Origin of the sequence: Mycolicibacterium sp. ND9-15 (assembly GCF_035918395.1) — a bacterium.
GTDB lineage: Bacteria > Actinomycetota > Actinomycetes > Mycobacteriales > Mycobacteriaceae > Mycobacterium.
In genome coordinates this window covers 1,630,781-1,744,585 of sequence record NZ_CP142362.1, presented here as the reverse complement: position 1 = coordinate 1,744,585, position 113,805 = coordinate 1,630,781, and the positions used below count along the sequence as shown (strand labels likewise).

107 protein-coding genes, 2 tRNA genes and 3 pseudogenes (2 of these 112 only partly in view) are annotated in these 113,805 nt (G+C 67.2%); 59 read left to right on the top strand and 53 right to left on the bottom strand.

Annotation, left to right across the window (positions count from 1 at the left end):
- A protein-coding gene (locus QGN32_RS08555) for a DUF4267 domain-containing protein (protein ID WP_326548146.1) crosses the window boundary here: on the top strand, window positions 1-264 show its 3' portion. The gene continues 117 nt to the left of window position 1, outside the view; 264 of the gene's 381 nt are visible here — the last part of the coding sequence; its start codon lies beyond the left edge, outside the window; the stop codon is at window positions 262-264.
- A gap of 36 nt (window positions 265-300) precedes the next feature.
- On the opposite strand, the gene QGN32_RS08550 is transcribed toward QGN32_RS08555, so the two are convergent.
- The 7 genes from QGN32_RS08550 to QGN32_RS08520 form a co-directional block, all read right to left on the bottom strand.
- Entirely contained in the window at window positions 301-672 is a 372-nt protein-coding gene (locus QGN32_RS08550) for a VOC family protein (RefSeq protein WP_326548145.1), read from the bottom strand.
- Between the two features lie 22 nt (window positions 673-694).
- On the bottom strand, window positions 695-2,236 hold the full coding sequence (locus QGN32_RS08545; protein WP_326548144.1) for a long-chain-fatty-acid--CoA ligase: 1,542 nt from the start codon (window positions 2,234-2,236) through the stop codon (window positions 695-697).
- A gap of 1 nt (window position 2,237) precedes the next feature.
- Complete coding sequence (locus tag QGN32_RS08540; RefSeq protein WP_326548143.1) at window positions 2,238-3,122, bottom strand: SDR family oxidoreductase; 885 nt, start codon at window positions 3,120-3,122, stop codon at window positions 2,238-2,240.
- A 72-nt stretch (window positions 3,123-3,194) separates the two neighbouring features.
- Window positions 3,195-4,106 carry a 1,4-dihydroxy-2-naphthoyl-CoA synthase gene (locus QGN32_RS08535; RefSeq protein ID WP_326548142.1) on the bottom strand — a complete coding sequence of 304 codons (912 nt, stop codon included), beginning with the start codon at window positions 4,104-4,106 and terminating at the stop codon, window positions 3,195-3,197.
- Window positions 4,103-4,504 (bottom strand): nitroreductase/quinone reductase family protein, encoded by a 402-nt coding sequence (locus QGN32_RS08530; protein ID WP_326548994.1) that lies wholly within the window; start codon window positions 4,502-4,504, stop codon window positions 4,103-4,105. Before QGN32_RS08530 ends, QGN32_RS08535 begins: the two co-directional genes overlap by 4 nt.
- 58 nt (window positions 4,505-4,562) lie before the next feature.
- A complete protein-coding gene (locus QGN32_RS08525; protein ID WP_326548141.1) occupies window positions 4,563-5,009 on the bottom strand; it encodes a nitroreductase family deazaflavin-dependent oxidoreductase in 447 nt (148 codons plus the stop codon).
- A 5-nt stretch (window positions 5,010-5,014) separates the two neighbouring features.
- Window positions 5,015-5,701, bottom strand: coding sequence for an HAD family hydrolase (locus QGN32_RS08520; protein WP_326548140.1), 687 nt, complete (start codon window positions 5,699-5,701; stop codon window positions 5,015-5,017).
- Between the two features lie 186 nt (window positions 5,702-5,887).
- Between QGN32_RS08520 and QGN32_RS08515 the strand changes: the two genes are divergently transcribed.
- Window positions 5,888-6,097: a ribosome modulation factor gene (locus QGN32_RS08515; protein WP_326548139.1), complete on the top strand. Its 210-nt coding sequence runs from the start codon at window positions 5,888-5,890 to the stop codon at window positions 6,095-6,097.
- A 91-nt stretch (window positions 6,098-6,188) separates the two neighbouring features.
- Here the strand turns inward: QGN32_RS08515 and fadD8 are convergent, their stop codons facing one another.
- Window positions 6,189-7,790, bottom strand: a complete 1,602-nt coding sequence (gene fadD8, locus QGN32_RS08510) for a fatty-acid--CoA ligase FadD8 (protein ID WP_326548138.1) — start codon at window positions 7,788-7,790, stop codon at window positions 6,189-6,191.
- A 68-nt stretch (window positions 7,791-7,858) separates the two neighbouring features.
- Here fadD8 and QGN32_RS08505 point away from each other — a divergent pair, with 68 nt between their 5' ends.
- The 3 genes from QGN32_RS08505 to QGN32_RS08495 all read left to right on the top strand — a co-directional run bounded on the left by QGN32_RS08505 (window position 7,859) and on the right by QGN32_RS08495 (window position 11,433).
- The gene (locus QGN32_RS08505) at window positions 7,859-8,122 is read left to right on the top strand and encodes a DUF3253 domain-containing protein (RefSeq protein ID WP_326548137.1); all 264 of its coding nucleotides are present in this window, start codon (window positions 7,859-7,861) and stop codon (window positions 8,120-8,122) included.
- A gap of 107 nt (window positions 8,123-8,229) precedes the next feature.
- A complete protein-coding gene (locus tag QGN32_RS08500) occupies window positions 8,230-9,837 on the top strand; it encodes an amidohydrolase (protein ID WP_326548136.1) in 1,608 nt (535 codons plus the stop codon).
- Window positions 9,838-9,867: 30 nt separating this feature from the next.
- The gene (locus QGN32_RS08495) at window positions 9,868-11,433 is read left to right on the top strand and encodes a long-chain-fatty-acid--CoA ligase (RefSeq protein ID WP_326548135.1); all 1,566 of its coding nucleotides are present in this window, start codon (window positions 9,868-9,870) and stop codon (window positions 11,431-11,433) included.
- Here QGN32_RS08495 and QGN32_RS08490 read toward each other — a convergent pair.
- A complete protein-coding gene (locus QGN32_RS08490) occupies window positions 11,430-12,053 on the bottom strand; it encodes an SOUL family heme-binding protein (RefSeq protein ID WP_326548993.1) in 624 nt (207 codons plus the stop codon). The genes QGN32_RS08495 and QGN32_RS08490 overlap by 4 nt on opposite strands.
- Complete coding sequence (locus QGN32_RS08485) at window positions 12,053-12,535, bottom strand: TspO/MBR family protein (protein WP_326548134.1); 483 nt, start codon at window positions 12,533-12,535, stop codon at window positions 12,053-12,055. The genes QGN32_RS08490 and QGN32_RS08485 overlap by 1 nt, the downstream gene beginning before the upstream one ends.
- A 231-nt stretch (window positions 12,536-12,766) precedes the next feature.
- On the opposite strand from QGN32_RS08485, the gene QGN32_RS08480 reads away from it, so the two are divergent.
- The 4 genes and pseudogenes from QGN32_RS08480 (at window position 12,767) to QGN32_RS08465 (ending at window position 15,780) form a co-directional block, all read left to right on the top strand.
- Window positions 12,767-13,732 carry an o-succinylbenzoate synthase gene (locus QGN32_RS08480; protein WP_326548992.1) on the top strand — a complete coding sequence of 322 codons (966 nt, stop codon included), beginning with the start codon at window positions 12,767-12,769 and terminating at the stop codon, window positions 13,730-13,732.
- Between the two features lie 18 nt (window positions 13,733-13,750).
- Window positions 13,751-13,874 (top strand): annotated as a pseudogene (locus QGN32_RS08475) (helix-turn-helix domain-containing protein); the annotation flags it as partial.
- 205 nt (window positions 13,875-14,079) lie between these two features.
- Window positions 14,080-15,039, top strand: coding sequence for a GlxA family transcriptional regulator (locus QGN32_RS08470; RefSeq protein ID WP_326548133.1), 960 nt, complete (start codon window positions 14,080-14,082; stop codon window positions 15,037-15,039).
- Window positions 15,040-15,054: 15 nt separating this feature from the next.
- Window positions 15,055-15,780: a DJ-1/PfpI family protein gene (locus tag QGN32_RS08465; protein ID WP_326548132.1), complete on the top strand. Its 726-nt coding sequence runs from the start codon at window positions 15,055-15,057 to the stop codon at window positions 15,778-15,780.
- Window positions 15,781-15,811: 31 nt separating this feature from the next.
- Here QGN32_RS08465 and QGN32_RS08460 read toward each other — a convergent pair whose 3' ends face one another.
- Both QGN32_RS08460 and QGN32_RS08455 read right to left on the bottom strand, forming a co-directional pair.
- On the bottom strand, window positions 15,812-16,294 hold the full coding sequence (locus tag QGN32_RS08460) for a MarR family winged helix-turn-helix transcriptional regulator (RefSeq protein WP_326548131.1): 483 nt from the start codon (window positions 16,292-16,294) through the stop codon (window positions 15,812-15,814).
- A gap of 10 nt (window positions 16,295-16,304) precedes the next feature.
- Window positions 16,305-17,483 carry an FAD-binding domain gene (locus QGN32_RS08455; protein ID WP_326548130.1) on the bottom strand — a complete coding sequence of 393 codons (1,179 nt, stop codon included), beginning with the start codon at window positions 17,481-17,483 and terminating at the stop codon, window positions 16,305-16,307.
- 166 nt (window positions 17,484-17,649) lie between these two features.
- Here QGN32_RS08455 and QGN32_RS08450 point away from each other — a divergent pair, with 166 nt between their 5' ends.
- The 3 genes from QGN32_RS08450 to QGN32_RS08440 are packed head-to-tail and all read left to right on the top strand — an operon-like array spanning window position 17,650 to window position 20,623.
- A complete protein-coding gene (locus QGN32_RS08450) occupies window positions 17,650-18,432 on the top strand; it encodes an alpha/beta fold hydrolase (RefSeq protein ID WP_326548129.1) in 783 nt (260 codons plus the stop codon).
- Between the two features lie 2 nt (window positions 18,433-18,434).
- Window positions 18,435-20,084 carry a 2-succinyl-5-enolpyruvyl-6-hydroxy-3-cyclohexene-1-carboxylic-acid synthase gene (gene menD, locus QGN32_RS08445; RefSeq protein WP_326548128.1) on the top strand — a complete coding sequence of 550 codons (1,650 nt, stop codon included), beginning with the start codon at window positions 18,435-18,437 and terminating at the stop codon, window positions 20,082-20,084.
- Between the two features lie 41 nt (window positions 20,085-20,125).
- A complete protein-coding gene (locus tag QGN32_RS08440) occupies window positions 20,126-20,623 on the top strand; it encodes a DUF3592 domain-containing protein (protein WP_326548991.1) in 498 nt (165 codons plus the stop codon).
- Window positions 20,624-20,657: 34 nt separating this feature from the next.
- Here the strand turns inward: QGN32_RS08440 and QGN32_RS08435 are convergent, their stop codons facing one another.
- A complete protein-coding gene (locus tag QGN32_RS08435) occupies window positions 20,658-21,329 on the bottom strand; it encodes a DsbA family protein (protein ID WP_326548127.1) in 672 nt (223 codons plus the stop codon).
- Between the two features lie 133 nt (window positions 21,330-21,462).
- On the opposite strand from QGN32_RS08435, the gene QGN32_RS08430 reads away from it, so the two are divergent.
- The 3 genes and pseudogenes from QGN32_RS08430 (at window position 21,463) to QGN32_RS24350 (ending at window position 23,844) form a co-directional block, all read left to right on the top strand.
- Window positions 21,463-22,653: a glycosyltransferase family 4 protein gene (locus QGN32_RS08430; RefSeq protein ID WP_326548126.1), complete on the top strand. Its 1,191-nt coding sequence runs from the start codon at window positions 21,463-21,465 to the stop codon at window positions 22,651-22,653.
- Between the two features lie 86 nt (window positions 22,654-22,739).
- Window positions 22,740-23,471 carry a demethylmenaquinone methyltransferase gene (locus QGN32_RS08425; protein WP_326548125.1) on the top strand — a complete coding sequence of 244 codons (732 nt, stop codon included), beginning with the start codon at window positions 22,740-22,742 and terminating at the stop codon, window positions 23,469-23,471.
- Window positions 23,357-23,844 (top strand): annotated as a pseudogene (locus tag QGN32_RS24350) (alpha/beta hydrolase fold domain-containing protein). The gene QGN32_RS08425 and the pseudogene QGN32_RS24350 overlap by 115 nt, the downstream one beginning before the upstream one ends.
- A 337-nt stretch (window positions 23,845-24,181) precedes the next feature.
- Here the strand turns inward: QGN32_RS24350 and QGN32_RS08415 are convergent.
- Entirely contained in the window at window positions 24,182-24,622 is a 441-nt protein-coding gene (locus QGN32_RS08415; RefSeq protein ID WP_326548124.1) for a GAF domain-containing protein, read from the bottom strand.
- A gap of 20 nt (window positions 24,623-24,642) precedes the next feature.
- On the opposite strand from QGN32_RS08415, the gene QGN32_RS08410 reads away from it, so the two are divergent.
- Window positions 24,643-24,852 (top strand): hypothetical protein, encoded by a 210-nt coding sequence (locus tag QGN32_RS08410; protein ID WP_326548123.1) that lies wholly within the window; start codon window positions 24,643-24,645, stop codon window positions 24,850-24,852.
- Here QGN32_RS08410 and menJ read toward each other — a convergent pair.
- Window positions 24,845-26,065: a menaquinone reductase MenJ gene (menJ, locus tag QGN32_RS08405; RefSeq protein ID WP_326548122.1), complete on the bottom strand. Its 1,221-nt coding sequence runs from the start codon at window positions 26,063-26,065 to the stop codon at window positions 24,845-24,847. The two genes, QGN32_RS08410 and menJ, sit on opposite strands and share 8 nt — an antisense overlap.
- Before the next feature lie 21 nt (window positions 26,066-26,086).
- Between menJ and grcC1 the strand changes: the two genes are divergently transcribed.
- Together grcC1 and htpX are read left to right on the top strand one after the other, a co-directional pair.
- A complete protein-coding gene (gene grcC1 / locus QGN32_RS08400; RefSeq protein ID WP_326548121.1) occupies window positions 26,087-27,094 on the top strand; it encodes a nonaprenyl/(2E,6E)-farnesyl/geranylgeranyl diphosphat synthase in 1,008 nt (335 codons plus the stop codon).
- A 67-nt stretch (window positions 27,095-27,161) separates the two neighbouring features.
- Window positions 27,162-28,055: a zinc metalloprotease HtpX gene (gene htpX / locus QGN32_RS08395; RefSeq protein WP_326548120.1), complete on the top strand. Its 894-nt coding sequence runs from the start codon at window positions 27,162-27,164 to the stop codon at window positions 28,053-28,055.
- Window positions 28,056-28,147: 92 nt separating this feature from the next.
- Here htpX and QGN32_RS08390 read toward each other — a convergent pair whose 3' ends face one another.
- Window positions 28,148-28,654: a nitroreductase family deazaflavin-dependent oxidoreductase gene (locus QGN32_RS08390; RefSeq protein WP_326548119.1), complete on the bottom strand. Its 507-nt coding sequence runs from the start codon at window positions 28,652-28,654 to the stop codon at window positions 28,148-28,150.
- A gap of 170 nt (window positions 28,655-28,824) precedes the next feature.
- On the opposite strand from QGN32_RS08390, the gene QGN32_RS08385 reads away from it, so the two are divergent.
- Complete coding sequence (locus QGN32_RS08385; protein ID WP_326548118.1) at window positions 28,825-29,367, top strand: hypothetical protein; 543 nt, start codon at window positions 28,825-28,827, stop codon at window positions 29,365-29,367.
- A 48-nt stretch (window positions 29,368-29,415) separates the two neighbouring features.
- On the opposite strand, the gene QGN32_RS08380 is transcribed toward QGN32_RS08385, so the two are convergent.
- The 3 genes from QGN32_RS08380 to QGN32_RS08370 all read right to left on the bottom strand — a co-directional run bounded on the left by QGN32_RS08380 (window position 29,416) and on the right by QGN32_RS08370 (window position 31,929).
- Window positions 29,416-30,441: an NAD(P)H-dependent glycerol-3-phosphate dehydrogenase gene (locus QGN32_RS08380; RefSeq protein WP_326548117.1), complete on the bottom strand. Its 1,026-nt coding sequence runs from the start codon at window positions 30,439-30,441 to the stop codon at window positions 29,416-29,418.
- 53 nt (window positions 30,442-30,494) lie between these two features.
- Window positions 30,495-31,298: a lysophospholipid acyltransferase family protein gene (locus QGN32_RS08375; protein WP_326548116.1), complete on the bottom strand. Its 804-nt coding sequence runs from the start codon at window positions 31,296-31,298 to the stop codon at window positions 30,495-30,497.
- Between the two features lie 139 nt (window positions 31,299-31,437).
- The gene (locus QGN32_RS08370) at window positions 31,438-31,929 is read right to left on the bottom strand and encodes a YajQ family cyclic di-GMP-binding protein (RefSeq protein ID WP_326548115.1); all 492 of its coding nucleotides are present in this window, start codon (window positions 31,927-31,929) and stop codon (window positions 31,438-31,440) included.
- Between the two features lie 117 nt (window positions 31,930-32,046).
- Here QGN32_RS08370 and QGN32_RS08365 point away from each other — a divergent pair.
- The 5 genes from QGN32_RS08365 (at window position 32,047) to QGN32_RS08345 (ending at window position 36,279) form a co-directional block, all read left to right on the top strand.
- Window positions 32,047-32,132 (top strand) — tRNA-Tyr (locus QGN32_RS08365).
- 695 nt (window positions 32,133-32,827) lie between these two features.
- A complete protein-coding gene (locus tag QGN32_RS08360; RefSeq protein ID WP_326548114.1) occupies window positions 32,828-33,061 on the top strand; it encodes a hypothetical protein in 234 nt (77 codons plus the stop codon).
- 47 nt (window positions 33,062-33,108) lie between these two features.
- Window positions 33,109-34,218: a radical SAM protein gene (locus QGN32_RS08355; protein ID WP_326548113.1), complete on the top strand. Its 1,110-nt coding sequence runs from the start codon at window positions 33,109-33,111 to the stop codon at window positions 34,216-34,218.
- 82 nt (window positions 34,219-34,300) lie between these two features.
- Window positions 34,301-35,503: an aKG-HExxH-type peptide beta-hydroxylase gene (locus QGN32_RS08350; RefSeq protein WP_326548112.1), complete on the top strand. Its 1,203-nt coding sequence runs from the start codon at window positions 34,301-34,303 to the stop codon at window positions 35,501-35,503.
- A complete protein-coding gene (locus QGN32_RS08345; RefSeq protein ID WP_326548111.1) occupies window positions 35,500-36,279 on the top strand; it encodes a protein kinase domain-containing protein in 780 nt (259 codons plus the stop codon). Before QGN32_RS08350 ends, QGN32_RS08345 begins: the two co-directional genes overlap by 4 nt.
- A gap of 339 nt (window positions 36,280-36,618) precedes the next feature.
- On the opposite strand, the gene QGN32_RS08340 is transcribed toward QGN32_RS08345, so the two are convergent.
- The gene (locus tag QGN32_RS08340; RefSeq protein WP_326548110.1) at window positions 36,619-37,296 is read right to left on the bottom strand and encodes a TetR/AcrR family transcriptional regulator; all 678 of its coding nucleotides are present in this window, start codon (window positions 37,294-37,296) and stop codon (window positions 36,619-36,621) included.
- Between the two features lie 94 nt (window positions 37,297-37,390).
- Here QGN32_RS08340 and QGN32_RS08335 point away from each other — a divergent pair, with 94 nt between their 5' ends.
- From QGN32_RS08335 to QGN32_RS08320, 4 genes are read left to right on the top strand one after another with little or no spacing between them, the layout of a single operon-like run.
- Window positions 37,391-38,122: a carboxymuconolactone decarboxylase family protein gene (locus tag QGN32_RS08335; RefSeq protein WP_326548109.1), complete on the top strand. Its 732-nt coding sequence runs from the start codon at window positions 37,391-37,393 to the stop codon at window positions 38,120-38,122.
- A complete protein-coding gene (locus tag QGN32_RS08330) occupies window positions 38,122-38,955 on the top strand; it encodes a mycofactocin-coupled SDR family oxidoreductase (protein WP_326548108.1) in 834 nt (277 codons plus the stop codon). Before QGN32_RS08335 ends, QGN32_RS08330 begins: the two co-directional genes overlap by 1 nt.
- Before the next feature lie 7 nt (window positions 38,956-38,962).
- Window positions 38,963-39,766, top strand: a complete 804-nt coding sequence (locus QGN32_RS08325; RefSeq protein WP_326548107.1) for an SDR family oxidoreductase — start codon at window positions 38,963-38,965, stop codon at window positions 39,764-39,766.
- Between the two features lie 23 nt (window positions 39,767-39,789).
- Window positions 39,790-40,743: an NAD(P)H-dependent flavin oxidoreductase gene (locus QGN32_RS08320; protein ID WP_326548106.1), complete on the top strand. Its 954-nt coding sequence runs from the start codon at window positions 39,790-39,792 to the stop codon at window positions 40,741-40,743.
- A gap of 3 nt (window positions 40,744-40,746) precedes the next feature.
- On the opposite strand, the gene QGN32_RS08315 is transcribed toward QGN32_RS08320, so the two are convergent.
- Entirely contained in the window at window positions 40,747-41,700 is a 954-nt protein-coding gene (locus tag QGN32_RS08315; protein WP_326548105.1) for a LysR family transcriptional regulator, read from the bottom strand.
- Window positions 41,701-41,809: 109 nt separating this feature from the next.
- Between QGN32_RS08315 and QGN32_RS08310 the strand changes: the two genes are divergently transcribed.
- Genes QGN32_RS08310 through QGN32_RS08275 form a run of 8 tightly spaced genes read left to right on the top strand, consistent with a single transcriptional unit; the run spans window position 41,810 to window position 50,175 of the window.
- Window positions 41,810-42,700, top strand: coding sequence for an FAD binding domain-containing protein (locus QGN32_RS08310; RefSeq protein WP_326548104.1), 891 nt, complete (start codon window positions 41,810-41,812; stop codon window positions 42,698-42,700).
- A gap of 2 nt (window positions 42,701-42,702) precedes the next feature.
- A complete protein-coding gene (locus tag QGN32_RS08305) occupies window positions 42,703-43,278 on the top strand; it encodes a (2Fe-2S)-binding protein (protein WP_326548103.1) in 576 nt (191 codons plus the stop codon).
- The gene (locus QGN32_RS08300; RefSeq protein WP_326548102.1) at window positions 43,275-45,665 is read left to right on the top strand and encodes an aerobic carbon-monoxide dehydrogenase large subunit; all 2,391 of its coding nucleotides are present in this window, start codon (window positions 43,275-43,277) and stop codon (window positions 45,663-45,665) included. Before QGN32_RS08305 ends, QGN32_RS08300 begins: the two co-directional genes overlap by 4 nt.
- A 25-nt stretch (window positions 45,666-45,690) precedes the next feature.
- On the top strand, window positions 45,691-46,548 hold the full coding sequence (locus tag QGN32_RS08295; RefSeq protein WP_326548990.1) for an XdhC family protein: 858 nt from the start codon (window positions 45,691-45,693) through the stop codon (window positions 46,546-46,548).
- Window positions 46,549-46,551: 3 nt separating this feature from the next.
- Complete coding sequence (locus QGN32_RS08290) at window positions 46,552-47,436, top strand: AAA family ATPase (protein WP_442791798.1); 885 nt, start codon at window positions 46,552-46,554, stop codon at window positions 47,434-47,436.
- A complete protein-coding gene (locus tag QGN32_RS08285) occupies window positions 47,433-48,071 on the top strand; it encodes an SRPBCC family protein (protein ID WP_326548101.1) in 639 nt (212 codons plus the stop codon). Before QGN32_RS08290 ends, QGN32_RS08285 begins: the two co-directional genes overlap by 4 nt.
- Window positions 48,068-49,321 (top strand): vWA domain-containing protein, encoded by a 1,254-nt coding sequence (locus QGN32_RS08280; RefSeq protein ID WP_326548100.1) that lies wholly within the window; start codon window positions 48,068-48,070, stop codon window positions 49,319-49,321. Before QGN32_RS08285 ends, QGN32_RS08280 begins: the two co-directional genes overlap by 4 nt.
- Window positions 49,321-50,175 (top strand): phytanoyl-CoA dioxygenase family protein, encoded by an 855-nt coding sequence (locus QGN32_RS08275; protein WP_326548099.1) that lies wholly within the window; start codon window positions 49,321-49,323, stop codon window positions 50,173-50,175. The genes QGN32_RS08280 and QGN32_RS08275 overlap by 1 nt, the downstream gene beginning before the upstream one ends.
- Window positions 50,176-50,552: 377 nt before the next feature.
- Here the strand turns inward: QGN32_RS08275 and QGN32_RS08270 are convergent, their stop codons facing one another.
- The 5 genes from QGN32_RS08270 to QGN32_RS08250 form a co-directional block, all read right to left on the bottom strand.
- Window positions 50,553-51,671: a phospholipase effector Tle1 domain-containing protein gene (locus QGN32_RS08270; RefSeq protein WP_326548098.1), complete on the bottom strand. Its 1,119-nt coding sequence runs from the start codon at window positions 51,669-51,671 to the stop codon at window positions 50,553-50,555.
- A 5-nt stretch (window positions 51,672-51,676) separates the two neighbouring features.
- Window positions 51,677-52,972, bottom strand: a complete 1,296-nt coding sequence (locus QGN32_RS08265; protein ID WP_326548097.1) for a ComEC/Rec2 family competence protein — start codon at window positions 52,970-52,972, stop codon at window positions 51,677-51,679.
- Window positions 52,973-52,984: 12 nt separating this feature from the next.
- Complete coding sequence (locus QGN32_RS08260) at window positions 52,985-54,826, bottom strand: S8 family peptidase (RefSeq protein WP_326548096.1); 1,842 nt, start codon at window positions 54,824-54,826, stop codon at window positions 52,985-52,987.
- A 131-nt stretch (window positions 54,827-54,957) separates the two neighbouring features.
- The gene (locus tag QGN32_RS08255; protein ID WP_326548095.1) at window positions 54,958-55,440 is read right to left on the bottom strand and encodes a hypothetical protein; all 483 of its coding nucleotides are present in this window, start codon (window positions 55,438-55,440) and stop codon (window positions 54,958-54,960) included.
- 65 nt (window positions 55,441-55,505) lie between these two features.
- On the bottom strand, window positions 55,506-55,892 hold the full coding sequence (locus QGN32_RS08250) for a DUF2237 family protein (protein WP_326548094.1): 387 nt from the start codon (window positions 55,890-55,892) through the stop codon (window positions 55,506-55,508).
- Between the two features lie 87 nt (window positions 55,893-55,979).
- Here QGN32_RS08250 and QGN32_RS08245 point away from each other — a divergent pair, with 87 nt between their 5' ends.
- Window positions 55,980-57,230, top strand: coding sequence for a KasA/KasB family beta-ketoacyl-ACP synthase (locus QGN32_RS08245; protein ID WP_326548093.1), 1,251 nt, complete (start codon window positions 55,980-55,982; stop codon window positions 57,228-57,230).
- Window positions 57,231-57,244: 14 nt separating this feature from the next.
- Here the strand turns inward: QGN32_RS08245 and QGN32_RS08240 are convergent, their stop codons facing one another.
- The 3 genes from QGN32_RS08240 to QGN32_RS08230 form a co-directional block, all read right to left on the bottom strand.
- Window positions 57,245-58,117, bottom strand: a complete 873-nt coding sequence (locus tag QGN32_RS08240; RefSeq protein ID WP_326548092.1) for a cyclopropane mycolic acid synthase family methyltransferase — start codon at window positions 58,115-58,117, stop codon at window positions 57,245-57,247.
- An 89-nt stretch (window positions 58,118-58,206) separates the two neighbouring features.
- Entirely contained in the window at window positions 58,207-59,151 is a 945-nt protein-coding gene (locus QGN32_RS08235) for a cyclopropane mycolic acid synthase family methyltransferase (RefSeq protein WP_326548091.1), read from the bottom strand.
- A 125-nt stretch (window positions 59,152-59,276) separates the two neighbouring features.
- Window positions 59,277-61,652: a lysylphosphatidylglycerol synthase domain-containing protein gene (locus QGN32_RS08230; RefSeq protein ID WP_326548090.1), complete on the bottom strand. Its 2,376-nt coding sequence runs from the start codon at window positions 61,650-61,652 to the stop codon at window positions 59,277-59,279.
- 238 nt (window positions 61,653-61,890) lie between these two features.
- Between QGN32_RS08230 and QGN32_RS08225 the strand changes: the two genes are divergently transcribed.
- From QGN32_RS08225 to QGN32_RS08210, 4 genes are all read left to right on the top strand, one after another.
- Entirely contained in the window at window positions 61,891-63,315 is a 1,425-nt protein-coding gene (locus QGN32_RS08225) for a cytochrome P450 (protein ID WP_326548089.1), read from the top strand.
- An 83-nt stretch (window positions 63,316-63,398) separates the two neighbouring features.
- Window positions 63,399-65,204: a serine/threonine protein kinase StpK7 gene (gene stpK7, locus QGN32_RS08220; RefSeq protein WP_326548988.1), complete on the top strand. Its 1,806-nt coding sequence runs from the start codon at window positions 63,399-63,401 to the stop codon at window positions 65,202-65,204.
- A 140-nt stretch (window positions 65,205-65,344) separates the two neighbouring features.
- Window positions 65,345-65,485 (top strand): hypothetical protein, encoded by a 141-nt coding sequence (locus QGN32_RS08215; RefSeq protein ID WP_326548088.1) that lies wholly within the window; start codon window positions 65,345-65,347, stop codon window positions 65,483-65,485.
- Window positions 65,482-65,952, top strand: a complete 471-nt coding sequence (locus QGN32_RS08210; protein ID WP_326548087.1) for a DUF5994 family protein — start codon at window positions 65,482-65,484, stop codon at window positions 65,950-65,952. The genes QGN32_RS08215 and QGN32_RS08210 overlap by 4 nt, the downstream gene beginning before the upstream one ends.
- A gap of 3 nt (window positions 65,953-65,955) precedes the next feature.
- Here the strand turns inward: QGN32_RS08210 and selD are convergent, their stop codons facing one another.
- Window positions 65,956-66,948, bottom strand: a complete 993-nt coding sequence (selD, locus tag QGN32_RS08205) for a selenide, water dikinase SelD (protein WP_326548987.1) — start codon at window positions 66,946-66,948, stop codon at window positions 65,956-65,958.
- A gap of 51 nt (window positions 66,949-66,999) precedes the next feature.
- On the opposite strand from selD, the gene QGN32_RS08200 reads away from it, so the two are divergent.
- Window positions 67,000-67,094, top strand: a tRNA-Sec gene (locus tag QGN32_RS08200).
- A gap of 13 nt (window positions 67,095-67,107) precedes the next feature.
- On the opposite strand, the gene QGN32_RS08195 is transcribed toward QGN32_RS08200, so the two are convergent.
- Complete coding sequence (locus QGN32_RS08195) at window positions 67,108-67,629, bottom strand: DUF488 domain-containing protein (protein WP_326548986.1); 522 nt, start codon at window positions 67,627-67,629, stop codon at window positions 67,108-67,110.
- 109 nt (window positions 67,630-67,738) lie between these two features.
- Here QGN32_RS08195 and selA point away from each other — a divergent pair, with 109 nt between their 5' ends.
- Window positions 67,739-69,019 (top strand): L-seryl-tRNA(Sec) selenium transferase, encoded by a 1,281-nt coding sequence (gene selA / locus QGN32_RS08190; RefSeq protein ID WP_326548985.1) that lies wholly within the window; start codon window positions 67,739-67,741, stop codon window positions 69,017-69,019.
- A complete protein-coding gene (locus QGN32_RS08185; RefSeq protein ID WP_326548086.1) occupies window positions 69,007-70,686 on the top strand; it encodes a SelB domain-containing protein in 1,680 nt (559 codons plus the stop codon). Before selA ends, QGN32_RS08185 begins: the two co-directional genes overlap by 13 nt.
- Before the next feature lie 74 nt (window positions 70,687-70,760).
- On the opposite strand, the gene QGN32_RS08180 is transcribed toward QGN32_RS08185, so the two are convergent.
- Genes QGN32_RS08180 through QGN32_RS08170 form a run of 3 tightly spaced genes read right to left on the bottom strand, consistent with a single transcriptional unit; the run spans window position 70,761 to window position 73,608 of the window.
- Window positions 70,761-71,231: a nuclear transport factor 2 family protein gene (locus QGN32_RS08180; protein WP_326548085.1), complete on the bottom strand. Its 471-nt coding sequence runs from the start codon at window positions 71,229-71,231 to the stop codon at window positions 70,761-70,763.
- A 23-nt stretch (window positions 71,232-71,254) separates the two neighbouring features.
- Window positions 71,255-72,772 (bottom strand): glycosyltransferase family 39 protein, encoded by a 1,518-nt coding sequence (locus tag QGN32_RS08175; protein WP_326548984.1) that lies wholly within the window; start codon window positions 72,770-72,772, stop codon window positions 71,255-71,257.
- Window positions 72,766-73,608: a glycoside hydrolase family 16 protein gene (locus QGN32_RS08170; protein WP_326548983.1), complete on the bottom strand. Its 843-nt coding sequence runs from the start codon at window positions 73,606-73,608 to the stop codon at window positions 72,766-72,768. The genes QGN32_RS08175 and QGN32_RS08170 overlap by 7 nt, the downstream gene beginning before the upstream one ends.
- Window positions 73,609-73,830: 222 nt before the next feature.
- On the opposite strand from QGN32_RS08170, the gene fdh reads away from it, so the two are divergent.
- The 7 genes from fdh (at window position 73,831) to QGN32_RS08135 (ending at window position 84,041) form a co-directional block, all read left to right on the top strand.
- Complete coding sequence (fdh, locus tag QGN32_RS08165) at window positions 73,831-77,112, top strand: formate dehydrogenase (RefSeq protein ID WP_442791797.1); 3,282 nt, start codon at window positions 73,831-73,833, stop codon at window positions 77,110-77,112.
- Window positions 77,109-78,011: a 4Fe-4S dicluster domain-containing protein gene (locus QGN32_RS08160; protein ID WP_326548083.1), complete on the top strand. Its 903-nt coding sequence runs from the start codon at window positions 77,109-77,111 to the stop codon at window positions 78,009-78,011. The genes fdh and QGN32_RS08160 overlap by 4 nt, the downstream gene beginning before the upstream one ends.
- Window positions 78,011-78,967: an NrfD/PsrC family molybdoenzyme membrane anchor subunit gene (nrfD, locus tag QGN32_RS08155; protein WP_326548082.1), complete on the top strand. Its 957-nt coding sequence runs from the start codon at window positions 78,011-78,013 to the stop codon at window positions 78,965-78,967. Before QGN32_RS08160 ends, nrfD begins: the two co-directional genes overlap by 1 nt.
- 89 nt (window positions 78,968-79,056) lie before the next feature.
- The gene (locus tag QGN32_RS08150) at window positions 79,057-80,406 is read left to right on the top strand and encodes an MFS transporter (protein ID WP_326548081.1); all 1,350 of its coding nucleotides are present in this window, start codon (window positions 79,057-79,059) and stop codon (window positions 80,404-80,406) included.
- 78 nt (window positions 80,407-80,484) lie between these two features.
- On the top strand, window positions 80,485-82,377 hold the full coding sequence (locus tag QGN32_RS08145; RefSeq protein ID WP_326548080.1) for a serine/threonine-protein kinase: 1,893 nt from the start codon (window positions 80,485-80,487) through the stop codon (window positions 82,375-82,377).
- Window positions 82,378-82,462: 85 nt separating this feature from the next.
- A complete protein-coding gene (locus tag QGN32_RS08140) occupies window positions 82,463-83,086 on the top strand; it encodes a rhomboid-like protein (protein WP_326548079.1) in 624 nt (207 codons plus the stop codon).
- Between the two features lie 25 nt (window positions 83,087-83,111).
- Complete coding sequence (locus QGN32_RS08135) at window positions 83,112-84,041, top strand: NAD(P)/FAD-dependent oxidoreductase (RefSeq protein WP_326548078.1); 930 nt, start codon at window positions 83,112-83,114, stop codon at window positions 84,039-84,041.
- 75 nt (window positions 84,042-84,116) lie between these two features.
- Here QGN32_RS08135 and QGN32_RS08130 read toward each other — a convergent pair.
- The 4 genes and pseudogenes from QGN32_RS08130 to QGN32_RS08115 form a co-directional block, all read right to left on the bottom strand.
- Window positions 84,117-86,224 (bottom strand): annotated as a pseudogene (locus QGN32_RS08130) (xanthine dehydrogenase family protein molybdopterin-binding subunit).
- Entirely contained in the window at window positions 86,221-87,207 is a 987-nt protein-coding gene (locus QGN32_RS08125) for an FAD binding domain-containing protein (RefSeq protein WP_326548077.1), read from the bottom strand. Before QGN32_RS08125 ends, QGN32_RS08130 begins: the two are co-directional and overlap by 4 nt.
- The gene (locus QGN32_RS08120; protein WP_326548076.1) at window positions 87,204-87,719 is read right to left on the bottom strand and encodes a 2Fe-2S iron-sulfur cluster-binding protein; all 516 of its coding nucleotides are present in this window, start codon (window positions 87,717-87,719) and stop codon (window positions 87,204-87,206) included. The genes QGN32_RS08125 and QGN32_RS08120 overlap by 4 nt, the downstream gene beginning before the upstream one ends.
- Window positions 87,720-87,854: 135 nt before the next feature.
- A complete protein-coding gene (locus tag QGN32_RS08115; protein WP_326548075.1) occupies window positions 87,855-88,127 on the bottom strand; it encodes a hypothetical protein in 273 nt (90 codons plus the stop codon).
- Between the two features lie 129 nt (window positions 88,128-88,256).
- On the opposite strand from QGN32_RS08115, the gene QGN32_RS08110 reads away from it, so the two are divergent.
- From QGN32_RS08110 to QGN32_RS08095, 4 genes are all read left to right on the top strand, one after another.
- The gene (locus tag QGN32_RS08110; RefSeq protein WP_326548074.1) at window positions 88,257-88,805 is read left to right on the top strand and encodes a YceI family protein; all 549 of its coding nucleotides are present in this window, start codon (window positions 88,257-88,259) and stop codon (window positions 88,803-88,805) included.
- Window positions 88,806-88,946: 141 nt separating this feature from the next.
- Window positions 88,947-90,506 carry a serine/threonine-protein kinase gene (locus tag QGN32_RS08105; RefSeq protein ID WP_326548073.1) on the top strand — a complete coding sequence of 520 codons (1,560 nt, stop codon included), beginning with the start codon at window positions 88,947-88,949 and terminating at the stop codon, window positions 90,504-90,506.
- A gap of 110 nt (window positions 90,507-90,616) precedes the next feature.
- Window positions 90,617-91,078, top strand: a complete 462-nt coding sequence (locus tag QGN32_RS08100; RefSeq protein ID WP_326548072.1) for a Crp/Fnr family transcriptional regulator — start codon at window positions 90,617-90,619, stop codon at window positions 91,076-91,078.
- A 57-nt stretch (window positions 91,079-91,135) separates the two neighbouring features.
- Entirely contained in the window at window positions 91,136-92,521 is a 1,386-nt protein-coding gene (locus tag QGN32_RS08095) for a WS/DGAT/MGAT family O-acyltransferase (protein ID WP_326548071.1), read from the top strand.
- Window positions 92,522-92,524: 3 nt separating this feature from the next.
- On the opposite strand, the gene QGN32_RS08090 is transcribed toward QGN32_RS08095, so the two are convergent.
- Complete coding sequence (locus QGN32_RS08090; protein WP_326548070.1) at window positions 92,525-92,944, bottom strand: lipoprotein LpqH; 420 nt, start codon at window positions 92,942-92,944, stop codon at window positions 92,525-92,527.
- 170 nt (window positions 92,945-93,114) lie between these two features.
- Between QGN32_RS08090 and QGN32_RS08085 the strand changes: the two genes are divergently transcribed.
- Window positions 93,115-93,288 carry a CsbD family protein gene (locus QGN32_RS08085; protein ID WP_326548069.1) on the top strand — a complete coding sequence of 58 codons (174 nt, stop codon included), beginning with the start codon at window positions 93,115-93,117 and terminating at the stop codon, window positions 93,286-93,288.
- A 15-nt stretch (window positions 93,289-93,303) separates the two neighbouring features.
- On the opposite strand, the gene arr is transcribed toward QGN32_RS08085, so the two are convergent.
- From arr to QGN32_RS08025, 12 genes are all read right to left on the bottom strand, one after another.
- Window positions 93,304-93,732 carry an NAD(+)--rifampin ADP-ribosyltransferase gene (gene arr / locus QGN32_RS08080; protein ID WP_326548068.1) on the bottom strand — a complete coding sequence of 143 codons (429 nt, stop codon included), beginning with the start codon at window positions 93,730-93,732 and terminating at the stop codon, window positions 93,304-93,306.
- Window positions 93,733-93,839: 107 nt separating this feature from the next.
- A complete protein-coding gene (locus tag QGN32_RS08075) occupies window positions 93,840-94,784 on the bottom strand; it encodes an alpha/beta fold hydrolase (RefSeq protein WP_326548067.1) in 945 nt (314 codons plus the stop codon).
- A 315-nt stretch (window positions 94,785-95,099) separates the two neighbouring features.
- Window positions 95,100-95,846 (bottom strand): M15 family metallopeptidase, encoded by a 747-nt coding sequence (locus QGN32_RS08070; protein WP_326548066.1) that lies wholly within the window; start codon window positions 95,844-95,846, stop codon window positions 95,100-95,102.
- 56 nt (window positions 95,847-95,902) lie between these two features.
- Window positions 95,903-98,191, bottom strand: coding sequence for an alpha/beta hydrolase-fold protein (locus QGN32_RS08065; protein ID WP_326548065.1), 2,289 nt, complete (start codon window positions 98,189-98,191; stop codon window positions 95,903-95,905).
- Between the two features lie 71 nt (window positions 98,192-98,262).
- Complete coding sequence (locus QGN32_RS08060; protein WP_326548064.1) at window positions 98,263-99,492, bottom strand: NAD(P)/FAD-dependent oxidoreductase; 1,230 nt, start codon at window positions 99,490-99,492, stop codon at window positions 98,263-98,265.
- A gap of 6 nt (window positions 99,493-99,498) precedes the next feature.
- Window positions 99,499-99,687 (bottom strand): ferredoxin, encoded by a 189-nt coding sequence (locus tag QGN32_RS08055; RefSeq protein WP_326548063.1) that lies wholly within the window; start codon window positions 99,685-99,687, stop codon window positions 99,499-99,501.
- Entirely contained in the window at window positions 99,684-100,628 is a 945-nt protein-coding gene (locus tag QGN32_RS08050) for a metal-dependent hydrolase (RefSeq protein ID WP_326548062.1), read from the bottom strand. Before QGN32_RS08050 ends, QGN32_RS08055 begins: the two co-directional genes overlap by 4 nt.
- Window positions 100,629-100,806: 178 nt before the next feature.
- Entirely contained in the window at window positions 100,807-101,823 is a 1,017-nt protein-coding gene (locus tag QGN32_RS08045) for an NAD(P)/FAD-dependent oxidoreductase (protein WP_326548061.1), read from the bottom strand.
- Window positions 101,820-102,323, bottom strand: coding sequence for an isoprenylcysteine carboxyl methyltransferase family protein (locus tag QGN32_RS08040; RefSeq protein WP_326548060.1), 504 nt, complete (start codon window positions 102,321-102,323; stop codon window positions 101,820-101,822). Before QGN32_RS08040 ends, QGN32_RS08045 begins: the two co-directional genes overlap by 4 nt.
- A gap of 2 nt (window positions 102,324-102,325) precedes the next feature.
- Complete coding sequence (locus QGN32_RS08035) at window positions 102,326-103,387, bottom strand: type III polyketide synthase (RefSeq protein WP_326548982.1); 1,062 nt, start codon at window positions 103,385-103,387, stop codon at window positions 102,326-102,328.
- Between the two features lie 12 nt (window positions 103,388-103,399).
- Complete coding sequence (locus QGN32_RS08030) at window positions 103,400-105,667, bottom strand: MMPL family transporter (protein WP_326548981.1); 2,268 nt, start codon at window positions 105,665-105,667, stop codon at window positions 103,400-103,402.
- Between the two features lie 146 nt (window positions 105,668-105,813).
- On the bottom strand, window positions 105,814-106,323 hold the full coding sequence (locus tag QGN32_RS08025) for a peptidoglycan recognition protein family protein (RefSeq protein ID WP_326548059.1): 510 nt from the start codon (window positions 106,321-106,323) through the stop codon (window positions 105,814-105,816).
- A 676-nt stretch (window positions 106,324-106,999) separates the two neighbouring features.
- Here QGN32_RS08025 and QGN32_RS08020 point away from each other — a divergent pair.
- Window positions 107,000-108,337, top strand: a complete 1,338-nt coding sequence (locus QGN32_RS08020; protein WP_326548058.1) for an adenylate/guanylate cyclase domain-containing protein — start codon at window positions 107,000-107,002, stop codon at window positions 108,335-108,337.
- A 135-nt stretch (window positions 108,338-108,472) separates the two neighbouring features.
- Here QGN32_RS08020 and QGN32_RS08015 read toward each other — a convergent pair whose 3' ends face one another.
- On the bottom strand, window positions 108,473-109,657 hold the full coding sequence (locus QGN32_RS08015) for an alpha/beta hydrolase family protein (protein WP_326548057.1): 1,185 nt from the start codon (window positions 109,655-109,657) through the stop codon (window positions 108,473-108,475).
- 188 nt (window positions 109,658-109,845) lie between these two features.
- Here QGN32_RS08015 and QGN32_RS08010 point away from each other — a divergent pair, with 188 nt between their 5' ends.
- Window positions 109,846-110,652: a lysophospholipid acyltransferase family protein gene (locus QGN32_RS08010; protein WP_326548056.1), complete on the top strand. Its 807-nt coding sequence runs from the start codon at window positions 109,846-109,848 to the stop codon at window positions 110,650-110,652.
- Window positions 110,653-110,661: 9 nt separating this feature from the next.
- Here QGN32_RS08010 and QGN32_RS08005 read toward each other — a convergent pair whose 3' ends face one another.
- Entirely contained in the window at window positions 110,662-112,290 is a 1,629-nt protein-coding gene (locus tag QGN32_RS08005; protein ID WP_326548055.1) for a DUF7937 domain-containing protein, read from the bottom strand.
- Window positions 112,291-112,437: 147 nt separating this feature from the next.
- Between QGN32_RS08005 and QGN32_RS08000 the strand changes: the two genes are divergently transcribed.
- A protein-coding gene (locus QGN32_RS08000) for a DUF7159 family protein (RefSeq protein ID WP_326548054.1) crosses the window boundary here: on the top strand, window positions 112,438-113,805 show its 5' portion. 300 nt of this gene lie beyond the right edge of the window; only the first 1,368 of its 1,668 coding nucleotides appear in the window; the start codon lies at window positions 112,438-112,440; its stop codon lies off the right edge, out of view.

The window sequence follows — 113,805 nt, the reverse complement described above, 5'->3', positions numbered from 1 at the left end:
ATGGCGCTCGACGCGCCGTCCGACCGCGCCTATGCCAGCGTCAAGGGCGTTCGCGACATCGCATCGGGGTTGTTCGTCGTCATCCTGATGATCGCGGGCGCGACCCATCTGCTCGGCTGGACCATCATGGCCGCCACCATCGTTCCGCTCGCCGACGCGGCCATCGTGCTCCGCAACGGCGGAGCCAAGTCCATCGCGCTCGGAGTCCATGGCCTCACCGCCGTCGTCATGCTCATCACTTCCGCGCTCCTGCTCATCTCCTGACCGCACGGGCGCACGGCACAATCGCCGGTGCGGCAGTCACTGCCGGGTGTCGCGGCGCAGCGGGTGCGTGTCGGGTACCTCGACGAAGATCAACAGAACGCCGTCGGGGTCGTTGACGTGCATCTCGTGCAGTCCCCACGGCTCTTGACGGGCCTCCCGCGCGATCGGCACGCCGTGAGCCGACAATTCCTGTTCGGCGGCGTAGATGTCGCGGACCTGCAGCCACATCGTGCCGCCCGCGCGCGGTGCGCCGTGGCCGGCGAGTTCGATCAGCGACTGCCCGGCGTAGAAGACGGTGCCCGCGCCGTAGTCCCGGGCGATCGCCAACCCCAGCTCGTCGCGATAGAACCGCAGCGAACGCTGGTAGTCCACCGGCCGAATGAGCATGCGGCTGGCCAGAATCTCCATGACTCGTGTCTATCACGACGCGTCAGCCGATTCGCCGGCCGACGCCATCCCAATACGGCTCGCGCAGCGCGCGCTTGAGCACCTTGCCGCTGGGGGTGCGGGGCAGGTCTTTGACGAACGACACCGACTTGGGCAGCTTGAACCCGGCGAGCCGCCGGCGCGCATAGGCGACCAGCTCCGCCTCGCTGGGAGAGGTGCCCGCGACGGGCACGACGATCGCCTTCACCGCCTCACCCCACGTCGGGTCGGGCACACCGATCACCGCTACGTCACCGACGTCCGGGTGGGTCATCAGAACGTTCTCGACCTCGGTCGGGTACACGTTCTCCCCGCCCGAGACGATCATGTCCTTGACTCGGTCATGCAGGTACACATAGCCCTCGTCGTCGAGGTAGCCGGCGTCACCGGTCTTCAGCCAGCCATCCGGGGTGAGTGTCGCCGCCGTCGCATCCGGGTTGTTCCAGTAGCCGCGCATGTTCTGGCGCGAACGGGTCCACAGCTCGCCGACTGCGCCGGTGGGCGCGTCGCGCCCAGCGTCATCCACGATGCGCACCTCGACCCACGGAAACGCTTGGCCGCAGGACCGCAGCAGTTCGGGGTCGTGGCGGTCGAGCTGGGTGATGGAACCGGTGGTTTCGGTCTGCCCGTACACCTGCAGGAGATCGCAGTCGAACCGCTCGAGCGCCCGGACCAGAACGTCGTCGGTGATCGGGGATGCACCGTAGACGATGGCCCGCAGGCTGGCGAAGTCGGCAGTCTCGACACCGGGCATCTCCAGCAGCCGCTGAATCACCACCGGCACCAGCAGCATGTTTGTAATACCGTGCCGAGCAACGGCTTCAAGGATAGCGACGGGTTCGATGTCACGCAGCACGACGGTCCGCGCGCCCTCGCACAGCCCCACGAGCGCCCAGCCCGAGCCCGCCATGTGGAACATCGGCATCACCGCCAGGCTGACGCTGTCGGCGTCGAACCGCCACCGCTCGGCGATCCCGGTGGCCTTGCAGAAGTAGTTGTCGTTGGTCAGCATGACGCCCTTGGGCGCTCCGGTGGTGCCCGATGTGTACATCAGGAACGCCACGTCGTCGGGTTGCGTTGTGACGCAGGGATCGTCGGCTGGATGGCCGGCGATCCAATCGTCGAACGCCGGCCAGCGGGGGTGTCCGCCGATGGCGGAGACGAGCGCTGTCAGCCGGTCCTCGACTGCCTCGACGTGGCCGAAGAACTCGGCTCCGACGATGACCACCCGCGCGCCGGCGTCGTCGATGATGTGCAGCATCTCGACCGGCGCCAACCGCCAGTTGATCGGGACCACGACCGCGCCGAGTTTAGAGAGCGCACAGACGACTTCGAAGAACTCGACGCCGTTCTTTTCGATGAACGCGACCCGGTCACCGAACCCGACACCCGCGGCGCGCAACGTCTGGGCCGCCTTGCTGGACCTGGCGTCCAGTTCGGCGAACGTCACGGTGCGCTCACCGGCGACCAACGCGACCGCGTCGGGACGCTCGGCGCCGAAGATACGGGCGATGTCGGCGACCGTCGCGATGTCAGGGTGGGGCATATCAGTTATTTGGTTGTACGCGTTGGCGTTTCATCATCACATCGACGACCGCGGGGGCGAAGCTGTTGAGCACCTGTGCGGTGACGGCCATGCGTGGGGCGATCCGCACGGGCCGGACACGGGCGGCGGTGACCATCCAGTCGGCGGCCTCGTCGGCGCTCAGCCCCGGCAAGCCGTCGTAGGCGCGGGTGGGTGCGATCATCGGCGTGTGCACCAGCGGGTAGAACAACGTCGTCGAGTGCACCCCGTCGGCACTCCACTCGGTCTCGATGACACGGCTCACCGCGGTCAGCGCCGCCTTCGACGCGTTGTACACCGAGAACAACGGCGACGACTCGCTGAGCACACCCCACGTCGACACGTTGATGATGTGGCCGTCTTTTCGGTCCCGCATGCCCGGGGCCAGACCACGGATCAGCCGCAGCGGCGAGTAGTAGTTCAACGCCATCGTGCGCTCGACGTCGTGCCAGCGCTCCAGCGACTCGGCCAGCGGCCTTCGGATCGAACGGCCGGCGTTGTTGATCAGGATGTCGACGCCGCCGAGTTCCTCGATGACCCTGGCGACGAGTCCGTCGACCGCCTCGAGATCGGACAGGTCACAGGCGTGTGCCCAAGCATCGCCGCCGTCGGAGCCGATCCGGTCGACCAGGGCGTCGAGCAGTTCCCGGCGGCGCGCGGCCACCACGACGGTCGCGCCGCGGCGGGCGAGCTTCTCCGCGGCGGCCTCGCCGATGCCCGACGACGCGCCGGTCAAAAGGATGCGTTTGCCGCGCAGGTCGACGACCTCGCGGCCGGGCTGGTACTGGAGCAGTTCGGGAACGATCGGCGGGCGCATGGTGGTCAGCACCAGTTGGTCGGCCAACCGTCGCAGCGGGCTCTTGCTCACGAGCCGCGAGTCTAGTGACTTCGGCGCGCTACCGATCGCTCGGCGACTGGTAGCGCGCCGAAATCCCACCACTCAGAAGTACCGCGGGAAGCTGGACCAGTCGGGGTCGCGCTTCTGAAGGAACGCGTCGCGGCCCTCGACCGCCTCATCGGTCATGTACGCCAACCGCGTCGCCTCGCCCGCGAACAACTGCTGGCCCACCAGCCCGTCGTCGGTGAGGTTGAACGCGTACTTGAGCATCCGAATCGCTTGTGGCGACTTGCCGTTGATCTCCGCCGCCCACCCCAGCGCGACGCTCTCCAACTCGGCATGGTCGACGACCTCGTTGACCGCCCCCATCGCGTGCATCTGCTCGGCGGTGTAGGCCCTGCCGAGGAAGAAGATCTCGCGGGCGAACTTTTGACCGACCTGCTTGGCCAGATAAGCGCTGCCGTAACCGCCGTCGAAGCTGCCGACATCGGCGTCGGTCTGCTTGAACCGGCCGTGCTCGCGGCTGGCCAGCGTCAGGTCGCAGACCGCGTGCAGGCTGTGCCCGCCGCCGGCGGCCCAGCCGTTGACCAGGCAGATCACGGGCTTGGGCATGAACCGGATCAGCCGCTGCACCTCGAGGATGTGCAGCCGGCCGGCGCGCGCCGGGTCGACGGTCTCGGCGGTCTCGCCGGAGGCGTACTGGTAGCCGCTGCGGCCGCGGATGCGCTGGTCGCCGCCGGAGCAGAACGCCCACCCGCCGTCCTTGGGCGACGGGCCGTTACCGGTCAGCAGCACCACGCCGACGTCCGACGACATCCGGGCGTGGTCGAGCACGCGGTACAACTCGTCGACGGTGTGCGGACGAAACGCGTTGCGCACCTCCGGCCGGTCGAACGCGACGCGCACCGTCGGCTGCGGCGCGCCGTCGGCGACGTGGCGGTGATAGGTGATGTCGGTCAGCCCGAAGCCGTCGATGGGTTGCCAACGGGCGGGGTCAAACGGGTTGGCGCTCATAGGGTTACCTTATCGACGCGGAAAACCGGGCACCGACCCGCGAGTGCCTCGAACTCGTCGGGGTCGGGTCCGGTGACCAGTCCCGCGTTCTTGATGAAGTCGACACCGGTGGGCACCCTCGACGGGAACTCGCGCAGCAGCGGTCGCGCCTCGTCGACGGGCATCTCCACCATCCGCACGCGCTCGCTGCGACGACCGATGTGCAGCGTGGCCTCACCGGCGGCCCTGACGTTGGCCGCCCAGTCGGAGCCGGGCACCCCGCCGACCACATACCGCTGTCCGTCGACGAGCATCGGGGTGACCGGGGTGGACCGTCGCTTGCCGGTTTTTCGCCCCGGCACGGACAGCACGACGGGGCCCTTCTCGCCGAGAACGCCCAGCTTCTGCAGGCCGATCATCCCCTTGTTGACGTACTTCAACCACCACGGCAATCGAATGTCGGACACGGCGGAAACGCTACGTGATCGGCTCGATGCGGAACACCGCGAGACGTCCCGCCAGGCCTTCGAGCTCGTCGACGGTCCCGAACTTCAGCACACCGGCGCGTTTCATCACGTCAACGCCGACGGGAACCTGCACGGGAAACTCCCGCAGCACCGGCCGCGCCTCTTCCGGCGTCAACTCGACCAGGCGGACCCGCTCGGCGCGCCTACCCTGCCTCAGCGTGACCTCCTCCGCCGCGCGGACGTTGCGCACCCAGTCCGCGCCGGGATAGCCGTTGACGACGTAGCGGGCGCCGTCGATGAGCATCGGGGTCACCGGCGTCGACCGGGGCTTACCCGTTCTGCGGCCCGGCGCGGTCAACACGACGGGGGATTCGTGCCGCGAGATCGGCAACCCGAGGCGCAGGAGCATCATCACCGGCTTGTTGACGTGCTTGAGCCACCTTGGCGCCGTGCCCATACCGGCTAGACCTGTACGCCGAAATCGGACAGCGCTGTGCGCAGCCCGTCGGCGCGCTCGGTGGTCGGCAGCGGATCGACGAGGGCGAATCCGCAGCCCAGCGCGCGAGCGCCACCGTCGGCCTCGTCGCTGTCGCCGACCATGACGGCGTCGCCGGGCGCCACGCCCAGCCGGGCCAACGCGGTCTCGAAGATCGCCGCGTCCGGTTTGACGGCGCCGACCTCGAACGACAGCACGAACTCGTCGACGAACTCCGCGACGCCGATCGACTCGAAGGCGGCGCGCACGTCGAACCCGATGTTGGACACCACCGCGGTCTTGATCCCCTGCCGACTCAGGTTGCGCAACACATCGGCGGTGTCGGGGTACGGCGTCCAGTTCAGCGGGTCGATCAGCAGACCGTAGAGCGACTCGGCATGCTCGTCGGCCAGCCCGGACTCCCGCAGCACGTGCAGGTACGCCTCGCGGTGCAGGTGCGGGGCGAGATCGCGGTTCACCCAGGCGTGATACTCGTCGGGGCCCATGTCGACGTGCTGGCCGGTGGGCGCTGTCATCCGGCGCATCAACTCGGCCTGCACATGCCCGTCGACCTCGCGGTCGTCGACCTCCATGCCGTGGAACCAGCTGTCGTCCTCCTCGAGGCGGAACAGCGTGCCGGAGAAGTCGAAGAGCACTGCCTTGACCTGACTCATTGCCCCGATACTACCTGCGAGTCGAGTTTCTTTGTGGTACAGCACTTCTCATTGCTGTTTGGTTGTGGTCTTGGCGGCCGCCCCTTCGGGGCTCGGGTGCGCCGCACCCGCGTCGACGGCAAACTGCTTCTTTCTTGCGGCGTGTCGGAGCACCTGACGTCTGCTCGCGCAGGACAGTTAGTACCTATGACGCACAGGTTGGTCACGGCGTACCGCGACGGCCGCAAGGCGTTCCCGCATACCCTCGTCAACCCGTACGCGGGACTCGGGGACCGGGCAGTCGCGAGAATGTGGCGGCTGGGCTGGCAACGCGCCGCCGACGAGAACCACGGGATTCCCAGCGAACAGGAGCGGATCGCTCGGTTCGCCGCGGAAATAGACGCCCTCCTGGACTGACCTTCCCAGCGCGAGCGACCGCGTCTGCCCGCCGACACGCCGCGATCAAACGTACAAACGCGGTCGCTCGCGCACGACGGGCGGCGACGCCCTAGCCGACGGCCCGGTCCGAACCTTCCCAGAACTGCGCCCGCACCGCCTTCTTGTCCGGCTTGCCCAGCGCGGTCACCGGCACCGAGTCGACGACGATCACCTGCTTGGGCGACTGCACCGAACCCTTGCGCTCCTTGACGGCGGCCTGGATCTCGGCGGTCATGCGGGCCACCGCATCGTCGGAGCCGTCGGCGTCCGGACGCAACACGACCACCGCCGTCACCGCCTCACCCCACTTCTCGTCCGGGGTGCCGATCACGCAAACCTGCGCGACCGAAGGATGTTCTGCGACAACATCTTCCACCTCACGAGGAAAGACGTTGAAGCCGCCGGTCACGATCATGTCCTTCGTCCGGTCGACGATGAAGTAGAAGCCATCGGAGTCCTCACGGGCCAGATCGCCGGTGTGCATCCAGCCGTCGCGGAACGTTTCGGCCGTCGCCTCCGGCTTGTTCCAGTAGCCGCCTGACACCAAAGGCCCCGACACACAGATCTCGCCTACCTCGCCCTGCGGAACGGGCTGGCCGTCGTCGCCCAATAGCGCCACCCGCGCGAACACCGTGGGCCGGCCACACGAGGTCAACCGCTTCTCGTCGTGATCGTCCTTGGCCAGGTAGGTGATCACCATCGGCGCCTCGGACTGACCGTAGTACTGCGCGAAGATCGGCCCGAACCGGCTGAGAGCCTCCTTCAGCCGCACCGGGTTCATCGCCGAGGCCCCGTAGTACACCGTCTCCAACGACGACAGATCCCGCGTCCGGGAGTCCGGATGGTCCATCAGCGCGTAGATCATCGACGGCACCAGCATCGTCGCGGTGATCTTCTGCTCCTCGATCACCCGCAGCACCTCTGCCGGGTCGAACTTCGTCAAGACGAACAACTCACCGCCCTTGATGATCGTCGGCACGAAGAACGCCGCGCCGGCGTGCGACAGCGGCGTGCACATCAAGAACTTCGGATGCTGCGGCCACTCCCACTCGGCCAACTGGATTGTCGTCATCGTGGTGATCGACTGCACGGTGCCGATGACGCCCTTGGGCTTTCCGGTGGTGCCGCCGGTGTAGGCCATCCCGCCGATGTGGTCGGGCCGCAGGTCCGCGGCCACCAGCGGCTGAGGCGAGTACTTGGCGGCCTCGGCGGTCAGGTCGACCCCGACGCCCTCCAACTCCGCGGGGACCGGTCCGATCGTCAGCACCTGCTTGAGCGCGGGCACCTTCTCCAGCAGCCCGAGCGCCCGCTCGACGAACATCGGGTTCGGGTCGATGATCAGCGACGTGACCCCGGCGTCGTTCAACACGTACGCGTGGTCGTCCAGCGAACCGAGAGGGTGTAGTGCGGTGCGGCGGTAACCTTGCGTCTGCCCGGCGCCGATGATCATCAGCACCTCCGGGCGGTTCAGCGACAGCAGGCCCGTGGCGGTGCCCGAGCCTGCGCCGAGCGCTTCGAACGCCTGAATGTACTGGCTGATGCGCTCGGCGAGCTGTCCGCCGGTCAGCGTCGTGTCGCCGAGGAACAACACCGGCCTGTCCTTGTTCCGCTTGAGCGCCCCGACCGTGAGGTGCCCGGAGTGGATGGGATGGCGCAGCAGGTCATCGCTCATGGCGATAAGACTAGAACGTGTTCCAGTCCAACTGGAAAGGGTCGCCGGTTTCGGCTTGACTTGAGCGCATGACCGGCGCCGAGCTTCGGGCGACGATCCTCGCGCTGAGCACAGAGCGTGGCCCCGACAAGACGATCTGCCCGTCCGATGCCGCCCGCGCGGTCGGCGGCGACGCCTGGCGCGCGCTGATGGACGACGCCCGGGAGATCGCTCGTGACTTGGCCCGCAACGGCGACGTCGAGATCACGCAAAAGGGGCAGGTGCTCGACCCGGACGCGTCGTGGCGCGGACCCATCCGGATCCGCGCCACACGCGGCACCCGTGCGAGCTAGCCCGGTCTGCCGGCCTCGGCGCGCGCCCGGCGGCCACCTTCTCGGGAATCGACACGATCGGCGGAAGTTTCTCATCGCACTGTGCCGCCGACTGCAAGGATGTCGTGATGGCGACGGCTGACCTGGTCATTCGTGGAACCGTGCTCACTGTCGACGACCGACAGCCGACCGCCGAGGCGGTCGCGGTGGCCGACGGCCGCATCGTGGCGGTGGGCAGCCGCCGCGAAGTCGAGAGCTGGATCGGTCCGGACACCGAGACGTGGGATGTCGACGGCTGCGTGCTGCCCGGCCTCGTCGAGGCGCACGGCCACCCGCTGATGGAGGCGATCGTGCTTTCCGAGCGGATGGTCGACATCCGTCCGGTCACGCTGCCCGACGCAAGCGACGTCGTCGCCGCCATCGGTGCCGAGGTCGCCAAGCGCGGCGCCGACGGTGCCTACCTCAACGGCTGGGACCCGTTGCTGCAGAACGGGTTACCGGATCCGACACTGGAATGGCTGGACAGCCAAGCGCCGGACACTCCGCTTGTGGTCGTGCACAACTCCGGGCATAAGGCGTTCTTCAACAGCGCGGCAGCACGGCGGTTCAACCTGACCCGCGACACTCCGGACCCGAAGGGCGCGCGGTACGGACGCGACGCCGACGGCGAACTCGACGGCACCGCCGAGGAGACCGGGGCGGTGTTCAGCCTGCTGGCCGGTGTGATCAACCCCGCCGACTATCCGGCGATGCTGCACGCCGAACTTCGCCGGCTCAACATGGTCGGGTTGACGACGTGCTCGGAGATGGCGTTCGACCCGCTGTTCCGGCCGGTGGTCGAACAGTTGCGCGACGACCTGACCGTGCGGTTGCGGGCGTACGAGATCTCCAACGAGCGAATGACGACCGACATGTCGCCGGCCAACGGCGACGATCTGTTCCGCCAGATCGGCATCAAGATCTGGGTCGACGGCTCCCCGTGGATCGGCAACATCGACCTGTCGTTTCCCTACCTGGACACCGACGCCACTCGCGCCATCGGCGTCGCACCGGGATCCTGCGGTCACGCCAACTACACCCGCGAACAGCTCACCGAGATCGTGCACTCGTACTTCCCGAGCGGATGGCCCATGGCGTGCCATGTGCAGGGTGACGCGGGTGTCGACACCATCCTCGACGTCTACGAAGACGCGTTGCGGCGCTGGCCCCGCGACGACCACCGGCTACGGCTCGAGCACGTCGGCGCGATCCGCGACGAGCAGCTGCAGCGCGCGCACGACCTCGGCGTCACCTGCAGCCTGTTCGTCGACCAGATCCATTACTGGGGCGACATCCTCGTCGACGGACTTTTCGGTGCCGAGCACGGAACCCGTTGGATGCCATGCGGATCCGCGCTCGCCACCGGCATGCGGATCTCGCTGCACAACGATCCGCCGGTCACCCCGGAGGAGCCGCTGCGCAACATCGGCGTCGCAGCCACCCGCACTGCGCCGAGCGGCCGGGTGATCGGACCGGAGCAGCGCATCTCGGTCGAGCAGGCAATCCGCGCCCAGACCATCGATGCCGCTTACCAATTGTTCGCCGACGACGTGATCGGCTCCCTGGAGGTCGGCAAGTACGCCGACATGGTCGTGCTGTCGGCCGACCCGCGCAGCGTAGCCCCGGAGTGGATCGCCGACCTCGAGGTGCAGGCCACCTTCCTGGCCGGCCGGCAGGTTTACCGGAAAGACGATTGACCGCACGGCGGGCATGGCACGCTTGGCGGCATGTCTGACCTGCCTGATCCGCGTTTTCTCGACGACCGGCTCGCACACTGGGCCGAAACCAGACCCGACGCCGAAGCGATGACCTTCCTAGACCGGACCTGGACCTGGGCCGAATGGAACGACCGAGTCCGCCGGTTGGCGGGTGCGCTGCAGAAGCGCGGCATCAAGCGCGGCGACGTGGTGGCGTTCCTCGACAAGAACCACCCTGCCTGCGTCGAACTGACCCTGGCCGCCGCGTCGTTGGGCGCGGCCAACGCGATCATCAACTTCCGCCTGGCCGCCGACGAAGTCGACTACGTGATCAACGACTCGGGGGCCAAGCTGGTGATCGTCGGCACTGAGCTCGAGCCGACGATCGACAAGATCCGCCACAGGCTCGCCACCGTGGAACAGGTCATCGAGGTGACCCCGGAGGGCGGGGACGGTGACCAGTACGAGGCGCTGCTCGCCGACTCGGCACCGGTCAACCGCGGCGACGACGTACAGCCCGACGACGTCGTGATCATCATGTACTCGTCGGGGACGACGGGACGCCCGAAGGGAGTGCAGATCACCCAGGCCAACCTGATCGCACACACGATCCACGCACACAACGGGTGGGCTTTCGACGACGGCGACAAGAGCATGGTGTCGATGCCGCTGTTCCACGTCGGCGGATCGTCCTACGTGCAGTTCGGAATTCACGACGGTGTACCTTCCGTGATGACGCGCGAGGTCGACGGGGCGTCGCTGGCCGGGGCGATCCTCAAGGGCGCCAACCGGACCTTCCTGGTGCCCGCCGTGTTGGCCAAGGTGCTGGAGTCCGGCGACGACGCGATCAAGCTGTTCGGGGCGTTGAAGACGTACGTGTACGGCGCCTCACCGATGCCGCTGCCGTTGCTGAGGGCCGCGCTGAAGGCTTGGCCGAACACCGATTTCATCCAGGTGTACGGGTTGACCGAGGTGTGCGGGGTGATCAGCCAGCTGCTGCCCGACGACCACCGCACCGGGTCCGAGGAGCGGCTGGTCAGCGCCGGCCGGGTGATCCCCGGAGCGGAGGTACGGGTGGTCGACCCCGACGAAATGGCCGACGTCGAACCCGGTGAACAGGGCGAGTTGTGGTTCCGCACACCGCAACTGATGAAGGGCTACCACAACAACCCGGATGCGACCGCGGAGGCGATCACCGACGAGGGCTGGTTTCGCACCGGTGACATCGGCCGCGTCGACTCGGACGGATACATCTTCGTCGAGGACAGGCTCAAGGACATGATCATCTCCGGTGGAGAGAACATCTACTCGATCGAAGTCGAGCGGGTGGTCGCCGAGCATCCGGCGGTGGCCGACGTCGCGGTGATCGGAGTGCCCGACGAGAAGTGGGGCGAAGTGGTCAAGGCCGTTGTCTCGCTGGAGGGTTCGGCGACATCGGAAGAGATCATCACGTGGTGCCGGGAACGGCTCGCGGCCTACAAGTGCCCGAAGAGCGTCGACATCACCGACGAGTTGCCCCGCAACCCGACCGGCAAGATCCTGAAAAAGGAACTGCGTAAACCGTATTGGGAGGGCCGCGACCGCGCGACGGTCTAGAGCTCGTCAACCACTGGGACAGCGATCTCGTTGCGCCGGCGGAACGGCAGGGTCCAGGGCGGGTCGTAGAACCAGGCCTGCGGCGGACCGGTAGCTTCGATCTCGTTGACGCGCAGCATGTTCGAAAGCTCTTCCGCACGCTCGGCGACGGCGCGTGGGCTGCGGTCACCCGTGAAGCGCAGCACCGCGACCGTCTCGGCGGGCACGATTACCAGCCGCACCTTGTCGTCATTCGGGGCGGGCAGCGTCTCAAGCGTCCACTTCGACGGCATATAGAAGCGGATCGTCGACTGCTCACCGTCGCGGGCCTGGGCGACCGGCGCCGTCATCGCGATCTTCTCGCGGGAGTGCTGGCTTACCGGGGCGGTCATCGCGATCGTCTGGTCGCGGTGGTTCCCGCCGAAGATGTAACCGGCGAGTCGTCGGAACCCGATGTTGCGGGCGCGGTCCTCGTCGGCGGTCACCGTGGTCTCGGCGGCTACCCGCGGCCCGTAACGCCGTATCTCGACCCGGTCGGAGAGTTGGGTGGCCACGTAGTGCGGCTCTTCGGTGCCCACCCGGATGCCCACGATCGACAACACCGATTCCGCAACCTGGCGGGGGATTTCCATGAGGCGCATCATCGTCGGTTCAGAATCCAGATGTGCGTGGAGAGCGCGGTCGCGAACGCGCACCACAACGGATACAGCGCCAGTGGCGCCGCCTGGGCGCCACGCACCTGCACCGCCCGGCGGGTGAGGTCGGCGCTGCTGAGCGCCAGCGCCCCAGCGGCCACCGCCGAGGTGCCCAGTTTGCCTTGGTTGAAGAACAACCATGACCAACCGCCATTGAGCACCAGGTTCACCGCGAGCGCGGTGATATAGCGGCGCCGTTCCTCCGTCTGTCCCCGTCGCTCCAGCTCGTCCAACGTCGCCGACGAGGTCACCGCGATGTCGGCGTACAACAGCGGCCACACGATCGGAAACGCCTGTCGGGGCGGCTGATACGGCGGCTTGCGCAACTTCGCATACCAGAGCGACTGTGCGGGCCGGCTGGCCAGGCCGCCGGCGACGGCGGTTGCGGTCACCGCGAGGGCCGACGGCACCAGAGTCTTCAGCTGCACGATGCTCCTAACGAGGTTCTCAATGTTGCTTCCTTGCTACCGGGCGTGGCATCGACGGCGGAATGGGCTTTCGTCACTTCTGCAATTGATCAAGTAACTGAAACGTTACCCATCGTTCGAGCGGTCAAAGCTGGCTCGCCCGCTTACCGATGTGTGACGATCGACTCCTGTCCCGGGCGCGGCCGGTCGGGAATGGGCATGTCTGCACTGTTGGCGTGCCGAACCGGCAGTATGGACATCGTGCCGCAACTCGACGACATCCTGGACCGCCTTCGCGTCGTCGCGCTGCCCATGCGAGTTCGCTTCCGCGGCATCACCGTTCGTGAGGTGGCGCTAATCGACGGCCCCGCCGGGTGGGGCGAGTTCGGGGCGTTCCCCGAATACGAGCCGCCCGAGGCCGCGCACTGGTTGGCCTCGGCCCTCGAGGCGGCGTACCAACCGCCGCCCCCGGTGCATCGCGACCGCATTCCGATCAACGCGACCGTGCCTGCCGTCGACGCATCCCGGGTGCCCGAGGTGCTGGCCCGGTTCCCCGGTGCCCGCACGGCGAAGGTCAAGGTGGCCGAGCCCGGCCAGACCCTGGCCGACGACGTGGAGCGCGTGAACGCGGTTCGGGCCAGCGTACCGACGGTTCGCTTGGACGCCAACGGTGGCTGGAGCGTCGACGAAGCCGTCACCGCAGCAACAGCTTTGACGGTCGACGGACCCCTGGAGTATCTCGAACAGCCCTGCGCGACGGTGCCCGAACTGGCCGAGTTACGTCGCCGCGTCGACGTCCCCATCGCCGCTGACGAAAGCATCCGCAAGGCCGACGACCCGCTGCGCGTGGTACGCGAGAACGCCGCGGACGTCGCGGTGCTCAAGGTCGCACCGCTGGGCGGGGTGCGAGCACTGCTCGCAATCGCCGCGCAGATCGACATTCCCGTCGTGGTCTCCAGCGCGCTCGATTCCGCGGTCGGCATCGCCCGCGGACTGCTGGCCGCCGCGGCGTTACCGGACCTGCGCCACGCATGCGGCCTGGGCACCGGCGGCTTGTTCGTCGAGGACGTCGCCGAACCCGTTCGCCCCCAGGACGGATACCTGCCGGTCGGCCCCGTCGTCCCCGACCCGGCGCGCCTGGGGGCGCTGGCCGCTGCGCCGGAGCGACGCGAGTGGTGGATCGATCGCGTGCGTGCGTGCTACCCGTTGACACGTTGACACGAGCAGGAGGCCGCCATTCTCAAGGCCGCCGCCGAGGAGGTGGCGCTCGTCGGTGTGGGCCGCGCCAGCATGGACGTCATCGCACGACAGGCCGGGGTCAGCCGCAGCGCGCTCTACCGCCGATTTCCCAGCCGCGACGGCGACCTGCGGGCCGTCAGCGGGTTGCACATCCGGCTGGCGTGCTCGCCTGCGCAGGTGCGAACGCCGGCGCTCGACGTGGTGAGGACGGCGTGGTCCGCGCCTATGCGCTCAGGCACGTCGCCCCCTTGGTGTGGTAACCACGTGTCCTGATTTGTGGGGTACCTGGCGTAGACGCCACAGTTCCGGTAGCCAACACTGGATCCATGCGATCGGTGGTGATCCTCGGTTACGCGGGGGTCCAGGCCCTCGACCTGGTCGGCCCGTTCGAGGTGTTCACGGGTGCGTCGACGTATCTGCAGGGCGAAGGGCGCCAAGGGTACGAGGTCAGGGTGGCGACCCTGACCGGTGAGCCCGCCACGACCGGCACCGGTCTCGCGCTCGTCGCCCACCCGCTGCCGGACCCGCGCGAACCGCTCGACACCCTGGTCCTGCCCGGCGGCCGCGGGGTGCACGACGCCCGGGCCAACCTCGACCTGGTCAACTGGATCCAGACCGTCGCGGCGAATTCGCGGCGCATCGTCAGCGTGTGCACGGGCGCCTTCCTCGCCGCCGAGGCCGGCCTGCTCGACGGCTGTACCGCCACCACGCACTGGGCGTTCACCGACCGTCTCGCGCACGAATTCCCCTCGGTGACCGTGGATCCCGAGCCCATCTTCGTGCGCAGCAACGACCGCACTTGGACCGCCGCCGGGGTCACCGCCGGCATCGACCTCGCGCTGTCGCTCGTCGAGGACGACCACGGCACCGACGTCGCCCAGACCGTGGCCCGTTGGCTCGTGATGTACCTACGCAGGCCCGGCGGCCAGACCCAGTTCGCCGCGCCGGTGTGGATGCCGCGTGCCAAGCGGGCGCCGATTCGTGAGGTCCAGGACGCGATCGAAGCCGAACCCGGTGGCGTGCACAGTATTACCGAGCTGGCCCGGCGCGCCGCGATGAGCCCGCGTCACTTCACCCGGTTGTTCACCGAGGAAGTGGGTGAGGCGCCCGGCGCCTACGTCGAGCGGATCCGCACCGAGGCCGCCCGCCGCCAACTCGAGGAGACCGACGACACCGTCACCGTCATCGCCGCGCGCTGCGGCTTCGGCAGCGCGGAGACGTTGCGGCGCAACTTCGCTCGCCGCCTTGGCATTTCACCCGATCAGTACCGCAAGACGTTCGCCTGACAGAGGAGACCACCCATGACTCAGATCGCGATCATGGTGTACCCCGGGTACACCGCGCTCGACTTCATCGGCCCGTACGAGGTGTTGCGCAACCTGCCCGGCGCCGAAGTGCGGTTCGTCTGGCACGAACCGGGGCCGATCGAGGCGGACTCCGGCGTGCTGCTCATCGGCGCGACCCACTCGTTCGACGAGACGCCGTCGCCGGACATCGTCCTGATCCCCGGCGGGCTGTCGAGTTTCCAGCACGCCCGCGACGAAAAGGTGCTCGACTGGGTCCGCCGGGCCCACGAGACGTCGACCTGGACGACCTCGGTGTGCTCGGGTTCGGTCATCCTCGCCGCGGCGGGCGTGCTCGACGGGCGCCGAGCCACGTCGCATTGGATGGCGCTGCCGATGCTCAAGCCGTTCGGCGTCGACACCGTTTCCGATCAGCGGGTCGTGCACGAGGGCAAGATCGTCACCGCCGCGGGGGTGTCGGCGGGTATCGACCTGGGCTTGTGGCTGTACGGGCAGATCGCCGGCGACGCGAAGGCCAAGGCGGTGCAGCTGGTCATCGAATACGACCCGCAGCCCCCCTACGACTCCGGGCACCTGTCGAAGGCGTCGGCCGCCACGAAAGCGGCGGCCTCGGCGTTGCTGAGCGTGGACACGGTCAAGCACCGGCAGCTCGTCCCGACCGTGGCGCTGCTGTGGACCGCCGCGCTCCAGCGAGTCCGCAAAAAGGCGGTTTCGGTGCGCTAGCAGTCGGTGAGCGATCAGGAGCGCACCGAACTCACCCGTGGGAACCTTCGACCAGGTCCCGGTAGGCGGCGGTGAACGCCCGCGTGCCCTGTATCAACGCGGCGCGGTCCGCCTCAGTCATGCGCCGTGTCACCGCGCGAAAAGCTTTGGTACGTAAGCCGATCAACTCGTCGAGGACCGCACGGCCCGCATCGGTCAGTTCCAGCAACGTGGCCCGGCGGTTAGTGGGGGCAACGCGGCGAGTGATGTAGCCGGCCTCGGCCAGCCGATCGCTGAGCCGGCTCGCCGTGGACGGCAGCAGGCCCAGATCCTCGCCCAATTCGGTCACCAGGGACGGCCCAAGTCGATCCAACGCCTGTAGTGCGCGCAGCGGCGCGAGTCCGATCCGCTTCTCCAGTTGCTCGAGCGCGGACACGTTGAGCGCGAGCAGACCGCGCGTGGCTCGTTCGAGCTGCGACAGGAACTCATCGCTGACCACCGAATCGTTCTCCGAGGCCTCATCCATCGTCGTCATGAGTCGAGTCTCACAGCCGGTAGTCGGGTAGCTCGATGTCGTCGCGTAACGCACGCCCCAGAACCAGGTGTCCGATCGGCCGGACGTTGCACGCGCGGACCGCCAGGTTGCGCAACCAGATGCCGAGGTCGGTTCGGGTCGCGAAGAACGAGATCAGCCGCTTCGCGCCGTCCTGCTTGGCTTCGATGAAGTCACGCAGGCGGTTCTCGTACGCGGCGTAGGCGGCCTCGACGTCGTCGCCCGCCAGGGCCAGCTCACCGGCGAGTACATAGGCCTCGGCGATGGCCAACCCGGTGCCTTCGCCGGCCAACAACGAAACACACGCCGCGGCGTCGCCGACCAACGCCACGCGACCGGATGACCACTTGTCCATGCGGATCTGGCTGACCACGTCGAGATAGATGTCGTCGACGTCTTCGAGGGCGTCCAGAATCCGCTCCGATTCCCAACCGGCATCGGCGAACTCCCTGCGCAGCAAGGCCTTACAGGATGCAAGGTGGTCAGGCAGCGTTGGCGTCGGCGAGCGAAAGATGAACAGCACCATGGTCCGGTCGCCACGCAACGTGAACCTGCTGATCTGGCGCCCGGGCACATTGTGCGCCATGTACACCAGTTCGTCGCGCGGTCGGTAGCCGTCGAGCACGCACGCCGCGACCTGGCAGCCGAGATAGCGCTCGTGGTGCGGCTCAGGTCCGAAGGCCAGCGCCCGCACGTTGGAGTGCAACCCGTCCGCGCCGACCAGCATGTCGAATTCTCGTGAACCGCCGTGGTCCAGGTCGACTGTGACACTGTCGACTCCGTTGTCGATCGCGGCGATGCTGTCGGAGTAGATCGTCTCGATGTCGCCCTCGACCGTGCGGTAGATCGCGGCTGCCAGGTCCCCGCGCGGAAGGCTGACGTAGCGTCCCCCGACTGCGTGGCGGAGGGGATCTACACGAAGCCGGGCGGACGCCAGACCGGAGTTGTCGACGATGCGCAGTTCGCGCACGTCATAGCCCGCCGCGCGGATGGCTTCCTCGATGCCCATCTTCTGCGTGATGCCGTAGCCCAGGCCCCAGAAGTCGATCAGATAGCCGCCGGTACGAAAGCTGGAAGCCTTCTCGATCAAGGTGACGTCGTGCCCGGCCCGCACCATCCAATGCGCGAATGCGGGTCCTGCGACACCGGCGCCACTGATCGCAATCTTCACCGGGACGTTCCTCTTCGCAGTTTGTCGAGGTCATCGAACCTCTGAAGGGATATGACAATTTAGATGTTACGCGCATATCATGCACTACGCATGATATGCCGATGGCAACATCGGACGACGGGCCCACGGTCTGCCCCGCGTTCGAGGCTTGAGTACCGTCATTTGGGTGAACTTGGCCTACGACGATCGGGGAAGCGGTCCATCAGTGCTGTTCATCGCCGGTCATGGCGGCGCCGGACGGACCTGGCACCTGCACCAGGTGCCAGAGTTTCAGCGCGCCGGCTACCGCTGCATCACGTTCGACAACCGCGGGGTGGGCGCGACCGAGAACGCCAGCGGGTTCACCACGGAAACGATGGTGGCCGACACGGCGGCGCTGATCGAAAAGCTCGACGCGGCGCCGGTGCGCATCGTCTCCGTGTCGATGGGCTCGTTCATAGCCCAGGAACTCATGGTGTCGCGCCCCGACCTCGTCGACCGGGCGGTGCTGATGGCCACCCGCGGCCGCGAGGACCGTACTCGCGAATTCTTCCGCGAGGCCGAGGCGGAGCTCGCCAACTCCGGTGTCCGGCTGCCGGCGAAATTCGACGCCAAAATCCGGCTGCTGGAGAACTTTTCGCCCAAGACGCTCAACGACGACGTCAAGGTTCGCGACTGGATCGACATGTTCGTTATGTGGCCCACCAAGACGACACCCGGCGGGCACTCGCAGAGCGAGGTTCGTCCGCGGGGCAATCGGCTGCCCGCTTACCGGAGTATCACGGCACCGACGCTCGTCATCGGCTTCGCCGACGACCTGGTGCTGCCCCCGTACCTGAGTCGCGAGGTCGCAGACGCGATCCCGAAAGGCCGCTACCTGGAGATTCCCGACGCCGGTCACCTCGGTTTCATCGAGCGGCCGGAGGTGGTCAACAAAGCGATGCTCGATTTCTTCGCCGATAGGCTGTAGTGGTGAACGCTTCGACCGCGCAGGCCCGCGTGGTCGTCGACGAGCTCGTTCGCGGCGGCGTACGGGACGTCGTGCTGTGCCCGGGATCACGCAACGCGCCGCTGGCCTTCGCGCTGCAGGATGCCGACCGCGCAGGCCGGGTTCGGCTACACGTGCGTATCGACGAGCGCACGGCGGGCTTTCTGGCCATCGGGCTCGCGATCGCCGAACGCGCTCCGGTCTGTATCGCGATGACGTCGGGGACCGCGGTGGCCAACCTGGGGCCGGCGGTGGTGGAGTCGAATTACGCGCGGGTGCCGTTGGTGGTGCTCAGCGCAAACCGGCCCTATGAGCTGCTGGGCACCGGCGCGAACCAGACCTTCGAGCAGCTGGGGTATTTCGGCACGCAGGTGCGGGCCTCGATCAGCCTTGGTCTTGCCGAGGAGGTCCCCGAGCGCCTCGATGCGCTGAACGCCCAATGGCGTTCCGCGGTGTGCCGTATTTTGGTGGCAGCCAATGGATCCCGTACCGCCAACGCGGGCCCGGTGCAGTTCGACATCCCGCTGCGTGAGCCGCTCGTGCCTGACGCGGACGAGTCCGGCACCTATGTGCCGGAGGGCAGACCGGGGGGCAAGCCGTGGACGTACACCCCGCCGGTGACCTTCGACCAGCCGCTCGACATCGACCTGACCCCGGACACCGTCGTGATCGCCGGGCACGGCGCGGGGGAGCAGCCGAACCTGGCCGCGCTGCCGACCGTGGCCGAACCGACGGCGCCGCCCGCGGACAATCCGCTACACCCATTCGCGCTGAGCTTGGTGCGCCCGAAGCAGGTCATCATGCTCGGTCGTCCGACGCTGCACCGGCCGGTCTCGGCGCTGCTGGCCGATCCGTCGGTGCCGGTGTACGCGTTGACGACGGGGCCCCGCTGGCCCGACGTGTCGGGGAACTCGCAGGCCACCGGGACTCGTGCCGTCACGTCGGGGGCACCGCACCAGGCTTGGCTGGACCGGTGCGCGCAGGTGCACCGGCATGCCATGGAGGCGGTCCGCGGCCAACTCAAGGCGCACCCGCTCAAGACCGGCCTGCATGTGGCCGCCGCAGTGGCCGACGCCGTCCGGCCGGGCGATCAGCTCGTGCTTGGGGCGTCGAACCCGGTGCGTGACGTCGCGTTGGTGGGCTTGGACACCCACGGCCTCAAGGTGCGCTCGAACCGCGGTGTCGCGGGCATCGACGGCACGGTGTCGACGGCGATAGGGGCCGCGCTCGCGCACGAGCGGGCGGGTGGTGGGAGCGGGCCGAACCGGACGATCGCCCTGGTCGGCGACCTGACTTTCGTTCACGACAGCTCGGGATTGTTGATCGGGCCGACGGAGCCGACGCCGCGCAACCTGACCATCGTGGTGTCCAACGACAACGGCGGTGGCATCTTCGAACTGCTCGAACAGGGTGACCCGAGGTTCTCCGACGTATCGTCGCGGATCTTCGGCACACCGCACGACGTCGACGTCGGCGCGCTGTGCCGGGCCTATCACGTCGAGAGCCGACAGCTCGAAGCCGACGGCCTGGCCGAGGCGCTCAACGAACCGTACGACGGGTTACGGGTGCTGGAGGTGAAGGCCGACCGGTCTTCGCTGCGGGCGTTGCACGCGTCGATCAAGGCGGCCCTGTGAGCGGAGCAAACGATCCGGCTGCTGTGAGAATCAAGGCACGCCTGACCGAACCGATCCGGTGGGCTCGCCGCTTCCTGCCCCGGCTGACCGCCGACCCGAACGAGACGCAGCGGCAGCGGGTGTTTCGCCGGGTGCGCATCGGGATCATCCTCGCGGCGTGTCTGGTCACGTTGCAGTCCGCGCTGATGGTGCTGGGCGCGTGGCGCAATGACCGGCAGATCGAACGACACATGGGCGTCGCAGCAGCCGAGGTGCTCGACGCCGGGCCGCGCCGGTCGACGATCGAGTTCGTCACCCCCGACCGCGTGACCTACCGCCCCGAGTTGGGCGTGCTCTACCCCTCGGAGCTCGAGACCGGAATGAACATCTACGTCGAATACGACGTGAACGACCCGGATCTCGTTCGCGTGCAGCATCGCAACGCGGCGTTGGCAATCATCCCGGCGGGTTCGATCGCTGTCGTCGGCTGGCTGGTTGCCGCCGCGGCTCTGGGCGGGGTGACGCTGATCGAACGTCGAACTTCTGAGCGCCCGACGTGAATCTCCGATGCCAAGCGCACGTTCGCGCAAGAAGTCAGGATTCGATGAGCCTGTCGAGCCAGTCGTTGTCGTAGATGTCGATCTTCTCGTCGCCGACCAGGTCGTAGACCGTCGGCGTGCCACCGGCCAGAGGGTCGATGTCGATCAGGAACCCGAAGTTGTTCTCGTCCATCTCGGCGACGTTCACTGCCGACCCGCCACTGGCGATTCGCTTGGCGGCCTCCTCGGGCATGCCCGCCGAGGCCGCCATGTCGGCCATCTCGTCATCGCTGGGTCCCGGCCCGCCGGGGTCCTGGTCGGCCCACAGTTCTTCGACGAACCGTTGGAACTGCGCGCCGGTGGCGCCGGCCCCGGTGGCCAGAAACAGGGCGTTGCTGACCCGCGCCGAGTGACCGTCGGTCACCTCGTCGAGGAAGATCATCGGCCGGTAGGTGACGTTGAGTTGGCCGACGCCGATGTAGTAGGCGATCTGATCGCCGAAATCGGCTTGTAAGTCCGCACAATGGTTGCACTGCGGTTCGGTGAAGATCTCGATGCGGACCGGGGCGTCGTCGAACCCGGCGACGACGCCGTACCCGTCTTCGCTGACCGCCAGCGGGGGCTGGGCCGGGTCGCGTTGCGCCGCCCCGGTGACGTGGTCGGTGCAGCCCGCGGCAGCGATCGCAACGGTGAGCGCCACCGCCGCCACGGCCCGGGAGATCCGCATGTCAACCGCCCTTTCTCTGGTGGCACGATACGCGACGCGAACGCCTCGGAGCACCCATTGGGCGCACCGGGTTTTCGTTTGACGTCTGCCTGGCCGCAACCTTCACGACAGGCTCCGCTGAGACGATTCCGGCGTGCGCGTTGCAATCGTCGCAGAATCCTTCCTCCCCAATGTCAACGGCGTCACGAACTCGGTGCTGCGGGTGATCGAACACCTCCGCGGTAACGGACACGAGGTCCTCGTCATCGCTCCCGACACCCCGCGCGGCCAAGCACCCGCCGACCGCGTGCACGACGGTGTCCGCGTGCACCGCGTGCCCTCGCGGATGTTCCCCAAGGTCACCTCGCTGCCGCTTGGCGTGCCGCGTCCCCGGATCGTCGGTGTGCTACGAGGATTCGACCCCGACGTGGTGCATCTGGCATCACCGGCGCTGCTCGGCTACGGCGGCCTGCACGCCGCGCGACACCTCGGTGTCCCGACCGTGGCGGTGTTCCAGACCGACGTCGCGGGTTTCGCGCGAAGCTATGGCGTCGGGTTCAGCGCCCGCGCCGCGTGGGCGTGGACCCGGCACCTGCACAGCCGGGCCGACCGCACGCTCGCGCCGTCCACCGCCGCGATGGAAAGCCTGGCCGCGCACCGCATTCCACGTGTGCGCAAGTGGGCGCGTGGCGTCGACATCACCGGCTTCGCGCCCTCGGCGCGCGACGATGAATTGCGGCACCGGTGGTCACCGGACGGTAAGCCGATCGTCGGCTTCGTCGGCCGGCTCGCACCGGAGAAGCACGTCGAACGCCTCGCCGGTCTGGCGCGACGGCGCGACATACAACTGGTCATCGTCGGCGATGGTGTCGACCGCGCGAAGCTCGAACGCCGAATGCCGTCAGCGGTTTTCACGGGGGCGCTGTACGGGCGAAACCTCGCGGCCGCGTACGCCAGCATGGATGTCTTCGTGCATCCCGGCGAGCACGAGACGTTCTGTCAGGCCGTGCAGGAGGCGATGGCCTCTGCCCTGCCCGTCATCGCGCCGAACGCCGGTGGTCCGCGTGATCTGGTCACGCCCATGCAGACCGGCCTGCTGCTGCCGGTAGTCGAGTTCGAGGATCGGCTGAGCGCGTCCGTCGACCATATGATCGCTGAGCGGCAACGGTATTCGGTGGCTGCGCGCCGCAGCGTGCTGGCGCGGACGTGGCCCGCGATCTGCGACGAACTGCTCGCCCACTACGAGGACGTCGTCACCAGTTTCCGCGAGCGTGCGGGTTTGCACACGACACACCGCGGAAATTCAGCGTTTCGCGCACGCTCGCGCCGCATCGAGAGCGCCTGAACACAACAGCCAGCCTGGGCACCTGCTGACCGCATATCCGGTCGGCCTCCTCCCGCTCGGCGCGTCTTGACAGCTACGGTGGCCCCATGGGTCGCGCGACGCTGGACAAGGATCCCCACGAGGTGGCCTCGATGTTCGACGCCGTGGCTCGCCGCTACGACCTCACCAACACCGTGCTGTCACTGGGCCAGGACCGCGCCTGGCGGCGTGCCACTCGTTCAGCGCTGCGAATCGGCCCCGGCGACACCGTGCTCGATCTCGCGGCCGGGACCGCGGTGTCGACCGTCGAACTGGCCAAGTCGCAGGCCTGGTGCGTGGCGTGCGACTTCTCGGTCGGCATGCTGGCCGCCGGCGGGCGGCGCACGGTGCCCAAGGTGGCCGGCGACGCGACCAAGTTGCCGTTCGCCGATGCGAGCTTCGACGCCGTGACGATCAGCTTCGGCTTGCGTAACGTAGTCGACCACGTCGAGGGACTGCGTGAGATGGCCCGGGTCACCAAACCCGGTGGGCGACTGGTGGTTTGCGAGTTCTCCACCCCGACGGTGCCGATCTTCTCGACCGTGTACAAGGAGTACCTGATGCGGGCGTTGCCGGCGATCGCCCGCGTGGTGTCCAGCGATGCGGAATCCTACGAGTATCTTGCCGAGTCGATCCGGGCCTGGCCGGATCAGGCGAAGCTGGCCGGGCAGGTCGGTCAGGCCGGTTGGACGCAGGTGCGCTGGCGCAATTTGACCGGCGGCATCGTGGCTCTGCACGCGGCCATCAAGGCCTCACCGGCGCGACGGGAGGGCGGCGGCCAACGCCAGGAAGCGCCGTAGCGAGCGCCGGTCGCCAGCCGACACCTGGTACAACCGCTCGTGCTGCTCAGCATCGAGCGGCTCGTCGAGCAAATTCGCCACAACTTCAATCGCCGAAGCGCCAAAGACTGCACCCCGCAGTTCTCCGCGCGATCATCGATTCGGGCACGCCGGATGTGCGAGAGCCGCACGTCATTTCTGTCAACGAGGTCGATCCGTTGCGCGACGAGGGGCTCACCTATTATCGGCGGCTGCTTCGGGCGGGCGTGCCCGCGGTCGGCCGCGTGGTGGCGGGCACCTGTCACGGCGGCGACCTGCTGTGCGGCGGTTAAATGCCCGAGGCTTTCGAGGCGTCCATTCGGACGTCAGCGGTTTCGGGAAATCCCTCGGCTAGCCGATACCCTGTGGGCCGCCGGTCCCCGTGTTGCTCTTGACGACAGCCAGGCTCAGGTCGAACCTGCCATTCGGAAACGGGCTTTGACTACCGCGCCACGGCGTGCATACACCGACGAAGGGCACGTCCCTGCACGGTCCGTGCGGCCTGGCGGAAGCGGTGGCAGCGGAAGACAGGGCGGCTGCCACAATCGCGATCGCGACAAGCACCGCCCGAACCTTCAGACCCAGCATCGTGGTTTCCTTCCGCCGATGCCCATTCGAACGCCTCTGTGCTCCAGGGTAATCCCGATACGCATCGCCGAACAGCTCGGCTAGTAGGCCTTACATTTAGTGCTCTACGACCTTCGGTCGGAGCGGGCGTTCCAGAGCCGTTCGGTCTGTGGGCCGACGTCGGGACTGTGCGTTTGCTGGAAGTTGCGCCCGCCGCGCCCAAACGTCGCGATAACAGCTGCGGGCGTGTGGGATTCGACTACCGGCTCGGTAAGCCACCGGCACGGACGGATGTGCACCAGGTCGACGGCGACCGCAGCCGCATCGTCGTCGCGGCGGTAGGGGCCGTCGATACGACCCAACCAGAAGAGCCCGTCCGCATCGCGGGTCCAGACGAACGACCCGTCGGCGACGTCGGCGAACCGCTCGACGCGGCGAGCCAGCCGCTCATCGAACCCGGCGTCGCCGAAACCGACGACACCCGTCGCCAGCGCGCGGTCGATCGCCGCCTGCGGGTCGACGGCGTCGCGGCGGGACCGCATCGGAGCGCGGTACACCTGAGCCACGCGCGATATTCTGCCCCCAAATGGAGACGTTCAAGCGGTACCTGATGTTTCAGGCGATGATGTTCGTGTTCGGCATCGTCGGGCCGATCTTTTTGATCATGTACTTCGCCTCCCAACCGGATCCCACCGTCCGTTGGGCGTACTGGATCGGGCTGTTCATCACCGCGGCGGACGTCCTCATCGCGTTGGGCCTCACGGCTTCCACCACGTCGAACAACCGGACTAACTGAACGGCTCGCGCTCGTCGATGCGCCGCGACAGCCGACCGGCGCCGCGCCAGACCCGGGCGATCCAGTCCTCGTCCTCGTCGGTGACGAGATTGCCCATCACCCGCACCGCGATGTTCATCAGGAAAGCCGACCGCATCGCAACAGGTCCCGACGCAGGCAGGAACCGCGGAACGGTCAGCAGCAGCGCAAGCCGCCGAGCGACCGAGAACCCGCGCGCGTAGTTCGCCGACAGCACCGCAGGCCAGGCCGCACTCAGGTCACCGCTGCCCAGCAGTTCCGCGGCCAGCCGACCGGTCTGGAGCCCGTAGTCGATGCCCTCGCCGTTCAGCGGGTTGACGCAGGCGGCGGCGTCGCCGATCAGCATCCAGTTCGGGCCGGCGACGCCTGACACCGCGCCGCCCATCGGTAACAGCGCCGACAGCGCTGCGCGCGGCTCACCGACGAATCCCCACTCTTCCCGCCGCAGCCCGGCGTAATAGGACATCAATGGCCGCAGCGCCGCGTGGGCCGGCCGCTTCGTCGTGGCGAGCGCCCCGACGCCGATGTTCACCTCGCCGTTGCCGAGCGGGAAGATCCAGCCGTATCCGGGCAGCACCTTGCCCTCCGGCGAGCGCAGTTCCAGGTGCGACGTGATCCACGGTTCGCCGGCCCGCGGCGTGGCGATGTAGCCGCGGATCGCCACGCCGTACACCGTCTCCTTATGCCACTCGCGCCCGAGTACGCGGCCCAATGTCGACCGAGCACCGTCGGCGACGATCAGCTCGCGGCATCCGATCTCGGCTCCCGAGTCCAGCACCACCGCCTCGACGCGGCCCGACGAACCATGGCGCACATCAGCGGCTTTGACGCCGAGCATCATCTTGGCACCCTCGTCGGCGGCCACCATGCGGATGCGGTCGTCGAGCTCGGTGCGGGGGACCGCGCTCGACGTCGACGGGAACGACGGACCCGGCCACTCGATTTCGACGTCCGCGCCGAACCCGGACATCCGCAGGCCCCGATGCTGCACCCGAGCGGCCAGCCACGGACCGAGGCCGAGCCGCTGCATTTCCAGCACCGCGCGCGGGGTGAGCCCGTCGCCGCAGGCCTTGTCGCGGGGGAACTGGGCCGAGTCGATGACCAGGACCTCCCGGCCGCGGCGCGCAGCCCAGGCGGCGGCGGCCGAACCCGCAGGTCCGGCGCCTACGACGACCACGTCAGCCGCTGTGCTCATGGTTCCCAGTATGTTGGCAGGGTGAGGACGCCAGCGACGGTGGTGGCCGGGGTTGACTTCGGAAACCCCGACTTTGCGCAGGACGTGCGCGACGGAGTGGCCCGCATCGAAGACGTGATGGCCACTGAGCTGGGCAAAGCCGACGAGTTGATGGCCGAGGCGGTGCAACACCTGTTCCAGGCCGGCGGCAAGCGATTCCGTCCGCTGTTCACCGTCCTCTCCGCCCGGCTGGGTCCGGACCCGGACGCCTGGCAGGTCACCGTCGCGGGCGCGGTCATCGAGTTGGTGCACCTGGCGACGCTGTACCACGACGACGTGATGGACGAGGCGCAGGTCCGCCGCGGCGCCGACAGCGCCAACGCCCGATGGGGCAACAACATCGCGATCCTGGCGGGCGACTACCTGTTTGCGACCGCGTCGCGCCTCGTCAGCATGCTCGGGCCGGAGGCGGTGCGGATCATCTCCGACACGTTCGCCCAACTGGTGACGGGACAGATGCGGGAGACCCGCGGCGCCGCCGAACACGTCGACTCCGTCGAGCACTACCTCAAGGTCGTCTACGAGAAGACCGCGTGCCTGATCGCGGCGTCCGGACGGTTCGGGGCGACGTTCTCCGGCGCCGACGAGGAGCAGGTCGAGCGGTTGAGCCGGCTTGGCGGCATCGTCGGCACGGCCTTCCAGATCAGCGACGACATCATCGACATCGACAGCGACCCGGAGGAGTCCGGCAAGGTGCCCGGCACCGACCTGCGCGAAGGGGTGCACACGTTGCCCGTGCTCTACGCCCTGCGCGAGAGCGGCGCCGACGCCGACCGGTTGCGTGAGCTGCTGAGCGGACCGGTGGAAAACGACGACGACGTGGTCGAGGCACTGGGGTTGCTGCGTGCCTCGCCGGGCATGGTGAAGGCCAAGCAGACCGTCGCGCAGTATGCGGTGCAGGCCCGCGAGGAACTCGCCTATCTGCCCGAGGGACCGGGCCGGCAGGCCCTGGCGACGCTGGTGGATTACACGGTGAACCGGCACGGCTGAGCGGCGGAACTTGCAGAGCCCGGCTAAGCGTTGAGTCAGCGGAGTCTCTGGTCCGAAGGAGGAAGCGATGAGCTGGCATCCGCACGCGAACACCGCCAAGACGGTCGCTCTGCTGGTCGGGTTTTCGGCGCTGATCGTGTTCATCGCGGCGCTGTTTCGCAACACGGCGCTCATCGGGCTCGCGGTCCTGTTCGCCGTCGGCATGAACGCCTACGTTTACTTCAACAGTGACAAGCTGGCGCTTCGGGCGATGCACGCCCAACCGGTCACCGAGATGCAGGCGCCGGTGATGTACCGGATCGTGCGCGAGTTGGCGACGACCGCCCGTCAGCCGATGCCGCGGCTGTACATCAGCGACACCGCCGCACCGAACGCGTTCGCGACGGGGCGCAACCCGCGCAACGCCGCGGTCTGCTGTACGACGGGCATCCTGCAGATCCTCAACGAACGCGAGTTGCGTGCCGTGCTCGGCCACGAACTGTCGCACGTGTACAACCGCGACATCTTGATCTCGAGCGTCGCCGGCGCGATGGCCGCGGTGATCACCGCGCTGGCCAACCTGGCCTATTTCGCGTCGCTGTTCGGCGGGAACCGCGACGGTGGGGCCAATCCCTTTGCGATTCTGTTGGTTTCACTGCTCGGCCCGATCGCGGCGATGGTGATCCGGATGGCCGTGTCGCGGTCGCGCGAGTACCAGGCCGACCAGTCGGGTGCGGAGCTGACCGGTGATCCGCTGGCGTTGGCCAGTGCGCTGCGCAAGATCAGCGCCGGCGTCGAGCAGGCGCCGCTGCCGCCAGACCCCAAGCTGGCCGACCAGGCGCACCTGATGATCGCCAACCCGTTCCGCGCCGGGGAGAAGATCGGCAAGCTGTTCTCGACTCACCCGCCGATGGCGGAGCGGATCGCGCGCCTGGAGGCAATGGCCGGCCCTGGACATCGGGAAGGCCCGGGTTACTACTGACCCCTTGCCCCTTTAGCCGCGAGCGCTCATCCCGGTACGGTCTGCGGCCTCGCAACCGTACCTAGGTGAGCGCTCGGCGCAGATGCATTGAATCAGCCGGCTGTCAGACGCAGTTCGACCATCGGTAGGGCGGTGTTCGTGGTCTCGACCGGTACGCCCAGGGTCGATTCCAGGACAGGCTTCATCGTCTTCCATGCCCGGCGGTGCCGATCGACATAGCGCCGTAGTGCCGCATCGGCTTCGCTCGTGCTGAGGGTGCGGGCCATCGCGGGTCTCGACACCCGGGTGCCCACCGACACCTTGACGTGTGGATCGGCCTGGAGGTTCTTGAACCACTGAGCGCGGGTACCGAAGCCCGAGGCCACGACGTACGTATCCGGGTCGGGGTGATCGATCACTTCGAGGGCTACCCGCCGGATACGCCCTGACTTCCGCCCGATGTGCTCAAGCAGCAAGATCCGCGAGCCGAGGACAAATCCGAGTCGCGCCCGGTACAGCCAGATGGGCGCGCGCATCAGCCGACGTGACCTCAACAGCTTGGCTCCTGCTTCCGACAAGGAGTCCGATGCTCCGCGGAACAGCGACGAAAGGTTGGGCATCGAAACGCTCCTTTTGTGAGTTTCGGTTGGTATTCAGCGTCGGCCGAATCCGCGATTTCCGCCACCCCGCACGTGGATGTCAGGTCCAGCCGGGCGACGTGGGGTAACACTCGCCAGACCGGCACCGATGTGATTCGTATGCTGCGAGTCCCAGTCGCACCCCTTAGGGTGTGAGCGTGCTGAAGAGGGTGCTGATCGGTGTCGTCGGCTCTGCGGGCGCGGGCCTGATCGGCGTGGCGGGAATCGCTGCGGCACAGCCGCCGGAGCCGCCGACGCCGCCGCCGCCGAACGTCAACGCGCTCCCGCCGGTGAAGCTGTCGGACTTCGCGGTGTTGGACGGCAACTGGTATGCGTTCCGGACGCCGGACGGGCTGACCTGCGCGCTGCAACGCAATGGCGGGTATGGCTGTAGCGGTGCGATCCCGGGGGCGCCGGACGGCGCGAACTTCGTCAGCGGCGGCCCTGGCGCGCCGCAGTTCTCCGCGACGACGGCCGATGTGTTCGCAAGCGCCGGCGAGGTCAAGTCGCTTCCGGAAGGCTCGCGGATCAGCTTCCAAACCGTCAGCTGCGGCAGCGAGGGCGGCGTGACGACGTGCTCGGACAGCCGCAATCAGTCGGGCTTCGTGCTGACCCCTGCGGGCAGCTACATCATCAACGACGGCAGGGATCCAATGCTGGATCGGCCCGAGGGCACGAATCCCTTCTTCAACTGACGCTCGCGACGAAGACCCAACCGTGCGCTCGGCGGGAAGGAAAACGGCCTAGAAACCGGCGCCGTGCACCTCGTGGCCGGGCTTCTCGACCATCAGGCCGCGGTAGGCCTCTTCGACGCTGGAGCCGTGGTTGACCACGGCGTCGACCTCGCGTGCGATCGGCATCGAAATGCCGTACTGGTCGGCGAATTCCATGATCACGCTCGCGGCCTTGACGCCCTCGGCGACCTGGTTCATCGACGCGATGATCTCATCGATCGGCTTGCCCGCCCCCAACTGCTCGCCCACGTGACGGTTGCGGCTGCGCTGGCTGGTGCACGTGACGATCAGGTCGCCGATGCCCGCCAGGCCCGCGAACGTGTCGCGGTGCCCGCCGCACGCCTCGCCGAGCTTGGACATCTCGCGGATCGCGCGGGCCATCACCATGGCGCGCGTGTTCTCGCCGATACCGAGCGAATAACCCATGCCAACCGCGATCGCGTAGACGTTCTTCAACGCGCCGGCCATCTCGACACCGACGACGTCATCGGTGGTGTAAGTGCGAAAGCGCTTGGTGCGGAACAACCCCGCCAAGTCCGCCGCGAGGGACTGGTCGGGCATCGCGAGCACCGCCGCGGCGGCGTACCCCTCGGCCACCTCGCGCGCGATGTTCGGCCCGGCCAGGATTCCGGCCGGATGCCCGGGAAGCACCTCGGCGACGATCTGGCTCATCCGGTAGTTGGTGCCCTGTTCGAGGCCCTTCACCAGCGACACCACCGGCACCCACGGCCGCAACTCCTTGGCCAGTTCGGTGAGCACGCCGCGGAAGCCATGCGACGGCACCCCCATGACGATCACGTCGGCGGCCGTGGCCGCCTGGGAGAAGTCCGTCGTTGCCTTCAGGCTCTCCGGCAGCGCGACCTCATCGCCGAGGTACTTCGAGTTGCGGTGGTTGTCGTTGATGTCCTTGGCGGTCTCCTCCGAACGCACCCACTGCAGCGTCGGCCCGCGGCGGGCGCAGATGGACGCCACGGTGGTGCCCCAGGAACCTCCACCGAGGACAACGACTTCGGGTTCACGCTGTACAGGTGCCATGCCGATCAGGGTAGGTCCGGCGGCTGATGTTCAGGGCCATTTCGTGTACCAGGTCAGCCCAGCAGCGGGAACCGTCGCTCCTTTGCGAGGCGGTCCAGCGCCGCCTGCATGACGGACCGGACGTGTGCGTCGACCTCGTGGACATCCGGGTTCTCGCCGAACTGCCTGACGTCGATCGGCTCGAGCACCTGATCGACGATCTTGGCGGGCAACGGCATATTGGCCGGGAAGAACGTCGTCACTCCGAAGGGCAGACCAGCGCTCAACGGCAGGATGTCCAGCCGGATCCGGTGCAGGCCCATTCTCTTCGCCAGCCGATTGCCTCGGGTCAGGAACAGTTGGGTCTCCTGACCTCCGATCGACACCACCGGAACGATCGGCACGCCGGTTTCGATCGCGAGCCTGGCGTAGCCGGTGCGGCCTTCGAAGTCGATCACGTTCGCGCTCAGGGTCGGTCGGTAAGCGTCGTAGTCTCCGCCTGGATACACCAACACGACCGCTTGCGACTGCAACGCCTTGGCGGCATTTTCCCGGTTGGCATGGACGACGCCGAAGCGGCTCAAGTAACCCCGAAGCGGGGTGAAGAACACGCCGTAGTGGGCGAGCATGTACATCGGGCGGCCGTACCCGAACCTGTCGTAGAAAGCCGGGACGAGAACGAGTGCGTCCGGCGTCAGCATCCCGCCTGAGTGATTGGACACCACCAACACCCCGCCGGTGGGTGGGAAGTTCTCCAGCCCGCGCACCTCGGCGCGGAAGTACCGGTTGATGACCGGCGCCATCAGTCGCGTCGCCCAAGCGGTGAAACCCCGATCCCACTTGGCGAGCTCTGAACGGTCGATATCTTTGTTGCTCATCGTTCCTTCGCACCCGGTCGTCCTGGTGCGACGGTATTCCACACGGCCGAAATCGGTTGGAGCACGCGCCGATTTCTGCGCCAGGGCTGCTGTCCCGCGGCGCAGCACGACCCCGACGCAGAAATCGGCGGGCGTGGTGTCAGCGGTAGTTGACGAACTGCAGCGCCACGTCGAGGTCCGCGCCCTTGAGCAGCGCGATCACCGCCTGTAGGTCGTCGCGCTTCTTCGAGCTGACGCGGATCTCCTCGCCCTGAATCTGCGCTTTGACACCCTTGGGGCCCTCGTCGCGGATCAGCTTGGTGATCTTCTTGGCCTGCTCGCTGCTGATGCCCTGCTTGATCTGGCCGCTGACCTTGTAGGTCTTGCCCGACGCCTGCGGGTCGCCGGCGTCGAACGCCTTCATCGAGATGTCGCGGCGGACGAGCTTTTCCTTGAATACGTCGACGGCGGCCTTGGCGCGTTCCTCGGTCGAACTGGTGATGACGACCGTCTCCTCGCCCTGCCACTCGATGGACGTGTCGGTGCCGCGGAAGTCGAACCGGGTGGCCAGCTCCTTGGCGGCCTGGTTCAGCGCGTTGTCCACCTCCTGGCGGTCGACCTTGCTGACGACGTCGAACGATGAATCCGCCATTGGACTCTTTCCTCCTGGTTGGTCTGCTGATGGTCTGGTGCCGTTTTCGTCTTCAGCCCATCCTCGTTGTACCCTGCTAATCGCACCAAACCGGGTCACCCGGAGGTGCAGCACCCAGGCAGGTTGCCCGAGCGGCCAATGGGAGCGGACTGTAAATCCGTCGGCTTACGCCTACAGTGGTTCGAATCCACTACCTGCCACCACTTAATTTGTAGGTGAAGGCGGTGATGGTGGATGTGCCACCGTCTTGAGCGGTCGTATGGTCCGCAGATTGCCCGCAGTAGATTCCGCCGCAACGTCGAATGCGGTCGCTAGAGCGTCCAGATCATCCGGATACAAATGCCCGTAGCGGTCCAGCGTCAACACCGCCGTCTTGCTCATCAGCTTCTGAACAACCTTCGCGTTTGCGCCCGTCTTGATGGCGAGCGACGCACACGTGTGGCAGAGATTTTGTACCCGCACGGCGTCACACCTCTCCACCCGGCCACGGTCTTGGGCGCTTTCGTCGCTCTGCTAGACATCCAGTGTTCGGCCATCGCCCTGAAAGTGATCACCGATAAAGCGGGGTCTGTCCACGTCCCCGTGGCCGTCACTGTTCTGTTGGTTCAGCCAGTCCTGCACTGCGCCCTGGGTTACACAGCCTTGCTCAGCATGACTCATGCCCCGTAGACGAGTGAAATGAGAAATCGTCCCTGAGACGAACTTTGAGACAACCCGGTCTGGACTTGACCTGGAACGTGTGCTGCCAGATGTTTTCGCGAACCTGTCTCATATGGAGTCCATTTCGAGACCCAGCCGAAAATAACGATTCGTTGATTTCTCTACGGCGGACGCCAGCTATTGGTATGACTTGGCCAGCTTCTAAGTCCGCCTCACAGTCGTGTTGAAAGGGGATTACATGACTGCAGAGAACGACAAGATAAAGGCCGCGCCGAAAGACGACGAAGAGTCCGTCACCCTTAAGCCTGGGCAGTACCGCTCCATGATTCTGGCCAAGCTACGGTCTGACATCGCCGCCAAACAGGCGCTCCTTGCCGCATCCAGCGTCGCCGACATCGAAGACCTGTCTCCCATGAGCTACTACAAGATTAGCTACTACAAGATTAGCTACTACAAGCTCTTTTCGAAGTAATGGAAGATGGCTCAATAGATAGTCGAGACCGCGTCCGATCCGGCGTAATGCCGACCGCCGCCGCTGGGCGCAGCGCAGCATTGTCCCCTGACGCAATCGCCGTCGGTCAGCTTGTACTCAAGGTCGTGAGCGCCTGCAACCTTAACTGCAGCTATTGCTACGTCTACCACGGTAAGGATGTTGGCTTCCGCAACCGGCCGGGGCTGCTGTCCGAGGAGCTGACCGGCGTGCTGATCGCGCGGATTAAGGAGTACTGTGCGAAGCGGCCCGGCCACCGCATCGGCGTCTGCCTGCACGGCGGTGAGCCCCTTCTGCTGGGGCATGAGCGTTTCCGAGCGCTGGTGGAGCGGCTGCGGGGCGAGGTAGGCTCCGCGCTGGGGTCGCTGAGCGTCCAAACCAATGCGACGCTCATCGATGCCGAGTGGGCGACGCTGCTGAAGGAGCTGCGCATCTCGGTCAGCGTCAGTCTTGACGGCCCGCTCGAGATCAACGATGTCGCCCGTGTCGATCACATGGGCCGCGGCTCCACCGACCGGACGTTGGCGGGTATCAGTCATCTGATGGATGCGGGTGTGCACGTGGCGGTGCTGTCGGTAGTCCACCCGGGCGCGAACGGTGCGGATACATATCATTACCTGCGCTCCATCGGCGTCACCGACTTTGACTTCCTCCTGCCCGACGTAACGCATGACGACTGGCGGGCACGATATGGCACCTACGGCCCCACCCCGGTGGCGGATTACCTGCTGCCCGCGCTCGATGCTTGGCTGGCCGAGGACAATCCAGATGTATCAGTACGCTCTTTCTCCGATATATTCCGCCTGATCATGGGGGATACAGGCACTACGGACGCCTTCGGTGGCGGTCCCATGCCCTACGCCATTATTGAAACCGACGGCAGCATAGAGGCCAACGACGTTCTGCGCGTTTGTGAGGGGGCGCTGAACCACACCGGCCTGAATATCACGAGCCACGGCTTCGATGACCTTCATCAGGCCAGTCCGCTGCCCGCGCGTTGTTCGAAGGGACCATTCCTCCGGCTGCCGCCTGCCGCGCCTGCCCGGAATTGCGCACATGCGGGGGCGGCTACATGCCCCACCGATACAGCCGCCAACGCCTCTTCGACAACCCATCCGTTTGGTGCGCCGATATCCTGAAACTGTTCCAACATATGCGTTCCATCGTCAATGTTGATGCGTCCCTTTCACATCCCGTCGAAGCGAGGGGAGAAGTCGCGCTATGACCGCGACGGCCGGGCCTGTCCAGGATCACCCCATCGTCAACGCCGAGGCCGCGCGTTATTTCGCGTCGCCGGAGTTACATGCCGATGCCACCTTGCCGCATGCCCTGATGGGCGAATACGCCAGCGCACTATTCGAGCTTGCGTTCGAGCGATGCGGCGCCGCGATGACGGACCGCTCTCCATCCTTTCCCACTCAAGCTCAACACATTACGGGCAAAGCCTTGCCCTGGTCGGCCGCTTGGAACCCGGACCTCGCACAAATCGAACGGCTGCTGTCCGGCCCTCTCCACGGTGAAGCCGCATGGAATGTCCTTGCGCCGATGTTGTTGCGTCTTGGCGCAGAAGGCGTGCTGACCGAGGCAGACATTCGGCTGCAATCGCCCCAGAGATTGTTCTGGGGCACGCTGCGACTCCCGGAAGCCGATCGCGTCACGTTCCACCGCAGCCAGAGCCGAGCGGAGATACATCTGTATTTCCAAGGCGCGGCCATCGCCATCGTAGAGGCGCAACAGGACCGAGACTGCCTGTGGCACAGCGATGTCACGCCAAGCGTGGGCATAGTGCGGATGTGTGGACACCCGATCCCGGTATGGACGCCTGCCGATGGCCGCGGCTACCCACATCCCAGCAATCGCCCGACCCTTCCCGACGCGACAGCGCAGATTTCTCCCGTCCTCGAGGAAGCGGGCGAGTTACTGACCCAGTACGCACCGAGCTTCGTACCCTGGATCGTCAATGGCATGCGCAACATCGTGCCGCTCGACGCCTCGGACGGGCAGCGTATCAGCGCATCGATCGAGGAATTCCCGGGGCTGACCTTCCTCTCCTTCCCCAATCCTGGCGTCGAACTGGCCGAATCGCTGGCACATGAAGCCAGTCATCATCATTTCCTTGCGCTGCAGCGCCTGACCCCGCTACACGACGGCACGGACAAGAAGGAATACTTCTCCCCGATAAAGCAGAAGGGACGTTCGATCGACCTGACGCTCTACGCATTCCATGCTTTCGCCAACGCTGCGATCTATCACCGCAACCTAGTGCGCAACCAGCCGAAGTACTACCGACTCAACGGCCGCACGCTCGACGAAAGCATGGAGCGTATCCGCGTACTCGACGGCTATCTCGCCGAGACACGTGCATTGACCGAAGCAGGGATGATTCTCTGGAAACCTCTGTCGGAGGCGCTGTTCGAGGGATGAGCCGCCCTGGTGACGCCCTGCGCAGTGCCTTCACGAGGGCGCGGCTGGCGAATGTCCGATCGCTCGGCCGGCGGCCGTTAACCGAGTGCTTTCTCGGCACACACATCGACACGGGCGCCGAGCTTTTCATCAAGGCGCTGCATGCCGACACTCCCGACGTGCACAGGAACTTCTTGCGCGAAATCGACGTAATACAGGCGCTTCATAACAGACCCGGCTTTCCCGTGGTGCATGCGTTCTCCACCGAGCCGGGAACCATGTTCCATGCCTGCGAACGGTTATATGCGCCCCGCTTCGACCAACTCGCGCGGAACGACAGACTGGACCTGGACATCATCCTTCGGCTTGCTCAGGCCTTGGCCGCATGGCTGCAGCGGCTGCATGCACTGGGCTACGTACACCGCGACCTCTCGCCCGACCACGTTTTCACCTGCGACCAGATCACCGTGGTCGACTTCGGCCTGGCTAAGCGCCTGGATGGGGTGGACGCTGATGACCGGCAGCGCTACATCGGGTATGACGTGCAAGCCTTCGGACTCGTCCTCTGGGAGATGATCTGCGGCCACCACATCTTTACCTACCGCAGCCCGGGACTCGCTCGGGAAATCCCACCGCAGCTAGCGCTGATTCACTCCCTCGAACTGCCACCGCCGTTAGCGCGCGCATTAAAAGGATGCCTCGCTGCGCGATCAGAAATGTCACCGCACGGCATCCCACACGAAGGATTCATCACGGCAGACGAGATCGTAGCCGCATTACGGGTGGATGGTGACTGAGGCGGTAATACCCTGGCGCGCTGGGTATATCGACGTGACGATCACACGACATCGCAGTTGGCCGCTTAAAACTTTCGGCCTTGCGAGGAGTACCTATGTCCCAGCTCGGGCTTTGCAGTTTGGTCATCACCGAATCCACTATCTGCCACCCACTTCGCATACGAGCGAGTTCGGCGTCGCCACTCGTGACGATGCTTTCTACGTCCTGCGGCGTCGGAGTACGGTGTGAGGCGACCAGCGTCATTCGCAACTGCTTTGATTTCCTGAACCGACGCCCTTCGGGCACCCCGCCGCCGAGATACAATCACATCCGCGCCAGCAGCGCCGCTCGCAAACCGACTAGGGCAATGCGCGAAGCGCCAGGCCGCGCTGTCGAGATCCCTTCAGGGCGGCGAGCGTCTCATCCGACGGCGCGGCGATGAGCAAGGCCACGAAGTCGTCGAGCAGTGAGCTCACGTGCAGCGCATAGGACGGAACGGGCAGTCCGAAAGCACGGAATCGGTGCCGGTCGGCGCAGGCGTGCACACACATCGCGGAGACCTTGTGGATCCGCTCGTCGCGGATGGGTTGCGGAATGTGCCTGGTGAGGCGGCTGACCCTTCTGACGTACTCCCGATGCGACTGCTGGTGCTCGTCGCGCAAGGAAGCAAGTGGACTCACCGACGAGTCGTAGCGCAACAGCTGCTCCAGGAACGAGACGTAGAAACAGTTCTCATCCTCGGCCATCTCGATGAGCGGGAGCTGATGCGCCTCGACGATCGCCCGTAGGTCACCGGACGGGGCACGGGCCGCCAGCAGCCGGCGTCGCTGCGTCAAGTGCTCCAGTCGGTGCAGCAGAATCGCTTGCACCAGGCCCTCTTTGGACCCGAAGTGATACTGCACTGCCGACTTGTTGGCCATACCCGCCTCGGTGCCGATCTGGCGAAGCGCAACACCGTCCAGGCCGCGTTGCGCAAACAGTCGCTCCGCAGTGAGCACCAACTGTTGCTTCGGCGACAGTTCCACGGACGCGGACATGCCAAGACAATCCCACACTGGACGAATTAAGTCTATCGACTTAGAGTTCAGTCGTCCGACTTCGTGTCGAGACTTCGCACAGAGAGGTGCACCTGTGAGCAAAGACCCGCCCTACCAGGATGTGATGCTCGCCGATCCGGTGTTCGGGCCGGTGTGGGAAAGGCCGGGCCTGAGCCGGCGCGACCGCCGGTTCGTCACGCTGACGTGCGTATGCGCGCTCGAGACCGTCGACCACATGAACCAGCACATGTACGCCGCGCTCGCCAGTGGCGACATCAGCTACGACGAACTTATGGAGTTCGTGCTGCACTTCGCCGTGTATTGCGGCTGGCCTCGAGCGTCTGAAGCCGAAGGCGCGGCCCGTAATCAGTGGGCGCAGTTGGCTGCCGAGCGAGGCCAGGACGTGCCCCCGAGACCCGATCTCCCGGTGGAGTCTCTGGGGCCGACGGATCACCACGTTCGTCTCGACGAGGGCGAGAAGTGCTTCGTCGACGTCAACCTTCTTCCGCCGCCACCGCGGGACTCGCCGTATTTTCAGGCCGGCATCTTGGCGTTCGTCTTCGGTCACCTCTGGCAACGACCCGACCTCGACCGTCGAGAGCGCCGGTTGATCACGGTCGCCGCCGTCGGGGTGTCCGGTGCGATCGGGCCGATCTACTCCCACGTCGGAGCGGCACTGGAGTCCGGCGATGTCAGCCGTTCCGAGATGACCGAGGTCATTCTGCAGTTCTCCGCCTACAGCGGGTTTTCCAAGGGCCGACTCCTTCAGACGGCCGCCGACGAATCATGGCGGCGCATTTCGGCCGCCGGTCCGAAAGGAGACTGATGTCGAAGCCACTCGAAGGAAAGGTCGCCTTCATCACCGGTGCAGCCAGAGGGCAGGGCCGTGCGCACGCTGTGCGGCTGGCGCGTGATGGGGCCGACATCATCGGCGTCGACATCTGCGAGAACATCGCGTCGATGACGTATCCGAATGCTTCGATCGCCGACCTCGAGGAAACCGAACGGCTCGTCGAGAAGGAAGGCCGCCGCATGGTGGCGCGCAAAGGCGATGTTCGGCGCTACTCCGACATGCTGGCCGCCGTGGATGCCGGCGTCGAGCAGTTCGGTCGTATCGACATCATCATCGCCAACGCCGGAATCGTCCGCCTCGCAGGAGAATCCGAAGATTTCATGCAGGACTGGCAGGACGTCATCGATACCAATCTCACCGGCGTCTACCACACCATTCGGGCCGCGCTGCCGGTGATGCGTGACGGCAAGCGAGGCGGGTCCATTGTGATCACAAGTTCCACCGCGGGTTTGAAGGGCACCGCCTCGCTCAATGCCAGCGGCAACGCCTACGCGGCGGCCAAACGAGGCGTGGTCGCGTTGATGCAGAACCTCGCCAACTACCTTGCCCCGGAATGGATCCGGGTCAACACCATCCACCCCACCGGAGTACTCAGCGGGATGACGCAGAACGACGCCATGAACGCGTTGATGGCACACGCCGCCGAAGGCGGCCAGAATGCGATCTCGGGCATGGAGAACGCATTACCGCTGCCCATCCTCCAACCGGAGGACGTCGCCAACGCGGTGGCCTTCCTGGTCTCGGAGGAGGCCAAGTTCATCACCGGCATCCAATGGCCACTCGACGCCGGCTTCACGGTCCGATGAGGCAACCGTGAACCTACAGGGCGCGACGGCCGTCATCACCGGCGGCGGCAGCGGCATCGGGCGAGCGACGGCACATTCGCTCGCCGAGCGGGGGGCGCAGCTCGTCATCGCCGATATCCACGCAGACAACGCGAATCAGGCTGCTTCGGAAATCAGACGCCACGGCCACCCGGCAGAAGCCTTCGTGTGTGATGTCGCAACCGAGCAGGCATTCACCGATCTCCGCGACTTCACGCTGGACCGCTACGGATCGGTCGACATCGTGATGAACAACGTCGGCGTGCTGACCAGCGGTCGACCCGACCATCTCCCCGTCAGTGAATGGGAGCGGATCATCAACATCAACCTGATGTCCGTCGTGCGTAGCAACGCCGTCTTCCTCCCCATCCTCATCTCCCAGGGTCACGGGCATATCGTCAACACCGCGTCCTTCGCTGGTCTCTACACGTATTCCTTCGACCGGATTCCCTACGCGGCGACGAAGGCCGCCATCGTCCAGATCTCAGAAGGGCTGCGGCTCTACCTGCAACCGCAGGGCATCGGCGTCACTGTCTTGTGTCCCGGCCCGGTGGCGACCAACATCCTCGCCACCATGCCACCCACCTTCGGACCAGAGGTCCAAACCGGCCTTCCCGGGGAGCAATTCGGGGTCCTCCTTCCGGACGAAGTCGGCGAACAGGTCGCGAAGGCCATCCTCCACGACACGTTCATACTCTTCACTGACGATCAGGTACGCGATGTCCTCGTCGAGCGCGCGACGGACTGGAACTCCTTCATTGCCAAACAGACGGAGAAGCTGGCTCAACGCTGAGGCGGCGCGGTAGCTTCGTGACAATGACCGCGGACTTTGATGTGCGCAGCCTGACGGTGCCCGTCGTTCAGGCTGGCATGGGTTATGTCGCGGGACATGAACTGGCGGCGGCAGTTTCGGAGGCGGGTGGTCTGGGGACCATTGCCGGTGTGAGAGCGGTGATCGCCACCGAGATAGCCGCCGCTCGCCGGCTGACCGGACGACCGATCGCGGTCAATCTGCTACTGCCGTTCGTTCGACCCGGTGATGTCGAGGCGGCCGCCGCGGCGGACGTGATCGTCACCTTCTGGGGCGCCCCTCGCCGACTGGCCGCCGGCACTTGGGTTCACCAGTGCGGATCGGTCGAGGAGGCGCAAGCGGCGGCCCATGCGGGTGCGGATGCCGTGATCGCCCAGGGGGTGGAGGCCGGTGGCCATGTGCGCGGTACGGCTCCTGGTCTCGAGTTGCTCGACAGAATCCGCGCCGCCGTGAAGATCCCGGTACTGGTCGCCGGTGGAATCGTCGACGCGCAGGGTGTGCGGCAGGCACTCGATGCCGGCGCAGTCGCGGCCGTCGTCGGCACTCGCTTTCTGGTCAGCGAGGAGAGCCATGCTCACGCGGAATACAAGCGGCGCTGCGTCGACGCCGATGAAACCGTGCTCACCGAACTGTTCGGGTTGGGCTGGCCTGACGCACCGCACCGGGTGATTCCCAACGTCGCGACGCGCCGCTGGTTACGCGGTGGCGACCGAGGCCCGAGCTGGATCCGCAGGGCCAACCAAGCGATGACAGGCCCCGTTACAGCGCTGCCCGTGGCAGCCCAGAACCGTGTGCTCAAGCTCCAGCCGCCACAGCTGCCCTTCCTCGTGCCACAGCCGCCGACCGATGACGGACCCGAGAAGCTCGTCGACTGGCGACCGCTCTATGCGGGCGCGAACGTCGGTCGCATCGCTGATATCCAACCGGCGGCAGAGCTCGTCAAGATGCTCAGCCCCTAAGCCTCAGCTCCACAGCGTGACGTGAACCTTCGGCCGAAACCGCGTCACGCCCACGCCGGTGCCGCGGATCATCGCCTGCGTGCAACGCGGCGTGGTGATGAAGCGGAGCAGCTCCGAAACCGCGGGCTGGCGGCCCGCCGGCGGAAGCGTCGACGCGTGCCATTCGCCCGAGGTCTGCAGGCCCGGTCCCTTGATCTGGGTCAGTCGCCCGGCGGCCAGATCCTGCGACACGGCGAACCCGATCGTCGGCGTCACGCCGCCGACGCGTTGTACTTCCTCCAACGCCGCCGCGTCGCTCTGAAATATCCGTTGCCGCGATTCGGGAATCGCCAACCCACGCAGCATCGCGGCGATCTCTCCGTCGACGCTGCCCGCCGACGGGCCGAGCATCCACTGTTGTTCTCGCAGCAGCGCCGGTGTCGGCGTGCCGGTGGCCAACGGGCTGTCCGGCGCGGTCACGGTGATGATCTGATACTTCAAGAACGGGCGCACGTCAATCGGCTCCGACGCGTCGCCGAGGGGTCCCAGCGTGATATCGACGGCGCGCGACACGATCAGATCGCGGAACCGGCTCGTCGGATGCACGCTCAATTCCACGGACAGGTCCCTGGCCCGGGCGGAGAACAGCTCGATCAGGCCCGGTGCCGCGTGTTCGGCGAAGACGCTCGACGCGGCGATCCGCAGCAACCGGCGACCGTGCGCGGCTTCGGTCACCTCGATCGCCGTCTGCTGTTGCAGACCCAGGATTTCGACGGCCCGGCTGGCCAAGCGGAGACCGCCCGGCGTGAAGGCGAGACCGGACGCGGTCCGGCTGAACAGCGGGTCGTCCAGTTCCTTGCGTAGCTGTGCGACATGCATCGAGACGCCCGCGTCGGACATTCCCAGTTCCTCGGCGGCCGCTCGGACGGAGCCCAATCGCACCACGGTGGAGTAGGCCCGAAGCTGAGCCGGCGTCACGGACCGAGCCTACGTCGAACGGGTTAAGCGATCACTTAAGTGCCTATTGACGGCCCTGTCATACCGTCCCACACTGGACCTTCCTTCCCATCGTTGTGAGGGCGATCACATGCAAGTTCCCGGACCCTTCGAGTACGAACGCGCGACCAGCGTCGACCACGCGATCGGCCTGCTGGACCGACTCGGCGAGGACGCCCGCGTCGTCGCAGGCGGGCACAGCCTGCTGCCGATGATGAAGCTGCGCCTGGCCAACCCCGAGTACCTGATTGACATCAACGACCTCGCCGCCGAACTCGGCTACGTCGTCACCGATCCCGGGGTGGTCCGGCTCGGGGCGATGACGCGGCATCGTGAAGTGCTCGAATCGGAGGAGCTGGCGGCGGTCTGCCCGATCTTCAGGGACGCCGAGTTGGTGATCGCCGATCCGGTCGTGCGCAACCGCGGCACCGTCGGCGGGTCGTTGTGCCAGGCCGACCCTGCCGAGGACCTGACCACGGTGTGTGCGGTGCTGGATGCGGTGTGTGTCGCCCGTGGACCGTCGGGGACGCGTGAGGTGCCGATCGACGATTTTCTCGCCGGACCGTATGAGACGTCGCTGGCGCACAACGAAATGCTCGTCGAGGTGCGGATCCCGATCCGACCCTCGAGTTCGAGTGCGTACGCGAAGGTCGAACGCCGCGTCGGCGACTGGGCGGTGACTGCGGCGGGCTCGGCGGTCGCGCTCGACGGCAGCACCCTCGCCTCCGCCCGGGTCGGCCTGACAGCCGTCAATGCCGACGCCGGCGCGCTGCGGGCGATTTCCGAAGCGCTGGTCGGCGAGACTATTTCGGAGGACCTGTACGACGAAGCGGGACGCCGGGCCTCTCGAGCCTGCGATCCGCCAACCGACATCCGCGGCAGTGCGGATTACAAGCGCCACCTCGCCGGCGAACTGACCAAACGGACACTGCGCGCAGCCGTCGAGCGGGCGCGCGCCACGATCGACAGCGAAGGACGTTGATCATGCAGGTGCAGATGACCGTCAACGGCGAATCCGTCAGCGCCGAGGTGGAACCTCGGATGCTGCTTGTGCATTTCCTTCGAGACCAACTGCGGCTCACCGGCACTCACTGGGGTTGTGACACCAGCAACTGCGGCACCTGCGTGGTGGCCGTCGATGGCGAGCCCGTGAAGTCCTGCACGATGCTGGCGGCGATGGCAAGCGGGCACGACATCCGCACGGTCGAGGGTCTGGAGGTCGACGGCAAGCTCGATCCGGTGCAGGAAGGGTTCATGCAGTGCCACGGCCTGCAGTGCGGCTTTTGCACACCCGGGATGATGATCACCGCCCGCGCACTGCTGGACCGGATTCCGGACCCCGACGAGGACACGATCCGCCAAGCGATTTCCGGACAGATCTGCCGCTGCACCGGTTACACCACCATCGTGCGTTCGATCAAATGGGCCGCCGCGCATGCGAATGGCCGGGCTGTTGAATCAGGACCGAGCGAAACAGATTTCGCGCCACAGGCGCAGTCCGACACCACACACGGCGGCGAGGGCGCCGAGCCGCTGCTGGAAGCGGGGAGCACGTCATGACCACCTTGGACTCACGTCCCGAAGACACCGTCGACAACGATCAGAAGCCGTGCGGGCATGGGCGGATGCTGCGCAAAGAGGATCCGCGGTTCATCCGCGGCCGCGGCAACTACGTCGACGACGTGGCGCTGCCCGGCATGCTGCACCTCGCGATCCTGCGTTCGCCGTTCGCGCACGCCCGCATCGTCAACATCGACACCACTGCGGCACAGGCACATCCGAAGGTCAAGGCGGTGGTGACGGGTGCCGCTCTCGCCGAAAAGGGACTGGCGTGGATGCCGACGTTGTCCAACGACGTTCAGGCGGTGCTGGCCACCGACAAGGTGCGCTTCCAGGGTCAGGAGGTGGCATTCGTCGTCGCCGAGGACCGGTACTCCGCGCGGGACGCGCTCGAGCTGATCGACGTCGACTACGAACCGCTCGATCCGGTCATCGACGCCCGGCACGCTCTGGACCCGCAGGCCGAGGTCATCCGTACCGACCTCGAGGGCAAGAGCGACAACCACATCTTCGACTGGGAGGCCGGCGATGCCGCCGCGACAGAGGCGGCCTTCGCCAAGGCAGACGTGGTGGTCAAGCAGGAGATCGTCTATCCCCGTGTGCATCCCGCGCCGATGGAGACCTGCGGCGCGGTGGCCGACTTGGATCCCGTCTCGGGCAAACTGACGCTGTGGACCACATCGCAGGCCCCGCACGCGCACCGCACCCTGTACGCCTTGGTCGCGGGCCTGCCCGAGCACAAGATCCGGGTGATCTCACCGGATATCGGCGGCGGTTTCGGCAACAAGGTCCCGATCTATCCCGGCTATGTCTGCGCGATCGTCGGCTCGCTGCTGCTGGGCAAGCCGGTCAAGTGGATGGAGGACCGCAGCGAGAATTTGACCAGCACCAGCTTCGCCCGCGACTACATCATGGTCGGCGAGATCGCCGCGACGAAGGACGGCAAGATCCTGGCGGTCCGGACCAATGTGCTGGCCGATCACGGTGCCTTCAACGGCCAGGCCGCTCCGGTCAAGTACCCCGCCGGCTTCTTCGGGGTCTTCACCGGCAGCTATGACATCGAGGCCGCCTACGCTCACATGACCGCCGTTTACACCAACAAGGCGCCCGGCGGGGTCGCGTACGCGTGCTCGTTCCGCATCACCGAGGCGGTGTACCTCGTCGAGCGGCTGGTCGACTGCCTGGCCTATGACCTGAAGATGGACCCGGCCGAGCTTCGGCTGCGTAACCTGTTGCGGCCGGAGCAGTTTCCCTATCAAAGCAAGACGGGGTGGCTCTACGACTCCGGCGACTACGAGACCACGATGCGCAAGGCCATGGAGATGGTCGGATATGAGGCATTGCGCGCCGAGCAGAAAGAGCGGCGCGAACGCGGGGAGTTGATGGGCATCGGGATGGCGTTCTTCACCGAGGCCGTCGGGGCCGGGCCGCGCAAGAACATGGACATCCTCGGCCTAGGGATGGCCGACGGTTGCGAGCTGCGCGTCCACCCGACCGGCAAAGCCGTTGTGCGCCTTTCGGTTCAGTCACAAGGGCAGGGTCACGAGACCACCTTCGCCCAGATCGTCGCCGAGGAGTTGGGGATTCCGCCCGACGACATCGACGTCGTGCACGGCGACACGGATCAGACCCCGTTCGGGTTGGGCACCTACGGCAGTCGATCGACCCCGGTGTCGGGCGCCGCCGCAGCATTGGTCGCGCGGAAGATCCGCGACAAAGCGAAGATCATCGCGTCGGGCATGCTGGAGGCCTCGGTGGCAGACCTCGAGTGGGACAAGGGGTCGTTCCACGTCAAGGGCGACCCGTCGGCATCGGTGACGATTCAGGACATCGCGATGCGCGCGCACGGCGCAGGCGACCTGCCGGAGGGAATCGAAGGCGGTCTGGACGCCCAGATCTGTTACAACCCCGAGAATCTGACATATCCCTACGGGGCGTACTTCTGCGTCGTCGACATCGATCCCGGCACCGCGGTGGTCAAGGTTCGGCGGTTCCTGGCGGTCGACGACTGCGGCACCCGCATCAATCCGATGATCATCGAGGGCCAGGTTCACGGCGGTATCGCCGACGGCATCGGGATGGCGCTGATGGAGATCATCGCGTTCGACGAAGACGGCAACTGCCTCGGCGGGTCGTTGATGGACTACCTGATCCCCACCGCACTCGAGGTGCCGAACCTGGAAACCGGTCACACCGTGACGCCGTCGCCGCACCACCCGATCGGCGCCAAGGGCATCGGCGAGTCGGCCACGGTGGGATCGCCACCCGCGGTGGTGAACGCCGTGGTGGATGCGTTGGCGCCGTTCGGTGTTCGGCACGCTGACATGCCGCTCACCCCCTCGCGGGTGTGGGAGGCGATGCAGGGCCGGGCTCAACCGCCCATCTGAGGCCGGGGATCACTTCATGACGACGATGACGCTCGAAGAACGTGCCCAGCATCTGCTGCGCACGCGGATTCCGTTCGTCCGTGCGACGGTCGTGCGCGCCCAGCCGCCCAGTTCAGCGCACGCCGGCGACGAGGCGATCCTGTTGTCCGACGGAACCATCGAAGGCTTCGTCGGCGGCCAGTGTGCGCAGACTTCGGTGCGCAAGGCCGCGCTGGGAGTGCTGCAGACCAACCAGAGCGTGCTGCTGCGCGTGCTTCCCGACGGCGAGGTGCACTTCCCCGACGCTCCGGGCGCCTGCGTCGTGGTGAACCCCTGCCTGTCCGGCGGCGCGCTGGAGATCTATCTAGCACCGCATGTTCCGGCTCCGCTGGTTCACATCCGCGGTGCCACGCCGATCGCTGACAAGCTCGCCGAGATGTGCGGCGTGCTGGGTTTCGAGCTGGACCGCGACGAGGAGGGTGATCTGACCCAGGCGACCGCGGTGGTGATCGCCAGCCACGGCGGGCCGGAAGCCGAAACGATCAGGGCGGCCCTGGATGCGGGCGTAGACTATATCGGCTTGGTGGCCAGCAAGGTTCGCGGCGGCGCGATTCTCGACAGCATGGCGCTCACGCAGGACGAACGGACCCGGGTACACACACCTGTGGGCCTTCCGATCGGCGCACGAACCCCGGCAGAGATCGCGGTCGCGATCGTGGCCGAAGTCATTGAGGAGATTCGCGTTCGCGGCCTTGCTGTCACTCAGACCGCCGAGGTCGCCGAAGCCGTCGATCCGGTGTGCGGCATGACGGTGAGCATCGGCCCTGCCACCGAACATCTGCGGGTCGATGGGCAGGACTACTGGTTCTGCTGTCCGGCATGCCGTGCGTCGTTCCGCGGGTGACCGGTGAGGGCACCGTTCACCGATATCGACGACGTGATCCGTCGGTTCGATGCCCACGATTACCTGCTCGACCAGGGCACAGCAAGCGCGCTGTATCTCGCCATCACCCTCGGCCGCCCGCTTCTGCTGGAAGGCGAACCGGGAGTGGGCAAGACAACGGCCGCAAAGACGCTCGCCGCGGTGCTGGATGCACCGCTGGTGCGACTGCAGTGCTACGAGGGGTTGACCGCCAGCGAGGCGCTCTACGACTGGAACTATCAGCGCCAGTTGCTGGCCATCAGGCTCGCCGAGGCGCGTGGGGGCGGCATCGACGAATCCGACCTGTACACCGAGACGTACTTGGTGGACCGCCCCATCCTGCAGTGCGTGCGCCATCGCGGCGCGACACCACCGGTTCTGCTGATCGACGAAATCGACCGTGCCGACGACGAATTCGAGGCGCTGCTGCTGGAGTTCCTCGGGGAGGCGGCGATCACGGTGCCCGAGTTGGGCACATTCGTCGCCGAACGCCCACCAGTCGCCGTGCTCACCTCGAACCGCAGCCGTGATCTTCACGACGCGCTGCGCCGCCGCTGCCTGTATCACTGGATCGACTACCCAGAGGCGTCACGAGTGGCCGCGATCGTGCGCCGCACAGTGCCGGGCGCCGACGCGCCCCTGATCGAGCACGCCGCCCAGTTTGTCGGCAGCACACGCGATCTCGACCTCGACAAGCCCCCGGGGATCGCGGAAACCATCGACTGGGTCGCCGCGCTGGTGGCGCTCGGCGTTGCGGACCTGACCGCACCGGACGCCATCGCAGGACTCGGCGCACTGGCGAAAACCCTGGACGACCGCGACGCGATCCACGACGCGTTCATCGACTACGTGAAAGGTAGCCAAACATGAAGTTCGCCAACGAGTTCACCGTGAGTGCACCGATGGAGAAAGCGTGGGACGTCCTTTCGGATCTTGAGCAGGTGATCCCGTTGATGCCGGGAGCGCAGCTCATCGGCCGCGACGGCGACGACTACCTCGGCAAGGTCAAGGTCAAGGTGGGCCCTGTCACCAGTGAGTTCAACGGCAGGGTGCGCTTTGTCGAGCGTGACCGCGAGAACCACCGTGCGGTGATCGACGGTAAGGGAAAAGAGCAGCGCGGCACGGGCAACGCTGCGGCCACCGTGACCGCCGAACTGCACGCCGCCGGTGATGCGACCCGCGTCACGGTGGACACCGACCTCAAGATCGTCGGCAAGCTTGCTCAGGTCGGTAGCGGTATGTTGCAGCAGGTTTCGGACAAGCTCCTGGGCGAGTTCGTGGAGTCTCTCGAGGCGAAGCTGGCCGCGGAATCCGCCACGGCGGACAACGCGGCCGCAAAGCCCCTCGATTCGGCGCCGGCCCCGGCTGCGCCCGAGCCCGCCCCGATCGACCTACTGCAACTGGCGGGCGGCGACACGCTGAAGAAGTACGCCCCGGCCGCGGTGGCGGCGCTAGCTGTTCTGTTGCTGGTTCTCGTTGTGACGACCGTGCGCCGCAGGCGGTGAACGCTCCGCTGTTGCTGCGCGGAGTGGACCGTGCCGCGTTCGCGGCCGCCCTCGTCGCGAGGATGCGTGCCGGCGGGGTGGTGGTGTCCGCAAGCGGGCCGGCTGCTTTCGTGCAGGCGCTCGCCGAGCTTGTGCCCCGCACGCGATCGGAGCTGTATTGGGCAGGCAGGCTGACCTTGGTCAATCGGATCGAGGACCTCGCCGCCTTTGATGCGGTGTTCGAGGCGGTTTTCGGCGACGCCGCGCCGCCGCTGTATGTGCCGGGGCGCAAGGCCGGCAAAGGGCTGCCCGCATCGTCGGTTCCAGGCGCACGCGGCCGCGCCGGCGCTCCGCCGGACGAGGGCGGCGGTCTACCGTGGACCACCCGACCATCGGTGCTCACGATAGGGGACCGACACGACGTCAATATCGCTGTGCCGGACGTTCTTCCGAGCCGACTCGTGGCGCGCGCCGATGAACCGTTCGACCGATTCGACGCCGACGATCTGCGCCTGCTCGGGTCCTGGCTCGAACATGCGGCCGCCCGCTGGCCGCGGCGGCGCACCTTGCGTCGGAAGAAGAACCGACACGGCAAGTGGATAGACCTGCGCGAGACCATGAAAGCGTCGCGGTCGACGGGTTGGGAACCGGTGATGCTGGCGCGCACTCACCGCCGCCATCGCCCTCGGCGCATCGTTTTGGTCTGCGACGTCAGTCGATCGATGCAGCCCTACGCCGCAATGTATCTGCATCTGATGCGCGCCACCGCACTGCGCCAAGCGGGGATTCGACCGGAAGTGTTCGCATTCTCGACTTCGCTCACCCGGCTGACAGCGGTGTTGTCACATCGCTCGGCCGAAGTGGCTCTCGAGCGGGCCAATGCGAAGGTCGCCGATCGGTACGGCGGCACCCACCTGGGCCGGTGTGTCGCGGAGTTGCTCACGGTGCCCCAAGGCAACGCGTTGCGCGGGGCGGTGGTGATCATTGCGTCCGACGGCTGGGACAGCGATCCACCAGAGGTGATCGAACGAGCCCTCGCGCGGGTGCGGCGCCGCGCGGAGCTACTCGTCTGGCTCAATCCGCGCGCCGCACAGCCCGGATTCCGCCCGCTGGCGGGATCGATGGCGGCTGCGCTGCCCTACTGCGATCTGTTGCTGCCCGCGCACTCGCTGACCGGCCTGCGGCAGTTCTTCCTCGCATTGATCGGTGGCTCTCTTGACCGCCGGTCGAGCGAGGTCCAAGGTCTGTGTAGGCCAGTGAAGGACTATTGATGAGCATCGACGACGATCCGGTCATCACGCTGGACGACCTCAGGGGCGATCTGGCACGCCGGCACAGGTGGACAGCCGGCGGCGGCGCCTCGGTAAACCCGACGATCGTCGACGCCGACATGGCCGCCCTCGACCACGACGGCTACGTCATCTGGGAGAACCTCCTCGGTCCCGACGAGTGTCAGCTGATCCGCGAGACCGTCGGGCCATGGCTCTCGCATACCGGACGCAACTCGTTCGAAGGGCGGCGCACCCAGCGCATCTACAGCCTGCTGAGCCGGACGCGCGTCTGCGACCGGCTCGTCGATCATCCGCGGGTGCTGGCGCTCCTCGACCGATTACTGATGGCCAACTATCTGCTGTCGGCCTTGCAAGCCATCAACATTCAGCCCGGAGAGTCCGCCCAGCTGGCTCACCATGATGACGGGGTCTTTCCGATCCCGCGGCCGCGGCCGCCCCTGGCCGCCGCGACGATCTGGGCGATCGACGACTTCACGGCCGACAACGGCGCGACGGTTCTCTACCCGGGCAGCCACCGCTGGGGGAAGCGTCGGCCAGGACCTGAGGATCGCGCGGTACCCGTCGTCATGCCGGCCGGGTCGTGCGTCTTCTTCGTGGGCACCCTCTGGCATGGCGGTGGCGCGAACACCACCGCGAAGGAGCGGCTGGCCGTCACCGCCCAGTACTGCCAGCCGTGGCTGCGACCGATGGAGGCCTTCACCCTTTCGATGCCGCGCGACATCGCGCGCACGGTCTCCGAGGACATTCGGCGCATGATCGGCTACAGCATCCACCCGCCGTTCGTCGGCGCCGTCGACGGCTTGCACCCGGTGCGGCTGTTGGAGCAGCCCTAGCCGGCGCGCTCGCAGGTGTCGTCGAAACTGCACGGAGGGCTGTTCCTCGGCCCGATGAACGACCGTGTGTGCAGTCTCGAGGCTATGAACGACTAGGCGCGCCGGCGGGTAGTCCCGACCACCGCGACTGAATGGGGGGAGCCGTCTGCAGGGCATCGGCTGGGAAGAGTTGGTCCGCCAGGGCGAGCCAATCGACGGCATCGCTCGAGGTGGTGTGAAGCGACGCTTTGAACATCGTCGAGGGGACGAACTTGAACGAGGTGCTCATGGAAATCAACTGTCACCGCCGGCTGGTCCTTTTGTAATCGCGAGCAAGCCAGACTTCACCCCTCACGAAGTCAGGGTTTCCTATCCGCGCGGTAAGGCGGCGCACCCGCTCAGGGCCCGGCCACGGGCGGAGGTCCGGACCACACTTCTGTCTCGACGGCATAGTCGCTGGGCAACTTCGGCCGGTAATCACTTTTCCCTCTTCGGGTTTCGACGCTCTCATGAATCGTGGCGCCTTCCGGGATCGGCCGTCGCCGCCACGGATTGAAGATCCAATACCACGGTGCCTGAGCGAAACGCCAAGCCCAGCCGTTCGCGTGCATCGGTGCGCAGGCATCGGCCTCGCCGAGGTTCCCGAAGCGGTTGAGGTAGCGCTGACGGCGAACCCTGAGACCACGCTTGATCGCCCCGTCGATGATCCAGCGCATTGCGATCTGGCCGAGCTGCGGATTGTCGACAAATCCTCCGCCCACGTCGGAGTGCACGCCCGCGAACCACACTTCGTCGAATGATTCAAAGTCCTTGCTCGTCGAGTCGGGCTGCACCAGGTACTCCGGGTATGGCCGCCGCTTCTCGTCGATGGCAACCGCATGGCGGATGACCCGGACATTGGGCAGACTCCGCGTGTAGGGCCAGCGGATGTCGCGGCTGAAACTCTTGGTGGCCTTCACGGTGTCGTAGATTCCGAGATACTCGACGGGAAATGAGCGTCGCTTCCCGTCTTCCCTCCGGATGGCCAGCGCCTCGGAGAACTTGTCCATCCGATCCCAGCCTTCGGAGCGGGCCAGATCGGAATCCTTTCCGGGGCGCCGCGCGTACACCCGCACCGCATACGGCACGAGATTGTCCGAGCCCGGGCGCAGCAGCCCGATGCGGTACAGCATTCCGCACAGCGCTCGAGCGGTGTAGGCGCCCCGGCTGAACCCGAAGATGAACACCTTGTCGCCGGGCCGCCAGGTATTCATCAGGTAGGCGTAGGCCTCGGCGATGTCCTGGCGCATGCCGTGTCCGAGCAGCATCCCGCCGAGAAGTGAAAATCGTTGTGCTACACCAGTCCAGGCGCTCGGCGCGGCCATCGTCCCGACCCCGGGGCCGTAGTAGAGCATCTGCTCGTCGGGGTTCGTCAACTCCGCGATATCGGCGACCTTGAAGACGTTGGTGACGGCCTTCGCCTTCACCTCGTTCTTGGTGCCGTCGAGGCAGATGATCAGGTTGCGCGGGCCGGTCATGTCGACTACTGGAGTAGGTCGATGGTGTGGGGGACGCCATCCTCGACGATCCTGATCCTGTCGTCGACGTCCCTGTTGTCTGCCAGGAAGGCAGCCAGGCCGTGCTTGGCGTTCGACCATTTGGGCCGCACCTTCACGCTCGGCTTGGTGGCGTGCCGTCGCTCTTCGTCGGCCCTCTTGGCGTTCCAGTCCTTCCTGCGCTCGCCGTCGATCTCGTCGACGGGATAGGTGAGGTGGATCGTGTAGTCGCCGTCACCGCGCGCCTGGGCGAGCATCGCGAGCGTGGCGCGTTCCGGGTTGCCGTGTTGACCATTCCCGGAGAAGACGTAGTGGTCCGCGGTCACGCGCGCGAAGAACTCCGGCGTGACATTTCGGTCGCTGCCATGATGCGGAACCTTGAGCACCTCGACGTGAATCGAGCCGCCCTCGTCGATCAAGCCGGTCAGCTCAAGGCCTTTCAGTATCTTCGCAGCGAGCGCATCACCGGTGAACAGGACGCGTCTGCCCCTCGCTTCGGCGAGCACCACGATGCTCGAGAGATTGGTCGGTGAACTGTCGGCGAGGCTCGCCAGCGCCGATGCCGTCACCTGGTCCTGAACCTCCGGGTGCTTTCTCAGCCAGTCCCGCACCGCCGTCTGAAGCTTCTTGACTTCCGGCAGCATCGGGCCGACGACGGTGAACGACAAACCCTTGCCCATGTCCAGCTGTCCACCCTGGTCGGTGGCCACGATCAGCCCGCCACCGGTCTCCACATTGCGCTCGATGGGGATGTCCTCGGCGTCCTGACGAAGTTGGCGACCCTGCGGCACGCTCGCAACCACCATCACGGTGTCCGCCACGTCGGCCGCGTTGGCATCTTCCAGTTCGTCCAGCAGATCCACAGGCAGCTCACCGCTCAGCGACGCCGGGCCGAACCGCCCGCTGACTGCGTCCGCCAGCTCCTCGCCATCATTACCCACAATGTCGTCGAAAGCGTTGTGCCAGAGGTCAACTACGCGGACGATAGGCCCGTCTGCGGGCGGCTCGAGTATCTCCGCTGTGAGTTCCAGCAGGCCCGCGACGTGGTCCTCGTCGATGTGGCTCAGCATCATCAGGTCGATCGGCAGTGGTCTGCTGCTTTCCGTCAGCCCACGTCGTTTGCGCAGCTGTTCGAGCCGTGGCTTCAGGAACGGCCGATACACGTCGTCGTGCCCGCCGTCGATGAGCGCGAGCCCGGGATTCCGCGCCGTCCCGTAGTGCAGCAATGCGCAATCGCCGGAGCGGGCGCGTAGAACCTCTAGCTGGAAAACGTTTTCGGCCAAGGTCGTCACCTCTCAGAGGCTTTGAAGGGCACGCAGGACGTCGAGCAGGCCATGGCCTTGGAAGTTGCGTTCGCGGTCCAGATCGGTTGCCGTTTCGCAGAGGATCCGTTTGATCCGGTCCGGCTTGCCGATGAGCTCTGGATAGCGCGCCATCAGCATCGCCGCCGCACCGCTGACATGGGAGGTCGCCTGGCTCGTACCGTCTTGGCATTCCCACTTGTTTCCGGGCACCGTCGAGTTGATGCTTTCTCCAGGTGCGACCAGATCCGGTTTGAGGCGACCGTCGCCGGTCGGCCCACGGCTCGAGAAATAGCTGATGCCATAGGTGAACGGTCGACGCCCGTGCGTTGAGCCGACAGTGATCACGCGATCCGCATTGCCGGGATCGGTGATCCCGAAGCCCAGATAGTTGTAGAACGGAACGCCGTCGAGGATAGTCTCCTCGGCGCCCTTGTTGCCTGCGGCGGCCACGACGACCACCCCGTTGTCGATCAGCCGTTCACTCTCATTGCATATCGGCGTGCGGCCGCAGGCGTAGTTCTTCGCGTCGTGCGGAATGGAGAGGCTCATGTTCACTCCCTTGACGACGAGACGACCGGCCTGTTCGTTGGTGTTCCGAATGAATTGCAGCGCAGCGATGATCGAGAACTCGGTGTCGTCGAGGTCCCGCGGGCCGACCTTGTCGGATTTGAGCACCCGGAAGTCGAGAATGCCGACGCCTGGGCACATCCCATCGGCGGACTCCGGTTCCCGGTCGTCGGCGTACTTGCGGGCGGCGATGATCCCGGCGACATGGGTGCCGTGGCTGCTGGTCGGACACGGGGGATCGGTGACCCGTATCAAGTCGGTGACAAGATCCAACGGCAGCGGCTGGCCCGCGACCGCGGCCTGCCCTATCCGCTTGAGCTTGCTGTCGGCGCCCGTCGGCAACCGGCCGGCCCTCGCCTCCTTGAGGATTTTGAGGTTCATGTCGCGAACCTGTTTCCTCTCGTTGCCGAGACTTACGATCTCGCGGTAATTGGTGAAGTCGTACGTCGCCTTTATTCGTTGCCCGAAGGCCGGGTGCGTTCCGTCGATACCGGTATCGAGTACCGCCCAGTCGATTCCGGAGCAGTCGATGTCGAAGAGCCGGCGAGCGGCGTCGGCCTTGACCGTCGGTACGGACTGCGCGATTGCCGCGGTGGCGCGCCGGTTCAGCGCGATCTGCCCCACCATCGGTCTGGTTCTCGTCTTGAGCGTCTGCAGGAGTCCGAGCACGGTTGCCTCGATGTCGGAGGCCGGCGCCTGCATCAGCCGCGTCTTCGAGGCGGCTGCCTTCGTGTCTTGGTGCAGGGAGTCCAGACCGGCCAGGCACACCAGCGTGCAGAGCGCGACGAATCGCTCGAATGCGGATCGGCTATTCGTCATCGCAGCGGTATCCGGTGCTTCCAGCCAACGCTTGCGTAACTCGACGACGTCTTCAACGGTCTGCCGCAGCTTCGGCGAATCGCCCGAGTCGTATTGGTCGAACTCGTTCTGCGTTCTGCTGTCCTGCCACCAAGTGGTCAGCGGCACCAGAGTTTGCAGTACCTCGCCGAAGTACAACCTTGCGGCCACGAAATTCTGCAGCGGGGCGACGACGGGATCGTGTTCGGCGCCGTCGGGCCGCGAGATTCCACGATAGATTTCAGCGGCTAGCTCGCTTGAGGTGCTCTCCTGGTGGGAGCTGATCAAGAGATCAGCCGGCGCCGAAGGGTTCGTCGCGAATTCGACCCACACATCGATGAGGATGGGCGAGTCCTGGATATAGCGTCGGCTGTCCCTGTTGCCCAGCAAGATGTATTCGATGAGTTCGCGCGGAATCGGTACGGCCATTCGAATTGCCCCCTCACCGCGCGCTCGCGCGAAGACTAACTCTTCGCCACCACCCCAGAGGTGAATTTCACGTCACGCTATTGCGGCACAATCGAGTTGCGTCCCGCAGGAGCGCGATTTCCTCGGGTCTGTCAGGCGGGGGTGAACCGCACCGCGGCGATGCGTTCGCGCCGCACCGCCTCGGCGAAGTCCTCGACAGAGGGGATGCCGCCGTCGCGGAACTTCAGGCCCATCATCGTCGGCGCGCGTTTGGGACCCCAGTTCTTCGCGCAGCGGTGACAGAGTTCGGCGACGAGCGCGGTATCGGTGAGCAGTTGGCCGCGCATCGTCGTCGTCCGACCGTCGACCACCACATCGGCGGTTGCCCCGTCACGAAAATTGTTCTTCCAGCCCGCCGCGGTCAGCGCGTACAGTTCACCGTCAATCTTGTGCGCCGTCACCGGAATCGAATACCGACGCCCGGTCTTTCGGCCGACGACGTCGACCACCATCATGCGGCTGCGTAGCGGCCCAGCCAGGGGAGTGCGCAGCAGCCTGCCGATCACGGGGTTCACCATCCGCAGCACTTTGTCCGGTGGGTGCGACGCCGTGACAGCGGGTAACTGTTCTGTCATAGCCGTCACGGTATGACGCGCCGGCGCCGCGGACCGAGTTCTCGCAAAAGTGACGGCTCATGCGGCTACAGCGACTGGAGGTCGTCGGGCACGTCGACCGCATGTTCGCGCAGCGCCTCCAACGAGACCACTTCGAGCGTGCGCTCATGCGTCGATGCCAGCACCACCGGCGCGGCGAAGCCGTCCTGGTAGGCCTTCAACCAGTTCACCGCGGTGACGCACCAGCGGTCGCCCGGCTGCAGACCGGGGAATCGGTACTCCGGGCGCGGCGTGGACAGGTCGTTGCCGATCGACCGCTGATGCAGCAGGAACTCGGCGGTCACCACGGCACAGATCGTGTGGCTGCCGAGATCCTCCGGCCCAGTCGAGCAGCAGCCGTCCCGGTAGAAGCCCGTCATCGGGTCGGAGCCGCAGGGCTCCAGCGGCTCGCCGAGGACATTGAGTTCAACCACGTTTAGTCCATCGTCTTCGGGGGTCTTAATATTCAGTACTACCCAAGATATTCAGCTGGTGAGTGGACGGACAGAGGAGTATCCGGCATGGCCGCGCTCAGGACTGGCGAGGGACTCCCCGACATCGTCGTGACCGCAGTCGTCTCGACGACAGCGCTTGCGACCGACGCCGAAGAGACATGGCAACTGCTTCAGCAGGGCAGAAGCGGTATCAGGGTGCTGGACAAGTGGTTCATCGACGAGTTCGACTCGCCGGTGCGCATCGGCGGCCCGATCCTGGAAGATCTCGACGAGCAGCTGGGACGCGTCGAGCGGCGCCGGACGTCCTACATGCAGAAGATGTCCACCGTCCTGAGCCGCAGGCTCTGGGAAGCCGCGGGCGCTCCCGATATCGACACCCGACGGTTGGCCGTGTCGGTGGGGCTCGCGCTGGGCAGCACCGAGGAGATCCCACTCCAGCACGACGTCTGGCGGCAGAAGGGGCTGCGTGCCGTGTCGCCGCTGACCATCCAGATGTACATGCCGAACGGCGCCGCCGCCGCGGTCGGGTTGGACCGACAGGCGAAGGCGGGCATCATCTCGCCGGTGATGGCCGACGCGTCGGGAGCCGCGGCCATCGCCCACGCGTGGCGGCACATCATCCTCGGTGAGGCCGACGCCGTGATCTGCGGCGGCGTGGAGACGCACATCGAGGCGGTGCCCGTCGCCGCGTTCAGCCTGCAGGGCCTGCTGTCGACCAACAACGACGACCCCACCGGCGCCTGTCGCCCGTTCGACAAAGACCGCGACGGCATGGTGTTCGGCGAGGGCGGCGCGTTGATGCTCGTCGAGACCGAGCAGCACGCCAAAGCGCGGGGTGCGCAACCGCTGGCCCGGCTGATGGGTGTGGGCATCACCTCCGACGGCTACGACGTCGTCAAACCCGCCCCCGACGGGGTTCAGGCCGGTGACGCCATCGCCCGGGCCGTCGAGTTGGCCGGCCTGGCACCAGCTGACATCGACCACATCAACGCGCACGCCACCGGAACCGGTTTCGGGGACCTCGCCGAGGCCCGCGCCATCCGCAATGCGCTAGCCGACCATGCGGCCGCGGTGTACGCCCCGAAGGCGGCCTTGGGGCATTCACTCGGTTCCGCGGGCGCCATCGAGGCGGTGTTGACGGTCCAGGCCTTGCGCGACGGGGTCATCCCACCGACGCTCAACCTCAAAGACCTCGACCCGCAGATCGACCTGGATGTCGTCGCCGAGAGCCCCCGCCGCGGCGACTACCGCTATGCGATCACCAACTCGTTCGGCCTGGGCGGCTATAACGTCGCGCTGGCGTTCGGCGCCTACTGAGGTCCCAAGCCCCGTTACTTGGTCAGCGTGAACTGCCCGACGTAGCAGACGTTGCGCTGGAAGAAGTCCGAGCACCCGACCAGGTACTTCATGTACCGGTCGTAGACCTCCTGCGAGGTCACCGCGATCGCCTTGTCCTTTGCGGCCTCGAGTGCGGCCGCCCAGGTGTCGAGGGTGCGCACGTAGTGCGGGGTCATCTCGTCGAACTCCTCGACTGAGAACCCCGCGTTGCGGCTGTAGTCGTAGACGTCCTCGTCGCACGGCACGGCACCGCCGGGGAAGATCTCCTTCGCGATGAACCGCATGAACTTCAGGTCGGTCATAGTGATCGGGATGCCCAACTCCGGCCAGCGCTTGAGCGGGTGGCCCATGATCGTCTGCAACACCATCCGGCCGTCCGCGGGCATGACCCGGTAGCAGGTGTCGAAGAACGCCTTGTACTTCGCCTTTGGCCACGCCTCGAACGCCTCGATGGACACGATGCGGTCGACGGGCTCGTCGAACTCCTCCCACCCCTTGAGCAGCACCCGGCGGGAGCGGTCCGTCTCCACTCGGTCGAGGATCTGCTGACCGAGCGCGCGCTGATTACGGCTCAGCGTCAGTCCCACGACGTTGACGTCGTAGGTCTCGATTGCCCGCTTCATCATCGAACCCCAACCGCAACCGACGTCGAGCAGCGTCATCCCGGGCCGCAGCTCGAGCTTGCGGAGCGCGCGGTCGATCTTGGCGATCTGCGCCTCTTCGAGCGTCATGTCGTCGCGCTCGTAGAACGCGCAGCTGTAGGTCCGGGTCGGATCCTGGAAGAGGCCGAAGAACTCGTTCGACAGGTCGTAGTGCGCCTGAACGTCCTCGTAAGCGACCTTCATCGTCGTCCCCGAATCCGACATCTCGTCTGGCCTCCTCTGCGGACGTTAGGGGACCGCGCCCCGTGACGACCAACTTATATATCTCATATCTCGCATTTTTCGTAATCCGGCTAAGCAGCTGTCTTCTCGCACGTGAACTGCGCGACGTCGGTATAGCCGTTTCGGAAAAGGTCCGCGCAACCCGTCAGGTATTTGCGGAAGCGCTCGTAGATCTCCTCGGAGGTGATCGCGATCGCCTCGTCCTTCTTCGCTTCGAGGTTGGCCGCCCAGGTGTCCAGCGTCCTGACGTAGTGCGGCTGCAGGTGCTGTTCGCGGGTGACCGTGTAGCCGGCCTTGTTTGCGTGGTCCCGCACCATCGAGGCCAGCGGCAAACGTCCGCCGGGATAGATCTCGTCCATGATGAACTTGATGAATCTCACCCGGGACATGGTGAGCGGCAGGCCTTTTGCCTTGATCTCCTCATCCTCGGGAATGATGATCGTGTGTAGCATCATCACGCCGTCGTCGGGCATCCAGCTGAAGGTCTTCTTGAAGTAGTCGTCGTACTTGTTGAAGCCGAAGTGCTCGAACGCGCCGATCGACACGATCCGGTCGACCCGGCCCTCGAACTCTTCCCACGGCTGCAGCCGAACTTCCATCTTGCGCTGGCTCGTCGACTTGGCGAACCGGTTGTCTTCGATGTGCCGCTTCTGGTTCTCCGACAGCGTCAGCCCGATGACGTTGACGTCGTACTTCTCGACCGCGCGCATGATCGTCGAGCCCCAGCCGCAGCCGATGTCCAGCAGCGTCATGCCGGGCTGCAGACCCAGCTTGCCGAGCGACAGGTCGACCTTCGCGCGCTGTGCCTCTTCGAGCGTCATGTCGTCGCGCTCGAAATACGCGCAGCTGTAGGTCTGAGTGGGGTCCTGCCACAGCTTGAAGAACTCGTTGGAAATGTCGTAGTGGAACTGGACTTCCTTCTTGTCCGAACCGCGGGTCTGCGATGCGGACTTCGACAGCCACTTCGACTGCGCCTGCGATGTCGAGCTCTGTTGTGTTCCTGATGTTCCTGTCACGGTCCACCCTTTATGCAAATCGAGGGAGCGATTGTCCATTTGATCGCGCAGGTTGTTCGACACGATGTGATGACATTACCCCCACTCGACGGGCGGTCGGCAGCGGAGCACCCTCGACATTCCGGTCAGATTTTGGAGGTTTTCGTCATCCAGCGCATCACCTGCCAGCCGGCGAATACCGGCAGCCAGGTGGTCAGCACCCGGTAGAGCAAAACCGACGGTACGGCGACGGCGGCGGGCATGCCGAACGCTGCCAACCCGCCGATCAGAGCCGCCTCGACCGCACCGATACCGCCGGGCGTCGGCGCCGCCGAGGCCAGCGTCCCCCCGACCATCGTCACGACGGTGACGGTGACGAACGACGTGTCGCCGCCGAACGCCTCGATCGCGGCCCACAGCGCGAACGCGTTGCCCAGAGTCGTCGCTGCACACCCCGCCATGATCAGTGCCAGCCGTCTGGGTTCACGGGCCAGCGCGATGAGGTGGCCGACCACCTCCTCCAGCCGCGGCCGCACCGCCGTCGCCAGCCACCGCCGCAGCTTGGGGACCAGCAGAAACGTCCCGACCAGCCCGAGCAGCACACCGCCGATCAAATACAGCAGCGTGACGTCGGGGACGAAGCGCGAGAGGTCCGCCGATACGCCCGCCGCGGTGGAGAAGAAGATGAGCAGCCCCAGGTGGGTGATGACCTGAACCGATTGCTGCAGCGCGACGGCGGTGGTGGCGCGCATGGGGTTCACGCCGCCCTTCTGCAGGTACCGGGCGGACAGCGCCAGCCCACCCACCCCCGCGGGCGTCGTGGTAGCCGCGAATTTGTTGGCGACCTGCATGACGACCAGTCCCCACAGGCTGACCAGCCCGTCGGCGCACGCCCAGAGCGCCGCGGCCGCCCCCAAGTACGTCAGACTCGAAGCGGCCAGGCCCAGCACCGCCCACCACCAGTTCGCGGTGCGCAGCTCGGTGACGAACGTCGGCACCGAACTGAGGAACGGATAGGCGACATAGACGAGCGCAGCCAGCAGCACCAGCTGGACCACCTGGCTGCGGGTGAACCGCGTGACGGTCTCGGTGCGAATCTCGTCGACGCGGGCCTGGCGCTTGACCTCGTCGCGCGCCGCGGTGATGACGGACTTGGCGTCGGTCACCGAATTGCGGATGCCCGTCGGGACCGCGGCCATCGTCAACCGCCGCGACGCGGTCAGCACCGTGTCTTTGCCGAACGCGTCGATCGCGGCGCGGACCGCCGAACTGGCGTCGTAGAGGTGCGTCGTCGTCACCAGCAACTGCGCGATGTCGGTGTGCAGCTGTGCGTCGGTGGCGCCGTACTCGGCGTTGTCGAACCCGCCGAAAAGCACCGCATCGCCGTCGACGGTGATCTCGTTGCTGCGCAGGTCGCCGTGGGAGATCTGGCAGTCGTGCAGATCGCGCAACGACTCCCACACCCGCCCAACGGGTATCGCCTCGACACACTCGCTGATCGGGATCCCGCGGGGCGGGGTGTGGGCGTACAGCGTCCAGCCCCGGTCCAGCGCGGCGACCGCGATCGTCGAGGTGTTCGCGATTTTGAGCTCGCCGATCGCGATCGCCATCAGCGCGCGGTGCTCGACGAGGCGGCGCATCGACGCGTGCAGCGGCGCGGTCTCCCGGTCGCGGAACCGCACCTTGCGCCACAGCTGCAGCAGCACGCCGCCGCCGCGCTGGTGCGGTCCGTACAGTTCCATCACCGCCGTGGCCCGTTCCTCCTCGCAGGTCGCGGTCAACACGAGCGGCCCGGCGCCGGCGGGTCGGATCACCTGCATGCCGGTGACGACGCAGCCGCGCCGCGCCATCGCACGCACGGCGCCGTCGAGCGGCACCTCCAGCCCGGGCGTGCCGACGACGAGCACCACCAGCGCGCCGACAAACCAGCCGACCGCCAGCCCGACCAGTGAGCGGGCCGGCACCACCGCGCTGACCACCAGATGGATCGGCACGAACGCGAGCAGCAGGGTCCACCACCAGCGCCGCCAGCGGGCGGGCAGCCACGGACCGGAGACGGTGAGCACCGCGGCGAGCATCGCGATCCAGCGCGGGTCGTCGACGAATTGCGAGGCGAACGTGTCGAGCCGGCCGGACAGATCGAAGTGCCAACGCGGCGCCGTCAACCCCAGGCCGCTGATCGACAACAAGGACCCCGCTATGACGGCCGCCGCCGCGTAGGCGCCGAGCAGCTTCCACTGCCGCGAGAGGATCAGGCCGACCAGGATCAGGAACGGCAGCGCGACGATCGCGATGCCGTAAACCAGGTAGACCAAGTTGGCCTGGGTCGGCGTCAGCACCGCGACGATCTCGGAGATCGAGCGTTCCAGCGCGACCCACTCGTTGCGGGTGATCAGCGAGCCGGTGATGACGACGGCGAGAAACAGCGTCGCCAGCACGACGCGGACGATGTCGTTGGTCCGCCTCGTCAAGGGCTGCAGGAGGCTGCCCGAGACGGTGATGTCTCGGCCGTCAACGCGCATGTATCAACGATCTTCCGATCCGGGGGCCACGTCGGTAGCGACCCGCCGACAACTTAACCGCCGACCGGTGTAAAGCGGCTCATTGACGGCTCAAGGAGCATGGCCCAGCCGCGGCCTGCGCCAGTAGGACGTCACTGCCGCCGAATTCTGCGCCTGGGGTCGTGGTTCGGGACGACCACAGCCATGGGCGCAATAACGACTATTCCCATTCGCGCATCCCGCTCGTACTCTATTAGGCATGCGTCCAACAACGGCATCGGCGCTGCCACCGGGTCCGCGGCTCCCGTCGTTCGTGACGCTGTTGCTGATGATGCGGTGGTGGTCGCGGCTCGTGGCGATCTGTCAGCGGCGCTACGGCAACGTGTTCACGCTGACCAACTCCATGATGGGGTCGATGGTCTACCTTGCCGACCCCGCCGACATCAAGACGGTGTTCGCCGGCGACCCACGGATTTATCATGCGGGCGAGGCCAATTCGATGCTGGGCGGGCTGCTCGGCGACAGTTCGGTGCTGGTCGTGGACGACGACGTGCACCGCGAGCGCCGCCGGCTCATGATGGCGCCCTTCCATCGCGACGCGGTGGCCCGGCAGGCCGGCGTGATGGCCGAGATCGCCGCGGAGAACATCGCGGGTTGGCCCGTGGGCAAGCCGTTTGCGGTGGCGCCGAAGATGTCGGAGATCACGCTGGAGGTGATCCTGCGGACGGTGATCGGCGCCAGCGACCCGGAGCGATTGGCGGCGCTGCGCGAGGTGATGCCGCGGCTGCTGAACATCGGGCCGTGGGAGTCGCTGGCGATCGCGAAGCCGAAGCTGTTGCGTCGTCGCCCGTGGCAGCGGTTGCGGCGCAACATGGCCGAGGCGGACCGGCTGTTGTATGCCGAGATCGCCGATCGTCGCGCGGATCCGGACCTGGCGCAGCGCACGGACGCGCTGGCGATGCTGGTCCGGGCCGGCGTAGAAGACGGCGCCGGCATGACCGATCGGGAACTGCGCGACCAGCTGATGACGCTGCTGGTGGCCGGGCACGACACCACCGCGACGGGCCTGTCGTGGGCGCTGGAGCGGTTGACCCGCCACCCCGAGGTGCTGGCAAAGGCGGTGTGCGCAGCCGATTCCGGTGACGACGAGTACCTCGACGCGATCGCCAAGGAGACGCTGCGGATCCGTCCGGTGGTGCCCGATGTGGGCCGAATCCTGACCGAGCCGGTCGATATCGCCGGCTACCGGCTGCCTGCGGGCGTGATGGTGGTCCCGAGCATCACGCTGGTGCACGACAACGCCGACATCTACCCCGAACCCGACCACTTTGACCCCGATCGGATGGTCGGCGCGGCGCTGAGCCCGACGACGTGGCTGCCGTTCGGTGGCGGCAATCGGCGTTGTCTCGGCGCGGGATTCGCGATGGTGGAGATGCGCGTGGTGCTGCGCGAGGTGCTGCGACGCGTCGAGTTGGCGGCTACCACCGCGGCGGGGGAGCGGCCCAAACTCAAGCACGTGATCATGACGCCGCATCGCGGCGCACGAATCACGTTGGCGGCGAGAAAGTTTGCATCCCCCCTTTGGCGCGAGCGACCGTGTCTGCACGCCGACACGCCGTGTTCGGCAGTACAACAGCGGTCGCTCGCGCACCTGGGGCGAGCCGGTCGGCAGCGGCGGAGATGATTAAGAGATTCCGGCAAACATGATGTAACTTCAATCGACACACCGATGCGGGGTTGGCCGCTGTCGAGGGGTTAATGAAGACGGTGGACGCGACACCATTCGGGCATTACCAGCTGCAACAGCTGATCGGCCGTGGTGGTATGGGCGAGGTCTATCGCGCCTACGACACCAAGACCGACCGCATCGTCGCGCTGAAGGTACTGCCGCCCGGCATGGCCGCCGACGAGATATTCCAGCAGCGCTTCCGGCGCGAATCGCAGGCCGCCGCCGGGCTCAACGACCCGCACGTCGTGCCGATCCACGGGTTCGGCGAGCTCGACGGTCGCCTCTACCTCGACATGCGGCTCATCGAGGGGCGCACCCTCGGCACGATTTTGACCGAAGCCGGCAAGAAGCCGATCGACACGACGCTGGCGGTCAAGATCGTCGAGCAGGTGGCCATGGCCCTGGACGCCGCGCACGCGGCGGGGCTCATCCACCGCGACATCAAGCCGTCGAACATCCTGGTCACCACACACGATTTCGTGTATCTCATCGACTTCGGGTTGGCACGCTCGGCAGGCGAGAAGGGCTTGACGACCGCGGGCAGCACCCTCGGCACGATGGCCTACATGGCCCCCGAGCGCTTCGAGGGCAAGCCGGTCGATTCGACCGCCGACATCTACGCGCTGGCCTGCGTGCTCTACGAGTGCCTGACGGGCGTGCGGCCTTATCCGGCCGACAGCCTCGAGCAGCAGATCGCCGGCCACATGACCAAGGACGTGCCCAAGCCGTCGGCGGTCGATCCGCGGTTGGCGGCCTTCGACGAGGTCATCGCGAAAGGCATGGCCAAGAAGCCGGCCAAGCGCTACCAGACGGCCGGTGACCTGGCCGGCGCCGCCCGCCGCGCGCTGCACGCCCCGGTGCGCACCGCGGGCAGCGCCAAGCACCAGGCGCGACGGGCACCTGCGCGAGTAAGGCGCGTACCGCGCAAGACGCTGGCGTTGGCCGCGGCAGTGGTGCTGGTTGCGGCGCTGGGTACGTTCGGCGTGGTGCAATGGCGCGGCGGACTCGACCGCGGCGGCGCCAAACCGGCCACTGTGGACGAGACGACGGCGATGCCGACCGCCGCACCCGGCGCGGTGGAATCGATTGCGGCGACGGTGCCCGAGGAGATCCGGTCGACGGGCCGGCTCGTCATCGGAGTCAACATCCCTTATCCGCCAAATGAATTCAAGGATGCCAACGGTCAGATCGTCGGGTTCGACATCGACCTGATGAATGCGATCGCGCGAACGCTGGGCTTGGTGCCCGAATACCGGGAAACCGCGTTCGAGGCGATCCTGCCGTCGGTGCGCGCCGGCGACTTCAACGTCGGCGTCTCATCCTTCACCGACACCAGGGAACGTGAGGAGTCCGCCGACTTCGTCACCTACTACCGGGCAGGCACCCTGTGGGCGCAGCAGACCGGGTCCGGAATCACGCCTGCCGACGCCTGTGGGCTCAGCATCGGCGTCACCTACGCGACACTTCAGGAGACCGAGGAGATCCCGGACAAGAGCCAGGAGTGCGTCGCCGCAGGATCGGAGCCGATCGACAAGGTCGTCTACGTCACCCAGGACGAACTCACCTCGGCGCTGATCAATGGCGAGGTCGACGCCATGGCCGCGGACTCGCCGGTGACGGGGTTCGCAATCAAGACCTCGGGCGGAGCGCTGGAGGCCGCCGGGGATGTGTTCAACTCGGCCCCGTACGGCTGGCCGGTCGCCAAGGGTTCGGGGCTGGCCGAATCGCTGCGCCAAGCGCTGGCGCACCTGATCTCGACCGGCGAGTACCGCACGATCGCGCTCATGTGGGGCGTGGAGAAGGGCATGATCTCCACGCCGGTGATCAACGGGGCGACCCGCTGATCACCGCCCTGACGTGCACGTGTAACCTGAAAGCAGCCTTCTCCGGTTAGCAGCCAGCTTTCGCAAAGACCAGACTGCGATTTGACACCGCGCGCCCCCTCGACATCGGCCGCTGCGGAACGTAACGAAGGACTTGCTTCATGCAGTCGAACGACCTGTTCTCCCATCCCCAGAAGCCGGAGTTCGTCTCGAGCGAAGACGACTCCGCCGAACCCGTCACGAATCCCGTGTTCTCCGACCGCCCCGAACGGGGTTCGTCTGCCGCCCGACCGTCGGCATGAACGGCTTGACCGGCGCACGCCGGCTGGCCCGGCCCGTCCGCCTCGTGCTGGCGCGAAGCCTCGGCTCCGACATCGACGGCGCCTGGTGGCCCCACACCGGATCGGTGGCAGGTGAACTACCCGAGCTGATTGAAACGCTGCACAAGACGCTCGGTGAGATCGTCGATATCCGGGTGAACTGGGCGGCCACCGAGGGCGCCCTGGACTACAACTCGATCCTCCGCGACAGTCGGGCCAGGAAAGCGGGCCCGCGCCGGCCCCACCGGCTGATGATCGTCGTCGGGCGCTCCGCCTCGGCCAAACTCCTTGTCGTTCCGCATCTGACGACACCCGCGCTCGGAGCCATGGTCCTGCGGTGCGCGGTGGGTAGGTCGAATCACGGTGACCCCCAAGGCGGTCAGTGGAGCCAAGCCGCCGACACAGTCATCCGCGACGCGCGAGCCGACAGCCTAGCGTGGGCGACATAGGTTTCACCGCACGACGATCGTGTGCTCTGCGCGCGGCACCAGCTCGCCGATGACGGGCGCACCGGGGATCTCTCCGGCGATCAGTAGACCGCCGGAAGTCTGCGCGTCCGCCAGCAGTAGCGCCTCGTCCTCGTCGACCGCCGTCAGGTCGGCGTGCGGGGCCACCCAGTCGAGATTGCGTCGGGTGCCACCGCTGACGTATCCCGCCGCCAACGCATCGCGCGCACCGTCGAGGTAGGGTACCGCCGCGCTGTCGATCACCGCGGTCACACCGCTGGCGCGGGCCAGCTTGTGCAGATGCCCAAGCAGGCCGAAACCCGTTATGTCGGTAGCGCATTCGACACCGGCGTTAAGGGCTGCCTTCGCAGCGTCGGCGTTCAGCGTCGTCATCACCGCGATCGCCTCCGGGAACGTCTCGCCGGTGTTCTTGTGCCTGCTGTTGAGCACCCCGACGCCGAGCGGCTTGGTCAACGACAACGGCACCCCCGGCCGGCCGGAGTCGTTGCGCAACAACTTATTCGGGTCGGCGATACCGGTGACCGCCAGACCGTACTTCGGTTCCGGGTCGTCGACGCTGTGCCCGCCGGCCAGATGGCAACCCGCCGTCGCGCACACGTCCAGCCCCCCGCGTAACACCTCGGCGGCCAGCTCGAACGGCAACACCTCGCGTGGCCAGCCCAGCAGGTTCACCGCGACGACCGGCCGTCCGCCCATTGCGTACACGTCGGAAAGCGCGTTGGTGGCCGCGATCCGGCCCCAGTCGTAGGCGTCGTCGACCACCGGGGTGAAGAAGTCGGTGGTCGCGATCAGCGCGACCCCGTTGTCGATGCGCACCGCCGCCCCGTCGTCGCCGTCCTCGAGGCCGACCAGCAGTTCACCGACCGGATCGCGCGGGGCGGCACCGGTCAGTCCGCGGACCATGTCCTCGAGCTCGCCGGGCGGGATCTTGCAGGCGCAGCCGCCGCCGTAGGCGTACTGGGTCAGTCGGTAGGCCATCTGCTCCGTCACAGCCTCCATGCTGCCTGGCATGATCGGGCCGTGGGTCAGGGAGGCGTATCCGGTCTGGTGACCGGCACGGTCTTCAAAATCGCTGAGCGGCAGATTCTGTCGCTGGCGGGTTCGATTCCCGTCCGCCTCCGCCACAGTTCCGGCTGATCAGCCGTCCCACACCACCAGGCCGTCGGCGCGGATCCGCGCCCCCTCCGACGGTGTGTGCGGCAGGAGGCGGCCGTCGTGCATGAGGTGCGCGATCGGCACCGAGAACCGCAACATCGCCACGTCGGCGACGATGCGCCGATGGCAGCGCCACCACACCGACTCGCTGCACATCATCGCGGTGCGTTGCCGTCGCACCTGTTCGACGAGGTCGCCCAGTGCGTCGTCGAATTCGCTGGTGCGGGTATAGGCGGCGTAGGCGGCGAACTGTTTGACCCGCCACCACGGATCCTCGGGTTCGGCGTCGGCGGGCAGGCTCCGGCGCCCACCCAGTCGCTGCTCCCAGCGGTAGGCCAACCCGGCCTCGTCGGCCCACTCGGTGATCGCGGTCATGGCCACATCGGGGTTGTGCCGGCTGTTCGGATATCGGCGGATGTCGACGATCGCCTCGATCCCCGCTTCCTGTAACAGCCGTACGAGGCCCGTTCTGTCGAGTGCGCCATGCCCCACCGACGTCAACATTTCATCGGTGTACCCGAACGCGGCCATTAGGACATGATGGTTTCATGCGAATTCGGTGCGCTACGTATCGCTGGCCGACACTTTGCGCACCCAAATCGCGGGGGATCCGGTGACCGATCCGCGCCGCAGGGTGCCGCGCACCGACGTGCTGCTCGCCGATCCGCGCCTGGCCGAGGCATCGCGGGTGTTGGGCCGCACGCTGGTGAAAACCGTTGTGGGGCAATCGCAACAACGTGCACGGGCCGGTCAGATCGAGCCGGAGCGGGTCGCCGACGATGCGGTCGCGTCCCTGCCGGCCAGCGCGGCCACGCTGCGGCCGGTCATCAACGCCACCGGGGTCGTCGTGCACACCAACCTCGGGCGGGCACCGCTGTCGCAGGCCGCGGTCGAGGCGGTCGTCACCGCGAGCGGCGCCACCGACGTCGAGTTCGACCTCGGAACCGGTCGCCGGGCCCGACGCGGCCGCGGTGCGCTCGCCGCGCTGGCGGGGGCGGTCCCGGCCGCGGGCGGCGTGCACATCGTCAACAACAACGCCGCCGCGCTGCTGCTCATCGCGATGACGCTGGCGCCCGGTAAGGAGATCATCGTCAGCCGCGGTGAGCTGATCGAGATCGGCGACGGCTTCCGGCTGCCCGAGCTGATGTCCTCGACCGGCTCACGCATCCGCGAAATCGGCACCACCAACCGCACCCACCTGCGTGATTACGCCGACGCGATCGGGGCCGACACCGGCTTCATCCTCAAAGTGCACCCCTCGAACTACTCGGTCAGCGGGTTCACCTCGACCGTCGGTGTCCCCGAGCTGGCCGACCTGGGCGCGCCGGTGGTCGCCGACATCGGGTCGGGTCTGCTGACCCCGCATCCGCTGCTACCCGACGAGCCCGACGCGACCACGATGCTGCGCGACGGCGCCGACCTCGTCACCGCGAGCGGCGACAAACTGCTCGGCGGGCCGCAGGCCGGTCTGCTATTCGGGTCGGCCGAGCTGATCGAACGGCTGCGACGTCATCCCGCGGCGCGGGCGCTGCGCGTGGACAAGCTGACGCTGGCCGCCCTGGAGGCCACGCTGGTCGGCCCGCCGCCGCCGGTGAGGCAGGCGCTCGACGCCGACGTCGCCGACCTGCGGGCGCGCGCGCAGAAGCTGGCAGCGCAGCTGCCAGGCGCCGAAGCGGTGGACTGCACCGCCGCGGTCGGCGGGGGCGGTGCGCCCGACGTCGCCCTGCCGAGCGCCGCAGTCAGCCTGCCGGAGTCCTACGCCGCGCCGCTGCGCACCGGAACGCCCACGGTGGTCGGCCGCCTGGAGGGCGGCCGCTGCCTACTCGACCTGCGTACCGTCGCCTCCGACGACGACAGCCTGCTCGCCCAGGCGGTGCTCGCGTGTACGTCGTAGCCACCGCGGGCCACGTCGATCACGGCAAGTCCACGCTCGTCGAACGCCTCACCGGCATGTGGCCGGACCGGCTGGCCGAGGAGCAGCGCCGCGGCCTGACCATCGACCTCGGCTTCGCGTGGACGACGCTCGACGGGCGGGAGATCGCGTTCGTCGACGTGCCGGGGCACGAGCGTTTCGTCGCGAACATGCTCGCCGGATGTGGGCCTGTCCTCGCAGTGATGTTCGTCGTTGCCGCCACCGAGGGTTGGATGCCGCAGTCCGACGAACACCTCGATGCGCTGCGGGCGTTGGGGGTACGACATCTGTTGATGGTGATCAGCAAGGCCGACCTCGCCGACCCGGCGGGAGTGATCGCACAGGTGCGCGAGCGGTTGCCCGACGTGCCTGTCGTAGTCGCCACGGACTTGGAAGCCGTTCGCGCCGAGTTGGTTTCGCTTGTCGACGGGTTGCCTGCATCCGACCGCGAGGCCGACGTGCGGCTGTGGGTGGACCGCTCGTTCACCGTCCGCGGCGCCGGCACGGTGGTGACGGCGACGCTGGCGGCGGGCACGCTGCGCGTCGGCGACGAACTCGAGCACGCGGGACGACGGGTCACGATCCGCGGCCTGCAGTCGCTGGGCCGGGACCGCCCGGAGGTCGGCGCGGTCGCGCGCGTCGCGGTGAACCTGCGCGGTGTCGACCGCCACGACCTCGGCCGCGGCGACACCGTTCGGACACCGGGCGTCTGGCTCGACGCGACGGAAATCGACGTGCTGCTAAGGGAACCCGGCGAACTGCACCGGCAGTTGGTGCTGCACATCGGTTCGGCCGCTGTGCCGGTGCGGGTGCGCCCACTCGGCGACCATGGCGCACGGCTACGGTTGACGCGACCGTTACCGCTGCGGGCCGGCGACATCGGACTGTTGCGCGACCCGGGCGAACACCGGATCGTCGCGGGCGTCGAGGTGCTCGACGTGCGGCCGCCGGCGTTGCGGCGGCGCGGCGCGGCGCGGGAGCGGGGCGAGGAGTTGGCCACCGGACGCGTGCGCCGCCCCCCGTGTGCGCGGGTCGACGAGTTGCGTGCCATGGGTTTTGACGCCGACGGTGCCCGAGTAGGGGACTGGGTCGTCGACGAAGACTGGTGGGCCCGGCGCCGTCAGCAGATGATGACGGCGCTGAACGACTGGACGGCCGGGCACGACATCGCAGCGGGTATGCCGCTGGAAGCGTTGCGCCGGCAGGCCGGCCTGCCCGCCGCGGAACTGTTGCCCCCGTTGCTGGACGGCACCGGACTGCAGGTGGTCGACGGAGTGGTGCGGAGACCGGGCGCGGAGTTGCCCGCGCGGGTGGACAAGGCGGTGCGGACGGTGGAGGAGTGGTTGGCCGCCGAACCGTTCCGCGCGCCGGAGTCCGACGAGTTGGCCGACCTGAAGCTGGGTCCGCGTGAACTCGCGGCGGCGATCCGCGCCAAGCGGTTGACCCGGATCGCCGACGGGGTGGTGCTGGGTCCGGACGTATTCGACCGTGCCGCCGCCGTTCTCGGGACGCTGCCGCGGCCGTTCACTGTCGCGGAGGCAAAGCGCGCGCTGAACACCACTCGCCGGGTCGCGGTGCCGCTGCTCGAACGGCTCGACGCGCTCGAGGTCACCCGTCGCGCCGAGGACGGAACCCGCACGCTGCTCTGACTCGCCGAGCGCTCACTCACGTACGCTCCGACGCGCATTTTTCGTACCTGACTGAGCGCTCGGCGGAAGGTGGATCAGAGCCCGAGATCGCTGAGCCCGGGATGATCGGCGGGTCGCGGTCCTGTGCGGTCCCAGTGGAACAGCCGCTGGTCGTCGGTGATCGCCACGTCGTTGATGCTGGCGTGCCGGGTCTTCATCAACCCGTCCGCGGTGAATTCCCAGTTCTCGTTGCCGTAGGCGCGGAACCACCGGCCGTCGGCGTCGTGGTACTCGTAGGCGAACCGCACCGCGATGCGGTCGTCGCCGTAAGCCCACAATTCCTTGATGAGCCGGTAGTCGAGTTCGTGCGCCCACTTGCCGGTCAGGAACTCGATGATCTGGTCGCGGCCCTGCACGAAGGTCGACCGGTTACGCCACCAGCTGTCGGGTGTGTAACCCAGCGCGACCCGGGTCGGTTCGCAGGTGTTCCAATTGTCCTCTGCACCACGGATTTTTGCGACCGCGGTGTCGTGGGTGAACGGCGGAACCAGCGACGGTGTACTCATCGTGTGTCCTTTCATCAGCTGTCCTAGCGTTCCGCTCGGAGCACCTGTACCAGGCTGAACTGCCAGCGCTCGACCAGTCGCAGACCCATGTCGTGGGTGACGGCGAAGGCGTGGGTGCCGCCGAACAGCGGCCCGGGGGCAATCGCCACTCCCTGTTCGTGTTCCGGTGCCACCGGATCGGCCTGCGTGATGATCCAGACAACGGCGCAGTGTTCGAGCGGCCCGACGGACGCTTCCGGGATGAGGTTGGTGTCGAACACCTGGCGGATGTCGAGCGCTCGCTGCCAGAGGCTCACATCGACGAGTCTGCCGTAGGCGTCGGGGCGCGCGGCCATCAGCGGACGCATCGGCGCGGGATGGAACGTCACGGTGTCGTTCACCAGCAGGCAGTCGCCGGCGGCGGCATTCGCGGAGATCAGGTCGGCCACCTGGCTGTAGTCCATGTCGTACTTCGCGTACGGAGCGCGTTGCACCGCAACGTAAGTGGGGGCCGCAACCACCGCGAACGCCGCCACCACCACCGTCGTCATCCGAACGGAGCGCGCCACCGCGGTGATGCACACACCCAGCAGCAGTGCCATCGCGGGCGCGGTGAAGCAGAGGTAGCGCGGTGTGTAGAGCGGTTCGGCCGCCGCCGAGTAGGCGACGATCAACGCCGTCGGGATCACCAGCCACGTCACCGCCAGCACGAGGGTCTCCCGCTCTTCGACGCTGGGCCGCCTCGCGAAGGACCAAACCCCGATCGCGGCCAGCACCACCACCGCGGACAGTAAGGCAAGATACGGATTGCGGTCGAAATACTGTTGCACGGCAACGTCTTCGAACGTACGCAAGCCGATCGGTGTGATCCAGCTGATTTGCTTGGCCTGTCCGGCGACTACCGCGACGAACGGCGCCATCACACCGAGCGCGACACCCGAGGCGATCACGAACGGCAACACCACTGTGCGCCTGCGCCGAAACGTCACCACGAAGACGGCGTGCACGAAGAACAGCAACGCCAGGTAGACGTCGAGCAGGATCGACACCGCCAGTAGGACGCCGTATGCCGCCCATGCCCAACGCAATTCGCGCCGTGCGGCCGAAACAAGGAGCACGGCCAGCCACACGGCGAGCAGCATCGACAGCGCATAGGGACGCGCCTCGATCCCCGCCCACGTCGCTCGTGGCAGGATCGCGCAGACGACGCCCGCCGTCACGCCGACCGCCCGCGACGACAGTTGGGTGCCCAGCACCACCACTCCCGCCGCGGCGGCGCCGACGGCCAGTCCGCTCGGTGCCCGCGACCAGAACTCGGTGGGCGGAAAGACCGCGAACCAGCCGTGCATCAGCAGGTAGTACAGCCCGTGCACGGCGTCCACGTCGCCGAGCATCTGCCACAGCGCAGGCAGCGGCCGGCTGTAGGAGGCCGAGATCGTGGCGGCCTCGTCGTACCAGAACGACGGGCGACCGGCCCCGGCGAGGCTCACCGCGGCGCCCAGGATGGCGACGAGCAGCGGCGCCGACCGTGCCAGCCGCCCGCGCGCGGAAACGTCTACCAGACGCGGATCCAGTCGACGAGCATGACCGACGGATATGGCGCCCGGCGCGGATCGCCGCCGCCCGAACCGCCGACCGCGAGGTTGAAGATCGCCTGCAGCCAGTAACCGGGGATGCCGAACGGCCACCTCAGGTCGTCGGGGCGGCCGTGGACCGGTATCGGCTTGGCCGCGACCGTGAAGTACGGCTTGGCGCCGTCGACGTAGTCGCGCCAGAAGCGGAAACCGTCCTCGCTCCACTCCGTGCGCCAGGTGTGCCACGCGGGGTCCACCAGCTGAGGGATCGACATGCCCTCCCACGTCTTGCCGTTGGACGCGGCGTGGACGGTGGTTCCGGGCGGCCAGGACTCGTTGCCGTAGTACTCGACGATGTCGATTTCGCCGTCGGGAAGGGGATCCTGGTTCAGCAACCAGTAAGCGGGCCAAAGCCCGGGGTGCATGCAGTCGAGTTTGATGCGCGCTTCCCAGGTGGTGCCGATCTGTCCCCTGAAGTGGCTGAGCACCTTGCCGCTGAAGTACCGATCACCCTCCTGGGTCGCGCACAGGACCAGGTTCGAGTTGCCGTCGACGAACACGTTGCGGCGGTCGTCGCGGTAAATCCCCGCTACCGGAGGCCATACGTCGTCTTGCCAGTTCTGGATGAGCCACTTCGAGGGGTCGGGCGCCGACCCCGCCGGACCGTCGAATTCGTCCTGGAACAGGTACGTGCCCGCCGCCGCGCCAGGTGGCGGCTGCGTCGGCGGCGAGGGTCGAAGCGGCGAGGCGTTGGCCAGCGGCGCGGGTAGGGCCGCACCGAGCGCGGCGACTCCGGTCATCATCATCAGGGTGCGACGGTCGATTTCGGCCACGACTGCACCATAGAGGGTGCGGTCCACGATCATGTGCGTTTGGTCATGGCGCGCGCGCGTCGATTCGCCACAACAGCGGTACCGTCGTCCGTGCGCCCAGTGCGGTGCCTGTCACCCTCGCGAGATGTACACCAGGGCTGTGGTGCGACGGCGGGTCACGACCCTGGGGTAGCTTTCGCGAACGCGGGGCAGGAGCGCACCCGGCACGGTTTGATGGGGGAGAGCCGGAGTAAGGAGCCAACCGTGGACATCAAGGAGCTGTTGCAGTCGTGGCCGGTGTACCGGCAACTCACCGGCGGGGACCGGTTGGGTCGCGGCCAGGCCGCCCAGTCCAAGCGTTCGGCGACGCTGACTCCGCGGACCACCGAGGCCGACCGGGTTGCGCACTCCGTGTGCCCGTACTGCGCGGTCGGCTGCGCGCAGAAGGTGTACGTCAAGGACGAGAAGGTCATCCAGATCGAGGGCAACCCGGACAGCCCGATATCGCGGGGCCGGTTGTGTCCCAAGGGTTCTGCGAGCAAGCAACTGGTCACCGGGCCGCAGCGGTTGACCAAGGTGCGGTACCGTCCGCCCTACGCCACCGAGTGGCAGGAGATCGACCTCGACACGGCGATGGACATGGTCGCCGATCGGGTGCTCGACGCGCGCGAGAAGGGCTGGCAGCAGTTCGACGCCGACCGCAACACACTGCGCCGGACCATGGGCATCGCCAGCCTGGGCGGCGCGACGCTGGACAACGAAGAGAACTACCTGATCAAGAAGCTGTTCACCGCCCTGGGGGCTCTGCAGATCGAGAACCAGGCCCGCATTTGACACAGCGCCACGGTTCCCGGTCTGGGGGCCTCCTTCGGTCGCGGCGGGGCGACGGACTACCAACAAGACCTCGCCAACGCGGACTACATCGTGATCATGGGCTCGAACATGGCCGAAGCCCATCCGGTCGGGTTCCAGTGGGTGGTCGAGGCCAAGGCACGCGGCGCCAAGGTCGTGCACATCGACCCGCGGTTCACCCGGACCAGCGCGCTGGCCGACCGGCATCTCACGTTGCGGGCGGGCAGTGACATCGCCTTCCTCGGCGGGGTCATCAACTACATCCTGAGTAACGACCTCGACTTCCGTGAGTACGTCACCGCCTACACCAACGCGTCGTTCATCGTCGACGCACGCTTCCGGGACGCCGAGGACCTCGACGGGCTGTTCTCCGGGTACGACGACGAGACCGCCTCTTACGACCCGTCGACGTGGCAGTACGAAAGTACCGATCCCGAGTACGGCGGCGCCGGCGCAAAGGAGCACGCCGCCCCGGATCAGCACGGATCGGGCGGCGCCCCGATAGAGGGCCGGCCGCAACGTATTCCGTCCGACGTGACGCTGCAGCACCCGCGCTGCGTCTATCAGATCCTCAAGCGGCACTACGCCCGCTATACGCCGGAGATGGTCGAGCGCGTGTGCGGTGTGCCGGTGTCGGACTTCCTCGACGTCGCACGGGCATGGACGCAGAACTCCGGCCGCGAGCGCACGTCGGCGCTGGTGTACAGCGTCGGGTGGACCCAGCACACGATGGGTTCACAATTCATCCGCGCAGGCGCGATCATCCAGTTGCTGCTGGGCAACATCGGACGGCCCGGCGGCGGGGTGCTCGCGCTGCGCGGGCACGCCAGCATCCAGGGTTCGACCGACGTGCCGACGTTGTTCAACCTGCTGCCCGGCTATCTCGCGATGCCGCATGCGGGTCAGGAGACGTTGTCGGACTACCTCGACGACATCACGAGCCGGAACCAGAAAGGCTTCTGGCACAAGGCGGATACCTACATGGTGTCACTGCTCAAGGAGTATTGGGGCGAGCACGCGACCGTCGACAACGACTTCTGCTTCGACTACCTGCCCCGCATCAACGGCGACCACGGCACCTACCGCACGGTGATGGACATGGTCGACGGCAAGGTGTTCGGCTACTTTCTGCTCGGTCAGAACCCCGCGGTCGGGTCGGCGCACGGGCGGTTGCAGCGACTCGGCATGGCCAACCTGGACTGGCTGGTGGTGCGTGACCTCGTCGAGATCGAGAGCGCGACGTTCTGGAAGAACGCCCCGGAAATCGAGACCGGCGAGATCACCCCGGAGACGTGCCGCACCGAGGTGTTCCTGTTCCCGGCGGCCTCACACGTCGAGAAGTCCGGCACGTTCACCCAGACGCAGCGCAAGCTGCAGTGGCGCGACCAGGCCGTCGAACCGCCGGGCGACGCGCGCTCGGAGCTGTGGTTCTTCTACCACCTCGGCCGGATCCTGCGCGAAAAGCTGAGCGGCTCAACCGATAACCGCGATCGGCCGTTGCTGGACCTGTCATGGGACTACGCGATGAATGGCGACGAGCCGTCCAGTGCGGACGTGCTGCGGCGGATCAACGGCGTCGACCTGACGACCGGCCGCGCGGTGAACAGTTATCTGGAGCTCAACGCCGACGGCTCCACGATGTGTGGATGCTGGATCTACAGCGGCGTGTATGCCGACGAGGTCAACCAGGCGGCGCGACGGGCGCCGCACGACGACGGGCAATGGGGCTGGGTGTGGCCGATGAACCGCCGCGTGCTCTACAACCGCGCGTCGGCCGACCCGCAGGGCAGGCCATGGAGCGAGCGCAAAAAACTGATCTGGTGGGACGCCTCGAAGGGCGAGTGGACCGGCTCCGACGTCCCGGACTTCGAGAAGACCAAGCCGCCGTACTACGAACCTCCCTCGGACGCAGTCGGTGTGGAGGCGTTGCGCGGCGACGACGCGTTCGTCATGCAAGCCGACGGCAAGGGCTGGCTGTTCGCGCCGAACGGTGTGCTCGACGGTCCGCTGCCGACGCACTACGAACCGCACGAGTCGCCGATGGCCAACGCGCTCTACCGGCAGCAGGGCAACCCGGCCCGCAAGGTGTACGGGCGCGCCGACAACCCGTCGAACCCGTCGCCCCCGGAGTTGCACGGCGAGGTGTTCCCGTACATCTTCACCGCCGCCCGGTTGACCGAGCATCACACCGCGGGCGGGATGAGCCGCCAATTGCCCTATCTCAGCGAGTTGCAACCCGGTTTGTTCGTCGAGGTGTCCCCGGAACTGGCCGCCGAACGCGGTCTGACGCACATGGCTTGGGCGCACGTGGTGACCAGCCGGTCGGCGGTCGATGCGCGGGTGTTCGTGACGGATCGGATGCGGCCCCTGCGGATCGAGGACCGCGTCGTGCACCAGGTGTGGATGCCGTATCACTGGGGCAGTGTCGGGCTGATCGACGGTGACGTGGTCAACGACCTGCTGGGCGTGGTGGCCGACCCGAACGTGTTCATCCAGGAGAGCAAGGTCGCGACGTGCGACATCCAGCCCGGCCGGCGGCCGCGGGGCCCGGCGCTGCTGGAGTACATCGCGATGTACCGCGAGCGCGCCCGCATCACCCCCGAGACCGGAACGAACCTGGACACCACCCGTCCGTCGGAAGACCACACCGAGGAGAAGCCGTGAGCCCCAACAGCTTCTATGGTCCACTCGAAGACGTTGCCGGTGACGCGGGATACGGCGGTCACCCCCCGCGGATGGGATTTTTCACCGACACCTCGGTGTGCATCGGCTGCAAGGCGTGCGAAGTGGCGTGCAAGGAGTGGAACGGGGTGCCCGTCTCGGGGGATGGGGACGGGTTCAACCTGCTGGGCATGTCGTTCGACAACACCGGCGAATTGGGGGCGAACTCGTGGCGGCATGTCGCGTTCATCGAGCAGCCCTCTCGCGAACGGGTGGACCTGGGCATGCCGGGGTTCGAGCGTCCGGGCGACGCTTCGGGCGCGGAGACCCGTCAAGACTTCCGCTGGTTGATGAGCAGCGACGTCTGCAAGCACTGCACCCACGCGGGGTGCCTGGACGTGTGCCCGACGGGCGCACTGTTCCGCACCGAGTTCGCGACTGTCGTTGTGCAGCAGGACATCTGCAACGGTTGCGGGTACTGCGTGTCGGGGTGTCCGTACGGGGTGATCGAGCGGCGCGAGGGCGACGGCCGGGCCTGGAAGTGCACGCTGTGCTATGACCGCCTGCGCGACGGGCTCGAGCCGGCGTGTGCGAAGGCGTGCCCGACGGACTCGATCCAGTTCGGTGTGCTCGACGAGTTAAGGGAGCGCGCCGCCTTGCGCCTCAACGAGTTACACGAGCGCGGTGTGACCGAGGCACGGCTCTACGGCGAAGACCCGAACGATGGCGTAGGCGGTGACGGAGCGTTCTTCCTGCTGCTCGACGAGCCCGAGGTGTACGGTCTGCCGCCGGATCCCGTGGTACCGACCCGCGACGCCGGCGCGATGTGGCGCTATGCGGGGATGGCGGCGTCGGCGCTGATGGGAATCGCCGTCTCGGCCTTCGTCGGGAAGAGAAGCTGATGCCCCGCGAGCATCTGGCCGTACCGAAGGCGGAGTTCCGGTCGTACTACGGCAAGCAGATCCTCAAGAGCCCGGTGTGGAACTGGATGATCGCGGCGTATCTGTTCTGCGGCGGGCTGTCCGCGGGCGCGGCGATGCTGGCGGCCGGTGCGGACCTGACGGGGCGGCCCGGGCTGCGCAAGGTGACCCGAATCGGTTCGCTGGTAAGCATTTTGGCGAGTTTGTACTTCTTGATCGCGGACCTGGGCCGACCGGAGCGGTTTCACCACATGCTGCGGGTGGCGAAGCCGAGCTCGCCGATGAGCATGGGCACGTGGATCCTGTCGGCGTATGGCCCGGGCGCGGGTGTGGCAGCGGTGGCGGAGCTGATGCCGCGCCGGTTACGGGGTACCGCGCTGGGACGGCTGGCGGACCGGGCGGCGCGGCCGGCCGGGCTGTCGGCGGCGGCGACGGCGCCGGGGGTGGCGTCGTACACGGCAGTTCTGTTGTCGCAGACGGCGGTTCCGGCGTGGCGGGAGGCGCACCCGTATCTGCCGTTCGTGTTCACGGGTTCGGCGGCGGCCAGCGGTGCCGGGCTGGGCATGCTGCTCGCGCCCTATGGCGAGACCGGCCCGGCCCGGCGGATGGCGGTCCTCGGCGCCGGGATGGAGGTGGCGACCTCGCGGGTGATGGAGCGGCGCCTCGGGATCGAGGGGCAGGCCTACACGACGGGCAAGGCGCACCGGCTGCGTCAGCTGTCGGAGGTGCTGACGGTCGGAGGAGCGGTCGGCGCGGTGATCGGACGGAATCGGGCGGCGGTAGCGGCCTCGGGCGCGGCGCTGTTGGTCGGGAGCGCACTGCAGAGGTTCGCCGTGTTCGAGGCGGGCGTGGCGTCGACGCGCGACCCGAAATACGTCGTCGTCCCGCAGCGGGAGCGGTTGAATGCCGCTGAACGCCTGCGCGCCAGATTGCACTGACGGCTGCTCCGGGTCAAACGATCACGACCCTGAGTGCAATCTCGACCAGATAGGGTGGCCCGGGCACCCGACCCGCTGGAAGATGGACGATGGCCACCACCACCCAAGCGCAGCCGCCGCGGTCGACCCCCGCCGAGACCAGGCGGGCGATCTGGAACACGATCCGCGGGTCGTCGGGCAACCTCGTCGAGTGGTACGACGTCTACATCTACACGGTGTTCGCCCCGTACTTCGAAGGACAGTTCTTCGCTGAGTCCGAGAAGAACTCGACGGTGTACGTGTATGCGATCTTCGCGGTGACCTTCGTGATGCGCCCGATCGGGTCGTGGTTCTTCGGCCGGTTCGCCGACCGGCGGGGCCGGCGTGCGGCGCTGACGGTCAGCGTGTCGCTGATGGCGCTGTGCTCCATGGTGATCGCGCTGGTGCCGTCGCAGGCGACGATCGGCGTGGCCGCGCCGATCGTGCTCGTCTGTGCCCGTCTGCTGCAGGGTTTCGCGACGGGAGGCGAGTACGGGACGTCGGCGACGTACATGTCGGAGGCGGCGACCCGCGAGCGCCGCGGCTTCTTCTCGTCGTTCCAGTACGTCACGCTCGTGGGCGGTCACGTGCTGGCGCAGTCCACGCTGCTTGTGCTCGACGCCTTCCTCGACGAGGACCAGTTGCGCGACTTCGGCTGGCGCATCGGCTTTGCGGTCGGTGCGGTCGCGGCGGTCGTGGTGTTCTGGCTGCGACGCACCATGGACGAGTCGCTCAGCGACGAGGTCATCGAGGCGACGAAAACCGGTGACGACAAGGGCGCCGGGTCGATGCGTGAGCTGTTCACCCGCTACTGGAAGCCGCTGCTGCTGTGCTTCCTGATCACCATGGGCGGAACGGTCGCCTTCTACACCTACAGTGTCAACGCGCCGGCGATCGTGAAGACCGCGTACAAGGGTGACGGCATGACGGGTACCTGGATCAACCTGATCGGGCTGATCTTCCTGATGGTGCTGCAACCGGTCGGCGGAATGATCAGCGACACGGTCGGACGCAAACCGCTGCTGGTGTGGTTCGGCTTCGGCGGGCTGGGCTACACCTACGTGCTGATCACCTACCTGCCCGAAACACGTTCTCCGCTCACGTCTTTCCTGTTGGTGGCGGTCGGATACGTGATCCTCACCGGCTACACCTCGATCAACGCGCTGGTCAAATCGGAGCTGTTCCCGGTGCACGTGCGGGCGCTCGGCGTGGGTGTGGGCTACGCGCTGGCGAACTCGATGTTCGGCGGCACCGCTCCGTTGATCTACCAGGCGCTCAAGGCGCGCGACCAGGTTCCGCTGTTCATCGGCTACGTCACCGTCTGCATCGCGGTGTCCCTCGTGGTGTACGTGTTCTTCCTGAGGAACAAGTCGGACACGTATCTCGACCGCGAGCGTGGGTCGGCCTTCGTCAAGGTGTGACGCCAACGTCACTCACCCGACCGACGCACTCGGTCGATTGTGTGTTAGCTGGATCCGCAGTGTGGGTACCAAAACAGCATGCCGTTGGCCGACGGTACGAAAATCGCTGGTTACACGATCCAGCGGATGCTTGGCTCCGGGGGAATGGGTGAGGTCTACCTCGCCCAGCACCCGAGGCTGCCGCGGCGCGATGCGCTCAAGGTGCTACGCACCGACATCTCATCCGACGCCGATTTCGTGGCGCGGTTCAACCGCGAAGCGGACCTCGCGGCCAGCCTGTGGCATCCCCACATCGTCGGAATCCATGACCGGGGGAGGCACCGCGGCCGACTCTGGATCTCCATGGACTTCGTGGACGGCACCGATGTCAACCGCTTGCTGCAGCGGTATCCGATCGGCATGCCCGTCGACGACGTGATCGAGATCGTCACGGCGGTGGCAGGAGCCCTCGACTACGCCCACGCCCGCGGCCTGCTACACCGCGACGTCAAGCCGGCCAACATTCTGGTGGCCGACGTCGAGGACGGCGAACGCCGCGTTCTGCTCAGCGATTTCGGTGTCGCCCGCGACCTGGCGGACGACACCAGCGGCGGGCTGACCGCCACCAACATGACCGTCGGCACGGCGGCGTACGCCGCTCCCGAACAGTTGATGGGCCTTGACGTCGACGGCAGAACCGATCAGTACTCGCTGGCCGTGACCGCCTTTCACATGCTGACCGGCGCTCCCCCGTTCCAGCACTCGAAAGCCGCTGTCGTCATCGGCAAGCACCTGAACGCGACGCCCCCCGCACTCGCCGACACCCACCCCGGGCTGGCGTCGCTCGACCCCGTTGTGGCCCGTGCGTTGGCCAAGGACCCGGATGACCGGTTCGCCTCCTGCCTTGATTTCGCGCGCGCGCTCGGATCGGCGCTGCAGGCCGACGTGGCAACTGCACCGCCTCCGGTGTCGCCCGACGCCGAGACCATGGCGCGGCCTGTGGCACCTGCCCCGGTGCTGATGTACCCCTCCGACCCACGGGTGCCGACAACCCCGCTGCGCCGCGGCAAGCGTTGGCGGTGGGCCCTGGCAGGAACGGCCGCCCTACTGGTTGTCGTCGGCGTCGTCGCCTACCTTGCGCTCGCATCGCCGCGAGAGCCTCCACATGAGCCGTTTACCCTCGCGGGGGCTGTGAAAATCCCGCTCGACACGGTGAAGACGAGCGGCCTCCCGGGTGGCTACAAGTGCGTCGGCGCAGGGGATTACAGCGACATCGGCCCCAGCGCTCCGGTCACCGTCGAAGACGAGTCGGGAAAGCTGCTCGCCAAGGGGGCGATCCAGGGCAGCAACAGCGGACGCGACGCGTGCCTGGTGCTGTTCCGCGTCGACCGGGTACCGGCCGGAGCCCAGTTCTACCGGGTCAAGATCGCTCGGCAGCCGGAGATGAGCTTCACCGAGGCCGAGGCGAAGGCGGGCGTCGAAGTGCCGCTTTCAGACACGGACCCTGATCAGGAGCCGACGGCGACGACGGCACCGCCGAAGTCGTCGCCCAAGCCGCCCCCGTCGCGGACGCCGACCCGCACGGTGCCGGTGACTCCCGACGTCGACACCGTCAGCCTCAACCGGCTCCGGGCGATCGCTGCTGACGACCGGCGTTATGTGTCTTCGTATTTCACCGATATATGGGTTCCGCAGATCAGTTCGAAGCGTGAGGGTCTCGAGGCTGAGGGCACGGTGTGGGACAACGCGCAGATCCTCGAGGAGCACCTTCGGCTGCGCGAGCAGTATCCGGACGTCAGATTGCTGTGGTCCGGTGACTGGTCGACCTTCGATGGCCGCAACTTCTGGGTGACGATCGTGGGACTCAAATCGCCCTATTACACCGACGTGCTGGGATGGTGTCGCGACCAAGGCTTCGACCGAAACCACTGCTTCGCGAAGATGGTCAGCACCTGGCGGCCGGTCGAGGGCACTACCAAGCTGATGAACTGATCCTCGAGCGCCTCGCCCGTCGTCGTGCTCGAGCCGACAGTAGATACTGCATCGCGGTGATGCCGCGCAGGGATAGTGTCGCGGTGTGCGGCTTCTCCGCGGCGTCGCCGGCGCGCCGTTCAGCTTCGCGTGGCTGCTCGTGCTGCTCGTCACGACCCGCGTGCAGCGCTCGGCCGGCCATCGGGAATCGCGGCGGATTCAGCGCAGGAACTCCACCAACCTGCGCCGGCTGCGCACCGAGCCGTCCCGGGTGCTCACCAGCAGCCTGTTCTGGCTCGATGACCACAGGTGGTGGCCGTACGTCCCGGTCTTCGTCTGCGTCGTCGCCCCCGCCGAGCGCCGATTGCGATGGTGGCGTTGGCTTCTCGTCGGGATCTGCGCGCACGTCATCGCCACCTACGTCGGCCAGAGCTACCTTCGGGTGCTGATCCGGAAAGGACGGGTGCCCCAGCGACTGGAGAACGCCCGCGACGTCGGGGTGAGCTACTTCGTCCTCGGGGTGGCCGGCGCCCTGTCGGGCTACACCCGAAGACCGTGGCGCTCCCGCGCCCAGGCCGCGGTGGTGCTGGCGCTGGCCGGTAACGCCGCCGCGCGGCCCACCTTCACCGAAGTCGGCCACCTGACCGCGTTCGTCGTCGGGTTGGCCGCGATTCCGCTGGCACCCGACCGCGACCTGAGGCCGTACCCGCGGCTACCCGACGTTTCATAGCCGTCACAGTGGGAAACATGTCGTGATGCAGTGGGAATGTGCTGTCGTCGGCGGGGGAGCCGCGGGGTTGAGTGCCGCGCTCGTCCTGGGCCGGGCGCGACGGCGCACGGTCGTCATCGACGCCGACGAGCAGAGCAACCGCGCGTCGACCGTCATTGGTGGTCTGCTCGGCTTCGACCAGCGCCCGCCCGCCGAGCTCTATGCCGCCGGCCGCCGCGAGCTGACGTCGTATCCCAGCGTCGAGTACCGACACGGCCGGATCGTCAGCGGCCGTCCGATCGACAACGGTTTCGTCCTCGAACCCGATGACGGTGAACCGATCCTCGCCAAACGTGTCCTGCTGGCCACCGGAATGCAGTACTGCCCGCCGGACCTTCCCGGGCTCGCGGAGCTGTGGGGCACCTCGGTGTTCCAATGCCCGTTCTGCCACGGCTGGGAGATGCGCGACAAGCGGCTGGCCACCATGGCCGCCGGCGAGGAGGCGATGCATTCGGCGCTGATGCTGCGCGGCTGGAGCGACGACGTGGTGCTGCTGACCGACGGGCGCACCGACCTCTCGGACGCCGACAAGAAGGTGCTGGCGGCGGCCGACGTCACCATCGACGACCGCCGCGTCGTCGAATTGCTCAGCGAGAGTGGCCGATTGAGTGCCATTGCGTTCGCCGACGGCGACCGGCTGGCCCGCGACGGGCTGCTCGTCGAGGCGCCCTTGCGACAACGCTCACCGCTGGCCGAGCAGTTGGGCGCCGCATGCACACCCGGCCCGCTGGCCGTCGACACCATCAGCATCGACCCGATCCACCGCACCGAGACGAGCGGCGTGTTCGCCGCCGGCGACGTCTGCACCGAGCAGCCCTATGTCGCGGGTGCGATCGCCGCGGGCTCGAAGGCGGCGATGATCATCGTGCAGAGCCTGCTCGCCGACGAGTTCGCCATGCCCTACCCGCCGATCTGACGCCCGCGGCCGGGCTGGTCCCAGTTCTTCGCCGAAATCTACAGCAGGGCTGCGGATTCGCGACGATCGCAACCCTCACGTCGATTTCGCGGCGCCTATCCGAGCGCCGAGCAGCGCGTCGCACATCACCGGTAGGTCCCGCACCCGGATGCCGCTGGCGTGGTAGACGGCGTTGACGACCGCGGCAGCCGAGCCGACGATGCCGATCTCACCTGCGCCGCGTGACCCCATGGGGTTCGAGTGCTTGTCGGCGTCGTCGAGCCACATCGCCTCGATCGCGGGGACGTCGGCGTGCGAGCTGATGTGGTACGTCGCCAGATCCCGGGTGACGACGTGGCCGAATCGCGGGTCGCGCACGCTCTCCTCGTGCAGCGCCATCGACAGGCCCATCGTCATGCCACCGATCAACTGCGACCGCAGCGTCGCCGGGTTGATCACGCGACCGATCGAGAACACGCCCAGCATTCGTGGCACCCGGATCTCGCCGGTGTAGCGGCTGACCCGCGCCTCGACGAAATGCGCGCCGAACGAATACATTCCGAAGTTCGGCGCGTCTTTGTTCTCCGGCGCCTCGACGGTGGTGGCAACGCCGACGGCTGGATCGTCGCCGTGGTCGTGCCGGAACCGTCGTGCCGCAGCGATGATCGCGCGGCCCCACGAGCTGATCCCCGACGAGCCACCCTCCACCGACGCGGCCGGCAGGTCGGTGTCGCCGATCTGCAGGTCGACCGCGGCCAGCTCGCAACCGAGTGCGTCGGCCGCGATCTGCGAGAGCGCCGTCCACGTGCCGGTGCCGATGTCGACCGCACCGATCGCGACGGTGTAGCGGCTCGGCGCGACGCACTCGATGCGGGCGCTGTTGCCGGGCTGGATCATCGCCGGGTACACCGCCGACGCCACACCCGTGCCGACCATCCACTCACCCTCGCAACGGGTTCCGGGCTGCGGGTCGCGCGACGCCCAGTCGAACCGTTCCGCGCCGATCTGCAGGCATTCGACAAGGCGGCGGTTCGACCACGAATTGCCGGTCTCGGGGTCGACGTCGGGCTCGTTTCGGATCCGCAGCTCGATCGGGTCGAGGCCGCACGCGACGGCCAACTCGTCCATCGCGACCTCCAGCGCGAACATGCCCGGGCACTCACCGGGTGCGCGCATCCAGAACGGGACCGGCACATCGAGCGCCGCCAACCGGTGCGAGGTGTTGCGGTTCGGGCCGGCGTACATCATGCGCGTCGGCGCCGCGGCTTGTTCGGCGAACTCCTTGACGGTCGCGGTCTGGGTCACGACCTCATGGCTGATCGACGTCAGGGTCCCGTCACGGTCCGCACCGAGGCGCAGCCGGTGAATGGTCGGTGTGCGATACCCGACGACGTCGAACATCTGCTGACGGGTGACGGCGAGCTTCACCGGTCGACCCGGAACTCGTTGCGCGGCCATCACGGCGAGCACGTTGTGCGAGTGCGGTGCTCCTTGGAGCCGAACCCGCCGCCGACGTTCTTCGCAATCACCCGCACCTGTTCGGGCTCGAGCCCGAATGTCGTCGCGATCTCCTTGCGGACCACGTGGACGCCCTGGGTCGAGTCCCATAGGGTCAGCGCATCGTTGTCCCACAGGGCGATACAGGCGTGCGGCTCCATCGGGTTGTTGTGCTGGTGCGGCGTGGTGTAAGTCTGATCGACGACGACCGCTGTGTCCCGCAGCGCGGCCTCGACATCGCCCTCGGAGGTGTCGGTCGGATAGCCGGCGTTGACCTGTTTGGGTGCGTACAGCTTCGGATGGTCGGCGCGCAGCTCGACGTCATGGGATCCTGCGTTGTACTCGACGCGCACGAGTGCCGCTGCCTGGCGGGCGGTTTCGGCGCTCTCGGCGACCACTGCGCCGATTAGCTGGTTGCGGTAGTGCACCTCGGGGTCCTGCAGGACGGCGAGGTCGCCGTTGGAGGTGTCGGCGAGGCGGGGCGCGTCGAAGACGGTGAACACGGTGAGGACACCGTCGAGCGCCTTGGCGGCGGAGGTGTCCATCGCGCTGATCCGGCCGTTGGCTATGGTGGCCTGGACCGGATGCAGATATGCGGCGTTCTCGACGGCGTACTCGTAGGCGTAGTCCGCGAGGCCGGTGACCTTGGCGGGCCCGTCGAGGCGGGCGACGGGAGTGCCGATGACGCGAGCCTCCAACGCGGTCATCGCTGCTCGCTCAGCTCGGTGAGGGTGGCGATGATCGCGCGGCGGGTGAGCTCGACCTTGAATTCGTTGCCGGGCAACGGTTGCGCCTCTTCGAGTTCGGCGTCCCCGGCGCGGCGGAACGTGTCCTCGGTGGCCGGCGCGCCGACGAGGACCCGTTCGGCGCGGTGGGCGCGCCACGGTTTGTGGGCGACGCCGCCGAGCGCGATGCGGGCGCCGGTGATGGTGTCGTCGTCGACGACGAGTTCGGCGGCCACCGACGTCAATGCGAACGCGTACGAGGCACGGTCGCGTACCTTGCGGTACGTCGAACGGGCACCGTCGGGCGGCACGGGAATTTCGACCGTGGTGATCAGCGCGCCGGGCGGTAGCTCGGTGTCGCGGTCGGGGCGGTCCCCGGGCAGTCGGTGGAACTCGGTGAGCGGCAGTCGGTGTTCGCCGTCGGCGTCCTGGAAGACCACGACGGTGTCGAGCGCGGCCATCGCGACCGCCATGTCCGACGGATGCACGGCCACACAGTGTTCCGAGGCGCCAAGGATCGCGTGGTAGCGGACGTACCCGCCGATCGCCGAGCAGCCCTCGCCGGGTGTGCGTTTATTGCAGGGCGTGGTGACGTCCTGGAAGTAGACGCATCGAGTGCGCTGCAACAGGTTTCCCGCGGTGGTCGCGAGGTTGCGAAGCTGACCGGACGCCGCCGACAGCAGTGCGCGGGCGAGCACGGGGTAGCGGCTGCGGACCACCGGGTGGGCGGCGAGGTCGCTGTTGCGGACGTCGGCGCCGACGCGCAGCGAGCCGTCGGGCAACTGGTCGACGTCGGTGAGGGGTAGGTGGCCCACGTCGACGACGAGCGTCGGCTCGACGATGCCGAGCTTCATGTGGTCGACCAGGTTCGTGCCGCCTGCGAGGAACACGGCGTCGGGGCGGTCGGCGACGGCGGTGACCGCATCCTGGACGCTGGTCGCGCGGTGGTAATCGAACGGGATCATCGCGCGGCCTGGCTGATGGCGGCGACGATGTTCGGGTAGGCGGCGCAGCGGCAGAGGTTGCCGCTCATGCGCTCGCGGATTTCGGCGTCGGAGAGTTCGGGCGGTTGCTCGATATCCTCCGTGACGTGGCTGGGGGCGCCGGACTTGACCTCGTCGAGCATGCCGATGGCCGAGCAGATCTGACCGGGCGTGCAGTAGCCGCATTGGAAGCCGTCATGGTCGAGGAAGGCCTGGGCGATGGGGTGCAGCGCGTCGGCATCTCCGAGGCCCGCGGCGGTGACGATCTCGACACCGTCGTGGGCGACCGCGAACGCCAGGCAGGTGGTGGCGCGGCGGCCGTCGAGCAGAACCGTGCAGGAGCCGCATTGACCGTGGTCGCAGCCGTTTTTGGGGGCGGTCACGCCGAGGTGTTCGCGCAGCAGGTCGAGCAAAGTCGTGCGGTTGTCGACGGTCAGCGAGTGTCGGGCGCCGTCGACGGACACGGTGATGTCGGTGAAGTGGGCTGACTCCATCGTTGGCAGGTACCCGTGTCGGGCTTCGCGAAACCGGGAGTTGTGCCGACGAGCTTGACTCGGGTGCTGCGGGCAAATGGGTTAACGATCGGCCGGGCCGAGGCTCTGGTCGGCTTTCGTCGCGCTCGAATGGCCTTAACCCTCGTGCAGCTTCTCCTCGAGGATCTTGTCCAGTTCGTCTATGAAGCTGCGGTGCTGGTCGTGGAAGTAGCGATGGTGATGCTCCGTTGCAGGCGGACACGTCCACAGGTGTTCCGGGCCGTAGGTCACTTCACCGTCGGTCCAGGTGCCGACCGCCATGTGGTCACACGGGAGGCGGTACATGACACCGCCTTCGGCGTTCGTGACCCAGTGGACGTCTTCTTCCCCGAAGATCTCACCACACTCTGGGCAGTTCACCCCGTCCATATCCCAGACCACGCTCCTTTGCAGATGCCTGAGTCTTGCGTTCGCCGGAGACCCGCGACTAGGGACGAAAGACCCTGGTCGTTATCCGACAGTCACAAGCCGGCGATCATCGGCACGGACAATGACAGTATGACCGCGCAGAAGTGGAATCTGGACCAGTTCGACGGCCGCCTGGAAATCCGCACCGGCGTCGAAGGCCGGGCCGCGAAGATGGGCCACCGGTTGACCATCGCCATGAACACCTGGCACGCCACCGTCGAATGGTCCGACGGTGAACCGACCAAGGTGACGCTCACCGTCGATGTGGATTCGTTCGAGGTGCTCAGCGGTGAGGGAGGCGTGACACCGCTGACGGGTCCTGAGAAGGGGCTCGTGCGGTCGAATGCCTTGAAAGTGCTGGATGCGAAGCGGTTTCCGCAAATCGTGTTCGAGACGAGCAACGTCGAGAAGACCAGCGACGGATACCGTCTCGCCGGGACGCTGCAGATTCACGGTCAGGGGCGTGAGCAGTGTGTCGACGTGCGCGTACAGGAAGTCAATGAGGTGTGGCGGATCTCATCCGAAGTAGACGTGCGGCACTCTGACTTCGGTCTCAAGCCGTATTCGATGCTGATGGGCTCGATGAAGGTCGCCGACCCCGTGTCGGTGGTATTCACCGCCAAACGAAACAAACGGTAACCTGGCCGCTGAGGAAATCGCCTGTGCTGCTGCGACATCGGAGGCGCCGCGATACCCGCTGCGGGGAGCGGGTTACTCAAGACGGCCTTGCGGGAACACCATTGGTTGCTGCGCTGATGTCGAGAAGAGAAAGGATCGCATGTGAGCTCCCCGAACGGCGGTTCCCGTCTGGGCACGCGATTCGGGCCGTATGAGCTGAAGTCTCTGATCGGCGTCGGCGGCATGGGCGAGGTGTACCGCGCATACGACACCGCAAAGGAACGGACGGTGGCGATCAAGCTGCTACGTCCTGATATGGCGGCAGACCCGAACTTTCAGGAACGCTTTCGACGCGAGTCGCGCGTCGCCGCCCGCCTGCAGGAACCGCACGTCATCCCGGTGCACGACTTCGGCGACATCGACGGCGTGCTCTACATCGACATGCGCCTCGTCGAAGGGGCCAGCCTCAAGGAGTTACTGAGGACGGACGGCCCGCTGCCGGCGACGCGCGTCGTGTCGATCATCACCCAGGTCGCGGCGGCGCTGGACGCGGCGCATGCCAACGGACTGGTGCACCGCGACATCAAGCCCGAAAACGTGCTGCTGACCACCGACGACTTCGCGTATCTCGTCGACTTCGGCATCGCACACGGCAGGGGCGAAGCGACGGTGACCAAGACCGGGCTGGTGATCGGCTCGTGTGCCTACATGGCGCCGGAGCGCATCAGCGGCGAGCGCGGCGGGCCCGCCTCCGACATCTACTCGCTCACCTGCCTGCTCTATGAATGCCTGACCGGCCGGGCGCCGTATGACTCCGGTGACCTGCGGGAAGTCATGGGCGCGCACATGTTCTCGCCGCCGCCGCGGCCGAGCATCATGCGGCGGGGCATCGGCCGGGCGTTCGACGAGGTCGTTGCGCGGGGGATGGCCAAGAAACCCTCCGACAGGTTCGCGACGGCCGGCAAGCTGGCCAAGGCGGCCGCCGCCGCAACGGAGCAGGCCCCGGTCGCGGCGCCGCCCGTCGCGCCCGCGTCACAGCAGGCGCCGTCGACGCGGCAGTTCTCGGCGGTCGACCCGAACCCGGCGCGCACCGGCTATCAACCGGCATACGCGCCGCTGCCGCCACCACCGCCGAACCGCAAGCCGCGGTTCGGCCCGGCGCAGGTCGGGCTGGTCGTGGCGACGATCGTGCTGTTCACCGCGGCGCTGGTGCTGGCGCTGGTGTTGGCGTTCGGCAACAACGGCGGTGGTTCGGCGCCGCAGACCCCAATGGCGGTGCCGCCGTCGACAACGACGGACACGACGACCACGACACCGGCGACCACCACTACACCAACGACCAGTCCGACGACGACCAGTCCGACGCCGACGACCAGCGGGCCGCCGATCGCGGGCGTGTCGGGGACCGACTCGCAGGGGTTCGTCGGGCACACGGCGCGCTGCGATGCCGGCAGCACCCCGGCGGCGGTGATCAGGACGGCCCAGTCGCTGGCGGTGATCTGCGAGATGGGCGCGGGCAGCTATCAGTACCGCGGGGAGCGGCTGAGCGACGGTGCCAACGTGCAACTCAACAACGCACAACCCGTCGGCGGCGGGTTCGTCGCCACCAACCCGGCCGACGGCGCGCGGTACGACGTGCAACCCGGAATGTTGACGATCTCGAGCAGCGGGAAGATCGACTCGGCGGAACCGGCGCTGGAGTACGGCTCGGCGGACCGCTGACTGGTGATTTCGGTGCCTTATCGATCGCTCGGCGACCATTTACGCACCGAAACCGCCGCTGATCGGCTACCGTGCGGCGAGAAACACGTCGCGGATCGGGGGAACCCACCATGGACAACCGCAAGTACAACCGCGCGGGTGGACAGGCGCGCGCGCGGGAGGTCGAAGAAGACACCCGCCGGTTACGGGAGTTCGACACGTTCGCGAAGTTCTCCGACGAAGACCTCAAGCATCTGGCTCAAGCGGCCCATCGCACCTCGACGTCGGGGCCGTGGCCACTGATCCGGGAGAAGACTCCGTCGGACGCCTGCTACATCCTGCTCGAGGGTGAGGTCGGGGTGTACGTCGGCCACGACCGCATCGCCGTGGTCGGCCCCGGTGAGGTGATCGGCGAATCGGTACTGCGTCGCGGTGCGCTGCGCAACGCGACAGTGACGACGACAGGCCGGGCCGAGGTGCTGCACATCGCGCGTGACGACCTCGACCGCCTGCTCGAGGAGATACCGGCGCTGCGCGAGGCGATGGACGCGACGGTCGCCCGCCACACCCCGCAAGCCACCGAACCGAGCTGACCTGGCGTAACCGCGCTCGTGGTTTGACGTGGGTGTAAACCCGGGTACGTGCACGGAATGGAACGGCTGAGCGCGTTCGACGCCAGTATGTTGTACAGCGAATCATCCAGCGTGCCATTGCATGTGTGCTCGATCGCCTGCCTGGACACGTCCACGATTCCCGGCGGCTACAGCTTCGAGCGAGTTCGCGACCAACTGGCATCGCGGCTGAAGGCGCTGCCGGAGTTACGGGCGAAGCTCGCGAACAGCCCGCTCAATCTCGATCACCCCGTGTGGGTCGAAGACGACGACCCGGATCTGTCCTACCATCTGCGCCGCAGCGCGCTGCCGGCACCGGGCGGGCGCGCCGAACTGGTGGAGATGTGCGGACGGATCGCGTCGTCTCCGCTGGACCGCAGCAAGCCGCTGTGGGAGATGTGGGTGATCGAAGGCATCGCCGAAACCAATCCACATGACGCGGGTGACATCGCGCTGATGATCAAGGTGCACCACGCCGCGGTGGACGGGGTGTCGGCGGCCAACCTCATCAGCAAGCTCTGCGACACCGAGCCCGGCGCCCCGTCTCCCGAACCGGTCGCCGGGCCCGGCGGAGCCAAGCCGTTCGAGATCGCCGTCGGGGGCCTGATGCGGTCATTGGCCCGTCCGCTGGAACTGGCGAGGGCCGTGCCCGCGACGATGTCGACGATCGCGAGCACCCTGAGCCGCGCCCGCAGCGGTAAAACCATGGCCGCACCCTTCAAGGCACCGGCGACGGTGTTCAACGCCGAGATCACCGCCGACCGCACCATCGCACTGGCACAGCTGGAGTTGGATGACGTCAAGCGTGTGAAGGACGCGTTCGACGTCAAGGTCAACGACGTGGTGATGGCGTTGTGCGCCGGCGCGCTGCGTGAGTACCTGCACAAGCGTGGAGAGTTGCCGGACAAGCCGCTCGTGGCGGTGGTCCCGGCGTCGGTGCACGACAAATCCGATCGGCCGGGCCGCAACCAGCTCTCCGGCTTCTTCTGCAACCTGCAGACCCACATCGAGGATCCTGTCGAGCGGCTGCGCGTCATCGCCGAATCTAGTTCGCACGCAAAGGATCACAGCTCCGCTATCGCCCCGACGCTGCTAGCTGACGTGACTCAGGCGCTGCCGCCCCCGTTGTTCGGTGTGGCGCTGGAGGTGATGTCGCACAGCCCGCTGAAGCACACCCCGATCCACAACGTCGTCATCTCGAATGTGGCTGGACCGCAGACCGAGTTGTATGCGATGGGCGCCGAGTTGAAGGCGCTGTATCCGCTCGGGCCGATCTTCCACGGGTCGGGGCTCAACATCACGGTGCTGTCGTTGAGCGGCAAGCTGAACATCGGGATCATCTCGTGCCGCAAGCTGGTGGGCGATCTCTGGGATCTGGCCGACCGCTTCGAAGCCGAGTTGGAGGAGTTGCTGGCCTATTGCTGATCGTCAGCAGGGCGCTTTGATCTCGAAGGGCATCGTCCGCGACTTCCCGGGGTGGCGCCGGTCGCTCCCGACGACGGTGCCCGAGACGGTGTAGACGCTGCCCCGGGCGGTGGCGTCGGCTTTACTGGCGTCGCCGCCGAAGGCGCCGTTGATGTCGTTGACGTTCTCGATGGTGACGGTCCGGACGATCGGCTCGGTGCCGCCGAGTTCCAAGAAGACCTGGGCGCTGCCCGGCTCCGCCTTCGCGTCGATCATCATGGACCATTCGTGCTGTGTGCACTCAACGGATCGGGTTTTCAGCGTCGTGCCGTCGATGGTGATGTGGCCGGATTGCGGGGGTTCCTCGGAGGGCGTCGGTCCGGTGAGCCCGCATCCGGAGACGACGGCTACCAACGCCGTCAGGCCGCTGAACCGGAACCGCATGGAACACCTCCGCCCTGACTTGGGCAGGCTACCCCGATCGCGTATTGCGTAGGGCAGTCGTGCTGAAAAAGCCTCGCGCTGGCCCGGTACTCATGCAGGCGAGGTTTCTTCGAGCGGTCGTCGAGGTATCCGACCGAAACCGGACCGAACGCGAGCCGAAGGAGCAGACCGTGAGCGCAACAGACAAGGCGAAGAACAAGGCCGAGGATCTCGGCGGCAAGGCGAAGGAAGCCGTCGGCAACCTGACCGGTGATGAGCAGGCCCGCGACGAGGGCCGGGGCGACCAGGCCAAATCCAACATCAAAGACGCCGGCGAGAAGGTCAAGGACGCCTTCAAGAAGTAAGCACTTTCGGTCGGTTCAGTCGTAGATGACGGCCAATCCCCGGCGCTGCAGGTCGGCCAAGGCGTCACGCATGGCCGCAAGCTGCTCGGGGGAATGCCCGACCCAGTCGGTGACCTCGCCGGCGATTCTGACGGGCCTGCGCGTTCGGTAGGACCGCGTGGGATTTCCGGGGAGCTTCTTGTCGGTGACGTTCGGGTCGTCCTCCACGGCGCCTTCTGGTTCCACGATGTAGATGCGGCCCCGTCCCTCGCCCACGGCCAGTTCGGCCCCCCACGCGGCGGCGTCCAACGTCTGGGTCACGTAGACGTGGTTCGAGATGCGCCCGTCCTCGAAGTTCGACCGGCGCCCGGGCACCAACAGGTCGCCCACCGACAGGTCGGCCTTGGTGCCGTGCAGGAAGGCGCCGGATTCGTGGACTTCGAACGGTTCTGGCGTACTCGGCACGATGGTCCTCCGTCTGTTGCGGTCGAGGTCGGACGATTGTGCAACACGTCAGGGGGCTTGCCGCAAGCCCCGCTCCGGGTCGTACAGTGAGAGCGGGAAGACGTTCGCTAGGTCTTGTCCGAATCCAGCTGGGATCGCAGAAAGACGAGTACCTCGTCCGCGGTGGCGAAACCCCCGAGATGGCTTTCCTGGTGGCGGAGAACGAGTTCCGCGGACGGTAGGAGATCGATCGCGGCTTTGGCATCCCGTAGCGGCACGATGTTGTCCGCGTCGCCGTGCCACCACCGCACCGGTGCGCTCACATCGGCGAGCCGAAACCCCCAGTCGCGGCCGAACAGTCGGGCGTCGTCGACGATCGCCTGAAAACGGCCCTTGGACACCAGTATCAGGTCGTCGATGAACATGCCCTCCATCTCGGGATCCTTCAGCACCCGCCGGTCACCTTCGGGGACGAGGCTGGCGTAGGCCTGGCAGACATAGTGCGCGAGTGGTAATGCCGGCAGCAGCAACCCGTTGACGGTTTCGGCTATGGGCCGGCGGAGTCCGTGCAGAACCGGCGCGAAACGGCGGGCCAGTTCGATGGCGCCCGTGGCGAGGGCGTCCGGTCCGACCGATGGAACGATGCCGCCGAGTACGGCCACCGCCGCGACCCTGCCGGCAAGGGGTGAGACGGCAGCGCACGCCAGTGCGTACGGTCCGCCGCCCGACAGCCCTGCGACCGCGAGGCGTTCGGCGCCGAGTGCGTCGGCGACGTGCGTCATGTCCGAGGCCCAGTCCGCGATCGACCGGTAGGGGTGCGGGTCGGACAGGCCGGTGCCGGGTCGGGCGACGTTCACGACGCGCAGGTTCAGCTTTTCGGCGGCGCGGCGGCCGATCAGCGGGAACTGGCGCCGACCGCCGGGTGTGCCGTGAAACCACAGCACCGGATCGCCCCCCGGGTCGCCGAACTCGGCAAAGCCGAGGCGGCGTCCACTCGGCAGGTAGAAGCGTCCCTCGGCGCGTGGCTTCTCGACGCGAGGTACTCGAACCGGGTGTCGGATCAGGTTGACCATTTCGACTGGATCGTAAGCGCGCGAGGCCGGCCCATGGTCAGAATCAATCGAAACCGGCCACTCGGCAACGCTTGTCAGTCTGGCGGACCCTCGGGTTCGCCGGTGGCGAAATCGAATTCGGACATGGTCGATCTGGTTTGTCGCTCGGGATACGTCTCGTGATGGTATGGGCGGTCGGAATTCAACTCCCAGGGAAACGGCATAGCTCTCCATTGGCGTCGGCAACAGCGCAAAACGCTACGCAACGTTGCGCGGTGTCGGGTAACTATCCGGTGTGGGATGCATTGCGACTGGGGCACATCAAGATCGGTGACCTCATCCGTCCCGACGCTCGAAGTGTTGGTAGTCCTTCGGCGTTCGCCAGTCGCCGCCCCAGCGCCAGCCGCGTTCGGTGAAGATCCGCACCGCGGGGTCCCCGTCGTGCAGCAGGCCCGGGTCGATGCGGTTGCGGTCGAGGTAAGGCCCGGCGTTGGCGGGCTGGAATGCGCCCGTGCTGTCGATGTAGGGGTTCAGAAGGGGGTTGATGTCGATGGCCTGGCCGTAGGCGTGCAGGGACCAGCTGCCGGTGCCCGGGATGTCGCGGCAGTTGAACGCCGAGGTGTTGTTGTCCCGCATGGACAACTCGTCGTCGGCGCCCGGGTAGTGGTCGGGCGTGCGCATCTTCTCGATGGGGTAGCGCGCTTGGCGCAGTTGCTCGAAGATCTCGATGACCTCAGGCACCAGGTCTTCGTGCACGATCAGTTCCCCGCGGTGGGTCTGCAGGTCCATTCCGAGGTAGTCGATCTCGACTCGCCGCAGTTGCGCCGGCTCCAAAGGGCAACCGGGCCGCCAACTTTCACCCAGCTCTGCGGCGGTGACGGGTAGGACCTGGGCGGGTGCGGGCGATGGGCTGGTGGGTGGCGGCGTAGGTGCGGCGATGGCCGGCGGTGGAGTGGTGGTGCTCGGTGAGGCGGGTGCGGACGGCGGAGTCGGGGAGGCACACTGCACGAGGAGTGCGCCGGCTGCCGTGACGGCCGCCAGCCTGGCGACGACGGCCACCCGACGACCGCTGTGCCCGACCATCGCCGGATCGTACTGCGTTCTGCGGCGGCTCACTTCGCCAACCACGGCTGCCGGTGCTACCTGCCGAACAGCGCCGCCACGACCTCCCGCGACGGCACCCCGGCGGTGGTGAGCGTGATGCTGTGCCGTCCGATCGGCACATGCACCAGCGGACCCGTCGGCTCACCGTCGAGCAACACCGCTGTGCCGGGTGGTAGCCCGGCGAGGGTGACGCGCGCGACGGTGTCGGTCGACACGTCGATGCTCGACGCGGCCAGCGTCGCGAGCCCGGCCCGGGCGACGTCGAGGGTCACCTGCGCTACCGCCGTGAGCTTGAGCGTCAGGAACGGCATCGGCTCGACGGCCGAGCCCGTGCGCCACTGGAGTTCGGTGTATAGGCCGGGTTCGTCGAGATCCGGTTCGATGCCGCGGCGGCGCCTGATGGTTCGCGACGGATCCGGACGCGCATACGACCGCGCGTCGACCGATGCGAGCGCCCCGCGTCTGCCGGTCAGGGTCGGATCGGCCAGCAGGTTCGACAACCACCAAACGCGGTGCGGCCCAATGCCGAGGTCGGGCCGTACCAGCTCGGGATACCAGGAGAACGTGATGTGCCCGGGGTCGCCCTGACGCGGGTCGGTGCGCATGTGCGAGATGGGGTCGTCGAACTCGTCCTCGAGCGCCCACGAGATGTGGTCCTCGAAGGGGTAGACGGTGAACCGGTAGCGGTAGCCCAGCCGGTCCAGTTCGAGCACCTGCGACAGCACCGAGGTGATCGGCACCAGTCCGTCGAGCACGCCGTGGGCGATCACGAACGGCAGCCACCGTCCGTTGGGTAGCAGCTCCCAGGTGTCACCCTCGCGCGCACAGTGCGAGTTCGGGTCGAGGTCACCGGGGATCTCGACGTTGGGCAGCAGCCGCACCCCGCAGACGGGCGGCCCGGCCAGCACGACGGCCTGGGCGAACACCTGCGGGTAGGTCAGCCCGAGCTTGTACGCGGCGTAGCCGCCCATCGAGTAGCCGGCGATCACCGTGCGGTCGGGATCGGCGCCGAGTTGTTCGGATACGCGAGCCCACACTTCCCACACGTCGAGCTCGCCTTCGTCGAAGTACCAGCACGACGGTCCGCGGGCCAGCGGCGTCACCACCACGGACTCGCGGTCCTCGCACACCTGGCGCAGCAGGCGCGGGTCGATCGCGGCGAACTGGTTCTGTCCCAGGGCAAGTGAGTGCAGCAGCAACGTCAGCGGCAGTTTGCGTCCGGGTGCGTAGGTCGACGGCAGGCACACCGAGTAGGGCTGCACGCGACCCAGGAACTGCGGCTCGGTGTCGAGGATGTTCGTCGGGGCGACGCCCTGACCGAGTTCGATCGACGAGACGTACCACCGGGTGGAGGTGCCTTTGACGACCGGCTCCTCGGTGGTGAGACCGGCGGCCAGTTGGTCCCACCGGACGGCCAGCGAGAACTCGCCGACGTCACCGTCGGACAGCGCCGCCGCCTGCGCCTCGTCGGACCAGAAGTTCAGGTGAGCCTTCTCCTGCTGATGCGTGCGGAAGGCGACGTTGTACACGTTCGGCTGCCCGGGCAGCGCACCGCGGCCGGCCGGAATGTCAGCGAAGCCGTCACCTCTGTCGTTGGCCAGCCCGGAGGCGAGCCGGACCGTCCAGGTGCCGCTGGGTTCGATGAGCTCACGCGGCACCCTGGCGAGGAAGGAGCGCGAGCGCATGTCGACCTCGTACTCCACGGGCGCGAACGAGTCCGCCGCGAGGTCGAACACCCACGCGCCCCGCACCGAGATCAGCAGCGCCGAGTCGATGCCGGCCGAGGTGACGCCGGCTCCGGCGGGCCACTCGTCGGTGGGCGCTTGGCCGCGGTCGGTGTCGAAGGTGAACAGCGCGATGGGGATCGTCGGGTCGAGCAGCGTGTTCCAGTCGACCCGCCACCAGGTGTGCGTGTCGCTGAGCCCGATGGCGACGCGGAAGATGTCGGCGCCGTTGCGAGCCGCCGGCCCGTCGGGGTAGACGTAGGTGCCGCGCGGGGGTGCCAGCCCGCCGGTCGGGATGTCGACGAGGACGCCGGTCGCGCCGTGGTCGTCGTAGAGAAAGTCGGTCCAGAACAGGGCGCCGCCGGCGTAGCGACCCGTGCCGCAGGTGCGCGGAAAGTCCTCGCCGAACGGCCATCCTTGCGGCGCGGGCAGCCTCGGCTCCGGCTGCAGCGCGGCCGGCGGCACACCCTCGGGCATCCCGTTGATGGCCTTGAGGTCCGACGGCGGCGCGGACGCCTGCGGCGTGACGGCTCGCATGACCGTATCGGCGACTCCGAGTCCGATCTTGAAGGGCAGCAGGGCCAGGTCGAAAAGCGACATGGCTTCAACCTATGGGCAGGAAAGGTTTTCGCGTGGCGATTCGTGCGAGAGGCGGTCCACCAACCTGATCTCTACACACCGACTGGCGCGGCCGGTACCGGTAGCCGGGGCGGGAACTCGGCACCCGATCTCACCAGCTCGCGATAGTCGTGCACCCGTCCAGGAATCGTGCCCAGGACGGCTATGGTGCGCCCGCTGCGTCCGTACGCGGCGACGAACCTCCACTCGTCCGGATCGCCCTCGACGATATCGACGGAGTCGTAATCGCTTGGCAGGCCGAGCATCTGAAGTTTCACGTCGTACTGGTCGGACCAGAAGTACGGCACCTCGTCATAGCTGTCGGCGTGCTGCGGGCCGGCCAACAGGGTCCGCGCTGCCGCCTCGCCCTGGCGGTTCGAGTTGTCCCAGTGCTCGATACGCAGGTGTCGCTGGTACAGGGGGTGCCACCACCGTGCGACATCGCCGGCGGCCACGACGTCGCTGACCCCTTCGGCCGCACCGGTGGCATCGCAGAGCACGCCGTCGTCGACGCGCACGCTTGAACCGTTCAGCCACTCGGTGGCTGGGTGGACACCCAGGCCGATGACGACGAGATCGGCGGCGATCTTTGAGCCGTCCGTCAATCGAACCGCCTTCACGCGACGCTTACCGACGAAGCTCTGGACGCCGACGTCGGCTCGGAGGTCGACCCCGTGCCGGCGGTGCAGGTCCGCCCACCGGGGTGCCAACTCCTTTCCCAGCGCGGACCGCAAGGGATCTGAACCCCGTTGTATCAGAGTTACTTTCAGCCCCAGCGACCGGCAGCTCGCAGCCACCTCGACCCCGATGAAGCCGCCGCCCACCACTACGACGCGGGGGCGTGAGGCGAGGCGTTTCCGGATCGCGAGGCAGTCGTCAACCGTACGCAACACGAACACCCCGTCGGGCACCGGACCGCCCGGCCATTCCCGGGCGACGGCACCGCTGGCGATCACCAGCCCGTCGAACCGCAGCGACAGATCCCGATCGCCGTCCCGGACGTGAACGATGCGCGCCCCCTCGTCCAAGCCGACCGCCGATGCCCCGCGCAGCATCCTGGCGTCGAGGTCGAACCGTGGTGCCATGTCGATGCCGGCCCGATAAATCTCGCCGGTCAGCAGTTTCTTCGAAAGCGGTGGCCGATGGTAGGGCGCATGGCGTTCGTCGCCCACGATCGTCAGCGCACCGTCAAAGCCGTCCTGCCGCAGGGTTTCCGCCGCTCGGACCCCGGCGACCCCGGCCCCGACGACGAGCACGTCTCGCAGTTCTCGTTCTGTCGGCATCGGGGTTCAGTCCTTCACCACGATCGCGCGGGTGGGGCAGGACACCTCCGCGCCCTTCAACTTCTCCCGAAGCTCCTCGGCCGGGGACTCTTGAAGCACGTGCAGGCCGTCCTCCCGCACGTCGAACACTTCACGGCAGATGCTCATGCAGACGCCGTTGCCGTCGCACGTATCGAGGTCCACCACGACCTTCATCGCGCCTGCGCCCTTTCCTCCGCCGGTTCAGTGGCGCCGCTTCGACTCGGGGATCCGGCGCGTTCGCGGGCGGCGCGGGCTGCCGGCGAGTGCTCCAGATAGTCGATTGCCATCTGCGTGTTCGCTTCGGTGCTGGGATGGTGGCTCGGCCGCATGTAACGGAGGGGGACCGTCACGAGGATGTTCCACGGGCCCGGCAGCTTGTATTCGCGGGCCGCGCGCAGCCAGTCTCGAAACCGCCACTTCTGGTTGAGGGAGGGGTCGTGATCCATCAGATAGCGCGCCCCGGCGATCCACCAGCCGACGAACAGCGGGGCGGTGATCAACATGGACGTCGCGCGAATCCAGTAGCTGCCGCAGACATGCTGATACACGTCGAACACCAGCGAGCGGTGCTCGACCTCCTCTGCACCGTGCCACCGCAGCAGGTCCAGCATTACCGGGTCGGCACGCGCGTAGTCGAGACCGCGGTTCTGCAGCACCCACTGTCCCAGCACCGCGGTGAAGTGCTCGAGTGCCGCGACGTCGGCAAGCCGGCGGTAAAGCCACCACCGCTTGAGCGGCGGCGGGAAGAACTTCGGCGGGTCGCCCAGCGTTCTCGACAACGACTTGCCGAGCCGGTCGGTGTAGGGCTTGGTGTCGATTCCCTGTTCGGCCAGGTGATCCAGCACCACTTGATGCGCCCATGCGTGCCACGACTCCTGCTGGATGAACGGTTTGATGGACGCTTCGAGTTCGGGGTCGTCGACCAGGGACGACGCTTCCAGGACCGCCTTGATGAAGTGTCGTTCACCCTCGGGCAGGAGCAGATGCAAGACATTCATCATGTGCGTGGCGAATGGATCGCCGGGGACCCAGTGAACCGGCGTCTCCGACCAGTCGAATCGGACCATCCGGCGATACTTCGGGTATCCGTCGTGGTGCAGTGCGACTTCGGGCATCGAGACCTCTTCCGCCAACCGACAGAGCGCCGCCGGTTCCTTCTTCCGTGACGGGCCCAGTCGACGCTGGCAGGAACGCGCGCTGGGCGACCGTCCATCAGGTCGCGTACCCAACCGGGCCGCGCGGTATTCGCGCCGGCGGCAGCGGTTTCGCTGTGGGTTGGCTGTGTGCCGGGCGCTACTCGGCGAGCAGGTTCACGGCACGGGCGAAGACGGCGGGCACTGACGCCGCCGCCGGCACCAACCGTGAGCGAACCGGCGGGAACGCGGTGGCGCGCACCAGCCCCGCGGTGAGCATCCGGTAGCGACGCGACATGCTCCGCCACCGCCGCTCGTAGTCGGCGGGCCGGTCCGCGGCGATGCAGTCCACCAGCAGTTCGGCGGCGCCGAACGCGATACCCAGTCCCTCGCCGGTCAGCGCGTCGACGTAGCCGGCGGCGTCACCGACCAACAGCACCCGCCCGGCCACCCGCTGCCGCACACTCTGCCGCAACGGCCCGGCCGCCCGTTCGGGTCCGTGAGCGTGTGCGGTCACGCGTTCGCGGAGCGCGGGAAACGACTCGAGATGGTGGTCGAACCCGCCCCGCCGCGCGGTGAGGATCGCGACGCCCACGCAGTCCTCGGCGACCGGCGTTACGTAGGCCTCGCCGTCGTCGGACCAATACACCTCGACGCAGTCGCTCCACGGCGCCACCGCGTAATGCCGGCGGATGCCCCACCGCCGCGGTCCCGAACGGCAGCCGGCCAGCCCGAGCGACGCTCGGATCGGCGAGTGCAGTCCGTCCGCAGCGGCCAGATAACGCGCGCGAAAACCGTTGGCTCGCACCGATTCGCCATCTTGGTAAACGGTGCCGACGTCTCCGGTCTCGATATGAATCCCGGCCGTCGACGCCGCCTCCCACAGCGCGACATGCAACGCCGTGCGGCGGACGCCAAGGCCCGCCCCGCCGCGGAACCGCCCGGTGACCCGGCACCGCCCGTCGCTGTAGGTGATTCCCACGAACGGCCGTCCCGCGGGATCGACACCAAGCCCCTGTAGCTGACGCAGCGTGTGCGGCATCAGCCCCTCGCCGCACGCCTTGTCGACGGGCGCCGGCCGCCGCTCGACGACCACCACCTCGAGCCCGGCCCGAGCGCCGTGGATGGCGGTGGCCAGACCCGCCGGTCCGCCGCCCGCCACCAGCAGGTCGATCATCGGAGGGCGCCCAGCGCCGCATTCTCCACCCGGATACGCGTCCGCAGCAGCGCCGTGTTGAGCACCGTGAACACCGCCGCGGTGACCCAGGCGGTATGCACCAGCGGTAGCGCCAACCCCTCGATGGCGACCGCGACGTAGTTCGGGTGCGGGACATAGCGATACGGCCCGCGGGTGATCTTGGTCGCATCTGGGATCACGACGACGCGGGTGTTCCACTGCCGGCCGAGTGTGGCGATGCACCACCACCGCAACCCCTGGGCGGCCAACACGAGCGCGAGCATCGGCCAGCCCAACGCCGGTACGAACGGCCGAAACGACGCTTCCACCAGGCAGCCCGCCAGCAACCCCGTGTGCAGGACGACCATGGCGGGATAGTGGCCGGTTCCAGACTCCACACCACCGTGCTCCCGACTCCACGTCGAATTACACCGCGACACAACGAGTTCGGCGAGCCGTTCGACGGCCACCGCGGCGATCAACAACCCGTACCAGAGCATCGTCAGCGCCAGCGCAGCAGCACCAGCTCCGCGCAGAAGCCCGGCCCCATCGCCATCATCAACCCCGGCGTGCCGGCGGGGGACGGCTTGGCGCGGGCGTCGCGCAAGATGTGCAGCACCGACGACGACGACACGTTGCCGATCTCGGCCAGTGAGCGCCACGACAATTCGAGCGCGGCGTCATCGAGGTCCAGCGTGGCCGTGATCGCCTCGAGTACCCGCGGACCGCCGGGGTGCGACACCCACGAGCCGATGTCGCCGACGGTCAGGTCGTGCTCGGCGAGGAAGCTGGTGACGTCGTCGGCGAAGTAGCGCTCGATCAGGCCGGGCAGATCGGGCGAGAGCACCAGCTGAAAGCCCGACGGGCCGACGTCCCAGCCCATGGTGCCCAACGAGTCGGGGTAGAGCCGGCTGCGAGTGGCCACCACATCCGGTCCACTCGCCCGAATCCGTTGTGCGCGAGATGAACCCACCGAGACGACCGCGCCGGCGCCGTCGGCGAACAGCGCACTGCCGACCAGGGCGGCCATCGTGGGCTGCGCGGCCGGGAACATCAGCGAGCACAGCTCGACCGACACCAGCGCGGCGACGTCGTCGGGATGGCCGAGCAGGTAGTCGTGCAGGCGCGCCACGCCTGCGGCGCCTGCCACGCAGCCCAGCCCGAAGATCGGCACCCGCCGTACGTCCGGACGCAGGCCGAGCCGCCCGGCGATGCGCGCATCCAGCGACGGCACGGCCACGCCGGTCACCGTCGTCGTGACGATCAGGTCCACATCTGCGGGTTGCAACCCGGCGTCGTCGAGCGCGCCCGAGAGCGCCTGGCACCCAAGCTCGACGGCGTGTTCGAGGAACAGTTCGTTGGTTTCGCCAAAGTCGCCGAGGGTCAGGTAGTCGTCCATCGGCAGGATGACGTGGCGGCTGTCGACCTGGGCGCTGGCGTGCAGGGCGCGCACCACGGCTTCGTAATTGGCGAAGGGCGAGACCTGCACGAACCGGTCCGTGATCTCCTGCTGACTGTACCGGTGCGGCGGCAACGCGCCGTGCACGCCGGCGATGACGCTCAAGGTGCTCACTCTCTAAGCACGGCCACCGGGGGTCGTTGGTTCAACGACGTCGCGGGGTTCGATTGCGGCGTCGGGATTCTCGCGCAGCCCGCGGCGGCGGTGCAGCGCGGCCAGCCAGCCGGGCGCCCACCAGTTCCATCCGCCCATCAGGTGCATGAAGGCGGGCACCAGGACCATCCGCACCAGGGTCGCGTCGACCAGGACGGCCAGCGCCAGCCCCAGGCCGAACAGCTTCAGCACCGACACGTTGGCGGCGATCAGCGCGGCGAACGAGATCGACATGATGAGCGCGGCCGCGGTGATGACCCGCCCGGTGTGGGCGATGCCGAGCGCGACGCTCTCGTCGTTGTCTGCTCGTGTCCGGCCCGACCGCAGCCAGTACTCGCGGATCCGCGAGACGAGGAAGACCTCGTAGTCCATCGACAGGCCGAAGGCGATGCAGAACAACAACACCGGAACATTGGCCACGAGCGTGCCGCTCGGCGTGGTCCCCAGCGCGCCGAGGTGGCCGTCCTGAAAGACCCACACCATGGCCCCGAACGCGGCCGTCAGCGAAAGGACGTTCAGCACAAGCGCTTTGAGCGGTACCACGACGCTTCCGGTCAGCAAAAACAGCAGGGCCAGCATGATGGTCGCGATGAGGCACAGCACGAGCGGCAGCCGGGTGGTGATGGCGTCGATGCTGTCACTGTTGGTGGCGGCGGTGCCGGTCAGCAGGGCGTCGCGGCCGGCGGGCGCCGGCACCGCGTCGAGGCGGTCGAGTTGGGTTTCGGAGGCGTCGGAGAACAACGGGGCAGCGCTGTCGACGGTGAGGAACGCGCTGCCCTCGGCCTGACCCGCGGGCGACGAGGGTGGGCCGACGAGGCGCCCGCCGACGAATGTCCCGGTGGGCGCGGACACGGCCGACACGTCGGGCACCTCGGACAGCGCGGTGGCGTAGGCGCTGAACTCGTCGGCGGTGACGCCCGCCGCGTCGGGCAGCACGATGGTGACGGCGGTGTCGGTGTTGGTGGCGAAGTCGTTGCGCAGCTGGTCGCCGACCTGGTGCGCGGAGGCGCTCTTGGGCAGGACGCGGTCGTCGGGCAGTCCCGGCCGCACGCCGAGAAACGGCAGGCCGAGCAGGACCAGGAGCGTGACGCCGGCCAACCCGAGCGGAACGGCCCGGCGCATGACGAAGGTGGCGCACCGGTACCAGAACCGTTGCTCGACGGGTCGCGGCTCGGGTTCTCGTCGGCCGAGGAGACGGCGGGCCAGGCGGCGGACGTCCAGCGCGTCGATGCGACGGCCGAGCAACACCAACCCGGCGGGGGTAACCACGAGGGCGGCGGCGGCGCAGAACGCCACGGTGGCCACGCCGGCGTAGGCGAACGATTTGAGGAAGTGCATGGGAAACAGCACCAGGACCGACATCGACAGCGCGACGGTCGTCGCGGAGAACACGACGGTGCGGCCGGCGGTGGTCATCATGCGGGTGAGCGCGACGTCGAAGGACGCGCCGTCGGCCAGCTCGTCGCGGTAGCGGCTGATCATCAGCAGCGTGTAGTCGATGGCCAGGGCGAGGCCCATCGCGGTGGTGAGGTTCAGTGCGAAGATCGACACGTCGGTGCCGAAGGAGACGATCCGCAGGACGGCCAGCGCGCCGACGATCGCCATGATGCCGACGGCGACGGGCAGCGCAGCCGTCAGCAGGCCGCCGAACACCCACACCAGGACCAGGAAGCTCAGCGGAATCGCCAGCGATTCCATCACCACCAGGTCGCGCTGGGACTGGGCGGTGAGCTGCACGTTGACCATCGCGACGCCGCCCGCGCGGACGGTGACGCCGTCGCGGTCGAGCCGCTCGGTGAGCTCCTTGGCGTGCCGCTGCTGGGCGGCCTCGTCGCCGACGATGCCCGCGACGATAAGACCCGAGGTGCGGTCCTTGCTGATGAGTTCGGCGGCGGCCGCGGGCGGCACGGTCCACGGTGAGGTGAGGTTCGCGATGTGCGGGGACCGGGTCAACTGGTCGACGATGTCGATGCCCGCTGTCCTGGCGGCGGGGCTGTCGACGCCGTCGGGCGACCAGACGGTGATGAGCAGTTGCACGTCGCCCTGGTCGAACTTGTCGGTCAGCAGCTGGGTGGCACGCGACGAGTCGGAGTCCGGGTCCTGGAACCCGCTGGGCGACAGTTTGCCGGCGACTGGGACGCCGAGCACGCCGAGCGCGACCATCAGCAGCGCCGCCAGCACGATGACGGTGCGGGGCGCGCGAAGGGCCAGTCGGGCGATCCGGTAGAGCAGGGCGGTCTCCGATCCCGTAAGGGGTGAGAGGCTCTCTATCAATTCACGGTGCCGTAGGGCCGCGGGTTCACGTCACGGTGGAGAAGTAGTTCGTCGGGCGATCCGCCCATCGATGCGCTGGATCGAGTGATCGAGAGTCCACGGCGTTAGAAGCCTGCTTCGATGTCGGCGACGGCCTGATTCGCCTCGGGCCCACAGACGGTGACGAGATCGACGGGGCCGGCGGCCAGCAGGTTGTCCATGCGACGTCTGAGGTCACCGGAAACGACGTGCTCGTACAGGTTGGCGCCCGGGCAGGAGGTGTCGTGGCTTGCGTCTCGGTGACCCTGCAGCGTCGCCGTCGGGATGCCGTACCTCGTGGCCGCCCATGCGAACGCCAGGGCGGCTCCGTTCAACTGAGCCTCCGTCACCTGTTCCTCGTCGAAGTTCCCTTCGCAGACGACGAGAAAATGCCCAGTCGGGTCGTAGCTGGTCGCGGTGTCGCCGACAAGCGCGGGATTCCGGAGCTCGTAGAGGTTGCCGTCGCGATCCACGCTGACGTGATAGGCGATGTCGATCCAGCCCTTCGAGTCCTGGTGGTAGTGCTGATGCTGGCGGAGCCGGGCCGGCGCGTTGCTGTTGTCGCCGAGCATGACGGCGGTGTGGTGGATGGTCATGCGACTGAGCGGGTTCGGTCGGCCGCCGGGCCGCGCCGGCTTGGCGCCCCAGGCGTCCCGGCACAGCACCACACGGGACGCTTGTGAGAGGGCAGGTTCGGGTGTCGGCGCCGGCGTTGACAATGGCGGCGGACTGGCCGCCGCGGGGGGTGTGGAACTGGTCGTAGGCGGAACAGGGGATGAGGTGGCTGTCCGCCGGTAGGCAGGTGGTGCTTGGCAAGCGCTGAGGGCCGCAGCGGCCAGTCCGGCGGTTCCCGCGAGTCGCAGAAGTCGGCGGCGGCTGATCCTGGAACCGCCATCGGACCGGCCGGGTGCAGGCGTGTCCACGGTCGCCACGATACGTAACCGGGGTCCAGATCGTGACCAAGCGCGCAGGGAGCAGGGAGCCGAGTAGCCCGGGAAAAATTGACGGAGTGGTTAGCTCAGAAGTGATTCGGTGCGACCACCGCGGTCCGGACGTTTTTAGTTACGAGCATGGAATATATTGTCCCGGCATCTGCGGCTGCCGCGGCCACCGCAGTGGCTGCGAGGCCGGGTCATCACCACCTGAGTCGGGGCCGTCGTTGCGGTCAAGCGGGCTCAGTGTCCTTATGGGCCGGGGAGTCGTCGCATTCCGGTAGCCTCTGCCGCTCCGCCAAACGACGGTTCGCGTCCGTCCGGGTGGCATGCTCAAGTCATGGCAGCCGTGCCGCAAACCCGTTACGCGAAGGATGGCGACTACCACCTGGCCTACCAGGTCGTCGGGGACAACGGACCGGATCTGCTCTTCGTGCCTACCGCGACGTTTCCGATCGACCTGCTGTGGGACGACCCCACCGTCGCGGGACACCTGCGCCGGCTGGCGTCGTTCAGCCGCCTGATCCTCACCGATCTTCTGGGCGTGGGGAGTTCGGATGTGGTGCCGGTCCGCGAAAGCCCTGCGATGCAGTCCTGGACGGACGGACTCATAGCGGTACTCGACGCGGCGGCGAGTGAATGCGTGTCGCTCTTCACCATGTCGGAGTCCGCCCTCCCGGCCATGCTGTTGACCGCGAGCCATCCGCACCGCGTGCGGTCACTGGTGCTTTCGGGCGCATACGCGTCTTACCTGAGACGTCCCGGCTATCCGAGCGGAATGCCGGAGCCTGTGCTTGCGCGGTATCTCGCCCTTTACGAAGAGACTGTCGGCACGGGTGCGGTGGTCGAACATTTGGCGCCGAGTTGGGCGGACGACGCCGCGAAGCGACGGTGGTGGGCGCGCGGAGAGCGACTCGCCGGCGGCCCCGGTTATTTCAAGGCGTTGCTCGACCTGTTTCACCACACCGACGTGCGCCCGGCGCTCGAAAGCATCCAGGTGCCGACACTGCTGCTGCATCGGCGCGGTGACCGCCACGTCAATGCCGGGCACGGGCAATATCTCGCCGAGCGGATCCCGAAGGCGCGGTTGGTGACGTTGGACGGCGACGACAACGCCTGGTTCGCGGGAGACGCCGAGCGCATACTCGACGAGATCGAAGCCTTCCTCACCGGGGTGCGGCGCGCGGCGCCGACCAATCGTGTGCTCTCGACCGTGTTGTTCACCGACATCGTCGGGTCGACCGAACGCGCAGCGGCCGTCGGTGACGAGGCTTGGACGGCGACACTGGACGCACACAACCGCGTCGTCGAGCGACACGTCGCCGGCGCTCGCGGGGACATCGTCAAGTTCACCGGCGACGGTGCGCTCGCGACGTTCGACGGGCCGGCGCGAGCAATCAACTGCGCGTGCGCAATTCGCGACGCGTTGGACGATCTCGGCTTGTCGATCCGCACCGGTCTGCACACCGGCGAGGTCGAGATGGCCGACGGCGACGTACACGGCATCGCGGTACACATCGCTGCGCGCATCATGGCGCTCGCCGCACCCGGGGAAGTCCTGGTGTCGGGTGCGATCCCACCGTTGGTGCTCGGGTCCGGTATCTCGTTCGACGACCGCGGCAGCCACGAACTGAAGGGTGTGCCCGACCGGTGGCCTGTCCTGGCCGTCGAGATCTAACGAAGCTCAGCTTGTCGATTTCTGGCCAGTCGGACCTCTGCTGGCTACTAACGCAGAACCCTGGGTGCAATCTCGTTGCTAGGGTTCAAGTCTGAATGCCGGCCGGCCGGGAATTCTTGACGACGAGGTAACACCCTACGTCGCGATGAGGCCGGACTGGCGCAGCGCGTCGTCGACGAAGTCCTGGACTGGACGCGACCGGAAGAATCCGGTGTGGGCGCCTGGGTACCAGACGATTTCGGGTCTGTCCCAGTGCTCCCAGAGGTGCATGACTTGGTCGCGCGGGTGTACCAGCCGGTCGGCGACCCCGGCGTAGATGAACCGGCCGCGCATCGGCACTCGCGGCGTGAGCGAAAGCGGCGAGACCAACCGCCCGAGGGGTTGGGCCAACGCCAACGTCTGACGGCGCGGATCGTCGTGCCGCAGGCCGCCGTGACGTCCGAGAACCTCGACCAGATCGGACACCGGGACGCCCAGCACCGCACATGCCAGGCCGTCCTCGACGCTGGCGACCAGCGAGGTGATGTAGCCGCCCAGGGACATGCCGTTCAAACCGATCGCGGAGCCGGGTTCCTGGCTGCGTATCCATGAGATCAGCCGCCGGATGTCCCATACCGCCTGGGCCGCGGCGTGGACGTCGTCGAGCACATCCTGGCCCGGGAAGGCCGCGCCCTTGTGCTTGCGCGGACCGTGCAGGGGCAGCACCGGCAGCACGACGTTCAGGCCGAGGTCTTCGTGCAGATGGCGGGCACGGAAAAGTCTCAGATCGACCGAGCCCCGGCCCATCAGGGCGCCGTGCACGCACACCACCCAGGGCCGCGGTTCGCGGTGTCGCAATAGCAGCGCATGCTCACGGGTGTTCGCGGTGTAGCCCAACCAGCGGTCCCGGCCCGGTTCGCCGGGAGAGGGTTCGTATTGGCTGTCAAAGATGATGCGGTGCAACGGCTGTCCGCGAATCGTCAAGGGTGCGACCGTGACGTCGGTCGGCGGAGGTGGGGCGGCGAAGAATCCTTCCGGCCTGTCCAACCATCCCTGTTCTCCGTAGAACTCGAGCGCCGCGCGGACCTCGCGGTCGATTCGGCCTACTGTGTGCCCGTCGCCAAGAGGCAGGAACATCCGGTAGCCGAGCAGGACCAGCTCGTCGTGGAAAACCTGCCTGGCGATGGCGATGGTCGGGCGCGCGACCGCCAACTCGTGCACATGGTGATCGGGTCCGGGCGGGCTCGCCAGATACTGGCGGGCCGCCACGAAGGGCGTGACCACGTCCCAGGGACCGGCCAGTCTGCGCGCGCGACCGTTGCCGCTCTCGGGTCTGGTCATGACGAGACACTAACGCGGGGGCTGTACGGCCTCGAAAGGGACCAACGTCCACACAAAGAGTGTCCTTTGGCTGGCGTATGAACGTCCTACCGGGGTTATGTTCGACACACATCGCGAATAGAGGCAGCCCGGCGACATGCGTGGGCGCATCATCATATCGGCGCTGCAACACAATGAAGCGGGAAGCCATGAGCGACAGGGGTTTCGACAGCACGGACCTGGCCAAGTGGGATCCGGCGTTCATCGAACGGGCTCGACGGGTGTTCGGACCAGTGTCCAAGTATTGGTTCCGGTCGGAGGTGCGGGGTTTGGAGTCATTGCCACCCGCGGGCGGCGCACTGCTGGTAGGCAACCACTTCGGCGGTGCCATGACGCCGGATGTGCTCGTGCTGGCCCCGGCCTTCTACGAGACGTGGGGCTACGACCGACCGCTCTACACCCTCGGTCACGACGGCTTGTTCAAGTTGCCGCTGGCCGGACCCCTACGCAAGATCGGTGTCATTCACGCCAGTCCGCAGAATGCGGTCAAGGCATTGCTCTCCAGTGGACTGGTGTTGGTGTTTCCGGGCGGCGACTACGACTCCTACCGGTCCACCTTTGCGCAGAACAAGATCGACTTCCACGGCCGGAAGGGCTACGTAAGGGTGGCCATCGAGGCCGGCGTGCCGATCGTGCCCTCGGTCTCGATCGGCGGTCAGGAAACACAGCTCTTCCTGCTCCGAGGTGACCAACTCGCAAAGCGATTGGGCCTCAAGCGCTTCCGGACGGAAATTCTGCCGCTGGGACTGGGTTTCCCGTTCGGCCTGACGTCGACGGTCCCGGCCAACTTCCCGCTGCCGTCCAAGATCGTCACCGAACTCCTCGAGCCGATCGACGTCGCCGCGCAGTTCGGGAACGATCCCGACGTCGATGAGGTCGACGCCCATGTGCGCGGGGTAATGCAAAGCGCGCTCGACCGGTTGGCGCGGCAGCGGCGATTCCCCCTGCTGGGTTAGTTCCGGACGCTAGTTGTCCGGTGGCATCGGAATTCGAGTTGTCCCATCGGAAGTCGGCTCACGGCGCAGAATCCGCAGCGCGGTGGTGGACTGTTCGGCCTCGGGGGGTGACAGCACCGTCGTAGAATCCTCGTTGAGCCGAACAATTCTCGGTGGCTGGACCGGACGTGCTGCCGTCGGTGGCGCGGAGGGCTCGGGTGGCTTCGCGGTTGGGGCGCGCACTTCGCGCCGACGCATGAGATAGCCCGCCAGCGGCCCGGTGAACAACATGGCGAGCAGCACGGCGAGGCTCAGCAGGCAGACCACGACGTCGACGGTGCTGGTGATCTGCTGAGCGAGGTTGTTGCCGTAGATGGTGTCGGGTGACGCGTCGGCGTACCGCGGGGCGAGCGCGACGCCGATGACGACGTTGGCGACCGTCAAGACGAACAGCACTCCGCTGAATGCCGCGATGACGGCCGGAGCGTCGACGCCCCGGCTGAGCTGGCGCAGCAGCCACGCCGCGATGATCCCGGCGAACACGTTGAAGGCCGTCATCGCGACGCTGTCGTAGAGCGCGCGCGGCAGATCCAGCGACAGGGCGATCACGTAGTCGACGACGCGGCATGCGGCCGCGGCGAACCCCCAGAACGCGATGAGCGCCAGGCACTTCTCCGCGGCGGAGCGGAACGCGCCCATCGTCGGCGGCTTGATCAGGAAGACGACATAGAGCGTGGTGGGGGCGACGATCGCTGCGGCAGCCGCCCAGAACAGGTAACCCTCGTAGCCGACGCCGGCCGTCGAGGTGTTCTGTGCGATGCCGTGGAAGGCGTCGACGTCACGGCCGACCGGGAAAACCCACACCACTGTGGCGGCCAGCGCGGCGGCGGCGCCCAATGCGGAGGTGGCCAGCCGCGCGGCGGCGGTCTTCTCGGTGAGCCATCGCGACCCGATGACCAGCGCGATCAGCGCCACGGCGCCGTAGAGCACCGTGGTGGCGACGACGGCGACGTCCGGGCCGCCGAACTCGCCACCGGTGACGAACAGATACCGCAGCCGCCAGTACAGGTTCCAGGCGACCGACACCGTCGCGAGCGCGACCGACACGACGCCCAATACCCGCGCAGCCGCATACCAGCGCCGAAAACCGTTGTGCTCGACAGTGATACTGGTGACCGGCGGCTGCGCCGCGAGAAGCCCACCCACGACACCCACGAGTAAGCCGGGGCCGATGCCCGGCGGGGCCATCCCGGTTCCGCCCGCGCGGACGGTCTCCAAGAGGTGATAGCCGACGAAGCCGAGCGCGACGACGAGGTAGGCGAGCGCGAGCAGTCGGATGCGGCTGGTGCGCCGGACGTCGGGTTCGGCGGCGGTGAGGCGAAACGGGCCGACGTATGGCGCCAGCGCGGCGACGATGGCGAGCAATGTCACGACGGCGACGACGAGCCAGAGCATTCCCTCGCTGCCGGGGACGCCGAGGCCGAAGTCGAGGTTCCAGGGCAGCAGCAACGCGGCGACGAGCAGGGCGACCGCTATTCCGTCGCGCACCGTGTTGGTGCGGACGGGCACATAGCCGACGCGCGGTGACCGGCCGATCGCGGGCGCGGCGGTGGTGGGCACCTGCACAGTGGCGGATGCGTCGTAACGCTGGTCGCTCACGTATCGATTCCTCCAGTAGGGCGCCGCGGGGTGTGGCTACTCAGCGTGCCACTTTTGCCGCTCCGCACAAGCAACTCAGAACCGTGCGGCATGTGAAGTAACTTTGGGAAGGTCGTGTCAGTCAGCGAGAAAGGCCCAGGTGAACCGGTGGACGTAGTCCTCGGGGTGGCGGTCACCGGACGGGTGGCGCGGCTGGCGATGGTGGCCGCTTCGGACGGGCAGGTTTTCGACCAGTACGCGCTCGATCTGCCCGATGACGCGATGACCGATCTGGCCGACACCATCGTCGGCACATACCGGGCGGTCGAGGACTCGGGGAATCGTGTTGCAGCGACGCGGATGGTGTTGCCCGACGCGTCGCAGGCCGACACGCTGCGCCAGACGGTGCTGGGCGCCGGAGTGCAGAACGTCGAAGTGGTGTCTGAAGCCGAGGCGGCCGCGGCGCTGGCACGCAGTGTCGGAGCGGACGCCACGTTGCTGTTGGGCGCCGACGAGACGGTGTCGCTGGCGGTGGTCGGCGAGGGCCCGGCGTCGACGTCGGTGCTGGCGTCGGTGCCGATCGGCGCGGCCGGTTCGGCCGCCGCGTGTGCCGCGGTGTTGCAGCAGTCGCCCGGTGACGCAGTGCGGATCATGCTGATCGGGCAGCGGCTCGATCTTGACTCCGTTGCCGCCGAGCTCCATTCGACGGCGCCGGTGGAGGTGCCACCGGATGCGGGCTTTGCGATCGCGCGCGGGGCCGCGCAGACGGCGGACGGCTCCGGCTTCCCGGCGGGCGCAGCGACGCAGATGGCCCCGGCCGCCGGCGACGCGACGTTGATGGCGCCGGCGGCAGCGGATGCGACGATGGCGGCGCCCGCGGCTGGTGACGCGACGCAGATGGCGCAGGCGGCGGATCCTGCGGCGGTGGGGCCGCTGCTGGCGTACTCGCAGGAGGAGCCCGGCGAGTACGAGCTGCCCTTCGAGTCGCTCGAGGAGTTCGTCCCGGAGCTGGAGGACGAAGAGGCCTACACCGCGATGATCGCGCCGCCCCCGCCGCGGTCGCTGCTGATGGGTAGCGCGCTGGGATTCGTGGTGGTCAGCTTCGCGACGCTGGCGGTGACGGTGGCGGTCGCGATTCGGCCGGTGGCCGATGTCTCGGCCCAGCCGGCGCCGCCCGCACAGTCGGAGACCGTGCCGGGACGGTACCTGCCGCCGGTGCCGCACGAGCCGGATCCGGTGGCGCTGCCGGTCGCGGTGGTCTCGCCTGCTCCGGCAGCGCCGAGTGTGAGGACCAACCAGGGTCCGGTGGGCAACGACGCGCCGGTGGCTCCCGCGCCGCAGGTGCCGGCCCCTTCGCCACAAGTTCCAGCGATTCCTATTCCGATTCCGCCGGTCGTCGCACCGGTGAACCCATTTCCGGCACTGCCGACGTTCACGACGACGGTTACGACGACACCGCCGCCGACCACCACCGCGACGACTCCCACGACAACGACGACTCCCACGACGACGACTCCCACCACGACCACTCCTACG

Coding starts and splice junctions, on each gene's coding strand:
- QGN32_RS08550 (WP_326548145.1), bottom strand. CDS start 672: ATGGAGATTCTGGCCAGCCGCATGCTCATTCGGCCGGTGGACTACCAG.
- QGN32_RS08545 (WP_326548144.1), bottom strand. CDS start 2,236: ATGCCCCACCCTGACATCGCGACGGTCGCCGACATCGCCCGTATCTTC.
- QGN32_RS08535 (WP_326548142.1), bottom strand. CDS start 4,106: ATGAGCGCCAACCCGTTTGACCCCGCCCGTTGGCAACCCATCGACGGC.
- QGN32_RS08530 (WP_326548994.1), bottom strand. CDS start 4,504: ATGATCGGCCTGCAGAAGCTGGGCGTTCTCGGCGAGAAGGGCCCCGTC.
- QGN32_RS08525 (WP_326548141.1), bottom strand. CDS start 5,009: ATGGGCACGGCGCCAAGGTGGCTCAAGCACGTCAACAAGCCGGTGATG.
- QGN32_RS08520 (WP_326548140.1), bottom strand. CDS start 5,701: ATGAGTCAGGTCAAGGCAGTGCTCTTCGACTTCTCCGGCACGCTGTTC.
- QGN32_RS08515 (WP_326548139.1), top strand. CDS start 5,888: ATGACGCACAGGTTGGTCACGGCGTACCGCGACGGCCGCAAGGCGTTC.
- fadD8 (WP_326548138.1), bottom strand. CDS start 7,790: ATGAGCGATGACCTGCTGCGCCATCCCATCCACTCCGGGCACCTCACG.
- QGN32_RS08505 (WP_326548137.1), top strand. CDS start 7,859: ATGACCGGCGCCGAGCTTCGGGCGACGATCCTCGCGCTGAGCACAGAG.
- QGN32_RS08500 (WP_326548136.1), top strand. CDS start 8,230: ATGGCGACGGCTGACCTGGTCATTCGTGGAACCGTGCTCACTGTCGAC.
- QGN32_RS08495 (WP_326548135.1), top strand. CDS start 9,868: ATGTCTGACCTGCCTGATCCGCGTTTTCTCGACGACCGGCTCGCACAC.
- QGN32_RS08490 (WP_326548993.1), bottom strand. CDS start 12,053: ATGCGCCTCATGGAAATCCCCCGCCAGGTTGCGGAATCGGTGTTGTCG.
- QGN32_RS08480 (WP_326548992.1), top strand. CDS start 12,767: ATGGACATCGTGCCGCAACTCGACGACATCCTGGACCGCCTTCGCGTC.
- QGN32_RS08470 (WP_326548133.1), top strand. CDS start 14,080: ATGCGATCGGTGGTGATCCTCGGTTACGCGGGGGTCCAGGCCCTCGAC.
- QGN32_RS08465 (WP_326548132.1), top strand. CDS start 15,055: ATGACTCAGATCGCGATCATGGTGTACCCCGGGTACACCGCGCTCGAC.
- QGN32_RS08460 (WP_326548131.1), bottom strand. CDS start 16,294: ATGACGACGATGGATGAGGCCTCGGAGAACGATTCGGTGGTCAGCGAT.
- QGN32_RS08435 (WP_326548127.1), bottom strand. CDS start 21,329: ATGCGGATCTCCCGGGCCGTGGCGGCGGTGGCGCTCACCGTTGCGATC.
- QGN32_RS08425 (WP_326548125.1), top strand. CDS start 22,740: ATGGGTCGCGCGACGCTGGACAAGGATCCCCACGAGGTGGCCTCGATG.
- QGN32_RS08410 (WP_326548123.1), top strand. CDS start 24,643: ATGGAGACGTTCAAGCGGTACCTGATGTTTCAGGCGATGATGTTCGTG.
- menJ (WP_326548122.1), bottom strand. CDS start 26,065: ATGAGCACAGCGGCTGACGTGGTCGTCGTAGGCGCCGGACCTGCGGGT.
- htpX (WP_326548120.1), top strand. CDS start 27,162: ATGAGCTGGCATCCGCACGCGAACACCGCCAAGACGGTCGCTCTGCTG.
- QGN32_RS08390 (WP_326548119.1), bottom strand. CDS start 28,654: ATGCCCAACCTTTCGTCGCTGTTCCGCGGAGCATCGGACTCCTTGTCG.
- QGN32_RS08380 (WP_326548117.1), bottom strand. CDS start 30,441: ATGGCACCTGTACAGCGTGAACCCGAAGTCGTTGTCCTCGGTGGAGGT.
- QGN32_RS08375 (WP_326548116.1), bottom strand. CDS start 31,298: ATGAGCAACAAAGATATCGACCGTTCAGAGCTCGCCAAGTGGGATCGG.
- QGN32_RS08370 (WP_326548115.1), bottom strand. CDS start 31,929: ATGGCGGATTCATCGTTCGACGTCGTCAGCAAGGTCGACCGCCAGGAG.
- QGN32_RS08360 (WP_326548114.1), top strand. CDS start 32,828: ATGACTGCAGAGAACGACAAGATAAAGGCCGCGCCGAAAGACGACGAA.
- QGN32_RS08355 (WP_326548113.1), top strand. CDS start 33,109: ATGCCGACCGCCGCCGCTGGGCGCAGCGCAGCATTGTCCCCTGACGCA.
- QGN32_RS08350 (WP_326548112.1), top strand. CDS start 34,301: ATGACCGCGACGGCCGGGCCTGTCCAGGATCACCCCATCGTCAACGCC.
- QGN32_RS08345 (WP_326548111.1), top strand. CDS start 35,500: ATGAGCCGCCCTGGTGACGCCCTGCGCAGTGCCTTCACGAGGGCGCGG.
- QGN32_RS08340 (WP_326548110.1), bottom strand. CDS start 37,296: ATGTCCGCGTCCGTGGAACTGTCGCCGAAGCAACAGTTGGTGCTCACT.
- QGN32_RS08330 (WP_326548108.1), top strand. CDS start 38,122: ATGTCGAAGCCACTCGAAGGAAAGGTCGCCTTCATCACCGGTGCAGCC.
- QGN32_RS08320 (WP_326548106.1), top strand. CDS start 39,790: ATGACCGCGGACTTTGATGTGCGCAGCCTGACGGTGCCCGTCGTTCAG.
- QGN32_RS08310 (WP_326548104.1), top strand. CDS start 41,810: ATGCAAGTTCCCGGACCCTTCGAGTACGAACGCGCGACCAGCGTCGAC.
- QGN32_RS08305 (WP_326548103.1), top strand. CDS start 42,703: ATGCAGGTGCAGATGACCGTCAACGGCGAATCCGTCAGCGCCGAGGTG.
- QGN32_RS08300 (WP_326548102.1), top strand. CDS start 43,275: ATGACCACCTTGGACTCACGTCCCGAAGACACCGTCGACAACGATCAG.
- QGN32_RS08295 (WP_326548990.1), top strand. CDS start 45,691: ATGACGCTCGAAGAACGTGCCCAGCATCTGCTGCGCACGCGGATTCCG.
- QGN32_RS08285 (WP_326548101.1), top strand. CDS start 47,433: ATGAAGTTCGCCAACGAGTTCACCGTGAGTGCACCGATGGAGAAAGCG.
- QGN32_RS08275 (WP_326548099.1), top strand. CDS start 49,321: ATGAGCATCGACGACGATCCGGTCATCACGCTGGACGACCTCAGGGGC.
- QGN32_RS08270 (WP_326548098.1), bottom strand. CDS start 51,671: ATGACCGGCCCGCGCAACCTGATCATCTGCCTCGACGGCACCAAGAAC.
- QGN32_RS08260 (WP_326548096.1), bottom strand. CDS start 54,826: ATGGCCGTACCGATTCCGCGCGAACTCATCGAATACATCTTGCTGGGC.
- QGN32_RS08255 (WP_326548095.1), bottom strand. CDS start 55,440: ATGACAGAACAGTTACCCGCTGTCACGGCGTCGCACCCACCGGACAAA.
- QGN32_RS08245 (WP_326548093.1), top strand. CDS start 55,980: ATGGCCGCGCTCAGGACTGGCGAGGGACTCCCCGACATCGTCGTGACC.
- QGN32_RS08240 (WP_326548092.1), bottom strand. CDS start 58,117: ATGTCGGATTCGGGGACGACGATGAAGGTCGCTTACGAGGACGTTCAG.
- QGN32_RS08230 (WP_326548090.1), bottom strand. CDS start 61,652: ATGCGCGTTGACGGCCGAGACATCACCGTCTCGGGCAGCCTCCTGCAG.
- QGN32_RS08225 (WP_326548089.1), top strand. CDS start 61,891: ATGCGTCCAACAACGGCATCGGCGCTGCCACCGGGTCCGCGGCTCCCG.
- QGN32_RS08215 (WP_326548088.1), top strand. CDS start 65,345: ATGCAGTCGAACGACCTGTTCTCCCATCCCCAGAAGCCGGAGTTCGTC.
- QGN32_RS08210 (WP_326548087.1), top strand. CDS start 65,482: ATGAACGGCTTGACCGGCGCACGCCGGCTGGCCCGGCCCGTCCGCCTC.
- selD (WP_326548987.1), bottom strand. CDS start 66,948: ATGGCCTACCGACTGACCCAGTACGCCTACGGCGGCGGCTGCGCCTGC.
- QGN32_RS08195 (WP_326548986.1), bottom strand. CDS start 67,629: ATGTTGACGTCGGTGGGGCATGGCGCACTCGACAGAACGGGCCTCGTA.
- QGN32_RS08180 (WP_326548085.1), bottom strand. CDS start 71,231: ATGAGTACACCGTCGCTGGTTCCGCCGTTCACCCACGACACCGCGGTC.
- nrfD (WP_326548082.1), top strand. CDS start 78,011: ATGCCCCGCGAGCATCTGGCCGTACCGAAGGCGGAGTTCCGGTCGTAC.
- QGN32_RS08150 (WP_326548081.1), top strand. CDS start 79,057: ATGGCCACCACCACCCAAGCGCAGCCGCCGCGGTCGACCCCCGCCGAG.
- QGN32_RS08145 (WP_326548080.1), top strand. CDS start 80,485: ATGCCGTTGGCCGACGGTACGAAAATCGCTGGTTACACGATCCAGCGG.
- QGN32_RS08135 (WP_326548078.1), top strand. CDS start 83,112: ATGCAGTGGGAATGTGCTGTCGTCGGCGGGGGAGCCGCGGGGTTGAGT.
- QGN32_RS08125 (WP_326548077.1), bottom strand. CDS start 87,207: ATGATCCCGTTCGATTACCACCGCGCGACCAGCGTCCAGGATGCGGTC.
- QGN32_RS08120 (WP_326548076.1), bottom strand. CDS start 87,719: ATGGAGTCAGCCCACTTCACCGACATCACCGTGTCCGTCGACGGCGCC.
- QGN32_RS08115 (WP_326548075.1), bottom strand. CDS start 88,127: ATGGACGGGGTGAACTGCCCAGAGTGTGGTGAGATCTTCGGGGAAGAA.
- QGN32_RS08110 (WP_326548074.1), top strand. CDS start 88,257: ATGACCGCGCAGAAGTGGAATCTGGACCAGTTCGACGGCCGCCTGGAA.
- QGN32_RS08100 (WP_326548072.1), top strand. CDS start 90,617: ATGGACAACCGCAAGTACAACCGCGCGGGTGGACAGGCGCGCGCGCGG.
- QGN32_RS08095 (WP_326548071.1), top strand. CDS start 91,136: ATGGAACGGCTGAGCGCGTTCGACGCCAGTATGTTGTACAGCGAATCA.
- QGN32_RS08090 (WP_326548070.1), bottom strand. CDS start 92,944: ATGCGGTTCCGGTTCAGCGGCCTGACGGCGTTGGTAGCCGTCGTCTCC.
- QGN32_RS08075 (WP_326548067.1), bottom strand. CDS start 94,784: ATGGTCAACCTGATCCGACACCCGGTTCGAGTACCTCGCGTCGAGAAG.
- QGN32_RS08070 (WP_326548066.1), bottom strand. CDS start 95,846: ATGGTCGGGCACAGCGGTCGTCGGGTGGCCGTCGTCGCCAGGCTGGCG.
- QGN32_RS08065 (WP_326548065.1), bottom strand. CDS start 98,191: ATGTCGCTTTTCGACCTGGCCCTGCTGCCCTTCAAGATCGGACTCGGA.
- QGN32_RS08060 (WP_326548064.1), bottom strand. CDS start 99,492: ATGCCGACAGAACGAGAACTGCGAGACGTGCTCGTCGTCGGGGCCGGG.
- QGN32_RS08055 (WP_326548063.1), bottom strand. CDS start 99,687: ATGAAGGTCGTGGTGGACCTCGATACGTGCGACGGCAACGGCGTCTGC.
- QGN32_RS08050 (WP_326548062.1), bottom strand. CDS start 100,628: ATGCCCGAAGTCGCACTGCACCACGACGGATACCCGAAGTATCGCCGG.
- QGN32_RS08045 (WP_326548061.1), bottom strand. CDS start 101,823: ATGATCGACCTGCTGGTGGCGGGCGGCGGACCGGCGGGTCTGGCCACC.
- QGN32_RS08040 (WP_326548060.1), bottom strand. CDS start 102,323: ATGCTCTGGTACGGGTTGTTGATCGCCGCGGTGGCCGTCGAACGGCTC.
- QGN32_RS08025 (WP_326548059.1), bottom strand. CDS start 106,323: ATGACCATCCACCACACCGCCGTCATGCTCGGCGACAACAGCAACGCG.
- QGN32_RS08020 (WP_326548058.1), top strand. CDS start 107,000: ATGGCAGCCGTGCCGCAAACCCGTTACGCGAAGGATGGCGACTACCAC.
- QGN32_RS08015 (WP_326548057.1), bottom strand. CDS start 109,657: ATGACCAGACCCGAGAGCGGCAACGGTCGCGCGCGCAGACTGGCCGGT.
- QGN32_RS08010 (WP_326548056.1), top strand. CDS start 109,846: ATGAGCGACAGGGGTTTCGACAGCACGGACCTGGCCAAGTGGGATCCG.